General features: G+C 47.3%; 69 protein-coding genes, 1 pseudogene, 2 CRISPR repeat arrays and 1 riboswitch (1 of these 73 cut by a window edge). Of the genes and pseudogenes, 19 read left to right on the top strand and 51 right to left on the bottom strand.

The genetic code is table 11. The features are described 5' to 3' along the window. Both OYT88_RS05795 and OYT88_RS05790 read right to left on the bottom strand, forming a co-directional pair. Positions 1–1,976, bottom strand: a pseudogene (locus OYT88_RS05795) (ATP-binding cassette domain-containing protein); it reaches 273 nt to the left of the window's first position. A 169-nt stretch (positions 1,977–2,145) separates the two neighbouring features. Continuing rightward, entirely contained in the window at positions 2,146–2,622 is a 477-nt protein-coding gene (locus tag OYT88_RS05790; protein WP_274398529.1) for a GyrI-like domain-containing protein, read from the bottom strand. Between the two features lie 83 nt (positions 2,623–2,705). Between OYT88_RS05790 and OYT88_RS05785 the strand changes: the two genes are divergently transcribed. After that, positions 2,706–3,662, top strand: a complete 957-nt coding sequence (locus tag OYT88_RS05785; protein ID WP_274398528.1) for a helix-turn-helix transcriptional regulator — start codon at positions 2,706–2,708, stop codon at positions 3,660–3,662. Between the two features lie 263 nt (positions 3,663–3,925). On the opposite strand, the gene OYT88_RS05780 is transcribed toward OYT88_RS05785, so the two are convergent. From OYT88_RS05780 to OYT88_RS05740, 9 genes are all read right to left on the bottom strand, one after another. Then, positions 3,926–4,501 (bottom strand): PilZ domain-containing protein, encoded by a 576-nt coding sequence (locus OYT88_RS05780; RefSeq protein ID WP_274398525.1) that lies wholly within the window; start codon positions 4,499–4,501, stop codon positions 3,926–3,928. Between the two features lie 11 nt (positions 4,502–4,512). Then, complete coding sequence (locus OYT88_RS05775; protein ID WP_274398524.1) at positions 4,513–5,232, bottom strand: EAL domain-containing protein; 720 nt, start codon at positions 5,230–5,232, stop codon at positions 4,513–4,515. 152 nt (positions 5,233–5,384) lie between these two features. Then, positions 5,385–5,476: riboswitch (cyclic di-GMP riboswitch) on the bottom strand. A 695-nt stretch (positions 5,477–6,171) separates the two neighbouring features. After that, positions 6,172–6,417 carry a carbon storage regulator CsrA gene (csrA, locus tag OYT88_RS05770; protein WP_274398523.1) on the bottom strand — a complete coding sequence of 82 codons (246 nt, stop codon included), beginning with the start codon at positions 6,415–6,417 and terminating at the stop codon, positions 6,172–6,174. A 5-nt stretch (positions 6,418–6,422) separates the two neighbouring features. Further along, positions 6,423–6,866, bottom strand: a complete 444-nt coding sequence (fliW, locus tag OYT88_RS05765; RefSeq protein WP_274398521.1) for a flagellar assembly protein FliW — start codon at positions 6,864–6,866, stop codon at positions 6,423–6,425. 70 nt (positions 6,867–6,936) lie between these two features. Continuing rightward, positions 6,937–7,833, bottom strand: a complete 897-nt coding sequence (gene flgL, locus OYT88_RS05760; protein ID WP_274398519.1) for a flagellar hook-associated protein FlgL — start codon at positions 7,831–7,833, stop codon at positions 6,937–6,939. Positions 7,834–7,839: 6 nt separating this feature from the next. Next, positions 7,840–9,351, bottom strand: a complete 1,512-nt coding sequence (gene flgK / locus OYT88_RS05755) for a flagellar hook-associated protein FlgK (RefSeq protein WP_274398518.1) — start codon at positions 9,349–9,351, stop codon at positions 7,840–7,842. Positions 9,352–9,366: 15 nt separating this feature from the next. Further along, the gene (gene flgN, locus OYT88_RS05750) at positions 9,367–9,864 is read right to left on the bottom strand and encodes a flagellar protein FlgN (protein WP_274398517.1); all 498 of its coding nucleotides are present in this window, start codon (positions 9,862–9,864) and stop codon (positions 9,367–9,369) included. Positions 9,865–9,917: 53 nt separating this feature from the next. Further along, positions 9,918–10,181, bottom strand: a complete 264-nt coding sequence (gene flgM / locus OYT88_RS05745) for a flagellar biosynthesis anti-sigma factor FlgM (RefSeq protein WP_274398516.1) — start codon at positions 10,179–10,181, stop codon at positions 9,918–9,920. Between the two features lie 212 nt (positions 10,182–10,393). Beyond that, positions 10,394–10,789, bottom strand: a complete 396-nt coding sequence (locus OYT88_RS05740) for a TIGR03826 family flagellar region protein (protein WP_274398514.1) — start codon at positions 10,787–10,789, stop codon at positions 10,394–10,396. A gap of 334 nt (positions 10,790–11,123) precedes the next feature. Here OYT88_RS05740 and OYT88_RS05735 point away from each other — a divergent pair, with 334 nt between their 5' ends. Further along, complete coding sequence (locus tag OYT88_RS05735; protein WP_274398513.1) at positions 11,124–11,945, top strand: C39 family peptidase; 822 nt, start codon at positions 11,124–11,126, stop codon at positions 11,943–11,945. A gap of 72 nt (positions 11,946–12,017) precedes the next feature. Here OYT88_RS05735 and OYT88_RS05730 read toward each other — a convergent pair whose 3' ends face one another. The 5 genes from OYT88_RS05730 to OYT88_RS05710 all read right to left on the bottom strand — a co-directional run bounded on the left by OYT88_RS05730 (position 12,018) and on the right by OYT88_RS05710 (position 17,180). Further along, a complete protein-coding gene (locus tag OYT88_RS05730; protein WP_274398512.1) occupies positions 12,018–12,803 on the bottom strand; it encodes a ComFC family protein in 786 nt (261 codons plus the stop codon). After that, positions 12,800–14,239, bottom strand: coding sequence for an ATP-dependent helicase ComFA (locus tag OYT88_RS05725; protein ID WP_274398511.1), 1,440 nt, complete (start codon positions 14,237–14,239; stop codon positions 12,800–12,802). The genes OYT88_RS05730 and OYT88_RS05725 overlap by 4 nt, the downstream gene beginning before the upstream one ends. A 485-nt stretch (positions 14,240–14,724) precedes the next feature. Beyond that, complete coding sequence (locus tag OYT88_RS05720) at positions 14,725–15,039, bottom strand: hypothetical protein (protein WP_274398510.1); 315 nt, start codon at positions 15,037–15,039, stop codon at positions 14,725–14,727. Between the two features lie 20 nt (positions 15,040–15,059). Next, the gene (locus OYT88_RS05715; RefSeq protein WP_274398509.1) at positions 15,060–15,788 is read right to left on the bottom strand and encodes a response regulator; all 729 of its coding nucleotides are present in this window, start codon (positions 15,786–15,788) and stop codon (positions 15,060–15,062) included. A gap of 216 nt (positions 15,789–16,004) precedes the next feature. Further along, a complete protein-coding gene (locus OYT88_RS05710) occupies positions 16,005–17,180 on the bottom strand; it encodes a sensor histidine kinase (protein ID WP_274398506.1) in 1,176 nt (391 codons plus the stop codon). Positions 17,181–17,725: 545 nt separating this feature from the next. Between OYT88_RS05710 and OYT88_RS05705 the strand changes: the two genes are divergently transcribed. Further along, a complete protein-coding gene (locus OYT88_RS05705; RefSeq protein WP_274398505.1) occupies positions 17,726–18,379 on the top strand; it encodes a YigZ family protein in 654 nt (217 codons plus the stop codon). Between the two features lie 257 nt (positions 18,380–18,636). Here the strand turns inward: OYT88_RS05705 and OYT88_RS05700 are convergent, their stop codons facing one another. Then, positions 18,637–19,710, bottom strand: coding sequence for a glycosyltransferase family 4 protein (locus OYT88_RS05700; protein ID WP_274398504.1), 1,074 nt, complete (start codon positions 19,708–19,710; stop codon positions 18,637–18,639). 519 nt (positions 19,711–20,229) lie between these two features. Between OYT88_RS05700 and OYT88_RS05695 the strand changes: the two genes are divergently transcribed. From OYT88_RS05695 to OYT88_RS05685, 3 genes are all read left to right on the top strand, one after another. Next, positions 20,230–20,970 (top strand): WecB/TagA/CpsF family glycosyltransferase, encoded by a 741-nt coding sequence (locus tag OYT88_RS05695; RefSeq protein WP_274398502.1) that lies wholly within the window; start codon positions 20,230–20,232, stop codon positions 20,968–20,970. Positions 20,971–21,511: 541 nt separating this feature from the next. Continuing rightward, the gene (locus OYT88_RS05690) at positions 21,512–22,774 is read left to right on the top strand and encodes an aminopeptidase P family protein (RefSeq protein ID WP_274398501.1); all 1,263 of its coding nucleotides are present in this window, start codon (positions 21,512–21,514) and stop codon (positions 22,772–22,774) included. 109 nt (positions 22,775–22,883) lie between these two features. Beyond that, positions 22,884–23,828, top strand: a complete 945-nt coding sequence (locus OYT88_RS05685; protein ID WP_274398500.1) for an aldo/keto reductase family protein — start codon at positions 22,884–22,886, stop codon at positions 23,826–23,828. A gap of 226 nt (positions 23,829–24,054) precedes the next feature. On the opposite strand, the gene OYT88_RS05680 is transcribed toward OYT88_RS05685, so the two are convergent. Next, complete coding sequence (locus OYT88_RS05680) at positions 24,055–25,044, bottom strand: NERD domain-containing protein (protein ID WP_274398498.1); 990 nt, start codon at positions 25,042–25,044, stop codon at positions 24,055–24,057. Positions 25,045–25,603: 559 nt separating this feature from the next. On the opposite strand from OYT88_RS05680, the gene OYT88_RS05675 reads away from it, so the two are divergent. Beyond that, positions 25,604–26,755 carry a glycerate kinase family protein gene (locus OYT88_RS05675; RefSeq protein ID WP_274398754.1) on the top strand — a complete coding sequence of 384 codons (1,152 nt, stop codon included), beginning with the start codon at positions 25,604–25,606 and terminating at the stop codon, positions 26,753–26,755. Between the two features lie 615 nt (positions 26,756–27,370). Here the strand turns inward: OYT88_RS05675 and OYT88_RS05670 are convergent. From OYT88_RS05670 to OYT88_RS05660, 3 genes are all read right to left on the bottom strand, one after another. Continuing rightward, a complete protein-coding gene (locus OYT88_RS05670; RefSeq protein ID WP_443217494.1) occupies positions 27,371–28,171 on the bottom strand; it encodes a hypothetical protein in 801 nt (266 codons plus the stop codon). A gap of 170 nt (positions 28,172–28,341) precedes the next feature. Continuing rightward, positions 28,342–29,142: a flagellar motor protein MotB gene (locus OYT88_RS05665; protein ID WP_274398496.1), complete on the bottom strand. Its 801-nt coding sequence runs from the start codon at positions 29,140–29,142 to the stop codon at positions 28,342–28,344. Further along, complete coding sequence (locus OYT88_RS05660) at positions 29,135–29,974, bottom strand: flagellar motor protein (RefSeq protein WP_274398495.1); 840 nt, start codon at positions 29,972–29,974, stop codon at positions 29,135–29,137. Before OYT88_RS05660 ends, OYT88_RS05665 begins: the two co-directional genes overlap by 8 nt. Positions 29,975–30,416: 442 nt before the next feature. On the opposite strand from OYT88_RS05660, the gene OYT88_RS05655 reads away from it, so the two are divergent. Then, positions 30,417–32,141, top strand: coding sequence for an HD domain-containing phosphohydrolase (locus OYT88_RS05655; RefSeq protein WP_274398494.1), 1,725 nt, complete (start codon positions 30,417–30,419; stop codon positions 32,139–32,141). Between the two features lie 889 nt (positions 32,142–33,030). On the opposite strand, the gene lacD is transcribed toward OYT88_RS05655, so the two are convergent. Next, positions 33,031–34,038: a tagatose-bisphosphate aldolase gene (gene lacD, locus OYT88_RS05650; RefSeq protein WP_274398493.1), complete on the bottom strand. Its 1,008-nt coding sequence runs from the start codon at positions 34,036–34,038 to the stop codon at positions 33,031–33,033. A gap of 433 nt (positions 34,039–34,471) precedes the next feature. Here lacD and OYT88_RS05645 point away from each other — a divergent pair, with 433 nt between their 5' ends. Beyond that, positions 34,472–34,711, top strand: coding sequence for a hypothetical protein (locus tag OYT88_RS05645; RefSeq protein ID WP_274398491.1), 240 nt, complete (start codon positions 34,472–34,474; stop codon positions 34,709–34,711). A gap of 831 nt (positions 34,712–35,542) precedes the next feature. Here OYT88_RS05645 and OYT88_RS05640 read toward each other — a convergent pair. The 3 genes from OYT88_RS05640 to OYT88_RS05630 form a co-directional block, all read right to left on the bottom strand. Next, the gene (locus tag OYT88_RS05640) at positions 35,543–36,850 is read right to left on the bottom strand and encodes an Nramp family divalent metal transporter (RefSeq protein ID WP_274398752.1); all 1,308 of its coding nucleotides are present in this window, start codon (positions 36,848–36,850) and stop codon (positions 35,543–35,545) included. A gap of 418 nt (positions 36,851–37,268) precedes the next feature. Continuing rightward, positions 37,269–38,309 carry a YkvI family membrane protein gene (locus tag OYT88_RS05635; RefSeq protein WP_274398490.1) on the bottom strand — a complete coding sequence of 347 codons (1,041 nt, stop codon included), beginning with the start codon at positions 38,307–38,309 and terminating at the stop codon, positions 37,269–37,271. A 203-nt stretch (positions 38,310–38,512) separates the two neighbouring features. Then, positions 38,513–38,611 (bottom strand): YjcZ family sporulation protein, encoded by a 99-nt coding sequence (locus tag OYT88_RS05630; protein ID WP_274398488.1) that lies wholly within the window; start codon positions 38,609–38,611, stop codon positions 38,513–38,515. Positions 38,612–39,003: 392 nt separating this feature from the next. Here OYT88_RS05630 and OYT88_RS05625 point away from each other — a divergent pair, with 392 nt between their 5' ends. Next, positions 39,004–40,236 carry an aminopeptidase gene (locus OYT88_RS05625; RefSeq protein WP_274398486.1) on the top strand — a complete coding sequence of 411 codons (1,233 nt, stop codon included), beginning with the start codon at positions 39,004–39,006 and terminating at the stop codon, positions 40,234–40,236. A gap of 201 nt (positions 40,237–40,437) precedes the next feature. Here OYT88_RS05625 and OYT88_RS05620 read toward each other — a convergent pair whose 3' ends face one another. Together OYT88_RS05620 and OYT88_RS05615 are read right to left on the bottom strand one after the other, a co-directional pair. Further along, complete coding sequence (locus OYT88_RS05620; protein ID WP_274398485.1) at positions 40,438–42,585, bottom strand: methyl-accepting chemotaxis protein; 2,148 nt, start codon at positions 42,583–42,585, stop codon at positions 40,438–40,440. A gap of 100 nt (positions 42,586–42,685) precedes the next feature. Further along, on the bottom strand, positions 42,686–43,972 hold the full coding sequence (locus OYT88_RS05615; RefSeq protein ID WP_274398483.1) for a methyl-accepting chemotaxis protein: 1,287 nt from the start codon (positions 43,970–43,972) through the stop codon (positions 42,686–42,688). A 347-nt stretch (positions 43,973–44,319) separates the two neighbouring features. Here OYT88_RS05615 and OYT88_RS05610 point away from each other — a divergent pair, with 347 nt between their 5' ends. After that, positions 44,320–44,715: an OsmC family protein gene (locus tag OYT88_RS05610; RefSeq protein ID WP_274398481.1), complete on the top strand. Its 396-nt coding sequence runs from the start codon at positions 44,320–44,322 to the stop codon at positions 44,713–44,715. A gap of 822 nt (positions 44,716–45,537) precedes the next feature. Here OYT88_RS05610 and OYT88_RS05605 read toward each other — a convergent pair. After that, complete coding sequence (locus OYT88_RS05605; RefSeq protein ID WP_274398480.1) at positions 45,538–46,035, bottom strand: hypothetical protein; 498 nt, start codon at positions 46,033–46,035, stop codon at positions 45,538–45,540. A 199-nt stretch (positions 46,036–46,234) separates the two neighbouring features. On the opposite strand from OYT88_RS05605, the gene OYT88_RS05600 reads away from it, so the two are divergent. After that, positions 46,235–46,402 carry a hypothetical protein gene (locus tag OYT88_RS05600; RefSeq protein ID WP_274398478.1) on the top strand — a complete coding sequence of 56 codons (168 nt, stop codon included), beginning with the start codon at positions 46,235–46,237 and terminating at the stop codon, positions 46,400–46,402. A 20-nt stretch (positions 46,403–46,422) separates the two neighbouring features. Here the strand turns inward: OYT88_RS05600 and dsdA are convergent, their stop codons facing one another. Then, a complete protein-coding gene (gene dsdA, locus OYT88_RS05595) occupies positions 46,423–47,766 on the bottom strand; it encodes a D-serine ammonia-lyase (RefSeq protein ID WP_274398477.1) in 1,344 nt (447 codons plus the stop codon). 700 nt (positions 47,767–48,466) lie between these two features. Here dsdA and OYT88_RS05590 point away from each other — a divergent pair. From OYT88_RS05590 to OYT88_RS05565, 6 genes are all read left to right on the top strand, one after another. After that, on the top strand, positions 48,467–49,192 hold the full coding sequence (locus tag OYT88_RS05590) for a FadR/GntR family transcriptional regulator (RefSeq protein WP_274398476.1): 726 nt from the start codon (positions 48,467–48,469) through the stop codon (positions 49,190–49,192). Beyond that, positions 49,179–50,384, top strand: coding sequence for a CaiB/BaiF CoA transferase family protein (locus tag OYT88_RS05585; RefSeq protein ID WP_274398474.1), 1,206 nt, complete (start codon positions 49,179–49,181; stop codon positions 50,382–50,384). Before OYT88_RS05590 ends, OYT88_RS05585 begins: the two co-directional genes overlap by 14 nt. Then, positions 50,384–51,328 (top strand): hydroxymethylglutaryl-CoA lyase, encoded by a 945-nt coding sequence (locus OYT88_RS05580; protein WP_274398473.1) that lies wholly within the window; start codon positions 50,384–50,386, stop codon positions 51,326–51,328. Before OYT88_RS05585 ends, OYT88_RS05580 begins: the two co-directional genes overlap by 1 nt. 64 nt (positions 51,329–51,392) lie before the next feature. Further along, on the top strand, positions 51,393–52,754 hold the full coding sequence (locus tag OYT88_RS05575) for an MFS transporter (RefSeq protein WP_274398470.1): 1,362 nt from the start codon (positions 51,393–51,395) through the stop codon (positions 52,752–52,754). Between the two features lie 557 nt (positions 52,755–53,311). Then, entirely contained in the window at positions 53,312–54,055 is a 744-nt protein-coding gene (locus tag OYT88_RS05570; protein WP_274398469.1) for a zinc ribbon domain-containing protein, read from the top strand. A gap of 39 nt (positions 54,056–54,094) precedes the next feature. Beyond that, a complete protein-coding gene (locus OYT88_RS05565) occupies positions 54,095–55,567 on the top strand; it encodes a zinc ribbon domain-containing protein (RefSeq protein ID WP_274398467.1) in 1,473 nt (490 codons plus the stop codon). A gap of 533 nt (positions 55,568–56,100) precedes the next feature. Here OYT88_RS05565 and OYT88_RS05560 read toward each other — a convergent pair. Next, positions 56,101–56,493 (bottom strand): hypothetical protein, encoded by a 393-nt coding sequence (locus OYT88_RS05560; protein ID WP_274398465.1) that lies wholly within the window; start codon positions 56,491–56,493, stop codon positions 56,101–56,103. Positions 56,494–57,488: 995 nt separating this feature from the next. Between OYT88_RS05560 and OYT88_RS05555 the strand changes: the two genes are divergently transcribed. Further along, entirely contained in the window at positions 57,489–58,913 is a 1,425-nt protein-coding gene (locus OYT88_RS05555) for a C69 family dipeptidase (RefSeq protein WP_274398464.1), read from the top strand. Positions 58,914–59,224: 311 nt separating this feature from the next. Here the strand turns inward: OYT88_RS05555 and OYT88_RS05550 are convergent, their stop codons facing one another. From OYT88_RS05550 to OYT88_RS05450, 21 genes are all read right to left on the bottom strand, one after another. Next, positions 59,225–59,380 carry a hypothetical protein gene (locus tag OYT88_RS05550; RefSeq protein WP_274398463.1) on the bottom strand — a complete coding sequence of 52 codons (156 nt, stop codon included), beginning with the start codon at positions 59,378–59,380 and terminating at the stop codon, positions 59,225–59,227. A 146-nt stretch (positions 59,381–59,526) separates the two neighbouring features. Further along, positions 59,527–59,658, bottom strand: coding sequence for a hypothetical protein (locus tag OYT88_RS05545; RefSeq protein WP_274398462.1), 132 nt, complete (start codon positions 59,656–59,658; stop codon positions 59,527–59,529). A gap of 373 nt (positions 59,659–60,031) precedes the next feature. Then, positions 60,032–60,712 carry a transposase gene (locus tag OYT88_RS05540; protein WP_274398461.1) on the bottom strand — a complete coding sequence of 227 codons (681 nt, stop codon included), beginning with the start codon at positions 60,710–60,712 and terminating at the stop codon, positions 60,032–60,034. Between the two features lie 192 nt (positions 60,713–60,904). Next, positions 60,905–61,120 carry a hypothetical protein gene (locus OYT88_RS05535; protein WP_274398459.1) on the bottom strand — a complete coding sequence of 72 codons (216 nt, stop codon included), beginning with the start codon at positions 61,118–61,120 and terminating at the stop codon, positions 60,905–60,907. A 145-nt stretch (positions 61,121–61,265) separates the two neighbouring features. Next, positions 61,266–62,423: direct repeats of the CRISPR family, unit length 32 nt; unit sequence ATTTCAATCCACGCACTCATGAAGAGTGCGAC. Positions 62,424–62,517: 94 nt separating this feature from the next. Beyond that, complete coding sequence (locus OYT88_RS05530; RefSeq protein WP_274398458.1) at positions 62,518–62,772, bottom strand: hypothetical protein; 255 nt, start codon at positions 62,770–62,772, stop codon at positions 62,518–62,520. A gap of 97 nt (positions 62,773–62,869) precedes the next feature. Continuing rightward, positions 62,870–63,643 carry an IS21-like element helper ATPase IstB gene (gene istB, locus OYT88_RS05525; protein ID WP_274398457.1) on the bottom strand — a complete coding sequence of 258 codons (774 nt, stop codon included), beginning with the start codon at positions 63,641–63,643 and terminating at the stop codon, positions 62,870–62,872. Next, on the bottom strand, positions 63,640–65,232 hold the full coding sequence (istA, locus tag OYT88_RS05520) for an IS21 family transposase (protein WP_274398456.1): 1,593 nt from the start codon (positions 65,230–65,232) through the stop codon (positions 63,640–63,642). Before istA ends, istB begins: the two co-directional genes overlap by 4 nt. A 149-nt stretch (positions 65,233–65,381) precedes the next feature. Further along, positions 65,382–95,214: direct repeats of the CRISPR family, unit length 32 nt; unit sequence ATTTCAATCCACGCACTCATGAAGAGTGCGAC. Between the two features lie 175 nt (positions 95,215–95,389). Further along, entirely contained in the window at positions 95,390–95,680 is a 291-nt protein-coding gene (gene cas2 / locus OYT88_RS05515; RefSeq protein WP_274398454.1) for a CRISPR-associated endonuclease Cas2, read from the bottom strand. 10 nt (positions 95,681–95,690) lie between these two features. Continuing rightward, positions 95,691–96,722: a type I-C CRISPR-associated endonuclease Cas1c gene (cas1c, locus tag OYT88_RS05510; RefSeq protein ID WP_274398453.1), complete on the bottom strand. Its 1,032-nt coding sequence runs from the start codon at positions 96,720–96,722 to the stop codon at positions 95,691–95,693. Further along, on the bottom strand, positions 96,719–97,387 hold the full coding sequence (gene cas4, locus OYT88_RS05505) for a CRISPR-associated protein Cas4 (RefSeq protein WP_274398451.1): 669 nt from the start codon (positions 97,385–97,387) through the stop codon (positions 96,719–96,721). Before cas4 ends, cas1c begins: the two co-directional genes overlap by 4 nt. Then, complete coding sequence (cas7c, locus tag OYT88_RS05500; protein ID WP_274398450.1) at positions 97,377–98,237, bottom strand: type I-C CRISPR-associated protein Cas7/Csd2; 861 nt, start codon at positions 98,235–98,237, stop codon at positions 97,377–97,379. The genes cas4 and cas7c (OYT88_RS05500) overlap by 11 nt, the downstream gene beginning before the upstream one ends. 58 nt (positions 98,238–98,295) lie before the next feature. Further along, complete coding sequence (gene cas8c, locus OYT88_RS05495) at positions 98,296–100,212, bottom strand: type I-C CRISPR-associated protein Cas8c/Csd1 (protein ID WP_274398448.1); 1,917 nt, start codon at positions 100,210–100,212, stop codon at positions 98,296–98,298. Next, positions 100,209–100,931 (bottom strand): type I-C CRISPR-associated protein Cas5c, encoded by a 723-nt coding sequence (cas5c, locus tag OYT88_RS05490; RefSeq protein ID WP_274398447.1) that lies wholly within the window; start codon positions 100,929–100,931, stop codon positions 100,209–100,211. Before cas5c (OYT88_RS05490) ends, cas8c (OYT88_RS05495) begins: the two co-directional genes overlap by 4 nt. A 390-nt stretch (positions 100,932–101,321) precedes the next feature. Beyond that, entirely contained in the window at positions 101,322–103,784 is a 2,463-nt protein-coding gene (cas3, locus tag OYT88_RS05485) for a CRISPR-associated helicase Cas3' (RefSeq protein ID WP_274398446.1), read from the bottom strand. A 1,012-nt stretch (positions 103,785–104,796) separates the two neighbouring features. After that, positions 104,797–105,723 (bottom strand): type I-C CRISPR-associated protein Cas7/Csd2, encoded by a 927-nt coding sequence (cas7c, locus tag OYT88_RS05480; RefSeq protein WP_274398445.1) that lies wholly within the window; start codon positions 105,721–105,723, stop codon positions 104,797–104,799. 2 nt (positions 105,724–105,725) lie between these two features. Then, the gene (gene cas8c, locus OYT88_RS05475) at positions 105,726–107,480 is read right to left on the bottom strand and encodes a type I-C CRISPR-associated protein Cas8c/Csd1 (protein ID WP_274398444.1); all 1,755 of its coding nucleotides are present in this window, start codon (positions 107,478–107,480) and stop codon (positions 105,726–105,728) included. After that, positions 107,477–108,127 carry a type I-C CRISPR-associated protein Cas5c gene (cas5c, locus tag OYT88_RS05470; RefSeq protein WP_274398442.1) on the bottom strand — a complete coding sequence of 217 codons (651 nt, stop codon included), beginning with the start codon at positions 108,125–108,127 and terminating at the stop codon, positions 107,477–107,479. The genes cas8c (OYT88_RS05475) and cas5c (OYT88_RS05470) overlap by 4 nt, the downstream gene beginning before the upstream one ends. A gap of 333 nt (positions 108,128–108,460) precedes the next feature. After that, positions 108,461–110,617 (bottom strand): CRISPR-associated helicase Cas3', encoded by a 2,157-nt coding sequence (gene cas3, locus OYT88_RS05465; protein ID WP_274398441.1) that lies wholly within the window; start codon positions 110,615–110,617, stop codon positions 108,461–108,463. 256 nt (positions 110,618–110,873) lie between these two features. After that, positions 110,874–111,668: an aldo/keto reductase gene (locus OYT88_RS05460; RefSeq protein ID WP_274398440.1), complete on the bottom strand. Its 795-nt coding sequence runs from the start codon at positions 111,666–111,668 to the stop codon at positions 110,874–110,876. 512 nt (positions 111,669–112,180) lie between these two features. Then, a complete protein-coding gene (locus OYT88_RS05455) occupies positions 112,181–114,250 on the bottom strand; it encodes an SA1320 family protein (RefSeq protein WP_274398439.1) in 2,070 nt (689 codons plus the stop codon). After that, on the bottom strand, positions 114,251–115,180 hold the full coding sequence (locus OYT88_RS05450; protein ID WP_443217493.1) for a DUF1672 family protein: 930 nt from the start codon (positions 115,178–115,180) through the stop codon (positions 114,251–114,253). It abuts the gene before it with no gap. Positions 115,181–115,343: the final 163 nt, after the last annotated feature.

Below are 115,343 nucleotides of genomic sequence, written 5' to 3'. Positions count from 1 at the left end.
GTCCAGTTCTTTAGCGATTTTCAGGCGCTGGCTTTCACCGCCGGAAAGAGTGTCAAGCGGTTGCCCCAGCGATAGATAGCCCAGGCCTCATTTTGAACATTCGCTAATTTGGAACTGATTTTGGCATCATTGAAAAAACTAAAAGCTTCTTCGATCGCCATATCCATAATCTCGACAATATTTCTGCCTTTCAGTCTGTAGGAAAGCACGTCGGGATCATATCGAGCACCGCTGCAGAGCGGACACTCAACCTCGGCATTATCCATGAAAGACAAATTTAATTCAATCACACCTTTACCGCCGCATTTCGGACAGGCACCCGCGGAGTTATAACTGAACAATCCCTCACTCACCTGATTGTGCCGGGCAAACAACTTGCGAATCTCATCCATAATGCCGGTGTACGTGGCGGGATTCGACCGGCTGTTGGCGTGCAGGGCGCTTTAAGTGATCCTGACGGCTTCCGGAAATTGTTCGGCAAAGACCTGTCCGACCAGCGTGCTTTTGCCGGAGCCGGCAATGCCTGTAATCACTGTAAATAAACCGACCGGGACCGTCAAACGGACGTTTTTCAGGTTGTGCAGGGAGCTGGGCCGGCTGCTTATAAATTGCCCGGGCCGGCGCGGCGCATCATTAAACGGCAATCGGCGTGTTATGCATCGGCCCGTCAGCGTATCCGATTTTAATAATTGCGGAAAAGTGCCGGTGAATGTAATTTGACCGCCGTGAATTCCGGCTTTGGGACCTACATCGACCACATGATCGGCGATTTTAATCACATCGGGATCATGCTCGACGACAATGACGGTGTTCCCTTTATCGCGCAGTTTCAACAGCAGATCATTCAGCCGGTGAACGTCTCTTGGATGAAGTCCGGTACTTGGCTCATCCAGGATGTAAATTAAGCCGGTTAAACTGTTCGACAAATATTTGACCGTTTTGATTCGCTGCGATTCGCCGCCCGAAAGTGTGGTCGTCTCACGCGTTAAGCTTAAATAGTCCAGCCCGATTTCAATCAAGTCGCCGATCCGCTTTTTAATATCGGCCATGATCGGCACCATCCGTTCGTCATCGAATGAATCTAAGGTACGATCCAGCTGATCCAGCTGCATATCGGTAAGATCGAAAATGTTGAAGCCGTTGATCTTTGAATTCAAAGCATGCTGATTATAGCGCCGGCCGTGGCACAGATCGCAAACCGCCATTTCCGTAAACCGGTCCATTTTCTTCTTGTTTGCGGCAGTCATGTCTTTATTGGCCTTCACGTTAAGGCGAAAGAACTGCCGGGCAATTCCCTCATAATTGATCTTGCGTTTGACGCCGTTAAAATCGGCTGTGATTTTTTCTTCGCCGTTCAGAAGCAGATCCATCTCATCCTGATTAAAATTTTTAACGGGTTTATCGTTATCAAACAGTCCTGAATTTAAGATTACCTGAAGATAATACGATCCGACAGAGTAACCGGGCAATTGGATCGCTCCTTGTGCGATCGATTTTTCACGGTCAACGGCCCTGTCCAATTTTAAAACGCAGCTTCGCCCGATCCCCTGGCACTGGGGACACATTCCCGCCGGATCGTTAAACGAAAAGGCGTTGCTGCCCCCGCCGTTATGCGGTTGTCCGAAACGCGAGAATAGCAGGCGGAAGAGCGGGTTAATATCGCTCACTGTGCCTAAAGTCGAACGGGCATTGCCGCCGAGCGGTTTCTGATCAATACTAATAACCGTTGAAAGATTGCGAATGCCGTCAACATCAGGCCGCTTATAATGCGGCAGAAACAAACGGGCGAAGCTGCTGAAAGTACTGTTCAGCTGCCGTCCGGCTTCCTGAGCAATCGTGTCAAAGACAATCGACGATTTACCCGATCCTGACACGCCGGTGAACACGGTCAGCTTATTTTTCGGAATCCTTAAACTGATATTTTTGAGATTATTTTCGCGGTCATGAATGATTTCGATAAATTGATGATCGGTCATGGGAACCTCCGGGGTGTATGATTGATATCATCGGCTTTTAAAAGAAAAATCCCAAAAGCGAAAACCAAAGCCGCCCATGGACGGACGGCTTTAAAATCCAATACAAAGGAAGGGCTTCGCTAGTCCAACGGCTAAAATCGTGAATAAAGACGCAAAGAGTGTGTTTCAGTCACTTTCTCACGATTGGAATCCAGATTTCACCGTTGACTTTGCCATTCGTTTCGCTCGTTTTCACCGATGTATTCGGACCGCCGACATAAGCAAAATCAGTCGCGTCAGCCAGGACCCGGCCAAAGGCGGCGCCTTCTAATTGACCGAATAATTGCCCGGCGCTGCCGGCTGAACCGGCAATGACGAGATATTCGCCGGCGGGAAATTGAATGGCCCGCGAATCCTGGCTGTCGGGCAGCTCGGCGCTGCTTTGAACGCCGGAGTAATACCAGAATTCATGATTAACGGCTTCATTGACCGCAAACTCCAGATCGTTATCGGCCAGTCTCTTTAGCTGATCCCAGCGGCCGTCAGTCATCACCGTCTGCCACCAAGCTGCCTTAGCGGCGGGGATTTGTGCATAGTCTCTCGGCAGCCGGGTCCCGTAACCGATGACCGTGAATGCTTCTTTTGTTTGGATTTCGTAATCTGGCATGTTTCTGTCTCCTTTAATTTGATAGGCCTAGTGTATTATTTAATCATGTCAGAAAATAATACCTTTTAAAAGGAATTTCAAAAATGAAGAGAACCGAACGTTTAAATACAATGATGCGCTACATGAATAACCGGCAATTTTTTACCATCGGCGAGTTGATGCGCGAGTTTGCAATTTCGCGCTCGACGGCGATTCGCGATGTGCATGATATTGAAGCATTAGGCATGCCGCTGGTAGCTGAAGCCGGGCGCGGCGGCGGTTATTCGATCATGCCGAACCAGTTATTGCCGGCCGTGCAATTTACCCACGATGAGCTTAAAGCGTTGTTTATCGCTTTTTTAGGAACAGCCAATCAGCAGCTTCCCTATTTGCAAAATCGTAGAACGCTCAGTGAAAAATTATTGGCGATTGCCTCAGCCGATCAGCAGGACGAGTTAATCGAGTTAAAACGCTTACTGCAATTTGAAAACACCAATCCCGACAACCCCGACTTGCTGGAACTGACCGATTTTGCCGCACCGATGCTTAGAACGGTACTCGAACTCGCATTAAAAAGCCGTTATCTCATATTCGATTATCGGGCACCGCTTGATAAACAGACAACGCGGCGCGTCTACCTGTTAAATTTTTTCCGCCGCCATGCAAATTGGTACGCAGCCGCTTTTGATTTTCTGCGCCGCGAACAGCGGACGTTTCGAGTCGACCGCATTCAGGCCGTGCGTCCGGATAATCAGGCGCCGATGCCGCACAAGCAGCTCGCCGCGCTATTAAAAGTCAACCGGCCGGAACCGAATTTAATTGTCGAGTTAGGCAGCTCGGCAATCAATAAGTTCAAACAAATACACCCGCCATCGCTTAGCTTGCACTATTTAGACGCTTTTCAACAAACGGCAAGATTTTCAGATTTTGTTGAGACGCACGGTGCGGAACACTTGGCTTCTTACGCCGAGTGGCTGCTGTTTTTAGGAGATGATTTAAAAGCCGTGATGATACCGCATGAACTGCGGAACATAATTCGAAAAAAGGCAGCCAGATGGTAAAATCGGCCCAGGGATATATTGAGTCGGCGGCATCATGGAATAATTTTCCGATCATTTTTTCAGAGAAGTCATCCGAACCCCGGACGTCGTATCTGAAAGACGCGCATTCGAACCTTCAGGACTTGCTGCCGGTGAGGCGGCACGGAGCTCTTCTGAAACGGAATATCTCCTCTCAAAAAACCTGATCGTAAATGCGGGGGGCGCAATCATTCTGAGCGTCTTTTATGAGTTCCAAAGCCTGCCCTTTCGTTTCGCGATCAGAATCACCTTGGATTCATCAAGCCGAGCTTCTTTTTGGCCAGTTCCTTCTGATTGATGAAATTCTGGATCGCCGTTTCCTCCCTTGCCGTCAGGCTGCGGAACTGCACGCCGTAAAAGATCTCCCTCCGTTCATGTTTTATTTCTTTTCTGACCACGGTACCGACCAGATAAATCGGCGTTTTATCTTCCGCCTGAAATGAAATGTTGATCAGCACGTCCTCGACAATCGGGAAGTTAAGCCTGCAGGCAAACTTGAGGCCGCCAAGGCTGATATCGATAAGCTCGGCATGGATTGTCTTATTATTCAAAGCCTGCAGGGAACGATCTCCGAAATCAACAATCCGGACGGTACACCCTTCATGATCCAGCAGGATTCTGTGATGTTTCCTCCTTTCGCCCTTGTCGACCCTCAAGTGATCATACCGATGCACCGCAGCCGACTGCCTTTTTAATCCGACGATGATTTTTCTCTCATGTTCGACGACTCCCTGATAATGGGCACGGAATATCAGATAGACGATGGCTGTCATGATGATTTCTGCAGCGATAAAGCCTGCGACAGCCGCGTAAACAATCATCGGTCAGCACCTCACGATATACCGGTAAGTGGCTGCGGTTTCCCGAGGGCGTAGCCCTGGGCATAGCGAATGCCGAGCGATCGCGCAACGTCAATATCACAGGCTGTTTCTATTCCTTCAAGGATCGGTTTCAATTTGAATTGAGAACAATATTGGACAAGAAACTTAACATAGGCTTGTTTCCTTTTTGACGTAAACAAATGAGAGGTGAAATATCTGTCGAGTTTGATGTAGTCCGCATCAAGCTCGATCGTTCTGTTGATATCGTCAATGCCCTTGCCGAAATCGTCTATGGCCATTCCCAATCCGTACTTCTTCAACTCTTTGACGGCGTTTTCTATTTTATTAAAGTCTCTGATTCTCTCATTTTCCACAAATTCTAAAATAATGGATTGACTTAAACCGGGAAAACGATCAATAATATGATCGATTAAGGAAAAAAAACTTTTATTAAGTATGGTAGATGGGTATACATTGATAAATAATTTTTTTCCTTTCTCAAAGTAACCTGCTTTTAAGTACGTATCAACGGCTTTGCGAACAGACCGCGAATCTAATTCGTAAAGCTGCTCTTTTTTTACTGCCAACTGAAAAGCCTGTTCGGGGCTTGCGAAAAATTGGGATCGAAAAAGCGCCTCATGAGCTCTGACCGTGCAATCAGTCAGATCAACGATCGGCTGAAAATGATGCTCAAACAACTCATCTTTTATAAAACCGCTTTCCTGCTGCACCTTGGCTCATCTCCTCTCACCAGGCCATGAGCCGGCCGGCCCAAAGATAATTTAATTTGCCCGGCCGCTCTGGCCCAGTCTCTGAAAAATTTTATAGTTCTTAACAAAAAAAACTGCTCCGAACGTTGACGAGCCTCTCAAGCCTCAACTTTTTCGGCAGCCCGGCCGCCCTGGCGATCTCGAACCTCGCTTTAGGCCCGCGGCTTTGCGACCTTATCTTTCGACAAGGGTGCCTTTTTTCAAAAGTTAACATGAATACGACCTTGTTATATCATAAATGGTTATTCATTCCAATGCTTTTTTACCTATTCGGGTGTATTTTCTGTCAAACCTGCTTTTCATTTTTGTTCCGATATAAGAATCATTTTGTCAGATCCGGCGGTCTTTTAGCGTTAAAAAGATCAATGGTGCGTTTTTTCCCTGGTTGGCAGAATGAACCCCACAAACGGATACTATCATTTTGCTTATCCGAATGCGGGGTAAAGGAACGGCAAAGGATCGCATCGACTGCCGGAACGGGAAAAAGGGAGAATACGCTTCAATTTTTATTTTGCTGGTTTGTCCGCCTTTCGGGCCGCTGGCTGTCGATTCTTTATTTTCAAAGATTTACCGTTGAGTTTCAGGCATAATGATCCGTTTCCGTTCACTTTATATCAGATTTTTCAAATAATTTTCCAAAGACGAGTTCCATTAATAACAGATGCTTCCCGCACAGCATCTCCCGGTCAATCGTCAAAAATGGGCTTTGCCGCTTCGGCCCGCACAAAGAGGCAGAAAACAGCTCAAAACCGCGTTACCGGCCCGCTTATTGATCCGGGATAAAGGGCTCTGCAAAGCATCCGGCTCTACCTGCATCCATCGGGCATCCAAAAGGAGCCGTGCAATCTTTTCAAAGAGCGTTCAAACAACTGAGACGCCGTTCTCTGCCCACGGCATATTTTATGTATCCTTTTTCTCCTTTTTCATCCCCTTCATTGCCTGAAGCACATCCTCAGGCAATTGTCCGGCCGCAGCCTGGCTGTTTTCTTTCTGTATCGCCTCGTAGATCTCCTGGCGGTGGATTTCAATCTCCCGCGGAGCATTGATGCCGAGTTTGACCTGATCGCCGTCAACGGCAACGATTTTTATCTCAATCATGTCTCCGATCCGGATCGACTCTCCCTTTTTGCGTGTCAGTATCAACATGCCCCTCATACCCCTTTCTTTGGGGTGTCCGCTTTCGGCATCAGCCGCTCCCTCAGTGAATAAGAAGACCGTTCCGGAATATATTGTTTGCCGATCCTGTCCCGGGTATTAATGATGACCGGTGCTCTCAAATTCGCCGTCGACTCGGAGAAAGGCTTTTGAACACTGACAATAACACGGACAGCCACATCGCTCTCCGACTGCACGGCAAGTTGCCGGACAAAATGATCCGGAAGATCCACACTGTATCGGTCAAAGAAAAGGAACGGAGACGTCGTGACAAAAGCGATCTCTGTACGATCTATAGACTGCAGAATGGAAAAAACCTCACCGAAAGGCTGGAAGATAAAGCGTTTTTCATCGGAAAATCCGGGCAGTCCCGCCGGAAACGTCACAATTTCCGACGCATCGACTTCCTGTTCGCCGAAATACTTAGTAAAGATTTTCATGATCCGCCTTAATCCCTTCTCCTTATCATGTCCGACAGAGCCATTCCCTCTGCGCCGGATCCATTCAATATTATTTCAAAAAGTCGACAAGCGATTGCTGGATGATCCTGGCACCGACCGCCAGCGAAGCGTTATAAACATTCTGCTGCTGATTCAGATTGACGATGACCGACGCATAATCGGCATCCTCATTCGTCGCCATGATCTGAGTCGCCATTGTGTTCTGCGCATCGAGCTGGCTGCTGATCGTATCGACACGGTTTTGCTTTGCACCGACATCCGCCTGAGCGTTTGCCACATCATTCAGATGTGTATCAATCTTATCAAGGAAACCGTCGATTTGCTCTCCGGTAGACGACGGATCGTTCAACGCATTTTTTAAATCACTCAAATCACTGAATAAACTGCTTGTGAAAACCTGATTCGGATTCACGTTTATCGGCATAGAAACACCGTCGTTCACGTTGACCGACAGACTGGGATTGGCAAGAGCGGTTGAATTGATCGAAACCGCGCCAGTGCTGTCTTCGGTGAGCAGCGGGTTCTGGGAATCTTCCCCGCTGAAGATATACTGGCCGCCGATCTGCGTATTGCCGATCGTCACGAGCTGCTGAGTCAGCTGGCTGATCTGGTCGCCGATCGTCTGGCGCTGCGCCGGCGTATAGGTATCATTGCTTGCCTGATTCGTCAGCTCCCGTATCGTATCCAGTACATCGTTGACCTGGGACAGAGCGCTGTCCGAACTTTGCAGCCACTTGTCAGCCGTTGTTACGTTCTTCTGATACTGGGTGATATGATTGACATCCGTCCGGTAAGCAATCCCCATGGAAGCGACAACCGGATCCTGGGACGGGCGGGTAATTTTCTTACCGGTTGCAAGCTGATTTTGATAATCGGCCAGTTTTCCATAGCCCATCGACATATTCTGCAGAATATTGTTCGTCATCATGCCCTGTGTGATCCGCATTTTCTATCACCCCATTTGGTTAATCAATGTATCAAGCATCGTGTTCAAAGTATTCACGACTTTGGCCGCCGCGCTGTAAGATTGCTGGTACTGGATCAGATTGGTCATTTCTTCGTCCAAAGAGACGCCGCTGACCGACTGCTGCTGGTTCTGCGCCGCCTGCAGCATGGTCTGCGTGTTATCCATGAATTGGCCGGCCGCCTGGGCATTGACGCCGATCTGGCCGATCAGTCCCTCCAGATAGTTTTTCAGAGTCATAGATGAACCTGTGCCGTCCACGTCATAAGAGTTGGCAGCAATGACATTGGCCATCGCCGTTGCGCTGGTATTATCGCCGCTCGGCGCCCCGGAGGCAGCGGATGTAACATCGCTTCCCTGCAGATTGTCGTTGACATGGATGTTGGCCGCGGTTACCGTGCCGGCGTCGGTTCCCGACCCTGTCCCGAGAAAGAAAGTCCCTTTTGCCGAATCGTATCCGGCGCTTGCTTCATAAGCAGTATTAAATGCGTTCGCAAGCGCGCTCGCCATATTGTCGAGGCTCTTCAGGACACTCGGATAATCAATCGAATAGCTGTCAATGATTCCCTGCAGCTTGCCGGACATATTGGTCAGCGTTCCGGATACGGCCGGCGATCCGTCCAGATTGACCAATGACATCTGAACACTCGGAGCGGACGTGTCTGCCCCGGTTATCTGCGTCTGCAGGTGTGTATTGGTCAGTGCCGCCCCGTCGACAAGTACTGCCGGAGGGCTGAACGAATTTCCGTCCTTATCAACGATTTCAATCGTATATTTCCCATCGGCAAGCGGTGACGGATTGCCCCCGCTTTTGACAGTGGAAACCTTGACATTGACAAGCTGAGCCAGCTGATCAACAAGGTTGTCGCGCTGATCGTACAAATCATTTGTAACTAAACCGTTGGCTTCCTGAGCGCCGATTTCCTTGTTCAAAGCATTGATCTGATCGGCATAGCTGTTGATCTGATCCGTGTTGTCCGTAATCTGTTTATTAAGGTTGTTCTGAACCTGTCCGAGCGATTGGGCGATACTGTTAAATGTATCGGCTACTTCCTTTCCGTTTTGAAGAACAACGGTTCCGGTACCGCTCGTCCCCGAATTGCCCGCCAGATCCTGCAAGGACTGCCAGAATCCGTCAAGTACGGAGGAAATGCCTGTATCGGTCGGTTCATTAATAATATCCTGCATCTGTGTGTACGCATCGTTTACAGCCGACCAGTAGCTGTTCTGATTCGAATTGTCGCGCACCTGCTGATCGACAAACTGATCGCGGATACGGACAATAGAATCTGCATTAACGCCGGTCCCGATCTGGCCGGCGCCGCCGGCGGCATTGATTCCGACAGCGGGATAGGGCAGCCAGGACGTCAGATTGACCCGCTGGCGCGAATAGCCTTCGGTGTTGGCGTTGGAAATGTTGTGCCCTGTCGTCTGAATGGCTTCCTGCTGCACCAAAAGCGCCTGCTGCATCATGTTTAAGGTGGAAAAAATAGGGATCATCCTGCAAAACCTCCGTTAGGCCCGGGAATCGATCCGGCCGCTGACGGCAGACGGAGAAGTCTGACCCGCTTTCGGATTCCCGTAGTTCATTGACTTGATCTGCGGATACAACAGGTTTATATTCAGCCTGGTCCATTGCAGAGACTGTCTGAGCAGATGCTGGTTCAGCTGATTGGCCTGTTTTAGTTGAAAAACCGAACGGGCCAGTTCGCGAAATAAAGACTGCCATTCGGGCCGTGCTCCGGCAGGCACGGCAGCGGCTTCCCATTCGCTGAACGTCGGCGCGGCGGCATTTCCCCCCGCTTTTCCGATATCCTGCCCGGCAACCGCCGCTCTTTTTTTCTCGATTTTAATCAATTTTTCAACAAGCGGCTGCTCCAGCCCGGTGAGACGGCCGACTTCCTGAGTGTTGCCGTTTTTAATCGCTTCCGTCTTTTTGAGGGCGATTTCATACAACTTTGCCTGAATATCGATTAACTGTCTGATAAGATTTTTCATAGTATCCACCGGCATCTTACACACTCCCCGCTGGAAAACGAACCCGGCCTTCCGCCGGTACCGCATTTTTATTTTTGATTCCAATAAGCATATATTTTCTGCGCAACATCTTCAGAAGCGACATGATAGGTTCCTGCATCCACCTGGTTTTTAATCTGATCCACTTTTTGCCGGCGTGCTTCTTCCAGTCTCTGAGATCCCTGGAGCCGCTTGGCTTCAGAAGAAATTTCGACTTTGTCATTTTCGGCCGCCGGAGCGGCCGGCTGATCAGCCGGCTTGCCGGGATTATAATTGGTATACGGCTGAATAGGCTGGTAACGATTGACTTTCATAGTGTTCACCTCATTTTAGAGGAAATGAATCAAACAGGCTCACACAAGATCCGCCGTTTTGCAATGCGATCCCGTGATCACTCATTCGAGAAAACGTGCCGGCATTGGGCCGCCGCAAGCTTCCCAATTTCTTTATCGGCTTGAAGCGGGCCTATGTTTAATACGATTCGGGTTAACCGGCCGGCAGCCATTCCCCCGGCGCGTTTACGCGTTTATTTGATATGATAGGTTTTTCCCCTTTTTCTTCCATCTTTCTTTTCCTGCTCCGCGTTTTCCTGATTGATTTCCTTCTCAAGCCGTCTGCGGCAATTATCGCACAGAACGCCTTCTTTAATGATGGTGCCGCATGATCTGCATGGATAGCCCAGATTCGGGAACAGGGCCGGAACCAGCCTGCCTTCCCGGACCCACTGATAGATCAGGTCTGTCTTAACACCGGTTGCTTCGTGGACCTGGGGCACGGTTGCCGTCCGGTTCTCTTGGCGGGTAATATAATGATAAACAAGTTCAAACTGGCGATCCTGTTCTTTCAGGCATTCCGGACAGAACGGGGAGACCGTTTTCACAAAAAGTCTGCCGCAGTTCGCGCAATTGGCAAGTTCCGTCAACGCAAACCCTCCTTTTATAACTCTTCCTTAATTATAAACGAAATAATCCCCGTCTTGCACTCTGTAAGTCTATCGGCCCGATTCTGCAAAAATTTTAGATACTTTAGCCATAAATGTGTTTGTTTTTTTTTTCATCTCTGCGACCTTATTCATGCTAAAATGGTCATTGAGTTTGTTTGGGAGGGGAGCAAACGACGGCCTCCGCTGCTTTGAAAAAAATTTTTCATCATTCACCTCTGATCGGCGAGTCGGGAGAAAAAGACGTTCTTCCAGAATAAACGAACAGGCTCAATAATAGTGATTAAAGTTATCTTTGAAGATAGAAGGTGTGCTTGTGCGTTTTTCAAAAAAGAAGCGGTTTGTCTGGTTTGTGCTGTTCGTTCTGATGCTGGCCCTGATCATCGCAAATCTGAAAATGCCCGGCGGCTCCGATCGTTCGAAGCGGCAGCCGTTTTCATTGTCCAGTTCCATCGGCCGCTTTTTCGCCGGGGCGGGTGCGGCCATTGAAAGGGTGACTCAAGATACGGCTGAAGCCGTCTCCGGCGGGCATTCGCAGGCCTCCCATGTCCTCATTGACGTGCCGGAAATCCGCCAATATCCGGAACTGCCCCGCGGCTGCGAAGTGACATCGCTCGCCATGCTGCTGGAGCAGGCCGGCGTCAAGGTCGGTAAAATGGAACTCGCCCGCCAGATAAAAACAGAACCCTATTATCAGAACGGACAGTTCGGCAACCCGAATGAGGGTTTTGTCGGAAGCATGACCGACCGGAACCAGCGCGGCTACGGCGTATACCATGAACCGCTCGCACGCCTCGCACGCAACTATCTTCCTTACCAGATCGTCGACCTGAGCGGAAAACCGTTCGATGCCGTACTTGAAAGGCTTCGCGCCGGCTTTCCGGTCGTCGTGATTACTAACGTAACATTCAGACCGCTTCCCAAGAGTGATTTTCAGACGTGGACAACCGCCGACGGACCGGTTACCGTCACGAATATGGAACATGCCGTTCTCGTGACCGGATTTGATCAGAACCAGATCTTTTTTAACAATCCGCTCGGCGGAAAAAACGAAACGGCCGATAAGACGGCTTTTATCCAGGCCTGGCAGCAGATGGGAAGCCAGGCCGTCAGCTATCATAAATGGCCGTTCTTTTAATCGCCTAATAGAGGTCTTTAAAAAAGCGCTTGAAACAAATCGTTTGCGCAAAAAAAAATGGTGTGCGGAGCCTTATCCATGAACCAGAGTCAGCGAGTCGATCCGCAGCGGCCCCGCCGCTTCAAGTGCTCTCGCTGCCATGCGCAGTGTTGCGCCGGTTGTGTAAATGTCGTCAATAAGCAGGACCTTTCTGCCGGAGATGGATCCGGCGGCTTCCGGATCGGGCAGAAAAGGATTTTTATCGGCGCTCAGCCGTTCCCTGCGGCTTTTTTTGCTTTGTTTCCGCTCGCTTCCCTGACGGATCAGCGCGTGCGTAAGCGGTTCTTCAAGTAATTCCGCAAGAACAAGCGCCTGATTGAAACCACGCTCCCAAAGCCGTTCTTGACTGAGCGGAATCGGCACGATCTGATACTTCTCCTTTGCTGCCCCGCGTTCGCCGGCCCTTAGCCGCTCCCGCCGGATTCCCCGGCCGCTGCCTTTCAGTTTCCTGTATGCGGAGCGAAACTCCCTTTTGAAACCTGCAGCGAGCAGCGCGTCGCCGCGGAACTTGAACCTCGTCATCATTGCTTTCATCCCGTCATTGTATGTAAAAAGGGAACGGTTCCGGCCGAACAGACCGTTCCGGCCGCTCTTTTCCCAGTACCGGCAGTCGCTGCATATCGAACCGCTGACAAAACGTACGTCAACCAGCCGGAGATCGCGTCCGCAGGAGAGGCAGCAGCGGCGCAGATCGATCGGTTCCAGACTTTTCCTGCATTTTCTGCAGAAACCCGGATCTGTACTGGCCAGCAGAAGTGTGCGGACGGTCAGAGGATCCTGCCTGATCCCGCCGCAAAAAAGGCAGCGTGTCCTGTTCAAAATCCGCCCTCCTCATTCATCTGCTCAATATGGCGGCGCGCCCGCACCATTCCCAGCGTCCGCCCATTATGAAAAAAGACGGCATCACCGGCCGGATGGTCCGGAGAACGTCCGACCCTTCCCGCAATCTGGACAAGCGCCTGTTCGTCAAAAACGGGATCGTCCGCACCGAAAACCGCAGCTTCGGCAGCCGGAATCGTTACACCGCGTTCCAGAATGGTCGTTGTCACCAGAATCCGGATCCGCCCTTCCCGGAAAAGCATCACCTTAGCATGGCGGTCCGGATCATCGGCATGTACGCCGGCCGTGGGGCCCAATGCTTCCCGCTGCAGCAGTTCGGTCAGATCCCTCAATAGAGACACGGAAGGAACAAAGAGGAATATGCGGATGCCGGCCTCCGTTTTTTCTCTGATCCATTTCAGCATGGCAGGGGGCAGGAGCCCTTTCGCAACCGACTTCTTCCAGTTGCCGATCCAGCAGAAGCGGGGCACGGGCAGAGGATGTCCGTGAAAACGGCGCGCTATTTTGATGCCCCGTAAATCTCCGCGCAGAAAGGCGTTCTTCAGCCCGGGCGGAGGGGTCGCGGTCAGATAGGCAAACGGTGCAGTTTCTTTGGCCGCTTTCTGAACGGCATACTGCAGCATCGGGTCGAAATGGAAGGGAAAAGCGTCCACTTCGTCAATGAAGATGCGGTCGAAATAGCGGTGAAAGCGAATCAGCTGGTGGGCGGTTGAGATGACGAGCGGCGCGTCCGGAATCCTGTCCTCGCTTCCTGCATAGAGGGCACTGACCGGGACATTGGGAAACGCAGCTTTCATCCTTGGAAAAAGTTCCCTGACGACATCCGTTCGCGGCGTCGTCAGAACTACGCGTTCATTTCGAAGCAGTGCGCGTTCGATAGCGGGAAACAATAATTCTGTCTTACCGGAACCCGTCACCGCCCAGATCAGAAAAGATTCCCCCTCACTCTGGCAGCGGACCAGTTCGGCCGCCGCCGCGGCCTGCTCCTCTGAAAGGATTCCCGACCATTGGCAGAGTCTTCCGTTTTCGCCGGGCGCTGCGGAAAGCCGCCGGGGTTCAGGGCCGATCCACGTCGCCAGCTCCGTACACGATCGGATCACTCCCATGTTCAGGCAGCGGCGGCAATAGGCACATGAGCGGTTGCAGCGTCCGCACGTACAGGTCCCGAACAGTTCGGGATCCGTATTGCCGCAGCGCCGGCACACCCATCTTCGGCCGCCGGACAAAAAGGGGAGCAGTCCCCCATCGGCAGTTTCGATTCCGTGCTGAAGCGCAATGAACCCTTTGCGAACATGCTGTTTAATCGTTTCCTTAGAAAAAGGGAGTTCCTCAACTCTGTACTCCCTCCCATATAAAAAGCGCTGTAAATCGTGGTTAAAGTCAGACCGAATCGAATCATCGCGGAATAAAAGCATGATGGACAGACCTTCTTTCGGAGAATGGAAAACTGAGGAAATGAAGCCGGCTGGCAAAAAAGAGATAAATACGCGGCATGAACTATTCCATGAGGCATCTTTGGGAATAAGGGAGCAAAACGGACCTGCCTTTCTTAATTATAAATTCAACACCGGCAAGCGTACTCCTTCTTTTTCGACAATTTTTTATCACAGCGGTTTATAAGGAGCAGTATCTGAATGAAAAATCGGATGCCGGATGCGGCGGAAAAGCCAATTTCCCCCGGCGGGCAAACCCGGATGTTTTCCGTATATTCTCACTGGTTGATTCTATTGCGATTACTGTTGATTCTCCGCAGCTTATCATAGATTCTTTACGGTTTACTGCGGATTCTTCCGCCATTGCTGATAAGAACGAAACTGTCAATTTCTAAGGATTTACCGCTGATTTTGCAGCCGCCGGCTTATCCGGATTAAACTTTTTCACTGTTTTGTCAGGAAAAAGTTCATTCGATTTTCTCTTTTTCGTTTTTACACTGAATAGTGAGCCAGCCGTTCATCTCCGTGCCTGACCCCATTTGTAAAAACCAGCATGGCTTTTTTTCAGAATCTGCCCGGGTAAAGCCTCCTGCCCGTTTTTCTACAGACGCATCTGCGGAGGGTTTCTCACCAACCAATGGCCAAAATAAAAGAACCGCAGCCCATTTTTCCGCGATTCCCGCCATTGCGCCCGAGCACAGAAACTGCTGCCGGACCGTACGTCTGATGTTTTTTACCGGCTTGAGACAACGTCGCCGTCCACTCTTTTTCTTAATCCGCATGCCTTTCTCCGGATAAACGTTCAGTAAATCTTGACCCAGCCGTTTTTGATTGCCTCAACCACAGCCTGAGTACGGTCGTCGACGTTCATCTTCTGCAGAATGTTACTGACGTGGTTTTTGACCGTTTTTTCACTGATGTACAGATTTTCACCGATTGCACGGTTGCTTTTCCCTTCAGCCATCAGCTGAAGCACTTCACATTCACGGTGTGTGAGAATATGAAGCGGCGGCCGGAATTCGAGATCGCGAAATCCGGACGGTTCGGTTGAGTAGCCCTGTGACGCAAGCCTTCTGAATTCATTGACGAGATTGTGCGTCACCTTCGGATGAATGTAAGCTCCGCCCTGGGCAACAATCCGGACGGCCTCAATCATTGAATCCGCATCCATCTCTTTGAGCAGATAGCCCAGAGCTCCGGATTTCAGCACATGGGTGACGTAACTTTCATCATCATGAATCGAAAGAATGATCACCTTAAGGCCGGGATGATTGTTAATCAGCTGTCTTGTCGCCTCAACACCGTTCAGTTTGGGCATATTGATGTCCATCAGAACCACGTCGGGTTTGGATTCATCGATCAATTTTTCAGCAATGATGCCGTCGTCGCCTTCCGCGACAACTTCAAAATCCGGCTCCATATTCAATATTCTTTTAACGCCTTCCCGAAAAAGGCGATGATCGTCGATCAATACAATTTTTGTAACCTTTGGACGAACGTTTGTCACTATCCTACCCGCTGCAGAAAACATGAACCTCCCGCCTGTCCGGAAAATAACGGCCGATAGCGGCCGCACGCTCCGGGGCAGGTCTTGTTCTTACCGTACCCTTCACGCATTTAACCGGCCGGATCCGGGATCATCCGTGCCGCCCCTTCCGCAGCAGGCTCCTCACCTCTCTTTTTAACGGTCAGCCAATAGATATGAGACGGCGGGGCACCCTCCCATCTGACATTTTTATAAAATCAATTACCCTTTCAGTTCATCACCATGCTGGATCGGAATATTAATTAAGATCGAAGTCCCTTTGCCAATTGCTGAATGAATGACCAGCTTTCCGTTTAATAATTCGGTTCGTTCTTTCATCCCGATCAGACCATAGCTTCCTTCTTTCTTGACCGACTGATCAAAACCGATACCGTCGTCCTTTACCTGCATCTGCACTCTGTCGTTGCGAAATTCCAGGCGGACAGCAATGTGTTTCGGGTGGGCGTGGCTGCAGGCATTTTGAACAGCTTCCTGCATCAGCCGGAAAAGTGCAGCTTCCATCCGCGACTGCAGACGTTTCTCCTTGCCCAGGCAGCGAAAGTTGATTTCAATAGCAGGATAGTCTCCGTTGACTCGATGAAAATATTTTTGAAGTGTCGGCGCCAAACCCAGATCATCCAGACTCATCGGCCTTAAATCGTAAATAATCCGCCGGACTTCGGCCAGAGCATCCTGTACCATGACCCGGTACTTTTGCAGCTCATATCTGGCCGCTTCGGATCCTTCTTTTTTGCCGACGCGTTCCACAACATCGAGCCCGAGCAGGACCTGGGCCAGCGTCTGAGCCGGGCCGTCATGAATTTCGCGGGAGAGCCTTTTCCGTTCTTCTTCAAGGGCTTCGATGATCTTCAGACCAAGCGCGCGTTGTTCACGCGCGTTGGCGACCATTTCTCCCACCTGTTTCAAGTCACTCGTCAGATAATTAAGGACAACCGTTACCTGCCCCACCAGACTGTCCGCTTTCTTGATCGTCGCCGACAGCTGCACGAGACGGCGTTCCAATTCGTTGCGTCGGGCCTTCATCTGTTTTTCCATTTCGCGGACAATCGACAGTTCATTCTGAATGTTGTTTGCCCGCTCATAGGCGGTCCGAATATCTTTTTCTCCGTAATGGTCAAACGCTTGGCTGATTTCGGCCAGTCGTCCCCGCGATTTTCTCGCCTCAATTTCCAGCCGGTCGCTGCGCTCAATCACTCCGGTTAACTCATGCTTTAACAAGTGAAGTTCCTTAGCCAGCTCGTCGTGCTCTTTCCTGGATTGTTCGCCTATTTCAAAAATCTGGGTTTTGCTGTCGCTGACGTTCTCAATCATATCGTTGATGATTTTATCAAGGTGTTTGATGTCATGCGCATCATGTTCATTTTTGTCGGCTGACATTTTTTCCCTCCATAGTAACAAATGTAGCGGAACAGAGCCGTACCCGCTAGACACCTTGTACCTATCTCCCTATAGTACCAAAGAACTAATTCACTTTAAAACAATCTATTTCCATTCTTTAATAGCATCAGACGTATTACAAGTGTAAATGTTACCAATTATTTTTATAATAACATAAAATATACGTTTTTATTAGTTCGGAAAAGCCCGGCCGATGATTGATTTGTCAAAGCAAGAATGGTATGTTTTTGTAAAATCGATCTGTATGATCCGTCTCAGATCTTGTCATTTTTTCATAGACGGATCCTGTTTTCATAATGACTGTTTGCTGATCCCGCACGAAATGATTTTTTGCACGTGTTTGTTTCAAAATGCGCAGAGAATAACTGGTTTCCCCTAATGATTCACAGAGCCGCACCGAGCATTCAAAAATCGGCGCGCACTCCCGGAAATTCCGATACGAAGCAGCGAAATTTGGAAGAAGATGTCCCGATCAAAGGAAACGTCCTGAAACGGACAAAATAACGGCCAAGGAGCTGGTTTTGATGACATTATCTTCTTATATAACAGTTATGCACCCCGCAATCAAAGAAATCGAGATTCGCCGTTCCCGATTTATCGCCAGCGTTTTCCCGGTTGTCTCGGAAAACGATGCGGCCGCGGCGATCGAGGCTAAGCGCAAGGAACATTGGAAGGCGAACCATCATTGTTTTGCCTATGTCATCGGCAAGAAGCAGGAAATCCAGAAAGCAAGCGATGACGGGGAACCGAGCGGAACGGCGGGCGTACCGATTCTCGACGTTCTGAAGCGGCGCGGACTCTGCGATGTATTAATCATCGTCACCCGCTACTTCGGCGGAATCAAACTGGGAGCAGGCGGTCTGATCCGCGCTTACGCCCACGCTGCCGGTTCAGGACTCGCCGCTGCCGAGGTGATCGAGCAGATTCCCGCGGATTTATGGCGCACGAGCGTCGACTACCATTTGAGCGGTTCAATCGATAATAAGCTTCGTGAATCTTCCTATCTTGTTAAGAACGTGCAGTATACCGATAAAGTTTCATTTGATGTTTTTACCCGTCAGGAGGAGAGTTCCGTTTACACTAACTGGATCAGGGACCTGACAAACGGCACGGCAGACAATAAAAAGATAGAGGAACTCTATCTTCATAAAAAGCTGCCGGAACCCGCGGACAGATAAGCCCTTTCAACAACCGGCCCGGTTTCCCGGCTGCGCCTCCCCTTTTTCAGCAATTCCGGAGCAGACCGGCACCGCGCTCCTATTAGAAAACCGGGCCCCGCCGAACTTTTGCTGCAGACGAGGCCGGGACAGCCTGATGCCGGACAGCCCGCGGGACGCGGCGCTGATGTTCGGTACTTACATTGCAATTCTTAAAAACATATAATAAAAAAGCCGGAACCCCCTTGCCTGGTCCCGGAACAGAACTGCCCTCCCGTTTATTTCACCTTGGCCAGACTGATCGCCTTAGCCAGGCTGATAATCCGCTTATAGATCTTCAGCAGCGGCCTGTAGCCCGCGCTCACCAGTCCGACACCTTCCACCACCAGTTCAATCGTCAGCATCACGCCGATAATAATAATCAGCGAGCCGAGCAGCGTAGAGGTCGAGAGCAGAATCGCCGCAAGAGCGAACATCGCGCTCATTCCGTACATCAGCACCACCGTCTGGCTTTGTGAAAAGCCATAGCGAAGCAGACAGTGATGGAGATGCGACCGATCAGGAGCCGTCAGCGGCCTCTTATTGACCAGCCTTCGGATAATCGCGAATAGTGTATCGGAAATCGGAACGGCAAGAATAACGACCGGAACGACGAGCGAGAAAAGCGTTACATTCTTAAAACCGAGCAGAGCCAGAACCGAAATGACATAACCGAGAAAATAACTCCCGGTATCTCCCATAAATATTTTTGCCGGATGAAAATTATAAGGAAGAAAACCGAGCGTGCTTCCAAGCAGTACCGCACTGACCGTAAATACAAACAAATCATTTTCTGTCAGCGCAAGACCGGCAATCGTCATGAGAACAATGCTGGAAACACCGGCAGCCAGCCCGTCCAGTCCGTCAATCAGATTGATCGCATTGGTAATGCCCATAATCCAGAGAATGGTCAGCGGGATGCTCAGCCAGTGCAGGTAAAGCACGCCGTTAAATGGCAGATTAATATAAGTAACCGTGATTCCGCCCTCGACAATAACCAGGGCCGCAAGAAAATGAGCAACCAGTTTCACCCGCGGCGTCAAAGAGTACAAATCATCCAGAATACCTGTCAGAATAATGATCACGCTGCCCGCAAGCAGCGGCACTGTATAGCTGCTGGCCGGCCACAGAATCGCCATGCCAATCAGAAAAGCTAAATAGATTGCCAGCCCGCCCATGCGCGGCATAATTTTTTTGTGTACCTTGCGGGCATTGGGAACGTCGGTCGCACCCGCGCGAATTGCAAGCTTTTTTACAAGAGGCGTCAACCCGATTGCCGCCAGAAAACATATGACAAACGTCAAATAGACCATAGTGTCAGCCTGCCTTGTATCCAAAATTCCCGTCCGGTAAAACGCTAAAACGGTTTTCAAAGAAAAATAATCTTGTCTTGTTTTGTTCAACCGATATTATATCACATTGTAAAGAGGATACCAGTAATTTCTTAACAATCTCTTTACTTACTTTTTTGTTGATTCCCTTGACAAATCGTTCCGAATCATGCTTTGCGGCCCACAGGCCGCTTATTCCACAGAGCTCTTTGAAAACCTTTCAACAGGCCAATATCTTGGACATGCAGTCTGCATTTTTATAGGTAAAATTCAAAAAGCGATCTCTCGCCACGTGATATGACCTAACTGCTAGTTTACATTTTTTTCGGCTCATCGGCCGGACTTTGGTATTTTTTTGACTTTTCCGCCCGAGACGGGCGTCTCAGCATTTAAAGACAGACAAATACGGAGTATAAGAAAAGCTTGACAGGAACGGTTCCGTCGATGAAAATGATACAATATGAGACATGCTGAATACGGATTCATAAGAAGGGGTTCATTTTGACGAACAAGCAGCCCATCGGAAATATAAACATGAGCGTGTTCCTTTCAAAGGAAAAATTTGTTGAAACGCTTGCCTGCAAGGCTGAGGAAAAAGAAAAGCTGAATCTTTATTTTCTAAATGATCACGGGTTCAATATTGCCCAGAAGGACGCAGAATATCGGAAAATCCTGAATCGGGCCGATTATCTGCTTAACGACGGGATCGGCATAAAACTGGGTGCCAGAATATGGGGTATTCACGTTGGCGAAAATTTGAACGGCACGGATCTGATCCCTCTCTTTCTTCGTGAGTGCGAAAAGAAAGGCTGGTCCGTTTATCTGCTGGGATCGACCGAAACCATTGCCGGCGAAGCGGCACAGCACCTCCGGGAAAAATACCGCCGGCTGAAGGTCGCCGGATCTCACCACGGCTATTTTCGCGGCGAGCAGGAAATCGTCCGGGCCATCAATAAGTCCGGGGCCGACGTGCTGATCGTCGGCATGGGCATGCCTCTGCAGGAAAAATTTATCGACCGCCACGACCGTGAGCTGGCACCCCGTATCCGTATCGCTGCCGGAGGCTATATTGATTTCGTTTCGGGAGAAAAGCCGCGCGCACCGAAAGTGATGCGAAAACTGAACCTCGAATGGCTTTTCCGGATGATACTTGAGCCGAAAAGGATGTGGCGGCGGAATGTGGTCGGCCATCTGCAGTTTTTTTTCAAGGTCATCCAATTAAAAAGGAAAAAACGTTTGTAAATCGGCGGCCGGCAGGAGACATAGGAGCAAAGCCCGTCCGGTTCGGTTTCATATAATTTGTCTCCGGGCCGCAGCCGATAAATCGTGCAGCCGGCTGTGCGGCCCTGTTCTCTTCGTCTTCTATGACACGAGTACTGCCGGTCCTCTTTTGAAGCTGAAATACTTGCTGCCTGATGCCGTGCAGGGGCACCAAAGCAAAAAACAATGGACCCGGCACAGCCGCTTTCTTTGCCGAACTCCGTACATGGGCATGAAGGCCGTGTAAAGTCCGGCATGATTGCCGGAAAAAAGGCTTCTTCTGCGGATCAGTCCCTATCAAAAACGGACATCAAATCTCCCCGATATGATCTTTTCGCTGCTTACAGCTTCAGATTATAAGATTGCACACGCTTTTGAACTCAGCCGGCCCCGTCGGTTTGCAGCCCCGTCCGATCTTTCCGGCGGGTAAACATGTTTATATTCAATATGGCTTTCTACGACTTCTCTGCTGCAAAATGATAGAATGATAGAGGAACGATATCATGATGAAGGAAGGATCCGTATGGACAAAAAATTTTTTATACGCAATCGCAGCAAGCTCTATGAAACACTTGAAGATCAGTCGCTGACAATCCTTTTCGCCGGCGAGGCGGCGCATCAGTCAGCGGATGAGAGCTACCCCTTCTACCCCAACCGGAACTTTTATTATATGACCGGAATTACTGAACCGAAAGTTGTTTTCGTCGCTGCCAAGTTTAATGAAGAAGTCAGCGAAACACTTTTTATCCAGCGAGCCGACCCGTGGATGGCCAGATGGTACGGAGAAACCATCACACCGGACGAAGCCAGGGAAGCTTCCGGTGTTGAAAATATTGAACTGCTCGATAAACTGGACAGTTTCATCCGCTCGCAGTTCGACGGCCGTGTCTACAGGCATCTTTACGCGGATCTTGAGACCAAGTCATGGGAATATCCGGCCAGGCCAGCAAATAAATTCGCTGCCGATGCGGCGGTCACTTATCCTTATCTGTCGGTCCATAATCTCTATCCCGTCATCAGTGATCTTCGCGTGGTCAAGTCCCCGGAAGAGATCGATCTGCTTCGCCGGGCCGGACAAATCACGGCGGACGGTATCAGAAATGTCCTCGCCAACGCAAAACCGGGAATGAAGGAATATGAACTGGAAGCTTATTTCAATTTTGTCCTGAAGAGCCGCGGCATTACCGAATTTGCTTTTCCGACTATTCTTGCCAGCGGCTATAATGGCACGGTGCTTCATTATTCGGCCAATACCGGCACCGCCGCGGACGGAAATCTCGTCCTGCTGGATCTGGGTGCCCAGTATCAATATTATAACGGCGATATCAGCTATACTTTCCCGGTTAACGGAAAATTCACCGACCGCCAGAAAACCATTTACGACATCGTCCTGCGCTGCAACCGGGAGGTCACAAAGAGGGTCAAACCGGGAATCGCTTTTGAAGATCTGAACGATTTTACAATCAGATTTCTTACTGAAGAGCTGCTCAAAATCGGCCTGATCCAAAAAGCGGAAGAACTGCGCAAATATTACTTCCATCATGTCAGCCACTCGCTTGGACTCGACACACATGACGTCGGCAATTACCGCGATATAAATCTCGTGCCCGGTGAAGTCATCACCAACGAACCGGGGTTGTACATTCCGGAAGAAAGCATCGGTGTCCGGATAGAGGATGACGTTCTTGTCACCGAAGACGGCTATGAGGTACTGACTGGCGGTCTTCCCCGGACTGTCGATGAAATTGAAAGTTACATGGCCGAGCACAATAAAAACCTGCAGTAAATCCATACGGTCCCAAGCGTTTTCCTTTTCGTTCCATGCTTTCCGCCGCAATCAGATAGCGTTGCGGCTTTGTGACGGTCAACGCACCACCAAAAAGGAGGAGTTCTAAATGCAATATCGTCATCTTGGAAATTCCGGACTCAAGGTCAGTGCAGTCAGCCTCGGAAGCTGGCTGACCTATGGCGGCTATGTGGCAAATGAAAATGCGGTGAACACAATTCTGAAGGCCTATGACCTCGGCATTAATTTTTTTGACACGGCCAATGTCTACATGCGCGGCGAAGCGGAAAAAGTGGTCGGCAAAGCGATTAAAGCTTTCCCGCGGGAATCAATCGTCCTCTCGACGAAGGTCTTCTTTCCCATGGGTGACGGTCCCAACGACCGCGGCCTGTCCAGAAAACATATCATGGAGCAGGCTGAAGCCAGTCTGAAGCGGCTCGATGTTGATTACGTCGATCTCTATTACTGCCACCGCTTTGATCCGGAGACGCCGATTGAAGAAACGCTGCGCGCCTTCGACGATCTGATCCACCAGGGCAAAGTAAATTATATCGGCGTCAGTGAATGGACGGCCGCTCAGATCACGGAAGCCGCACACATCGCCGACGAAAAGCTGCTGAATCATTTTGTCGCCAACCAGTCGCAGTACAGCATGCTTTACCGCAGGATTGAAAATGAGGTTATCCCCGTCAGCGCCGCCCACGGTGTCAGCCAGGTCTGCTGGTCTCCGCTTGCCCAGGGCGTCCTCACAGGAAAATATAAGTCGGTCAATGATGTCCCGGCCGGAAGTCGTGCGGCAGAACAAAGCGGATCTGTTCACCGCTTTCTGACGGCTGAAAACCTGAATAAAGTCGCTCAGCTCCAGAAAGTAGCCGAAGAACTGGACATCAGTATGGCTCAGCTCGCCCTCGCCTGGATTCTTCGTCAGGATAACGTAGCGAGCACGGTCGTCGGCGCCAGCAAACCGGAACAGATTATCGACAACGCCCAATCCGCCGATATAACACTTGACAAAGAAATAATTGACAAAATTGATGCCATTTTAGCGGATTAAAAGATTTAAAAGGCCGGATTCCCTCAGCTGGTTGGGAGGATCCGGCTTTTTGTATGTGTTTTTTCAAGAGCAGGTCGACTGATTTTTCGGTAATTCGGTAAACGGAAAAATTACAGCCCCGAATTCCAGGGCTACCGGCCGAATACGGCTCCCTTCCAGCCGGATTCGGGGGGCTATCGGCCAAATACGGCTCCCTTCCGGCCGAATTCAACTTCTGAGCTGCTATTTAATTTTTTTTATGACTTTTTTCAAGCTGCTTAAGAATTTGATCTTCCAAAAAATAGGTTCGCTGTTTGAAATTCCCGCTATATGGAAATTTATAAGAATGAAGCATTTTTCTGACGACCGAATCGGATTGAATCTGTAAAAAGTCGCGGAGCTGGCTGTTAGTGACAATCGGTCCAAACAGATGTCGATAATCATTAATTGCGATTAATTGAGCAGTTCTGGACTCAAAGCCGCAAGCAGGGCAGGTCCAGACAGCCGAATGCCTGTTCATCGCTAATTTTTCACATCTTGGGCATCGTACGCCGATAAGGATTTCTTCAGGGACAGTACCTGTTTGTTTAAAAACGTCAATTTCGAGGTCCTTGTGCTCACTTAGCAATTTTTTGGATAGATCCAGGAGTGTACTGCGGTCGACTGCGGGTCGCGGATACTGTTTTTTTAATGAGGAAATGCGAATCGGGAGAAAATCCGAAGTGCAGATGTGATTCTGCTGGTCAGCGAGATCCAGATGCAGAATCGATTTTGAGGGAATGAATACCACCTGGGTTTGAATGGGAATTCCCGTGCATCCCCGTAAAAGCAGCCACGAACTCAATTGCTCTTTGAGACGGGCATTCTGTATCATCGGATTCGGAAAAGCTTCCTCGGTCCGGTCTGTACTCCGAATCATCTGATGTTTATTGATGGTTACTCTTACCATTATATTTTTGACTTCCAGAATGAGAAAAAAATACGGAGAGAGAACGAGAAAATCGATTTGAAAATAATGAATTCCGTCATACAGTCTCAGATTATGAAAAATCGAATATTCATCCGCGGAAAGAAAACTGAGAGGATAATCCAGTGATTTTTCTCCTTTGAACCCCGCCAGATATTTTGACATTTGCAAGTACACATCTTGTTTTTTGGAACTGTCAGGATTTAAACGCTGAAACAGAATTTCAAACTGTTTCACTTGAAACGGGATCTGAATAGGCTTAAGATACACACGGTGCCACCTCCTTTTCCTTCGTTTACCTGCACCTAGATCTTTATCGTGATTGGTGCAGGCCGCCCGGATAACTCCGCCTCCTTTCCCTTCGTATCAATTTGGCCAAACTCTTGTATCCGCTGTTCATTTCTTCTTGAAGCGGCATTCAATACTTCATGCTGAATTGCATTCGACATCATCTTCCACAATCCTGCAAAACCCGAAATAAAGCGAGCATTTTATTTTCCGGGAAATATTCTTAACCTTGAAAAATCGGCTGACTAAGTTGTTTAGCGATAAAATTAATATAACGAATATTGTGAGATATGCTAACATGTAAAGAGCAGCTGTCTCTATCAGATGAAAGGATTCGGACAATTTTAGTACCTTACGGCCTCTTCGTTTGACGGTTTTTGCGGGCCTAACGGATATCCGTTTTATAATTGAATGCTCAGATTTGAATCAGATGGTTCATTCAGAAAAAGTTTATCTTTTTACTGGCAAAAAGCAGCAGCATCTCAATTTAAGATCAAGATAAATGTTTCGAAAGAGATGAAGAAATGTGCAAACACAAAAAATGAAAGTCGTCATTGCGCCAGACTCTTTTAAAGAATGTCTGACCGCGCTGCAAGCGGCGGATGCGATTGAAACGGGATGGCTGCGGGTCTGGCCGGAAAGTGAATGTGTTAAAGTACCGATGGCGGACGGCGGTGAAGGAACGGTCCGTTCTCTGGTCGACGCCACGGGCGGAAAGATTATAAAAAAACAGGTAACCGGCCCGGAGGGAAAACCCGTTAGCGGATTCTTCGGCCTGCTCGGCGGCGGAGATACAGCGGTCATTGAAATGGCCGCTGCGGCAGGGTTGGATTGCGTTCCTCGCAATCGGCGCAATCCGCTGAAAGCAACCACTTTCGGCGTCGGCGAACTCATTCTTGCGGCACTGGACCGCGGGGTCAGCCACATTATTCTCGGGCTCGGCGGAAGTGCAACCAACGACGGCGGCTGCGGTATGGCTCAGGCGCTCGGAGCGAAGCTTCTTGATTCCAAGGGTTATGCAGTCGGCCCTGGGGGTGCGGCACTCGCCGAACTGGCTTCCATCGACTTATCGGAGCTGGACAGCAGAATAGCCAATGTGCGGTTTGACATCGCCACAGATGTCAGCAATCCGCTGACCGGCAGCAAAGGCGCTGCCGCTGTCTTTGCTCCTCAAAAGGGGGCTTCGCCGGAAGATGTGCGGATACTTGATGAAGCACTTGTGCATTTTGCTCATATCGTGAGGAAAGATCTCGATATCGAGATCGATCAGGTGCCCGGCGCGGGCGCGGCGGGCGGACTGGGGGCCGGCGCTCTCTGCTTTCTTGGAGGGACGATCTGTCCGGGAGTTGATACAGTTATTCGGGCTGCCGGGCTGGAAGAAAAAATGCAGGGAGCCTCACTGGTCATTACCGGAGAAGGAAAAATTGACGGTCAGACGCTTTTCGGCAAAACGCCGGTCGGCGTAGCACGATGTGCAAAAAAGTCGGAAATTCCTGTCATTGCGCTGGCCGGATCCTTGGCGGACGGCAGCCGAAACGTTTACCGCCACGGCGGCATTGACGCGCTGTTTTCCATTGTTCCGGGTGCTGTTTCTCTTGAGGACGCCCTTGCACATGCCGAGACCAATCTGAGTCGGACTGCGGAAAACATTGCTCTTGTTTGGCGTCTCGCTCAGCACTTCCCCAGCGCTTGAATTGTCTGCTGCTCATAAAAAGAGCGGCTCGGTGGTGAACACGGATTGGTTTTGCTTATAAAAAAGGCCTTATTTCCGTATTTTTTATGCTGAAAATACCCGTCAGGCAATTTTTTAAACGAGTTTTAAAAACCAATCAGCCAGGGGGTTGACGTTTGCCAGATACAGATTTTTACAGTTTGATTAGATCATCTGCACCCCCCAGTCAGCCATGGAAGGGCAGTCTTTCGAGCAAGATTCATGAACGTCGTGCCATGCGATTCCCCGGCCTGACATTATAAAAAAGGCTGTTCCCGATCTGTTCGCCGGAGCCGCAGGCGTGAATCCCGGCTTCACCCCCCAGACAGCTTAGGGAGACAGTCTTTCGGACATGATCTGCGAACATCAAGCCATGCCTGACTCTGATACTATAAGGGAAAACTGTTTCCAATCTGTTCGAAGGAACCGCGGCGTTTTTTTTGCTTCAGGTCCGCTTCACCCCGCGGACGGGCCGGTCCTCAGATCTGCACAGATCAAATGGGCCGCAAGACTGGTTGCCCGTCCGTCCGCTGCTTTGGCTTCCCGCCTCGAGCTTTTCAACGCTGAAAGAGCAGGCAATCCGGCCCGAGAAATCGATTATTTAGACAGGCCGAGATCACGGCCTATTGCCTTCAGCCAGATATCCTGTCCCGCCTTGTTCATTGTGTGCCCGTCCGCTGCAACGACACCGGCCCGTTTTGAACCTCCCGGCCAGTTCGGCAGATAATTGAGGGTTGCGAGGTTCTGACTTTTGACATATGTGCTGAGCTGATCGATCCGATCATTTATGTACGGCGCATTCGCCGAATAATTGGGCAGAGAAATAAAGAATGCAGCCTGAGGATACTTCAGCCTGATTTTCTCTTCAAGCAGAGCAGTAACGGAATTTGTGTCATCCGTGCTGACTTTGCCGTCATCGTTGTAGAGCAGGGGCGTATAGATAACCGCATCCGGATTGCCGTTGCTGCTTTGGAACAGGCTTTCTATCTTTGCCTGGTTCAGCTGCAGCGATGTACTCTTACCCAAATCGACCGCTGTGACTTTAAAAAACAGGCTGCCGAACGAACTGTCCAGCCGCTGCTGCAGAAGCAGGGACAAAGCCTGGACATTCTCGCTGCCGATCATTACAACCCGGACCTGTCCGTTGTTCGCCAATGCTTTCTGTGCCGCCTTCTGCATCGTTCGCGGCAGCTTCGCAATCTGAGCCTTCACTTTTTTGGCAGCGATACCGTTTGTGCCGCTCATGTCGCCTGCCGAAACAGATCCGCTCCCAATCAGCGCCGAATCGGCTTTGGCAATCCGGCCCAGTCTATGATTCCAGTAAATATTTCCGCCGACGATTGCAGCAATACAAACAATAGAGACAAGAACCAGCCAGAATTTTTTCAAATAATCCACCTTCACTATTTTCCGCCTATTTATTATCGGTCCACCTGAAAAAAGCATATAGATGACTCATGGGAAATGCAATAGTTTTTTTGAATAAATATTAAAATGATCAAAAAAATGACGGAGCGGATCCGCAGCGCCGGTACCTCGCAATGGAACCGCCTTGCCATGGATGTTTTCTATTCGGCGGTATTGGCATTCTGCTCCCTGATCACCACGATGTTGACGCGCCGGTTCATCGCCTTATGTGCCGCTGTATCATTCTTAGCGACCGGTTTGTATTCTCCATAGCCGACAAAATGGAACCGTTCCGCCGGAAGCTTGTCCTTCTGAATCAGATAATTCATGACCGTCTGTGCACGTACTCCCGAAAGTTCCCAGTTTGAGTGGAAAGGCGAGTGATTGTTTCGAAACGGTGTATTGTCCGTATAACCCTCGACCGAGACGTCGTTCGGCACCCCGCCCAGTATACCGCCGATTTTTTGCAGGACCGGCAGGGCATTCGGCTTAAGGTCCGCTTTGCCGAGATCAAAGAGGATGCTCTCGCGCAATGTAAGCTGAATCCCTCTTGGCGTATTGGTCAGTGAGACATCCGGGCTCAGATGGTTAGCTTTAATGTATTGATTCAGCTTCAGATAAAGGGCGTCCAGCTGCTGATTATCGTTTTTCTGCTGCTTATCGGTCAGGGCATTCGATTTTTGCTGAACGGCCGTCGTCGGGCTGGTCTGTCCCTTATCGGTGGCCGGATAGCCCATATTCTGAAGAATGGTTTGTCCCTGGAAAGAAGCTTTAAGCGACGAGACCAGCGCATTGAAACGCTGATTTTCAATGGAGCTCATCGAAAACATGACGATAAAAAATACAAGCAGCAAAGTGATCAGATCGGAATAAGTAATCATCCATCTTCCCAGATCTTCATGATCATCCACTTGTTTCAAATGTCTTCTTTTATGTGTATTATGTGTGTGCGGTTTATTCATGGTTCGCGGCCTCTTGATAATTGCCTTCCGACCACTCGGATTCACTCGCGTTGCCTCTGAGCCGCTCTTCCACTTTCTCCTTATCTTCCTCGCTTAGAAAGGCAAACAGCTTTTTGCGGAGGATCAGTGTATTTTCTCCGAACTGGATCGACAGGATCCCCTCCGCCTTAATCTGCCGGATCAGCACATCTGCGGCAAGATTTGCTTTAATCTTATTGAAAATCGGCAGGAAAACAACGTTGGCTCCCGAAACCCCGTAGAGCGTCGCAATAAAGGCAACTGCGATCGCCGGTCCGAGGCTGCCCGGGTTGCTCAGAGTGCCCAGCACATGGACCAGGCCCATGACGGTACCGATAATGCCCATCGTCGGCGAAAATCCCCCGGCGGCTTCGAACATCCGTCCCATTGATAGGATCTGCCGTTCATAGAGTTCGATATCGCGGTTCAGGATATCATCGATCACGTCGGAATCAACGCCGTCGACGACCATCTGGATGCCGTTGGACATAAACGAATCTTCGCTGAATTGATCCAGTTCTCCTTCCAGGGCAAGCAGCCCTTCGCGTCTGGAAATATTGGCCAGACTGATCAGCTGTTCAATCGTGGCTCCCGTATCCGCCTTCGGTTTGACGAACGCATATTTTATGATGAACGGTAATTTTTTTAACGTTTTCCCGGGAAAACTGACGATCACGGCACCGATTGTCCCGCCGAAGACGATCAGCAGAGCGGTCACCTTAAATAATGCCACGAACGTTCCGCCTTCAAGCAAAAATCCCGCTAATAATGACAGCACTCCAAAAAGCAAGCCGATGACTGTAGATATTTCCATGTAGGTCAATCCCTTCAGCTCTTGTACCTTATAACCCTTTTATCGGCTATTCTTTATTTTTATTGAACCCCTCGAATTAAGAAGGTAAAAAATCATCATGCACAAAATAGGCCGTTTTTCCTATTTTATTAGCAAATTACTTTTTTTACATTTTTGCTGTGAAGTTTTTTCTATGGCCTGTCGATATGATAATTAGTGGATTAATACACAGTGCACTTTTAAACAACATTTGTTAAGATGACTGATGTGTGTGGCGTTGTTTTTTTAGAAAATCAGATTAATTGAGGCCGTTTTTCCCTTATATCGGGAGCTTCCTTTCCATCTGCTCTTCCGGCCGAAAATGGCCGGACCCATGAGACTGTTTCCGCCTCTTATTCGTGACCCGCCGGAAGAGCCTCCCAATCTTTATTTGGGACAATTTTTGTTGGGAGTGAACGACACCATGACTAAAGTTGTTAATGTGACAGATTTAACGGATGGCTGCATTCTTTCAAAAGATATCTTTATTAATTCATCCGTGCTTTATCGTTCCGGAACTTATGTCACTCCCGCCCTTGCTGATGACCTTTCCGAAAAAGGCGTTCAGGAGGTTTCAATTAAAAATGGGAAGACGACGGTTTTTCACAGAAACTTTCTCGAAGAGCAGGAAATGACCGCTCATCAATTGAAGGCGCTGACTGAACGGTTTCAGAACGATATGTCCGAAATAGCCGATGAACTGCGCTACGGACGGATCCTGCATGCGGAAGCATCCTATAAGTGGCTCCGCTCATTTTATCTTCGCACTTTTTCGAATCCTACGGTGGGCTTGCTGATGGACAGCCTGAAGCAGTGGGATCCGATTTGCTACATCCATTCCGTTGATGTCTTCGTGCTTTGCAGCCTGTTCATCCGGCGCCTCCATATGAAAATGCCGAAGGGCTTCATCCTCGGCTGCCTCCTTCATGATGTCGGCAAACTTTATACCCCGCGTTCTATCCTCTTAAAAACAGGCAAGTTAACGGAACGGGAGTATGAACAAATAAAAGAACATACTCTGCAGGGGTACGAACTGCTGAACAAGCTTGGATTCTCGGCCGAAACATGCAAAATCGTCCGTTCCCATCACGAGCGGCTGAACGGAAGCGGCTATCCGGATCATTATGCGGTCGCTGAACAGGACCGCGACCTGAAATCGATCGCAATAGCCGATGTCTATTCCGCGCTGACTCTGAAAAGATCCTATCGGAGCCCGATGCAGGCGACCCGTGCAATCCAGATTATTCTGAATGACTGCATGCGCAATAATCTGGACCTGAAGAGCTGTTTCGCTTTCATTAATTTTGTGCACATTTTCCCGCCGGCAACCCAGGTCCTGCTTACGAACGGCAAGGTCGGAACAGTGGTGCTCAACCGCAACGGCTCGGAAATTCTGCCGAAAATCAAACTTCAGGAGCGCAATCGCGTGATCCAGCTTCCCAGCGACTTGTCGCTGACCGTAAAAAGCGTGATCGGCTGGGACAGCAAGGAAATCTTGATGCAGGAAAAGCAGAACTGGAGCGACTATATACAAAATATCATTGACGGCAATGCACTGAAGGCACTCGATCTGCTTGATGCACTGTCCGACAGTAAGCGGATTGAAAATGTCTTTATTGATCTGTTTGAACGTTCAATGAATGAGATTGAAAAACGTACCGATTTAAAACCTGTCGATCTGTCGATTGCCCGGACGACAACTATGTCGCTGCTCAACTGGAAAATGCTCAAATTACTGCAGGATCGTAAAGTGGAGATGGGCGAAGCCGTTACCGCCAATTTTGACTCGGTCAACGAACAGCTGCCGATGAAGATGATTAACGATCTTTTCGCCATTAACGGCTGGAAAACATATTTTATCGGAGAAAATGCGAACCTTGCGATGATCGGCGATCTGATCGAGCGCAAAAAAGCAGGCTATCTTGCAGTGTCTCTGACTGAAGAAGCACACATGTTCAAGGTGTTCAACATGCTGAATGTGCTCAGAAAAGCGCACCCGGAGCTCATTATTTTCGTCCATGGAGCGGGGGCTCATCTGATCGACGATATATCCATCCGCGGAATCATGACCAGCAGCGATCTTTCCGAATTCGTCGTTAATTTAAGGAGGCTGTTCCAGCTTAAAGCGGCAGGGTGCAAAAAAAGCTGAGCAATCAATAAGGATCAAGCCGTTAAAAAATGTATTATAAGTGAAGGCCGAAGAAAAAATGACTTTTTCTATCCGGAATGGCTGCGCGGATCCCTTTTCTATAAAGGAAATCCACGCTTTTAATTTACTATCATGAAACGGGTTCCGCATGCCGCCGCGCTCATGATCGGCCCGTCCCGGCTCTCCGAAAACAGCCGTCAGTTAATAAGGCGCCTGCTTCGTGACTGAATAAAAGAATACAGATATTCCTTTGACTCATTGGTCACTTGTGCCGTGCATTGATGATCGGCCCGTCCTGCAGCAATCTATTCTCTTGAAAGGCGCTATCATTTCCGCGATCGATAAACTTCCTGCAGCGGCGGATGAATCAGGCACAATCCCGTAATCAGCAGTTCGCGTGAGGCAAGCACGGCGCTGCGCACCGGCTGTTTCGAGCCAGGAGCTGGCCGGAAACCTTGCCCAATCCGCACTTATTGATTTCAGCCCGCGTACTGTCGATTCTTTGGCCATTACTTGTCGCTTTTCCGCCCTTTCCTAATGATAAGCGGCAATCTACTGCCGCTTCCCGCTATGATTCATATGAACAAGCGGCAGGCCGGAAAAAAAGAGCGGGCGCTTCCGAACGCCCGCCCACATATGAAATGATCTTTTCAGCCGGCTATATCGCCCTTCGGAAAAATGGGGCGTCTTTCACGCATTCACGTTACATCCCGACCAGACATATGGCTGCGGGGAAAAGAAACGCCTGAATCGCTGAATGCCGGACCCGGATCTATTTTGTACTTCGGAAACTCTTCCGGCCCGGATCGCCTGTATCTAAAAGGCCCGGCAGAAAATTGATCTGCCGGACCTGACTTCATATGTTGTATATCTTCAGAAATCCATCCGATCAGCCGATAACTTCAATCTTGTCTTTGCCGCCGAATTTTTCATACCAAGGTGTCGCGTTTTCAGCAAGAATCTCATTCAATTCTTCAACATTCTTTTTGCCCTGGGACTGGAGCCATTCGATGGCACCCTTTTCGCCGTTCTTACCGTAGGCTTCTACGCCGTCGCGCCAAGTTGCGCGGCCGCAAAGAACACCGTTATATTTTGAGCCTGCATCGTGAGCGAAAACAAGCGTCTTCTGGAACAGTTCCGTCGATACGCCCGCGCTCAGCCAAATGTAAGGAATTGTCGTTTCTTTGTCAACCTGACGGAAGTATGCTTGGGCTTCTTCCGCAGAATATACGGCTTCGTTTTCGCCGACACCTTCAACACGGCTCATGTCTACCGGCACTTCAAGCTTCAGTACGTCAATGCCGTACCGTTCCTGCGTGAAGACTTTGATCGATTCCAGGACTTTGTGCGGTTTAACTTTTGCAAATTCAGCCTTGTCCTTGATCGCTTCATCATAGGTGACAATTTCGAAGAAAAACGGAATATCTTCCGCTTTGCATTCGGAACCAACCCGTTCAACAAAGGCTTTTTTGATGTCATTGATTTCGTCCGGTTCATCCGGATCGAAGTAAAGGAGCACCTTGACCGCATCGCCGCCGTTTTCCTTGATCCGTTTTGCCGACCAGTTAGGAAGAAGATCGGGAATGCGGCCCGGAGTGGTTGCATCATAGCCTGTCTTTTCATAAGACGTCAGCAAGCCGCAGTTTGCGTCACGTTTTTTGCCTGCCGGAATGCCGTATTCCGGATCCAGCAGAATTGCACTTGTATAAGGAGTCAGTTCTTGAGATACAAGCGTTTTGAAATCCTGAAGTTCTTCAGTCGTTGCGTCGGTACCCTTCGCTGCACCGATCATCCTTTTCAAAGAACCACGTTGATCAATAGCAAGAGCGGCAATAACACCCTTGTCGTTGGACAGCTTTTCAAGAAACTGAAACTTGCCTTTTTGCAGTTTAACCATTACCTATTCCTCCAAGCTAGAATTTTGGACATGAAACGGCCCATTACAGTACAATCGGCAAGCGCACCTAAACCGTTGAGACCGCCGCCTGCCGTCTTTCCTTCACAATTTTCATTTTACGTCACATTCCGTCAGAAAGTCAATTTGCCCTTTGCGATATTACTGTGAACAACACACAGGATTCCGTCTCAGAATAACGCCCTTCAAGACGGGCCGGACGGCTGTTTCCCCATTTGCGCCCGGTTTTATACGGGCCGGAAGGACAAAAGACGGGTCGAATTTATTTCATATATTGTCCAAAAAAAGATGATATTTTTTTCATGCCAACCCGTCATGGAACCGGACTTTGCTCTTTGCAATTTAGAAATAATTTTTTATTTTAGAACCATTTTTCGAAAGGGAACCTTATATAATAAGCGCAGGAGGTGTTTCTTTGGATAAAATGAAGTATTTTAATCTGAATGAAGTTCTGGAAAATGACCTGTTTACGGAATGGGAACTTGCAGGCTGCCGACGCTTCGCAATGGATGCATTGGAACCGGCTGGCGCGCTTGACGATGACGGCATTTATCAGATGGTTTACAAAATTAAAGATGAAGCAACTAGGCGTCTTTTACTTTCTGCATGGCCAAGATGCGAATGGATGAGAAAATCCGAATTTGCCGGCGAGTAAAACAGTAGGCTTTAATATAGGTTTCAGTCACTTCGATGATTCGGACATACCGCTGGGTCAGTGCGCCGCTCCTCGCCTGGTAGATAATTTCAACAATATCGCCTGTCTTCACGTTAATCCCTCCCTCTTCTTATTATATACGAATATTTGTTCTTATTGAACTGGAAAATAAAACATACGTTCGCTGAAATAGTCAAATCAGCCCGCTAACACATAAAGGATCCGGCATGCACGGAACAAATGCCCCCGATTCATCGGCAAAGATGTTTCACAAGAATGCTTCGGAATATTTCATGATGATAATGACGGAATGATCACCCGCAGTTTTGGCCGGCACTGCGGTCTTTACCTACAAATGGCCGGGAAGCCCTGACTATCAGGGCCTCCCGGCCGCAGAAAATAACAAAAACTCATGCCCCCCTTGCGAACATGAGTTTCAGATATTTCAATCGGCGCCGCTCACGGCATCCGATTAATTATACCGCTTCTCTTGTTGTAGCTTTGTGTGATATCGATCCCACCAAACAGCACCCGCCGCAGTAATCAGGATACACGCTGTACCAAACACACCTACGATCATTTTGATCACACTCCTCGTGTATTGATAGCGTTTTCACACCTATATTATACTTCTCGGAGCCCGTATGACACAAGTCGGAAATTTATCATTCCGGCTTCTTTTTGAAAAGAGTATTTGCCCATGCCGGGCGAAAAAAAAACGCCGTACGGCGCTATCTGCATTTTGATTTCTATTAAGTAACGACAAAGAAGCGCGAATCCGCCCCGAAAGCCGGAACAGTCGAATCGAAGCCGATGCAACGAATTAGGCGATCATTGGCCGGTAAATGTCTGATAGAGCAAAAAGATATTCAGCGCAATGACGACGGCGGCCACCATCCAGGCGAGCACGGTCGTGATCTTTCGGTTAACCAGATTCCCCATGAGCTGCTTATTGTTTGTAAAAATGACAAGCGGAATAATTGCCAGCGCGATTCCGAACGACAGGACAACCTGGCTAATAACCAGCGCGCTCGTCGCATTTGCCCCGGAAATAATCACGGCCAGCGGCGGAATCATCGAACAAACCCGGCGCAGAAAAACCGGAATGCGTTTGTGAATAAAGCCCTGCATCATAATGTCGCCGGCCAGCGTGCCGACCGAAGAGCTCGACAGCCCGGCGGCAAGGAGGCCGACACCGAACAGGATCGCCGCGCCCGGTGCAATAAGAGCGCTGAATTGCTGATAGGCCACACTCAGGTCGGAAATGACGATGTGTCCGTAAAACGTTGATGCGGCAACGGCAAGCATAATCGCATTAATCACACCGGCTATCACCATGGCAATCAGGATATCAACCAGTTCAAAGTGAAAAATTCTTTTCCTTTCTTCCGGCGTCCGGCCAATGACTCTTTTCGATGTCAAGCCCGAGTGCATATAGATGGCGTGGGGCATCACGGTTGCCCCCAAGATGCCGGCAGCAAGCAAAATACTGTTCGTTCCCTGAAAACGCGGCACAAATCCGGCCATCAGCGGAGCCAGTGCAGGCGCTGAGAACACGATTTCACAGCTGAAAGCAATGACAATGATGAAAACCATGGATGCGATAGCCATTTCAAGAGAGCGGTAACCCCTGACCTGAAAAGCAAGGATTAAAATGGTACAGAAGCCGGTCAGGATCGCCGCCGGCAGGATCGGGATACCGAAAACAAGATTGAATCCGACGGCGGCGCCGATAAACTCGGCCAAATCAGTTGCCATAACCATAATTTCGCCCTGGATCCAGTAAAAGATCGATACGCCTCTCGGCCAGCGGTCACGCAGAATTTCAGGCAGATTATATCCGGTGGCAATTCCGATCTTGGCCGACAGCGTCTGAATCAGAATGGCCATCAAATTAGAAAGGATCACGACCCACAGAAGCAGGTATCCATACTGCGAACCGCTCTGAATATTGGTCGCATAGTTGCCCGGATCGATATAGGCAACGGCGGCGATGAACGCCGGGCCAATAAACGGCAGCAGTTTTTTCCATCCTTTCGCATCCCCGATGACTTTCTGCAGCGATTGCGACCGGTCGTTTCCGCCATTCGGCGGTGCGCCGTTCAGAATCTTACTTCCTTCTGCCAGCGGGACGGGCATTCGCCCATCACTTCGTTCCGGCATTCAATCATCTCCTATTCGCTTGGTGAATATTTGTTTCCCTAATGCAACACATCCGCTAAAAATAACATACGCTATTTATGTATAAATTGCAACTGAAAAACTGTAAAATTAATTTCACTTTTACATTAAAACGCTTTCATATTTTTTGCGATCCGCGGTAAAGTTTCCGAACAATAATAAAGAACCGATGCGAAAAGGAACGCCGATTTTTCTCGGGATACCGGCTAATTTTATAACCCGGAACGGCGGACGCGGACCGAAACGGAAGGCATTTATGACGCAAGCCGCCCGTTTGCAGCACGCCGGCATGAATCAGCCCTAAGACAAGATGCACCGGCCAAGATCGATATCTTTTCCCTGCCTGTCCAACAAAAGCGCCGACCGGAAACCGTGTTCAACGTCCCCCGCCCCCTTTCTTCGGGAGCCGGATCCAAAGCATATAAAGAATAATAGCAACACAGAGTATGCCGAAGAACGGGTAGAGCGTCCGAATCAGGGATCCGTACCCTGCCTGGCTGATCAGGAACGCACCGGCAAACAGAATCAGCATAGCCGTGCGGATATTGGAAATTAAAGGGAATGTGCTGCGCAGCTGACGCGCCAGACCAAAAATGTTTCCAATAAATGTGGTCAGAATTTCACCAAAGACGACTGCAGCAAATCCGGCATGAATGAGAGGACCGAAATGCCTGACGATTTCAGCCATCGGCATCTCGAATCCGTGGGACTCAGGGGAACCGAGCAGAAGAAAATGGATCAGGATCAGGATCAGACCGAGGCCCGCCCCGCCAAGTATGCCGCCGAACCAGAGTACCGACTCATCTTCAGTTTCCTTGGCGAGCGGAACAAGAACGACGAGTGCAGTCAATATATTGAAGGAAGCATAGCTGACGGCGGCGGGGACCCATCTGATATTTCCAGGCAGCCAGACCGCATTCGGGACCATACCGCGTCCGAGAAAAACAGCCAGCACAAAAGCCGCCAGCATCGGTACGACGAGTGTATTGATCAGCAGGAGGCCGCGGATTCCTTTTGATAAGAAAAGAAAACCGACTGCCAATGCCAGTACAATGCCAATCTGCCTGTGCCAGCCAAGCTGCTCCTGAAAGACGGCACCGGCACCGGCAAGCATGACACCGGTGATTCCGAGAATCACAAAGAAGATAAGCGCCTGTATAGCCGTTCCCAGCCGATCGCCGAAGATATGTATGACCAATTCGTTAAAAGAATAGGCACCGATCCGCCGGGCATAGATCATCATCTTAGTGCCTGCCAGCGTGATCACGATTCCGCTTAAAGCTGCACCCAGCGTCCCATTGTCCTGATATTGGGTAAAAAACTGCACGATTTCCTTGCCGGATGCAAAACCCGCACCGACAATCGTCCCAATAAACGCAGAAGCCACCTGGAGAACACGGATTATCTTTTTTATCATTCAGCACACTCCCTGACTCCGTATTTCGTCGGCTTTATCGTCCGCGTTTATGCACGCCGCCCGCTCCGAAGCCCCTTTTCCACTCTATGCGGCACTTGTTCGGGTCATGCCGGGCCTGTCCCCCAACCGGCCCGGCCGGGAAACAGCCAAAAAAAAAACAGACCGGCGCAATACTTATTGTATCGCGCCGGATCTTTTAACGATTAATATACCCAGACTGCGCCAATGATGATTAAGAGAATGAAAAGCACAACAATCAGCGCAAATCCTGAACCGTATCCATATCCAACTGAGGCACCCATGCGCTTCATCACCTCCATGTCAATTTCCCTATCATCCTATGCAAACGCCTGGATTCGGACCGCCCGAATTTTAAATTTGCTTCATTTTTTCCCGATCGTTTTTAGCAGGGAATGGGCGGCAAGTCCCCTATGTGCAGGCTGTTTTCCGAAGGATGGCCGCCTTCATTGAAGAGGGAACGGGTCGTTTCCCCGAGTTGGCTATGATAAAATGAAATTTGGCAGCTTGTGTTAAAAAGAGCGGAAATATTTTTTTAGAACAGAACAGGAGACCGGAATTCTTCAGAAGGCATGCTTCCTGACGGTTTCAGGCAGCGTACGGTCTCTGCATAAAAAGATTTTTTCGCGGCTTTTTGCACACATTTTGGAATACTGATTTTCCGGGAGGGTTTTACATGGATCATTTCGAGAAACTGCTTGACAATTACGCCGCTATCGCCGTCACGATCGGGCTGAATGTTCAGAGGGGACAGGACGTCATGATTTTTGCTCCCGTCGAAGCTCCCGATTTCACACGGAAAGCGGTGCGAAAGGCCTATGAGGCCGGTGCAGAAAATGTCTACGTCGAGTGGTCGGACGAGGCAGTGACGCGAACAATGTTTGACCTGGCACCGGATCAGGCGTTTGAAAAATATCCCGAATGGCGCGCCGATACGTACCGTGAACTGGCAGACAGCAATGCCGCTTTCCTTTATATCTATTCACCTAACCCGGAATTGTTGAAGGGCATTGATCCGGAGCGCGTGGCCCTGAGCCGGAAGACAGCCTCCGCCGCAAACAAAAAATTTACCGACGCCAAGATCAGTGCGACGGTCAGCTGGACAATCGTCTCCGTTCCGACCGAGGCCTGGTCCGCAAAAATCTTCCCCGATCTCGGCAGGAAGGAACGGATTGAAGCACTTTGGAAACAGATTTTTACAATCACCCGCACGGACAGGGACAACCCGGAACAGGCCTGGAAAGAGCACATCCAGGCACTGGCGGACAAACTGGACTATTTTAATGAAAAGCGGTTCCGAAAGCTGTATTATAAGGCGCCGGGGACGGATCTGACCATTGAACTTCCTTCCGGGCACCTGTGGGCGGGCGGCGGCATGACAAACGGCAGGGGGACGCCCTTCCAGCCGAACATTCCGACCGAAGAAATATTTACCATGCCGCTGAAAACGGGGGTCAACGGTACGGTGGCGAGCACGAAACCGCTGAACAATGACGGCAATCTGATCGATCATTTTTCTCTTAAATTCCGGAACGGACGAATCGTTGATTCCGCTGCCGAAAGGGGTGGCGAAGCACTCAGAAAAATTATCGAAACCGACGAGGGTTCTCATTATCTCGGCGAGGTTTCACTTGTCCCTCATCACTCGCCGATTTCGGAAACCAACCTGATTTTCTACAATACGCTTTTCGATGAAAATGCATCCTGCCACCTGGCGATCGGGGCATCATTCCCCTTCAACTATCGGGGCGGCCGGCAGATGAGCAAAGAAGCGCTTGCCGAAGCAGGTGCCAACGCCAGCCTGGCCCATGTCGATTTCATGATCGGCTCCGATCAGCTGGATATCGACGGCGAAACAGCGGACGGGCGGCGCATTCCTATTTTCAGGAAGGGAAACTGGACCATCTAGAACAGGATGAATCTCAAAACAACCAATAACGAAAGAGGACGTCCGGAAACCGAAACATCGATTTCAAGACGCCCTCTTTAATTTCATGATACGGATCATCCATCGATTTGAGCACTCAGTCTATTCCTGATTCGTTAAGAACGGTTCTTGTTTAATGAATGCCTGTTTTCCAGGCAAAACACGGCCGTCTTCCCTATCCCTTCAGATCCTAAACTGTCCGATCGCTTTCCGCATCAGTCCGGCCTGCTGATCCAGATCGCCCGCCAGTTTATTGAGCTCTTCCATGGCAGCATTCTCCTCTTCAACAGAAGCGCTGACTTCTTCCGTACCGGCCGCCGTTTCTTCACTGGTCGAGGCAATCATCTGCGATCCTTCGCTGATCTGTTCAATATTGGCCTCCGTCTTGCGGATGGCGCCCGCAATGGCCTGAATACCTTTAACGTTCGTTTCAATCGTCCGATCGATTTCCCTGAACGCCCGGTTCGTCTCCTCGACCGCCGCACTCTGCATCTGTACCATCCTGCCCGTCTCCTCGCACAGTTCAACGGCATGATTTGTCTGCTCATTCATTTCTTTGACCATTTCCGTCACGTGTTTCAGCGACTGATTGGTTTGCCGGGCGAGTTGGCGGATTTCGCCGGCGACAACGGCAAAGCCTTTTCCATGTTCGCCTGCGTGCGCGGCCTCGATACTGGCGTTCAGCGACAGCAGATTAGTCCTTCTGGCGATGCCGCCGAGCACATCGACAATTTCGTTAATGCCGGCGATCTGCTTCTCAAGCTGCGATACAGCCTGAATGATCTGCCCGGTTGTATCGGACGATGCCTTGGACTGAACCGACAGATGTTTCAGCTTCTCTTCGCCTTCCTTTGATGACGCGGCCATCTGATTCGCTCCGAGAAGAACTTCTTTGCTTCTTGTATCCATTTTTCTGACCGCATCAACGAGCGACTGCAGAGAGGACAGATTCCCTTCAATGGATTTCGACTGATCGGAGGCGCCCCTTGCTATTTCATTGACGGTTGCACTGATTTCATTCGTCGCTGCCGTATTCTCTTCCACACTCGCGACCAGCGTCTGCGAAGCACCCGTGATTCGGCGCGACACCTCATTCATCTTTTCGAAGGCTTCTCTGTTCACCCTGGCCATTTGATTTATGCTTCCTGTCAGTTCAGCCAGTTCATCACTTCCCCTTACAGGAATGGATACAGTAAGATCTCCGTTTTCAATCCGTTTGGCAGTTTCCTCGATTTTTCTGATGCGGGCGATCATTTTTTTCAACAGATAGTCCGTAAGCCAAATGGCAACGATCAAAATAATCAGCACAATCAGTGCCGACGGCAGAGCGATCAGATTGGCCTTATTTGAAATTTCGCTCTTATCGATAACACCAAGGAGCGTCCAACCGGTCGTTTGATTTTTTTCAAAACAGATCAGTTTTTGCCTGCCGTCGATTGTCGCGTAAAACATGCCGCTCCGGCCCATCGTATTCATTTTCTGATAAAACGACTGTTTCCGGACGTTCGCACCGATCTCATTATTCTTCGGGGCCGATATATATGTACCGGACTTGTCAAGTAAAGCCGCATAACCTGAATTCCCGAATTTCGTCCCGCGGATCTGATTGACGATCGTCTGCAGGAAAAAATCAAGTTTGACGACGCCCTTCACCTTTCCGTGATCCATGACTGCCTCGGCGACACTGACGATACTCTGCTGCGTGACATTGTCGGCATAGGGGTTGGTCCAGACGAACCGGCCCTTTCCCTGCGCCCCGAGCCTGTACCAGGAATCTTTGGTCGGGTCATAATTTTTATCGTAAAAATAAAGCGGAGCACGGATCACCGTTTTGTCGGCCGAAGCAAATGTAAGCGCTTGATAAAGTTTGTTGGAGGAAATGACATTCTGAAAATCCTGATTAATCGCATCGGCATTGGCTTTGGGATCGGCCAGTCTGTCGCTCAGCGCAGCCTGGCCGGTCACCGCCTGGGCATCATTGAATATTGTCGAAAAATTCGCATTGACTGTTTTCAGCTGGGTCATCGTCGATTGCGCCAGGTCATTCGTCGTCGTTGTCAGCCCATAAAAATAACTGAACACTGCTCCGGAAAGGCCGAAAATCACAATGACCGTGACAAAAGGAAAAAGCAGCTGTTTTCTCAGGCTGAAATTGAGAAACTGCCCGGAAGGCACATGCTTTCCGAAAAACGAATGCCCGGAATTCTTCCCGCCTTTTGATAAAAAGCCTGCGGCTCCCCCGCTTGGCCTTTTCCCATTTTCGGATCGGGTTTCCCCGCCTCCCGCACTTTCCGGCTGCTTCTTTTTAAAGGGTTCTCTGTCTTTCTTCATGCTTTTTCCCCCACTCTTCTCCGCTTCTTCTATGTATTTTCTTAAATATCGGAAAATAAAGTAACTGTCTCAGCCGCATAGACAGGCTGAGACTGATTGATCATGAAAGCTTATATTTCTTCAAATCCTTGCGAAGAGCCGCAGCATCGTTCTCAAGATTCGCCGCCAGCCGGGACAGCTGTTCCAGGCCCGCCGTCTGCTCCTCTATCGAAGCCGTCACTTCTTCGGTACCGGCAGCCGTTTGCTCGCTGATCTCGGTCATTCCGTCGATATTTTTCTTCACGACCTTATTTTCTTTCAGCATATCGCCGACCGATGCAACGATGCTGGCAATCCGCTCATTGTTGCTGTTCACTGCCTGCGTAATGTTTTTTGCCGCTTTTTCAAAATTGCTGACAACGACATACTGCTCCTCCAGTACCCTGCTCGTATTTCCGGCAAAAGTTACTGTATTCTCCGTATCTTTCTGAATGCCTGCAAGCAGATCGGAAATCTCCTGCAGCGCGCTATCGGTCTGATCGGACAGCTTCCGGACCTCGTCGGCGACAACGGCGAATCCTTTTCCCTGCTCACCTGCGCGGGCCGCTTCAATAGCCGCATTAAGCGCAAGCAGATTGGTCTGAGAGGCTATTTCGGAAATCGTTTCCAGTATTTTGCCGACATTTTTTGTACGGCCGTCAAGTGAAGAAATCGCATCAATAATATCGGCAGTCGCAGCCGTCGTCCGTTCCGAATGGCTCCGCAATTTGGCGACGGACTGTACGTTGCTTTCCGATATCCCAATCAACTCTTCCGCGCCCTTTTTCATCAGCTCGGTTTGTCCGGCGATATCTTCCATTTTCTGATCAATCACATCGGCAGCCTCTTTATTTTTATTCATCAATTCAGCCTGATTGGAGGCTCCGGCCGCAATTTCCGACATCGTCGAACCCACTTCATTGGAAGAAGCCGTATTCTCTTCAACGCTGGCAACTAAAGTCTGCGATGCATCGCCCACTTTTTCTGAAACATGCGTGATGTTCTCAATCATCTGGCGGTTCACATCGATCATATGATTGATGCCGGCCGCAAGAGCGCTGAACTCATCGCTTCCCTGATCATCAACCCGTACGCTCAGATCGCCGTTTTTCACTTCTTCCAGAGCCTGTCTCAGATGGTCAATTCTTTTTGAATAGAAAGCCGCAATGAAGTATGAAGAAAAAAATCCCAGCACCAGCACAATCAGCAGCAGTACGACCACCGGAAGCACGCCGAAGGAGCGTCCCAGGATATAAGTAAAGATAACCGTCAAAATAATCAGCATTGAAAACGGCAGCGCAAACCTCGCCTGCAGGCCCAGATCCATTCTTCCCTGGCGGGATCCCGCCTTTTTGTCTTTTACAGCCATGACTCATCCGTCCTTTCCGAACTCGGCCGGAACCGTGATTCATCTGTCTATACTTTCACGATTCCGGTTTTACCCATTTACTTTATCGGCGATCCAGCTGAAAAAGTTAACGGTATGCCTCGATTAAACATGGATGGGCCTGGCCTCGGGCGCTGTCCGGCGAAACCCCGGATCCCGGCATATCTCCGGCCACAATTGTCGGACGGTATATACGGTATATAGTTAATAGAACGAACAGCGGTCGTACTGTTCTATTTGGCAAACAGGCCGCCGCTTTTTTATTTGGAGCACGCCCTTTGACAAAATGGCGGCGGCTTGATATTTTCAAATTGAAGGGGGAATCACTCATGACACTGCTGGCCAATCGCCAAGGTTTCCGACTGACGGATCCTCACGGAACAATGGATATTAATAAAGAAGGCGATTTCACACCGGGCGATCTGCTGGAAACGGCGATCGGCGCGTGCAGCGGCCTTGTATTCAAGAGACTGCTGGCAAACCGCGGCATCGATTACGGCGAACTGAGGATCGAGACCGAACGCGAGACCGCTAAGGAAAAGCCGGAGCCGATCACAAAAGTCGGTGTTCATTTCACCATTAAGGGAAACGGCCTCGATGAAAAGCTGCTTCGCAGACTGTTCACCCATGTTTATCCGAACTGCACCATCGCCCAGTCAGTCAAAGGAGCGATCGAAGTCGCAGAAACACTCACTATTGAGCAGACAGCGGATGCCGCGGAATAAACGGCCTTGTCTCAGGCAGCCCATCTGACGGGTCCGGCTTCGTATCCAAGACAAGCGGTTCGATAAAATGTACGATTCAGAGAAACTGCAGAATAAAAGAGAAAACGGAATAAAAAGGGAGTGGAAACGTTCCCTTTTTTATTTTGGGCACTGAGGGCAGAGCGTCCTTCAGAGAAAAACGCCTGCCTGTTTTCTGCATATTCGCACTTATTGATTCTTTGCAGGTTACTGCCGATTCCGCCGCCGTTATTGTAGATTTCAATGAATTGACTGGTGATTTCGAAAAATTTATTCCTATTTTGAGATCAATTGCTGCCGTTAAAAGCAGGCATTTTATTAAATCCTGATCGGCCTCCCGAAAAAAGCAACCAGCATTCAGCTTTTTTCCTGTTCATCCATTCTTTTATCACTCTTCCGTGACACGTTTCTGCTCTAAAACTTACATCGGCTCTAACTTGCAAAAAGGCATCTGCCCCGGCCTGACGCTGAGACAGATACCTTTTTATTGTATCGTGATTTTCTCGTTGACACCTGACTATGGCTCGGGCAATGCGGGCATCCGTAAAAACACGGCGCCGTCAAAGAGGCCGGCCGGATTTTAAACAAGGCGCTGGCGAAAAATCAAAATGATTACCGTTTAACTGTTTGCTTCTATTGCAGCATATACAATCTGCCTTTGAATTATTTTTTAAAACAGCGGTCATTTAAGAGCCTTAAGCATTTGAGATTCAAAATAAAAAGCGGGAGAAAATTCAGACGAAAAAACAGAGGGTTCGGGGAAAACCCAAGGATGGAGAATACAGGATTGATGAAGACAGAGATTTATACTTTTGCCTTTCGCTTGATCTTCTGGACTTCCGAGCGTGTCGTCCACGTATCCTCGCGAAGCAGATCGATCTGGTCGGTCAGACGGTCGCGCAGATCATCGATTCTCTGGTTCGTTTTCTTTTGTTCAAGCTTTACCTGTCCAAGTTCCTTGTGTATGGAATCGATGTCGCCGTGCATCGAATCTATTTCCTCACGCATCGTATCCATATCGCTGCGCATTGAGTCAATGTCACCGCGCATCGAGTCAATGTCGCCGCGCATCGAGTCAATGTCACTGCGCATCGTATCCATATCGCTGCGCATCGAGTCAATGTCACCGCGCATCGTATCCATATCGCTGCGCATCGAGTCAATGTCGCCGCGCATCGAGTCAATGTCGCCGCGCATCGAGTCAATGTCGCCGCGTATGGAGTCAACATCCTCGCTCATTTCCTTGACATGTCCATCCAGTTCCTTAATCGCCTGCATCAGCATTTGCGATTCACTGCTCATTTTCCATCATCTCCTTTATACAGGCAATTATATCAGCCGCACGCAGATTCCGGCAAGCAAATTTTAAGGACAGGCTGCCGCCGGCGATGATGATATAATCAGGCAACGCCTGACGGCTTTCTGTCCATGGAATCATGCATAAAATCGCTTCTTCGATGAAAGAATAACGTATCCGACAGCTTTAAAAAGGAGAGGTCTCATGGTTAATAAAGAGCAGGAATTCAAGCGCCAGTTCAAATCCCGGGAAAACAGCGGCGAACACCGGAACGGCCGGCTTGCCCAGGAAAAAAATCATCATTCGGACGGCAGCGGCGTGCCCAATGAATACGTCAGCAAAAAAGAAGAGGACACTGACATTCCGGATTAAGCAGTGATTATTCGAAACGGTCAGATCCGGGAGGCCCTTTCATAATCGGCAGCCCGGATTTTTTGCGGGACCATGCCCCCTCCTGTTGCCCATAAGAGAAAAGTTGCGTCGGCGGTCTTTTCAGTCAGATGGTGGATGTGCAGATAATGTTTCCCGAATTCCGTACCGAGAAGCATCTGCGGCCCGGCGATTCCGGCAGCGGCCGACGGTTCGATCCAATGCCTTTCCGTATCGGCGAGCCCCTTCTGCAGCTGAAAAAGGCGGCGGTCGCAGACGGTCAGGCAGCCCGATATCAGGTGCCCCGCCGCTTTTCCGGCAAACGCGGACGTTTTCGGCACGGCGAGCCCGTCCGCAGCCGTACGGTTATCCAGTCCGAAATCTATCACCGAAACCCGGTCGTACAGTCCGGTCAGCAGCCCAAGCAGAAAGCTTGGCGAGTGCGTCGGCTCGACAAAAAAGGCGTGAACGTTTTCTCCGAATGCTTGCTTCAGGCCGAATGTCACTCCGCCCGGGGCACCGCCGACTCCGCACGGAAGGAAAACAAACAGCGGATGCCCGCCGTCAACAGCAATTCCGGCCTTCTGAAACTGTTTCTTCAGCCGATCGCCGGCCGTCGCGTAGCCGACAAACAGATCTTTTGAATGCTCATCATCGATAAAATGACAGCGGCGGTTGCTTGCCGCCTGTCTGCGCCCCGCTTCGACGGCTGTGCTGTAATCGGCTTCATACTCTCTGACCTCCGCTCCCTTTTCACGCAGCAGATCCTTTTTCCACTGCCGGGCATCGCGCGACATATGCACGGTCGTATGAAAGCCGAGTTTCGCCGCCATGATGCCGATGCTCAGGCCAAGATTGCCTGTCGAACCGACAGCAATCGCATAGTCTGAAAAAAATGCCTTGAAAGAATCATCTGCAAGAACCGCGTAATCATCCGACTCTTTCAACAAACCGCAGCCGATCGCCAACCGTTCGGCCGTTTTCAGCACCTCATAAATCCCGCCGCGCGCCTTGATCGATCCGGAAATCGGCAGCTCGCTGTCCGCCTTCATCATCAGCCGTCCGGGAATCGGTACAGACGACGAAGCCTGCAAAAATTCCTTCATCCGCGGAACTGAATAAAGCGGCGATTCAATCAGGCCGTTCGCACTCGCCGTCTCGGGAAAAGCCTTTCTAATATATGGGGCAAAACGGACCCATCGCCGCTCGGCGTCGGCCACGTCCGCCGCTGTAACGGCTATTGAAGCGGGCGTCCTCCCATATCCCGGATTCAGCCACAGCAGCTCATCCATCGCCGCAATCTTCCGGATGAGCGGAAAGCGGCTCGCCCATTTATCCATCGTCTTGCCGTTCATGATCCGGCCCATTGAATCACTCCTTAATCGGTATCCGGCTTTATAGCACCGTCAGATAGATCCATCGTCATCGCAGCCGCTCACTCAAAGCAGGCCCATCCCCGTTTTCCGTTCAGACCTTATTGTGTATGAAGTACAGCGGGGCGTCCCACCAGACTCGGCCCATCTCCCGGACCGGAGCACAGCGCCATCCCCATTTCGAAGATGGGCGCTCAACATCCGCGGCTGCCCGCCTCCAGGCAAAAAAACAGCCGAACGGCACTTGACGGCCGCAGCATGGCAAGAAGCGCTTGCGCGAATTCGGCCATGATCGCTCCGGATCGGAGGCTCTCTGCTCTGAAAATCCCTGAGAATCAGATGAAGCATCCGGCAAAATTTTTTCTGCGGCTGCCCGTCTTGCTATTCCGGGCGGGTTTATTTCGCATCTTTTACTATAGCATCGATCGTGCATTTTTTCCCGTGTCCGGCCGGATTCCTTTTCATTAAGAATAAAGCGGCCGTCCCATCCCTCGAGAAATATCGCATGCATAAATGAGCTCTATTTCAACAACTCCGATCGTTTTTTCGCCCGGCCGCATCAATTTTCCTCCATCATTTTCCCCTGCTCATTCTTCATCTTGTCACAAATCATTCATAAAGCGATGTTCTGCCTCATACATTGACGTTGAATTGGGCCACCCAGCAGCCCAATGGCACAGGAAGGAGCGTCGACATGCCGTTTTTCTCTGAAGTTGAATGTCAGCGGGTCTACGAAAACATCATCTTCCAGATTAAGGAGCTGATCGATGAGAAAAAACTGAAACCCGGCGACCGGCTGCCGAGTGAAAGAAAAATGGCCGCGTATCTGGGATGCAGCCGGACATCCGTACGCGAAGCCTTCCGCGTACTGGAAGCGGACGGTTTAGTGATTTCACGGCAGGGCGGCGGACGGTTCATTCAGAACAGCGATCAGGAGCTTGTCATGTCCTATCATTTGAATTCAGCCGGTATTGTTGAAAAAAATGCGGTTTTGCAATTCATTGAGGCAAGAGAAGCGCTGGAGCCGAAAGTTGCCGAACTCGCCTGCGCGCGGGCAACGGAACAGGAACTTGCCGTTATAAAACAGGATCTGGAAAATCCGGCCGCCGATTTTGAATCGGCCGATAAACAAAAAAAAGCGTTCCTGAACTTCCATCTGTCTCTCGCGCGGGCCTCGCACAATTTTATTCTCGTCTCGATGATGGAAGCAAACGCGAATCTGATCTGCCGGATCCGGAAATGGACGCTTTTTTCAGAAAAAAGACAGACCGAAGATTTACGAGAACATGAAGCGATTCTGAACGCTCTCATGAAACGGAATAAGGCCTTGTCCGTCGAAGCGGTTAAAAATCATTTGAGCGCCCTGCGCCGCTCTATTCTCGTGTATGAAGGAGGGATGAAGAAAAATGAAGCCAAATAACGGCCCTTTGACCGGCATCCGTGTGCTTGATGTCTCAACAATGATTGCCGCTCCGTTCGGCGCGTCGCTTCTCGGAGATCTCGGCGCCGAAATTATTAAAGTCGAACTGCCGGGCCGGGGCGATACACTGAGGAATGTCGGCCCGTGGAACGGTAAGGAAACACTGCGCTGGCCGGGTATGTCGCGCAACAAAAAATCGATCACGCTCGATATTCGCACTGAGGAAGGCAAGCAGCTGTTCAAACAACTGACAGAAACGGCGGATGTGCTGATCGAGAATTTCCGGCCCGGGACGCTCGAAAAATGGTCGCTCGGCTACGATGAACTGAAAAAAAGCAATGCAAAGCTGATCATGGTCCGCGTGTCGGGCTATGGGCAGACCGGGCCTTACAGGAATAAAGCCGGATTCGGAACGCCGGCGACGGCCTTCAGCGGCTATACCTATCTGCAGGGCTACAAAGACCGGCCGCCGGTCACGCCGTCCCTTTCACTGCTTGATTATCTGGCTGGTATCTTTGCGGCCTTTGCGGCAGTCAGCGCCCTTTTTTATCAGGAAAAAAATCACGATCCGGAAGGCCAGGTTGCCGAGTTCGGCCTTTATGAGCCGATGATCCGGATGATGGAATTTCTGATCGCCGAGTATGACCAGACCGGCTCGGTCCGGGAACGAAGCCCGGGGCTCGAAGGCCATTCGAGTCCGGCCGGGACCTTTGAAACGAAGGACGGCAGATACGTCGTGCTCGTCACCAGCACCGATTCGACATTTGCCCGTTTGGCCGCAGTCATGGGACGCGAAGACATGCTGGCCGATCCGCGTTACTGCACGAACTCGGTCCGGCTCGTCCATGATCCCGATGTAGAAAAAATCGTATCGGAATGGATCCGGCAGTACGATCAGAAAACACTCGTCGATCTGCTTGACAGCCACGGCGTACCGGTCAGCCCGATTTACAGCATTGCGGACATTTTCCGCGATCCCCAGTACCAGGCCCGGGAAAACATCGTTGAAGTGGAACATCCGCGGCTGGGCAAAATCAAAGTGCCCGGAGTGGTTCCCAAATTTTCCAAAACTCCGGGCGTCGTCCGGCACCGGGCACCGGAACTCGGCGAACACAACGAAGAGATTTTTGCAGGTGAACTGGGCCTGTCACGGGAAACATTGAAAGCGTTTCACCAAAAAGGAGTGATCTGATGAACCGGATGCGATTGCCGAAGAAGGTCCGACTTTGCGAGGTGTCGACACGCGACGGATTTCAGGCGGAGGATAAATGGATCGCAACGGATGATAAAGTCCGCCTGATTCATCTGCTGCAGGAAGCGGGCATTTCGGCGATGGAGGTGACTTCCTTCGTCCACCCGCTTGCCATTCCGCAGCTGAAAGACGCGGAAGAAGTTGTCGAGCGCGTCCGGGATCTGCCGGGGATCGCACTGCGTGCGCTTGTCCCGAATGTCAGAGGGGCAGCGCGCGCCGTAAGCGTCGGCATTAGAGAAGTAAAATGCATCCTGTCGGCATCGGACGCGCACAGTCTTGCCAACACCAACTGCACGGTCGACGAGGCGCTAGCAAAGATCCGCGCGATCGCCGAATTTGCCATTAAAAACGGGATCAAAGCGAGCGGATCGCTATCCGTAGCCTTCGGGTGCCCTTACGAAGGCCACGTCCCGCTGGCGCAGGTTGAGCGGCTGATCCGCGCTTATCTGGAATTGGGCATCCTGGAAATCACGCTGGCCGATACGACGGGCATGGCGAATCCGCAGCAGGTTTTTGCCTATTTCGGCGAATTGAAAAGCCTTTTCCCCGCCGCCGTCTTCTCGGCCCACTTTCACAATACACGCGGTCTGGCGCAGGCCAATGTCCTCGCCGCGCTTCAGCAGGGCATCACCGAGTTCGACAGCTCCGTGGCCGGGCTCGGCGGCTGTCCGTACGCGCCCGGAGCAAGCGGCAATATCGCCACGGAAGATCTCGTCTATATGCTGTCCGAAACAGGAATTGAAACGGGAATCGACCTAGAAAAACTATTGAAGACGTCCGCGGAGATGAAAGAAGTTGTCGGACACGACGGCGGCAGCTTTCTGCTGCAGGCCGGCATTCCGAGAAAACATGATCGGCCGACGGGACAGATCAAAAGAAAATAATCCAGGATTGAGCGGTGCAAGCAATAAAGCGCCTACAATAATGCTCTTAAGGAGGAATTTTACTGTGGCAGTCACTAACAATCAGCCCACTGTTGCCGACCGGATGAATCGCTTACCCGCCTCCAATGTTTTTCTGAAAATGATTTCACGCATCGCAACAGGAGGCCTTTTTGAATTTTACGAACTGTTTCTCGCCGGGGCCATCGGCGTGACTCTGGTCAATCAGGGACTGATCTCAACGGCCGGCCTCGCCTATTTTATCGGTTCCGGTTTCTTCGGGATGTTCCTCGGAACCACGATTTTCGGCCATATCAGCGACCGGATCGGCAGGAAAAACGGATATGTCTACTCTTTGCTCATCTATTCGCTGTTTACCATACTGATGGCTTTTGCCCCCGACCAGCTCTGGATCGATCTTCTGCGCTTCGGTGCCGGATTGGGTGTCGGCGCCCAGCTGGTCATCATCGATACCTATATCAGCGAACTGACCCCTTCAAAACATCGCGGCTTTTATGTTGCTTTCGCCCATTTTATCACCTTTCTGGCCGTTCCGATCGTCACTTTGCTTTCCTATTTCCTCGTGCCGACGCATTTCCTGATCGACGGCTGGCGCTGGGTGGCGATCATCGGCGGAGTCGGCTCCGTTTTCATCTGGTGGATCCGCCTCGGCATTCCGGAATCGCCGCGCTGGCTGGAAAAACGCGGCAGAACGGAAGAGGCTGAAAGAGAAATCGCAAAAATTGAGCAGCAGATTGCCAAGGAAAAAGGAAGCCTTCCTCCTGTCATCATCGACAACGTGAAGGAAACGGAAAAGGGCAAGTTCTCCGAAATCTTCAAACCGCCCTACCGTTCACGCACCATCACCTTGATTATTTTCAATGTTTTTCAGACCGTCGGTTTTTACGGATTTGCATCCTGGGTGCCGACACTGCTTGTCAGCGAAGGCGTCACCCTCGTTCATTCCCTGCTCTACACATTTATCATCGCGCTCGCCAATCCGTTCGGTCCGCTGCTCGGCATGGCGACTTCCGACCGCTTCGAGCGGAAATGGCTGATTGTGCTTCTCTCGCTCGGCATCGCAGTCGCGGGAACAATCTTTTCATTCATGCGCATCCCGTTCTGGATCATCGTTATCGGCCTGATTATCACTCTGCTCAATAACTGGTTCAGCGCAATCTACCATTCCTATCAGGCCGAACTGTTTCCAACACGGCTCAGGGCAACCGGCGTCGGTTTCAGTTACAGCTGGGGCAGATTGAGTTCAGCCTTCTCAGGCCTTATTATCGCCCAGCTGCTCATTCACTTCGGCGTCATCGGCGTTTTCGCTTTTATTTCAGTTTCGATGCTGATCGTCGCCTTCGTCATCGGCGTCTTCGGCCCGCGCACGAACAAGCGGGACCTGGAAGTCATTTCGCCGATACAATAAAACCGATCTTTTCGAAAAAGGAGCAGGCGACGAAAACCTTCATTAATAATAAAAGGTTTCTTAACGGTATTCACTGAATGGGTCCCCGATCGGGCAAGACTGAAAAGTCCTCAAATTTTTTAAAATGTGGTTAAAGGGCACAGACAGGCAGAATCAAATCGGAAAATCGGCTGAGAGTCTGAAGGCTGCTAATGGCGTACCGTTCCGAAATCAGGAGTGAGCTTTTTCCGGGAAAAGTTCACTCCGATTTTTTTATTGGGCCTGCTCCTGGGACAGGCCGCAGAGTATCCGCCGGACTAGACGATCGGTTATCCGGAAGAATCGGCCGTTCAGTCTGTCAAAACACCGTTAAGCTGTCTGATTCCCAGCCGGCCACACACAGCTCAGCAACGGCAAAGCGCCGAAGTTCAGAGACGGATTTTATACGATCTGCGCGCTTCATCATTTTTCCAGAAAAAGAATAAAATTTTAATCTTGTTAATTTATAAGAGAGACGGATCTGTGATGGTATAATAGTTTTGATTCATTTACAGTATATGATGGGAGGATTGATTCATTTGATTTGCAAGTTTTGTGGGACTGAAAATGACGAGTCGGCAAAGTTCTGCACGCATTGCGGCAGGCCGCTTGACAATCAGGAAAGCGCGGCTCATGAGCAAACCGCTGCAACGGCTTCGAAGGGCGATATCACGATCAACACCGAACTTTTTTCAAATTACTGGTCCTATGTCAAAAATGGGTTAAAATCGCCCGGCCGGCTCTCGGAAAACTTCAGGGACGGATTAATCACGCTCGTGCTGCTGTCCGTATTTGTCCCGCTGTCTCTGGTCATTATCGGCAACCGGCTTTTCCAGACATTGAATTTCAGCTTTCTTTCCTCCGCTCCGACGCTCGGATTCAATTTTTTCATCAGGGGACTGCTGATCATGGCAGCTTATCTTGCTCTTTATGCACTTTTAATTTTCATATTCTTAAAGATCGCCAAATTTCCGGTGACGTATCGGTCGATCATTGCCCGTTTAGGCCATTTGTGCGTCCCGCTGCTGCTGGTCTCGGCAGCCATGATCATTCTTCCCTTTATCTTTGAATCCAGTTACATCTATCTTTTCTCTCTGCTTCTCATCGGCCTGCAGATCGCATTTTTTATGACTCTGTATTCTTTTTGCAAGCCGTCGGGCTTTGATACTTTTTATCTGATCACGGCATGCCAGGTTGTCTATAATATCATTCTCTTTGTCATACTGAAACAATATCTCATCGTCACCATTCAGCAGATTATGAATTCGATTAATCCATTTTAAACAGGCATTCGCCAAGCCGCACGGAAAGGAAGCTTATCTATGGCAAAATATTGCGCGCACTGCGGTTCACCGCTTAAAGAGGACGCTAAATTTTGTCCGGGCTGCGGGTTCCCCGTTAACCCGGCCCAATCGGCCGAACACGTTCAGCCGGCCCCGCCGCAAATCATGGAACAGGCGGCTGCCGAGGCAGAACCGCAGACCCGTTATACAGCCAAATCACTGACACTCAAAAAAAGAATCTATATTCCGATCATCGCCGTCATCGTGATCGTCGGCGCTCTGTTTTTCATTGGAAAAACGATGGCCGATCCGCAGCGGACCATCGACGCTTTTAAAAATGCGGTACAGAACCAGGATGTACATACGCTGGCAGGACTCGTTCATACAAACGGAAATATGCCGGCCGATCGTTCTCAAATCAAGGCGATGCTCGCTTTATTTCAGAAACAGCCCGGCATATATACTAATGTACTGCATTCATTCCAGCAATCGATTAAATCGGCCGACACTCAGAGCGGCAGCTCCTCTCCTTATTATCTTGAGAAGAGCGGGAAGAAATTTTTCATCTTCAATAACTATCAGATTAGGGCGAATCTGATTCATCCATTGGTAATCACGAATTTAAAAGGGATGCAGGTCGGCATTGAAGGTGTCGGCAAAGCGCAGACCGCCGCTCAGGCGTCGGCCAATTCGCCGGAAACGCTGACACTGGCTGGAGTGATTCCGGGTTACTATACCATTTATGGAAAATCTTCAAGCATGAACACGTCCGTACAGGAAGCGATTCATTCAGCGGGAGTCAAGGTGGATTTCTCCGGAATCTATATTCCCGTCCGCAGCAATATCAGTGATGCGGAACTTTACGTCAACGGAAAGGATACAGGAAAGACACTGGCACAGGTTACAGAGTGGGGCCCTTTCAAAGAAAATGACAGTCCTTCATTCTATGCCAAGTATACAGTGAACGGCCAGTCGATACAGACAGATTCCGTAAACATTTCAGACAGCAGCTACGACGGCAGTAGTCTGACGCTTGACCAGGCGGAAAACGACGGCATCGATCTGACTTTCGACGAAAGCGGCTCCGACAATTTTTACGTTCTGGACAGAAACGACAGCGGCACAAACCGGAACACGCTGAATTCTTATTTCAGCAACTTCTTCGATGCCCTGGGAACCGCCGTATCGAGCGGCGACACGAGTGAGTTTGCTTCTTATTTCGAAACAGACACCGATTTTTCCAACATGCAGATTGCCAACGCGAAAAAATTCAACAGCCAGGGCATTTCAGAATCGAACCAGTCCTTTGATATTACGAACATTCAGTACATCGGAAAGGACACATTCAGCATGGACGTGTCGGAAGCCTGGAATGAATCCTATACGGATCAAAACGATAACTTCGTCAACAAAGATTTTACGCTCAAGAGCAACTATCAGGTTAAAGAAACGGCTCCCGGCCAGCTGAAAATCGTCGGGCAAAAAATAACCGACAGACAGGAACTGAACTAAAGCCGGCAGAAATGTAAACGAGCCGATTCCGAAACACCTTAATTCAGCACAGCCTGCCCCGTCACTCATTCGAATGTGACGGGATTTTTTTACTGCAAAGCATTTTCGGCGGCCGAGCCTGAACGCTGCACCATGTCCGGCAGGAGACCTTCCCGGGCGTCACAACTCGCCTGCAGCAAAGCCGGATCTTCTTTAAAGAACGAAAAATGGCTGAATCCGCAAAAACAGGCGGGAAATGCCCATTTTAAAAATGCATTTCAAATCGATCTGATCCAGTTGACAGATGGAAGAAGCAAAATCGGTGGATGTGCCGAAAATCTTTTCATGCTAAAAGGATACAGATCCAATGACGGCCGGGCTGCTGTTTATGGCGTCATCCGGAAGCAGATCCGAAAAAAGCCATTCACCAAGGCAGCACAGGAGGGGAACAACAAGATACGGGCGTTCAAGCCTGCCTAATGAGATAAGAGCGGAATGCAAAAGCCCCCGGAATGGCAGTCCAATGACTGCTCCAGAGGCTTCTGCCTGTGCGCTCACACGATCGAATTGGAAAGGTTCAATGCGCTTTCTGCGGCAGCAGGCACCGCATTGGATGAGCCGGTTGTCCCGCTCGCCGGCTGGGACAGTGTTGAAGCCAGTAAGTCCCAGAGCAGATTATCGGAAGAACCGGAAGAAAGTGAATCGGAAGTCAATCCGCCCGTCAGGCCGGTGTCCGTGCCTGAACTGTCGGTACTATCGGCTGTACTTGAAAGGCTGTTCAACATGGATGAAGACGAATCATTCACTAATGCCGAAGCAAGCAATTTCGCAAAATCAGAAGAAGTGCCGGCTGTACTATTGGACTGCGAACTCAACGAAGTCGCGGACGGTGCCTGTGTTTGCGCCAAAAGAGCGAGCAGCGCATTATCAAGTGAAACATTGGACATGACGACGAACCTCCTTTCTTTTATCGTACGATTAAATTTTGTCATAACCTGTTTAAAAAAACAATTAAATAATGGATAAATTTTCATGCCTTTCCCGAGTTATCGTGATTCCTGTCGGATATTCCGCTTCAAAGATCGATCGGGAATCTGAAAAACACGGAACATCGGCGCACGCATGGACCTTTGCTTCAGCACGTCAATAGCCCCTGAAAAGCCCGCTGCATCATGTGCGATGCTCAGCCTTTGCTTTCATCGCGTCTGAAGTCCGCTTGAATCATTTTGCAGCGTTGAAACGCGCTGCACTGCGATCTTCCGGCCGGCTCATCGCATAGATGTTAAAACCGCTGCCATCGCCAGCCGCCACACCCATTTTTTTAGAGTGCCGTTTGTTTCTTTCATTAAAATAGCATCATGCCCTTTCTGATCCGTTTCCACTATTCCAGAGTAAAAAAAACGGCGCCGGCCGGCCTGAATGGCACCGGACGGGACTGTTCATACTGAAGATGCCGCACGCAGAACGGATCTCAAGCAGCGGACAAAGAATGCGGTATCCTTGTTCAGCCGTTTATAGATAATCTTTTAAATTTTTTCTCCGCAGTGTTAAAAAAGCCGCGCCTTAAACAGGAAATATTGAGGACAGTCATACCATTCACATGATTCTCTTATCTGGAAGCAAAGGGCGTTTTAAAATGTCCAACGGCCGTTCCGTACGCCGGGCAATACCTTCGTTAAAAGCTCTGCGCCAAACAGGAAGCTCCGTTCAGATCGTATCCATGAGGCTGCCGTCTGTGACTTTTTTCCGGTAGGCCAGCCGTTTCGGTCAGGCAGGCCATTCTGTGCTAAAATGATAAGCGACCGAGTTTCATTTGTCTTTTTTTATTAAAATGATCCGCTTATAACTGATAAGCATTGCTCAGCAATCCTTCATTTGTGAAGCTGGTTCATGATTTTCATGATGATTTTGCGAGATTCTAATGGATAAGAAGGGATTCGTTATGCAGCAGAAAACACATGGAGCGTGTACGACCGTATTGGTTGGAAAGAAGGCAACACTTGACGGCTCAACAATGATCGCCCGCAACGGGGACAGCTATGACGTGATTGTACCGAAGCGTCTCACCGTCCACCCGCATGAGATTCTGGATCAGGAGGAACACTACGACTCGCCCGGCAATCATTTTCAAATCACCTTGCCGAAGGAGCGATTCCGCTACACGACGATTCCGGACGGCGAAGACCGTTTCGAGACGTACCCGGATGCAGGCATCAATGAAAAGAACGTGGCAATGAGTGCAACAGAAAGCATCTACGGCAATCCGCGCGTACTGGGTTACGACCCGCTCGTCGAAAACGGGATTGCCGAAGACTGCATGGTCAGTGTCGTCCTGCCTTACATCACATCAGCCAGAGACGGCGTCGCAAGGCTCGGAAAGATCGTCGAAACCTACGGTGCCGCCGAATCAAACGGTATCCTGTTCGCGGATAAGGACGAAGTCTGGTACATGGAAATTGCGACCGGTCACCAGTGGGCCGCTCAGCGCATACCGGACGATGCGTACGCCGTGGTCGCCAACCAGATGGCGATTCAGGAAATCGATCCTGATGACAAAGACAACTTCATGACGGCCGCGACCCTCATCGATTTCATTGAAAAACATCATCTGAATACCGGCTTTGATACAATCCATTTCAGAAACATTTTCGGCACGCAAACCGTCTTCGACCATCACTACAACACTCCGCGCGTTTGGTACGGCCAAAAATATTTAAATCCCGGGATTGAGCAGGATCCGATATCCGACAACCTGCCGTTTCTCCGCAAAGCCAACCGGAAAATCGGGGTGGAAGATATCGCCTATATTCTGAGCTCCCACTATCAGGAAACCCCTTACGATCCGCTCGGGACCGGCAGCGAAGCGGACAAAACGGCATTCCGCCCTATCTCGCTCAACCGGACACAGGATTCGCATATCCTGCAGATCCGGCCGGATGTCCCGGATGATCTTGCCGGTATTCAATGGGTTCAGCTGGCGGGCACATTCAGCCCCTATGTACCTTTCTACACAAACATTACATCCGTTCCCGAAGCCTATGCGGCAGCACCCCGGAAGCTCTGCCTGACATCGGCCTACTGGCTTTACAAAACGATCCCTGTCATCGTGGAACCGCATTACAACGCCTTTCTGAAACAGGTAGAAGATTATAAAGACGACCTGCACAGCCGGTTCCTGGGCAATCTCGCCCAAACTGACGCAGAAGCCGCACAAGCGGATCAGGAGCGCATCCCCGGCATTCTGACCGAAGCCGGCAGCCGCAACGCAGAACTCGCTCTCAATAAAACACGCGAATTGCTGCAGAAATTAACGACAGACGCCATGTCGCTGTCGAAACTGACGTTCAATATGGATAAAAATTTGTAATCCGGCCATAGAGACGTCGCCCCTGATACTTCTATCCTAAGCACATCGGAAATATATAAAAAATGAGGCTGTCTCATAGGCTGATTACTCAACTGTGATAGACTCCCCCTAGATTGACAGATGAAATCATAAAATCTGCTCATCTAAAGGGGAGTTTTTATGTCTGATCGATTCATGCGAAGAAAAAAGGGATAGATCATCCGTTGATTTCCCGACTATGAGGCAGTTTCTCATTTCTTAAAACATGGATCGGCCGACTTCTCGAATCTGAATCTGATCGGCGGCCATCCCTTTAGAATAGCCTCTTTTTGTTAAAACAGCCTCATTTGTTCATTATTGTCCGCAGCGTGATCCATTGGAATATATCCCATCGCTTGATACCCCTTGAGACGTTTTTGAAACATCTTTCGGAGCATCGGGACTTTTCCGTCGACATAATCATAGACGCGTACTTCCTTTTTATTCAAATGTTCCCGTCAATCTACACACTCATGAAGAGTGCGACTCAGAGAAAACGATCTAACAAGGCGATATGAACGTATTTCAATCCACGCACTTATAAAGAGTGCGACAAAGAATTTTGCAAAGGCGGTAAAGATGGCAAAATTTCAATTCACGCACTCATGAAGAGTACGACAAGGAAGATTGTAATTGCCGCTGCACGTTCGTCATATTTCAAATCCAACGCACTCATGAAGGGTGCGACGACGATTCTGATTAAAGTACCCAGGATCATAAGTGACATTTCAATCCACTCACTCATGAAGAGTGCGACTGATATGAACGAAACTGTCAATAGCCCCCACTGACCTTTTGGGAATCGTCCTTTTTGGGTAACTTTAACCAGAGGGGTGTTTTTCGTCCCTTTTGCTTCCCAAATTCCTTTTTTCTGTCAGACAATGAGCAATGGCTTTCCCTCCTTTCCTGAGGATGGGGCGCACGGCTCGAAGGCAAAAATGTTCACGCCGATAGGCAGACTGATATCCGTGGATTTTCACATTTTATCTTTCCGTCCCGGGAGCTGGCACGAACTGTTGGCGTGCATTCACCGATGATGGCTAGCACAAGTAACTGGGCCGTGCGTTCTCCTTGACGGTTTTAATCTTTGCCTCCCAGCCCTATTCACCAGGCTGTGTGCTGAATCCGTTTTGACCGAGTGTCCCGTTCGAACCTTTCTTCGGCCGTTTATCCGGCGGCCCGGTCAGCCGGCTATATTTCCGGTGCAGCCGGGTCTGGGCTTCCCAGGAGAGGCTTAACTGCTCGGCCGGCTGGCCCTCCTGACGCTTTTTCAGAGCCCCTTTGACGACCGGCCGGCACCGGTAATGCCACGCGGCTTCGACGAGGAGACGGCGAACATGCCGATTGCCCGTTTTAGTGATCCGTCCCTGCTGCCGGCTGGCACCGCTGGAACGCTCGCCGGGAACCAGCCCCGTATAAGCCATATAGGCCCGGGCCGTCCGAAACCTCTGGAAAGAGCCGATCTCGGCAACCAGGCTGGCCGCTGTGATCACGGAAATGCCGCGAAACACCTGCAGGGCCTGAATCAGCGGCGCCCAGGCTCCGGCCTGCACCTGGTGTGCGATCTCTTTTTCCATGCGCTGCAGCCGGGCTCCGATCGCTTCCAGCGTCTGCCGGTATTCCTCAAAGGCCACCCGGGACGACAGGCGCTCGAAGGTCAGCCGGTCCAGCCACTGCTGATACCGGCCGCTCCATTTTCTCACCCCCTGCGGTTCTCTGATGCCGTGGCGCAGCAGAAATTTGGCCAGCCAGTGTCTCGCCCGCAGCTGCTCCTCTCTCATGTCCTCCCGGGCCCGGACCAGATCGCGCAGGGCCTCATCCTCCTCTGTGGGTTACATAGATCGGCGTCAGGGCCCTGGCGCGATAGAGGGCGGCCAACTGGAGCGCATCCCGGCGGTCGGTTTTGATCCGGTCCCCAGGTTTTCTGGGAATGAGGGAGGGGGCCACGACGTCACAGGCGATGCCCTGGGCACTCAGCCAGCGGTAAAGGCCATAGCCGGTGACCCCCGCTTCATAGCAGACCCGCAGCTGTTCCGGATCTCCCACCGATCCACGAGTTTGCCCAGCGACTTCTCCCGATAGGGGATCACTCCGAGATAACGGGGCTGGCTTCTTCCTTCCTCAGCGACGGCAACGGCGATTTTTTCCTTAGAAACATCCAATCCGACATAGTTTATGTTAGGATTCATTATGCTAGCTCCTTTCGTATGATGGCTCTGTTTGGAGAGTCGATTCTAGCTTTACCTGACTCCGATTAACCCACGACTCTACGGTTAAGGGGCTAGTTTCGTTCATTATAACTTTTACCAATGCTTTTGCGATAACGATCGTAGAATTTCAATCCACGCACTCATGAAGAGTGCGACGCACTACATTCCGCCGCACTTTGAGACGACAAAATTTCAATCCACGCACTCATGAAGAGTGCGACGCAGTAAATAAGACCTTTTGTGACTATTTTATTGTATTTCAATCCACGCACTCATGAAGAGTGCGACGCCGGAAGCTGAGCAGCCATACAAAAATAATTTTGATTTCAATCCACGCACTCATGAAGAGTGCGACGTCGCCAGCCCCTACACGATCGCCAAATTGTGTAGATTTCAATCCACGCACTCATGAAGAGTGCGACTATTTCAAGAATACATGCCCCACTGAAAGGAGGTATTTCAATCCACGCACTCATGAAGAGTGCGACTCAAATCTTTTCAACGGCTACGCGAAAGGCGTTATTTCAATCCACGCACTCATGAAGAGTGCGACCGGCTAAACGCCGATTAAGAGTTATCAATCAACGATTTCAATCCACGCACTCATGAAGAGTGCGACTTAAATTGTCTCGTGAAATGGGATGGTATGGCCATATTTCAATCCACGCACTCATGAAGAGTGCGACCTGAGCGCCAGCGTTTCATTCATCGGTACCGACTTATTTCAATCCACGCACTCATGAAGAGTGCGACAACCGCAAAGACTTCAAGACCAACCGATAAAAAAATTTCAATCCACGCACTCATGAAGAGTGCGACTGGCGACCGGAACGAGCGTCCAGGCGACGATCTCATTTCAATCCACGCACTCATGAAGAGTGCGACCTGTCATGTGTCTCACCTCGTCAATATTATATACATTTCAATCCACGCACTCATGAAGAGTGCGACTGGCGGCCGGAACGAGCGTCCAGGCGACGATCTCATTTCAATCCACGCACTCATGAAGAGTGCGACTTTATGCCTGCGCCGAGCGATCCCTGGCCAATCTATTTCAATCCACGCACTCATGAAGAGTGCGACGATCCACCAAAGGCAACAATATTTATCAGATCCGATTTCAATCCACGCACTCATGAAGAGTGCGACTTGATCAGTATCATTTTCTTCTACTTTTTCTGTTTATTTCAATCCACGCACTCATGAAGAGTGCGACTTTTTTAGTCTTTTCGATAACTTTTATAACAGTAATTTCAATCCACGCACTCATGAAGAGTGCGATGTAATTGTCAATTGAAAAATCCCCCACATAGTCATTAAGAATTCCCCCACCTGGTTCTTGATTGAGCAGGGGAATCAAAGGACAGTTTCACTAATTAAAATGGGTCTAATCCCAGTTGTTTTTCCAGTTGAAGATTTTTTTCTTTCAGATCTTCGATCTCCTTTTTTAAATGATCAATTTTCTCCAGAAGACGGTCTATTTTTGTCTGTGGATCAATGCCCGGTTCGTTAGCTGTACCTTTAATACGACGCCAGTCGTTAAAACGATACATCCATCTTTCATCCATGATTCCTTCTGAATCAGCCTGAATCAGGGAATCTTCTTTCAGCCATTGGACAATTTCTTCCATCTCAGGTTCCCATCCGTAAGAACGGATGAACTGAAAAATCTCGGTAGCGGTCATTTGCCCCATTCATTTTCCTCTTTTCATGATCTGGTTTTAAAGCCTAGTTTAGCTGCTGCTCCTTAAGCCATTCCTTTGTTTCCTTCATTCTGTAAGAATTCCCGTTCATATTCACCAGATAGGCCTGGTGAGTTAATCGGTCTATCATCGCAGCGGTCATCACAGGATCCTGAAAAATTTCTCCCCATCTTTCAAACGATAGATTGGTTGTGATGATCGTTGATTTTCGCCCTGCCCGAAGGGACAGATGGGTGAAGAGAAGTTCGGCACCTTCCTTGTCGAAAGAAATATAGCCCAGTTCATCTACGATGACTAGATCATATTTTTCAAAACGCATCTGAAAACTGCGCAACGTTTTGTCCGATCTGCATTCTTTCATTTGATTGATAAGCAGAGGCACGGTCGTAAACCAAACCCGATACCCAGCTTCGCAGGCTGTAATTCCCAGCCCGATGGCTGTATGTGTTTTTCCGGTCCCAGGATTACCGGCTAGAATCAGGTTCCGCCCTTCTTCGATAAATTTAAGTGTCTTAAGAAGATGGTATTTTTTCTGTGCATCCTCTGGAAGATCAGGAATAGATAAGTCTTCTAGATATTTCTTGTATGGAAATTCTGCTCGTCTAATGCGGTTATACTGAGCAGTTGCCCGTCGGGCATCCCACTCTTTCTGCAGAAGTTGGGCGAGAAATTTTGCGTAACTTACATCCTGCTGCGCGGCATCCTCAATTTCTTTCTCAAAACATTGGCGAATTGTTGGTAATTTTATATCTCGGCAATATTGTAAAATATGCTCTGTCTGTTCCTCATGACGATTCATTGGATCTCCTCCAGTTGGCCCACAGTTTCTGTATGAAAGAGTTCATCATACAGTTTGAGATGAATTTTAGCCTGTTCACTAATTGCCCGAGTTTCTTCCGAACCTGAAGAGATAACCCATTTCTGGACCTGATTTCTGGCACAGAGGATCTTAATCTTATCTGTTGTGACATGGCTGGGATTAATCCTGCAGAGAGTCTGGATGCTTTGCTCCACCTCACCCAGCGCAGCACCATCCTTGATGTACTGGATCAGTTCTATAAATTCTCGTTCATGATTGATATAATAAGTGTGATAAATGGATTGTATTCTTTGATCTGCCTGCTGCAGGGCTGCGCTACCAGCCAGTGCACCGGGCTTTTTCATTAGCGTACGGGCATAATGATCTAGGTGCAGGCTCCACTCATGGTTACCAGCCAGGCGTTGATGTTCCGCTATTTTTTCTCCGTCGTAATAGCACCAGATTCGATTGGTGTAGATTTTCACGTGGACCATCTCTCCGACTAAGTGATCCGGAACGGAGTAATGGCTTTGGTCGATGACAAGAGTCGCATATTTATCCACCCGTGCCTCGACACATCGAGCGGCATCAAAAGACGGACGAAGGGGAGGAAAGTAAGCTTGTTCAGTCTCTAAGCAAGCTTTAGCCGTTTGATTTTCACGTTCAGATTGCGGTTTCTCAGCTAATCGTTCACAAACCGAATAAAGATAAGTATTTGCCTCTTCGAGCGTTTCGAAAGAATCACGAAAAGCGAAGGCTTTCCTCCGAATCACTTCAACACTCCGTTCCACGTGTCCTTTTTCATTTCCCCTACGGATATTGCAGAAACGAAAGCCAAAACCATAGTAGAGGGAGAGTTTGAGCAGACCTTCGGTTGGCTCCTTTTCGTTTTTCCCAACAAATCGTCTGACGGCAACCTTCATGTTGTCATAAATCATAGTCCGGTACACACCGCCTACTTTCTGGAAGAACAGGGCATGGGCTTCCTGAAAACATTCAGTTTTTTGCTTTGAGAAAAGATAGGCCATTCGATAATTGCCATAGGCGGATGTGAAAACTGCCATCTGAAGGATTCTTAAATGGCCTGCAATGTTGATCGTTACTTCACCCCAGTCAAATTCACAGATATCCCCAGGTTGATAGAATCCCCTAATATAAGCTTCCTTCACTTTTTTCTCCAGTTGTCGAACGGTTCGAAGAACCGTACTATAACTGACTTTTATTCCCTCTGCAACCAGTGCTTCATAAATATCCGTAATCTTTTTCTGTTGCTTGTGAAGTCCCCTTGCCCGTTTTTCCTTATTCTCCTGAAGATAACCGATAATCTTTCCTTCAATACCCCCAGTCAGGACACGTTTTTTTCGGACATTAGAAGGATACTTAGGTGCTTCAACTAACTCCTGAATTAGTTCTTCCCGGTCTACAGGAATATTCCTTTCTTCCAGCTCAGCTAACTTTTGTTCATAGGTGTTGATATATTTCCGGATGGTTTTACGATCAATACCTGTATCTCGCGCTATCTCTCTTTGAGACTTTCCCTCCCTCAAGTACATTAATAGAATTTCTTGTTTCTGTTTCAAAGTCATCATCATCCCAATCTCCCCACAAGAAGACATCATCCTTTGTGGGTTCATTTTATAATAGAGTGGGGGAATTTTTAATGACTTTGGTGGGGTACTTTTAAATTACTACAAACAGTGCGACCCATATAATAATATTTTGTTGCGATCTGCCGGAAATTTCAATCCACGCACTCATGAAGAGTGCGACATAAATCACCCACTTAAGCAACACGAGCCGCTGCATTTCAATCCACGCACTCATGAAGAGTGCGACCAGCGTCACGGCCGCCGAGGCGATCCCGATCACATTTCAATCCACGCACTCATGAAGAGTGCGACTCGGTACCAGGCAAGGTACCTTCATTATGAGTCGATTTCAATCCACGCACTCATGAAGAGTGCGACTATCGTCCCATTCCCCACTGATCTTGTTCAAAATTTCAATCCACGCACTCATGAAGAGTGCGACTCGCTGACGATTATGCATCTCGAATCCTGAATTTATTTCAATCCACGCACTCATGAAGAGTGCGACTGTTTGCAGAGGCATCAGCCATCCAGCAATTTCATATTTCAATCCACGCACTCATGAAGAGTGCGACGATTTTTTTAAGTGTCCAGTCTGCCGCATTGTACATTTCAATCCACGCACTCATGAAGAGTGCGACATGCCCGGCACTGGCCGGATGGACCAATAGCATCGATTTCAATCCACGCACTCATGAAGAGTGCGACAAGAAGTTGATTCATCTCAAATCAAGGGATTTTTTATTTCAATCCACGCACTCATGAAGAGTGCGACATGCCCGGCACTGGCCGGATGGACCAATAGCATCGATTTCAATCCACGCACTCATGAAGAGTGCGACTTCACCCCGTGTGAAGGAAAGGCCCAAAAAATGTATTTCAATCCACGCACTCATGAAGAGTGCGACAACAGGGTCGCGGCTTAAATATCGGCGTCGTGTCATTTCAATCCACGCACTCATGAAGAGTGCGACCCGTTGCGGCGCTTGCCAGCCTGAACGGGATACAATTTCAATCCACGCACTCATGAAGAGTGCGACGCCATGTCCCCACGTTTGAAGGCGAACAGAGGTGGATTTCAATCCACGCACTCATGAAGAGTGCGACGGCAAATAATATTAATGTTGAAAATACAAATTTCATTTCAATCCACGCACTCATGAAGAGTGCGACTCTAGTTTATCCAAATCTACAAGTGAGAGAGAGGCATTTCAATCCACGCACTCATGAAGAGTGCGACGCAACGGCGATGATAAAAATCAGCCAGCTGAGTATTTCAATCCACGCACTCATGAAGAGTGCGACTACTCTTCAAAGTCGATGTCTTTCCATTTCAGGATTTCAATCCACGCACTCATGAAGAGTGCGACATCTTTCATATTTATTTCAAAAATGGTTAAATCCATTTCAATCCACGCACTCATGAAGAGTGCGACTAAACGGCTACCGTATTATATTTTAAATGACTTAAATTTCAATCCACGCACTCATGAAGAGTGCGACGCCGACTGCTGACTATGATTTATACCCGACTTTCAAATTTCAATCCACGCACTCATGAAGAGTGCGACGGCAGGATGGATTTGGAGGGGCATTGCTATATGATTTCAATCCACGCACTCATGAAGAGTGCGACCAAATCTATTGCCGTCAATTCGATAAACAGCATCAATTTCAATCCACGCACTCATGAAGAGTGCGACCTCGGGCAGTCCCCGCATTCGTCGAGTAAATTCTATTTCAATCCACGCACTCATGAAGAGTGCGACTATAAGGCTTGGCCCTGTGGGCCTGTCGGGCCTTATTTCAATCCACGCACTCATGAAGAGTGCGACATTTTCTCCTTTACCAGTGCAGATATAATTTTCACGATTTCAATCCACGCACTCATGAAGAGTGCGACTTTTTTACCTGATTATTGAGTTCCAGATGTTCAATTTCAATCCACGCACTCATGAAGAGTGCGACTCCAATCAAATTTAAACCAAGTAATCAGTTCAGATTTCAATCCACGCACTCATGAAGAGTGCGACTTGCATAGATTTGTTGTATCTATTACATAATGTCCAATTTCAATCCACGCACTCATGAAGAGTGCGACCGCCGGAAGTTGCGCCAACATCTTGGGTATCCACCTATTTCAATCCACGCACTCATGAAGAGTGCGACGCGTGCCACGTTTAAATGAGGCGCCGGTTGATCGATTTCAATCCACGCACTCATGAAGAGTGCGACCGAGGCAAAGCATGTCCGGCTGGCCGCCAAGCAGGATTTCAATCCACGCACTCATGAAGAGTGCGACGTCAAACTTAGTCAATGTCCTCTGCTGTGCAGCCATTTCAATCCACGCACTCATGAAGAGTGCGACTTGATGTATCAGGATAAAGAGCTGATTCTGCATCATTTCAATCCACGCACTCATGAAGAGTGCGACATTTCAAACCGATTATTAAAAAAAATATACCGAAAATTTCAATCCACGCACTCATGAAGAGTGCGACACTCGGCGGCATGGCAATGCCTGTTCATGATAGAATTTCAATCCACGCACTCATGAAGAGTGCGACGGCAAAGCTTGAAAAAGAGGCCCGTGAAATTCAGATTTCAATCCACGCACTCATGAAGAGTGCGACGTCATTAGCTGGAATACAAACATTGGGAAATGTAAATTTCAATCCACGCACTCATGAAGAGTGCGACAGATAATTTCAGCGCTCTTGTCGATCGTAATAGGCATTTCAATCCACGCACTCATGAAGAGTGCGACCTAAGAGACAATCCCGATTATTTACCGGCAAGAATTTCAATCCACGCACTCATGAAGAGTGCGACGAGATCTCAATCATGGACCATAGATCGCCTTTAATATTTCAATCCACGCACTCATGAAGAGTGCGACGGAGTAAAATAATGAAAAAATATAAGTATGATAGTATTTCAATCCACGCACTCATGAAGAGTGCGACGTAGTAAAAATTGTGGGCTGTTTTTCATTTACAATTTCAATCCACGCACTCATGAAGAGTGCGACTCAAACAGTGACAAGCATAAGATTTCTGATATTATTTCAATCCACGCACTCATGAAGAGTGCGACACTAGCAGACAGACTGCCATTATCCAGCTCTTTTCATTTCAATCCACGCACTCATGAAGAGTGCGACGCTTATAGCACAGTTGCGCTTCAAGAGCTAAATTTATTTCAATCCACGCACTCATGAAGAGTGCGACGTCGGTCAATTGTACGACAATCGCGGACATGTAATTTCAATCCACGCACTCATGAAGAGTGCGACTCCTTTTCTTTTATTTATTTATTAATTTAGTTTATATTTCAATCCACGCACTCATGAAGAGTGCGACAAGAGCAATTGAAAGAATTCGATAAGATTTTTCATATTTCAATCCACGCACTCATGAAGAGTGCGACTTAATCATATGTTTTGTTACAACCTCACAGATTAATTTCAATCCACGCACTCATGAAGAGTGCGACAAATAAAGCCGTTTGTAGGGTTTGGAGATAAGCATTTCAATCCACGCACTCATGAAGAGTGCGACAAAAAAAAGGAGTGAGTGAAAATGGCAATGCGTATTTCAATCCACGCACTCATGAAGAGTGCGACGCCCTTCTTGTAAGGGCATGGGAGGCAAATATTATATTTCAATCCACGCACTCATGAAGAGTGCGACTAAGTTTATAAAGCCCGCTACGTTCAGATAAAAATTTCAATCCACGCACTCATGAAGAGTGCGACTACATTAATAAATATTTTTCTCTACAAACAACAGATTTCAATCCACGCACTCATGAAGAGTGCGACAAAGGCAGAACGGATTGCCCGTGGAATTTCTCAGATTTCAATCCACGCACTCATGAAGAGTGCGACTTGCCCTGATCGGTAATAACACTTGTCGCGCCTGATTTCAATCCACGCACTCATGAAGAGTGCGACTTTTGGGGTTTTTAAGTTCAAGTTTTATCAAAATATTTCAATCCACGCACTCATGAAGAGTGCGACCGGACATGATCCATCGAGTCTACGGCCATCTGCTATTTCAATCCACGCACTCATGAAGAGTGCGACCCCGTTGGCATCCAGGGTCACATCCTCAATCATGAGATTTCAATCCACGCACTCATGAAGAGTGCGACATGGCCGGACTTCAGTGTGCTGTGAATGACGGCCATTTCAATCCACGCACTCATGAAGAGTGCGACGGCAGTTCGGACATTCATATTCCCGAACAAACTCAATTTCAATCCACGCACTCATGAAGAGTGCGACCGGACGTCTCTGAACAGGAAATCGTGATGTTCCTATTTCAATCCACGCACTCATGAAGAGTGCGACGCGCCGGCAACGCTCATGGAAATACTGTTCGATCGTATTTCAATCCACGCACTCATGAAGAGTGCGACGGTTGACCAAACAGCCTGACGATCATTTTGATTCTATTTCAATCCACGCACTCATGAAGAGTGCGACCATTCCGAAGCCGTCATAGACCTGTATCAGCTTGGAATTTCAATCCACGCACTCATGAAGAGTGCGACGTGCAATGATGAAGCAAATCACGCTGAATAAGCTTATTTCAATCCACGCACTCATGAAGAGTGCGACTTGAAACGACGGCATGATGTTATCCCCTTTTCAATTTCAATCCACGCACTCATGAAGAGTGCGACGTGTTGCTCTAATGCAAGCACAGATTAAGAAGTTGATTTCAATCCACGCACTCATGAAGAGTGCGACAAGATGCGTGGTCATTTCGTGGTCGCGCGGTCATATTTCAATCCACGCACTCATGAAGAGTGCGACAGGACCGTCCGGCATCGACATGTGGGGGCAAATCATTTCAATCCACGCACTCATGAAGAGTGCGACGATAAAGTCTACCCTCGGCTGCGCGGCCAGCGACATTTCAATCCACGCACTCATGAAGAGTGCGACGATGCGCATTTTTCTGGATCTTCTGTTCATACTATTTCAATCCACGCACTCATGAAGAGTGCGACCCCGCAGGATCCGGTGCTTACGCTCAGCAGGCCTGATTTCAATCCACGCACTCATGAAGAGTGCGACTGGATTTTTATAACTTTTCTCACTTACTTTGTAATTTCAATCCACGCACTCATGAAGAGTGCGACGTGGTCAGCGGTGATACATTGTGGGATATCGCGCAATTTCAATCCACGCACTCATGAAGAGTGCGACGCCACATCAGCCGCTTTGATCTTATCCATTGCGATTTCAATCCACGCACTCATGAAGAGTGCGACATGCCGGACTTGACGGTCATAGTCAAGCGTTCCAATTTCAATCCACGCACTCATGAAGAGTGCGACGATTTATAATATATTTATCTTACCTATGAGGATTTATTTCAATCCACGCACTCATGAAGAGTGCGACCGTATTACATTGTGGATCACACGGGTACTTTCTCCATTTCAATCCACGCACTCATGAAGAGTGCGACAATACAACAGTAGCAATTCCATTATTCGATATTTAATTTCAATCCACGCACTCATGAAGAGTGCGACGCGTATTTCCTTGGGCTGCTAAATTTCTAATTTCCATTTCAATCCACGCACTCATGAAGAGTGCGACGACAGCATAGCTTCATCATCCCACAGCTGTACATCATTTCAATCCACGCACTCATGAAGAGTGCGACCTTCCGCATTTCCCATCGCAAATGTCCACGGATTGTATTTCAATCCACGCACTCATGAAGAGTGCGACGCTGGCACATGTTTATATTTAGCAAACAGCTTTTCAATTTCAATCCACGCACTCATGAAGAGTGCGACTATTCGGCCCATGATGCGCTTTTAACTACATTCATATTTCAATCCACGCACTCATGAAGAGTGCGACTTCACGGTTACCCGCTTCGCAGCAGCGATGTCAATTTCAATCCACGCACTCATGAAGAGTGCGACCCGATAGCAGTGTCTGGGCGGCCAACACGGACGAATTTCAATCCACGCACTCATGAAGAGTGCGACCACTCGCCGTCACTCAGTGACCATCAATAAAAATATTTCAATCCACGCACTCATGAAGAGTGCGACTGAAGCCCTCGGCCGTGTCACAAATCTGTCTGATCTGATTTCAATCCACGCACTCATGAAGAGTGCGACTGCAACTCTGATATTGACCCTCATCATTATCAAAATTTCAATCCACGCACTCATGAAGAGTGCGACTTAATGGTCACGGCCCTATGGTCACGCTCGAACATTTCAATCCACGCACTCATGAAGAGTGCGACCGAGACAGCGATCAAAGAAAAACTTTCAAAAGCCATTTCAATCCACGCACTCATGAAGAGTGCGACTAATACCAATTGATTTGAGCTTCTTGTCCCTTCTATTTCAATCCACGCACTCATGAAGAGTGCGACGATATCATCAAGCATCCTTCGTTATCTAGCTCTATTTCAATCCACGCACTCATGAAGAGTGCGACCGGGCCTTTGCGGCCTTTAGCGGTCATGCGCATTTATTTCAATCCACGCACTCATGAAGAGTGCGACGTTGCGCACTTTTCGAAGCCGACGGCGGCGCGTGGATTTCAATCCACGCACTCATGAAGAGTGCGACGTTGCGCACTTTTCGAAGCCGACGGCGGCGCGTGGATTTCAATCCACGCACTCATGAAGAGTGCGACGGATGCCATGTGGCCAAGCTGATCGTTCGAAGTTATTTCAATCCACGCACTCATGAAGAGTGCGACTTTGACTGTATCAATCCAGGCATAGGCATTTCCGTATTTCAATCCACGCACTCATGAAGAGTGCGACTCAAGTAAGCTTCCGCAGCGTCGATATAATTCTATTTCAATCCACGCACTCATGAAGAGTGCGACGACGCACGTTAGAGTTTGACGCAGTTCATCATCCTATTTCAATCCACGCACTCATGAAGAGTGCGACGCTGACCGTCTTTTGTTACGGAGCCAAGCGTTTATTTCAATCCACGCACTCATGAAGAGTGCGACTTCCGTAAGCGATACAAAGTCAACTCCATTTTTAAATTTCAATCCACGCACTCATGAAGAGTGCGACTAATTTGTACAGGGCCAGGATCCAATACCGGCCAATTTCAATCCACGCACTCATGAAGAGTGCGACGACCGGACTGGATCAGGGCCTTTTGGGCAGTAACAATTTCAATCCACGCACTCATGAAGAGTGCGACCTCCTTATGCCACAGTAACGGCGCAGGTATCAATTTCAATCCACGCACTCATGAAGAGTGCGACTTTCTCACCTTCTTTCTTAGCCTCAGCTTTTTCATTTCAATCCACGCACTCATGAAGAGTGCGACGGCAACATTGCCGCCAAAAGGAGGAATCTAAAATATTTCAATCCACGCACTCATGAAGAGTGCGACCCCAGCAATCTTTGCAAATCGGGGCGGTTCATATTTATTTCAATCCACGCACTCATGAAGAGTGCGACAGCCAATTTAGCGAGCATTTCGGAGTCAGGTCGACATTTCAATCCACGCACTCATGAAGAGTGCGACATTTATCTCGCCGGCAGAAGCCAGGTACAGGTAGATTTCAATCCACGCACTCATGAAGAGTGCGACCAATCTTTTTGTCGTCCATCAGGTCATACCATCATTTCAATCCACGCACTCATGAAGAGTGCGACATGGAATATTTTCAGGACGAGGCGGCAGATCGGAATTTCAATCCACGCACTCATGAAGAGTGCGACGAAAGTGGCAATGGATTATCTGGCACAAACCGGGTATTTCAATCCACGCACTCATGAAGAGTGCGACGAAAGCGTTCAGATCATTAAACAAGCACTTTCGATATTTCAATCCACGCACTCATGAAGAGTGCGACGTGGGTCAACCTTTGTATCCCCCATGTTATAGAGGATTTCAATCCACGCACTCATGAAGAGTGCGACGTGAGCGCCCCTGACGATGATAGCCGTCGGAATGAATTTCAATCCACGCACTCATGAAGAGTGCGACTCTTAGGTGTATTCATTAATAATCCTCCTTCCTAATTTCAATCCACGCACTCATGAAGAGTGCGACTCAGCGGACCAGCTTATTACACCCGCGGCAAGATCATTTCAATCCACGCACTCATGAAGAGTGCGACGGAAGCTATGCGCAATGTTCAGCACTATATTGCAATTTCAATCCACGCACTCATGAAGAGTGCGACGCGGAGAAACGGGGAGATATTGCGAACGATCCACGATTTCAATCCACGCACTCATGAAGAGTGCGACGACAAGATCACATTCTTTTCATCGTCTTTTCGAGAATTTCAATCCACGCACTCATGAAGAGTGCGACCCTCTCTCGGCTTATGGTTCATTGTATTTTTGCTATTTCAATCCACGCACTCATGAAGAGTGCGACTGCCGAAATCGGCGATACGTGCGGTCGTTGATCCTATTTCAATCCACGCACTCATGAAGAGTGCGACTGTATTTTCGAGACGATAGACGGTGTCACGTCTTATTTCAATCCACGCACTCATGAAGAGTGCGACTGCCCGGGGCTATGTCATGGCACTATGGTTTGAGATTTCAATCCACGCACTCATGAAGAGTGCGACTCATTGCTTAGCATTAATATAATTAGTTTTTTAATTTCAATCCACGCACTCATGAAGAGTGCGACGGAGAGAAAATAGTGAAGTTTGGTAAGACAAAATCATTTCAATCCACGCACTCATGAAGAGTGCGACGGATGCATTCTATTTGACGGTGATCTAATTAAAATTTCAATCCACGCACTCATGAAGAGTGCGACAAATCCGCAACTTTCGCTTGCAATGCAGTGATGAATTTCAATCCACGCACTCATGAAGAGTGCGACTGGATTAATTCAACAGACTACAACTTATCACCAGACATTTCAATCCACGCACTCATGAAGAGTGCGACTGCCGTTAGCAATGCATATTCACATAGAGCTAAAATTTCAATCCACGCACTCATGAAGAGTGCGACGCCACTTCTGTAAATGTGCGATAAGGACGAAGTAATTTCAATCCACGCACTCATGAAGAGTGCGACGACGGACGAAAGAAAGGAATCTGCTTCCGCTTCAATTTCAATCCACGCACTCATGAAGAGTGCGACTGCTTTATTTCTTTCTAGCTTTCCAAACTGGCGAATTTCAATCCACGCACTCATGAAGAGTGCGACTCAACTCGCTGCAAGATGTCCTGGCCAAGTATAAAATTTCAATCCACGCACTCATGAAGAGTGCGACTCTCTTAATTCCCTGATTCTTTCGCCTAAAGTCATATTTCAATCCACGCACTCATGAAGAGTGCGACTGGTTCTACCCTTTCCAAGGCTGTTGAAATGACGGATTTCAATCCACGCACTCATGAAGAGTGCGACATGGATGCCTTCCGCTATGCAATGGAAGATATTAAATTTCAATCCACGCACTCATGAAGAGTGCGACTACATTTAAAAGTGATGACACCTTACCTGCAACAATTTCAATCCACGCACTCATGAAGAGTGCGACAATGGGCATGAAAAGTATTTTGATGATGATTCATTTCAATCCACGCACTCATGAAGAGTGCGACGACGACGTCGAGTATGTACCATAGTCACAACATCATTTCAATCCACGCACTCATGAAGAGTGCGACGGCAGTTTATCGCTCTCAATATGTTCCGGATATCGATTTCAATCCACGCACTCATGAAGAGTGCGACAAAATAGTTCCGTAAGTTCTCATTGTCATGCTTCCATTTCAATCCACGCACTCATGAAGAGTGCGACTTTGACAAGATATAATTCCTTTCCGTCTGAGAATTTCAATCCACGCACTCATGAAGAGTGCGACTTTATACTTTTACAACGGGGGCAGGGGCTAGTTTTATTTCAATCCACGCACTCATGAAGAGTGCGACCCGATCGTCTTACCCAGCCGCTTTCCACCATCCAATTTCAATCCACGCACTCATGAAGAGTGCGACCGCCGTAATTGCGTCCACCTTGCCAGCTGTTGAAATTTCAATCCACGCACTCATGAAGAGTGCGACATGAGTTCATCTTTTCTGTTTATGAGATAAATGAATTTCAATCCACGCACTCATGAAGAGTGCGACGCAGCTGCCGGATCCTATGCCGGGCAGGAATTTGGATTTCAATCCACGCACTCATGAAGAGTGCGACAGTTTCTGGCAGTGGAAAACGACTGAACTTCTTGATTTCAATCCACGCACTCATGAAGAGTGCGACATGTTGGTGATGTAAAAATCGGGCCGCAAGGTATGATTTCAATCCACGCACTCATGAAGAGTGCGACGGGAGCTTCAAGTTCATATGTCCTACGCAACGGGATTTCAATCCACGCACTCATGAAGAGTGCGACAATTTATAATCAAGGATTTGTTTTCTATCTTTTCTATTTCAATCCACGCACTCATGAAGAGTGCGACCAAGTTTTTGCTTATTTTTCAGAAAGTCCGTGTATATTTCAATCCACGCACTCATGAAGAGTGCGACGCTGGGCCAAAACTTGTTAAGCGCGTAATACTCATTTCAATCCACGCACTCATGAAGAGTGCGACGGCCGTCTCAGACACTTTACTGGTCAGAGCTAGTCATTTCAATCCACGCACTCATGAAGAGTGCGACGGCGAAGCTGCGCTTCAACGAGGCTATCTTTCATATTTCAATCCACGCACTCATGAAGAGTGCGACGGCGTACTGGAAGAGGATGGGACAGGCTATCGCTGATTTCAATCCACGCACTCATGAAGAGTGCGACCTATGGCTCTGCTGACTCAGGCTTTGAATCTACTATTTCAATCCACGCACTCATGAAGAGTGCGACTACGAGATTGCAAGCAATTGTTCAGGCGTCGGGGGATTTCAATCCACGCACTCATGAAGAGTGCGACCGAGCAGGCCGTAGGCGCTCAGAAATAACATAATATTTCAATCCACGCACTCATGAAGAGTGCGACGACCACATCATGATCCGGAGCGGCGGCCAACGACGATTTCAATCCACGCACTCATGAAGAGTGCGACACTGTTCGGGGGCTGTTTGGATAGCGGTAGTCAAATTTCAATCCACGCACTCATGAAGAGTGCGACTGAGACAAAGAGAGACGCTCTGCGGGTCCTATCTATTTCAATCCACGCACTCATGAAGAGTGCGACGCGAGAGCGCCAGCAGAAACGGACTCATAAAATGATTTCAATCCACGCACTCATGAAGAGTGCGACAGCACCGTGACCACAAATTGACCACGCCATGAAAAATTTCAATCCACGCACTCATGAAGAGTGCGACTTTTTGGAATCTTGTTAATCGTCAAAGCAACTAATTTCAATCCACGCACTCATGAAGAGTGCGACTTATCATCGAAATACGAAGGATAAAAATATCATGATTTCAATCCACGCACTCATGAAGAGTGCGACTGCCGGTTGCTGCGACGGTTACTGTATCCTTATGTATTTCAATCCACGCACTCATGAAGAGTGCGACTTGATGTCAATTCCCCGTTTTTCATGGAGATTGTTCATTTCAATCCACGCACTCATGAAGAGTGCGACTTGATGTCAATTCCCCGTTTTTCATGGAGATTGTTCATTTCAATCCACGCACTCATGAAGAGTGCGACCGACACGTCGAATGAGCCGAACTGACTCAGCCCAGATTTCAATCCACGCACTCATGAAGAGTGCGACGCCACAACCTGCGCCTTCTTGTCGACGGCCGGGGATTTCAATCCACGCACTCATGAAGAGTGCGACTTTACGACGGATGGAAAGAGATCACAGATGAATCGATTTCAATCCACGCACTCATGAAGAGTGCGACGAGATTTTTTGTTATCGTAGTCGAAAAGTTTAAATATTTCAATCCACGCACTCATGAAGAGTGCGACATAAATGAATAACTAATTAAATATAAGCAGCTATTATTTCAATCCACGCACTCATGAAGAGTGCGACTCCATGCCCGACAATGTATTTTTGACCTGCTGCTATTTCAATCCACGCACTCATGAAGAGTGCGACGCGATGAGCTTTCCGATACGACGTTAATCACCCCGATTTCAATCCACGCACTCATGAAGAGTGCGACTGGAGGATGGAAGTAGAGGAGCAGGTAAGGGACCATATTTCAATCCACGCACTCATGAAGAGTGCGACGATACCGATATAGGTCATCCCTGTTGGAGATTGAATTTCAATCCACGCACTCATGAAGAGTGCGACCTATTGCCGATCTGCAAGGCGGCTTTGACGCGGAGATTTCAATCCACGCACTCATGAAGAGTGCGACAAAGCGCAGGCTGTGGCTCTACTGACCCAAGCACTATTTCAATCCACGCACTCATGAAGAGTGCGACGTTTCAGAGTGGCCCGGCGTCGCGCAGAATGGGGTATTTCAATCCACGCACTCATGAAGAGTGCGACGTGACACGGGAGACAAAGGGCGTTTTCTTTATCCAATTTCAATCCACGCACTCATGAAGAGTGCGACCGTTGCTTATTGGCTTTGTTATCTGCATATTTTTTATTTCAATCCACGCACTCATGAAGAGTGCGACTACTTGTATTATTTAATTAATAATATAGTAGCGAAATTTCAATCCACGCACTCATGAAGAGTGCGACTCACTCGACAGGGACAGCCTATTACGGGGCTTATAATTTCAATCCACGCACTCATGAAGAGTGCGACAATCGCTTGATGTCGCATTTGATAGTTTTCAGCGAATTTCAATCCACGCACTCATGAAGAGTGCGACTACAGATGGGGCGGAAAATTAGGTATGCAGATGTAATTTCAATCCACGCACTCATGAAGAGTGCGACGAGATTTTTTGTTATTGTAGTCGAAAAGTTCAAATATTTCAATCCACGCACTCATGAAGAGTGCGACGTCACTTAACACGAAGCGTACTTATAAACATAATATATTTCAATCCACGCACTCATGAAGAGTGCGACGGCTTATGAGTACACGCTTCCTAAAGCCATCAAGATTTCAATCCACGCACTCATGAAGAGTGCGACGAGACGATTAATGACAAACTGTACAAAATTGAAGAATTTCAATCCACGCACTCATGAAGAGTGCGACTGTTTTTTATCACCATCACGACCGGTAAATTCATATTTCAATCCACGCACTCATGAAGAGTGCGACGGAAATATTTTTAGCAATAGTTAAAGTAGGATCAGATTTCAATCCACGCACTCATGAAGAGTGCGACTGGATACTGGACAGACGACGCGTTGGTGGCAAGCATTTCAATCCACGCACTCATGAAGAGTGCGACCAAGGTTCCGAGATCCGCCCAGTCTGTCCATTCCGATTTCAATCCACGCACTCATGAAGAGTGCGACAGTGCGCTGTATCCGCGCTTGGCTCATCCAAGTCATTTCAATCCACGCACTCATGAAGAGTGCGACCACACCGGGAAAATTTTAAATTGTAGGAGACGGGCATTTCAATCCACGCACTCATGAAGAGTGCGACTGCTGCTTGACTTTTTGTGGTTGACTGAACGACATTTCAATCCACGCACTCATGAAGAGTGCGACGACTATCCTTCGTCGTGACGGTTATCGGTGTCAGATTTCAATCCACGCACTCATGAAGAGTGCGACAACCGTGAGGTGATGCGTAATGGACAGAGACAGATTTCAATCCACGCACTCATGAAGAGTGCGACCAAAACGTTTACCGTGATTCGCCCCCCGCTTTTGCAATTTCAATCCACGCACTCATGAAGAGTGCGACGCGAAACATGCAGTGGCTGTTGGATCGATACGGGGATTTCAATCCACGCACTCATGAAGAGTGCGACGCAAACCGATCGCCTACACGATTGATCAAGGCATGATTTCAATCCACGCACTCATGAAGAGTGCGACGGCGGACCGGCAGTGATGGGCGACGGTGGCAAGCCGATTTCAATCCACGCACTCATGAAGAGTGCGACTGGCGTCAGGCATAAACGCCGACGGGCCACGCTAGATTTCAATCCACGCACTCATGAAGAGTGCGACCGCACCCGCTTTCTGGATCAGCCGGTTATGGATCCATTTCAATCCACGCACTCATGAAGAGTGCGACTTATAGCCCAAGCAATTGCTTTTTCTTAAACAATATTTCAATCCACGCACTCATGAAGAGTGCGACCTAATGCCAATGATTGTCCAAGAACAAAATGCTCAATTTCAATCCACGCACTCATGAAGAGTGCGACCGGAGCGACGGCTGACCCTTCTCGTAATGGCTGAATTTCAATCCACGCACTCATGAAGAGTGCGACGGCTTATGAGTACACGCTTCCTAAAGCCATCAAGATTTCAATCCACGCACTCATGAAGAGTGCGACTCCACCGATGTAGAAGCTCCCGTAATTTTTTGTATTTCAATCCACGCACTCATGAAGAGTGCGACGATCCATTCACGGATTGTTCCTCAGTCACTTTTCATTTCAATCCACGCACTCATGAAGAGTGCGACGGATACTATCTTTACAGGAGAGATAATGTATTAGATTTCAATCCACGCACTCATGAAGAGTGCGACGCGCTTTAGCAGCGTTAGATTATTGGGAGGAAGTAATTTCAATCCACGCACTCATGAAGAGTGCGACCGTTGCTTATTGGCTTTGTTATCTGCATATTTTTTATTTCAATCCACGCACTCATGAAGAGTGCGACCGCAAATAACACAGCTTCAATTGTTGTTGAATATATTTCAATCCACGCACTCATGAAGAGTGCGACTAATGTATCATCTATTCGGCATCAAGGCATACAAATTTCAATCCACGCACTCATGAAGAGTGCGACGAACACCAAGGAGCTAAAGTCTATTCTTTAAACGATTTCAATCCACGCACTCATGAAGAGTGCGACGGAGAAGCCCAATTGCATAAACGGCTGATTTTGAATTTCAATCCACGCACTCATGAAGAGTGCGACCAGGCTTGATAAATCACAAAGAGTAAGGCGTCCTATTTCAATCCACGCACTCATGAAGAGTGCGACCCCTGCGGACCTTGTGCTCCATCGTCAACGTTTATTTCAATCCACGCACTCATGAAGAGTGCGACAGCAGCGGCTTCCAGGCTTCCCCGCATCCATCCCATTTCAATCCACGCACTCATGAAGAGTGCGACGAAGGAGAGGACCAGCGCAACCAAAAATCGTATATTTCAATCCACGCACTCATGAAGAGTGCGACACGGCGTGTCGCTCAACACCGTTAAGTCGTGGAAATTTCAATCCACGCACTCATGAAGAGTGCGACAATTCCACATATTTCTTAGCGAGATTAAAAATTCATTTCAATCCACGCACTCATGAAGAGTGCGACTAACCTTGTGCCGAAAAAATGGCATGATAAAGCGATTTCAATCCACGCACTCATGAAGAGTGCGACCTATATGACATTCGGATTTATAAGAACCAGTCAAGATTTCAATCCACGCACTCATGAAGAGTGCGACTATTGATTCTGTTGATGATTTGCTTTCTATGTCTATTTCAATCCACGCACTCATGAAGAGTGCGACTTGAGCGTGACTGCGAGATAGATGACCTTGAATATATTTCAATCCACGCACTCATGAAGAGTGCGACAACAGTGACAAGCATAAGATCGAAGACATTAAAACTATTTCAATCCACGCACTCATGAAGAGTGCGACAAAAGCTGATAATATTAAAGGACATGATTATAACAATTTCAATCCACGCACTCATGAAGAGTGCGACGGAGTGCTTATACCATGCTCTGAGTAAAACTAATTATTTCAATCCACGCACTCATGAAGAGTGCGACTCTAATGTATCATCTATTCGGCATCAAGGCATACAAATTTCAATCCACGCACTCATGAAGAGTGCGACGATTTTAGAATAAACTCTGGTTGGTTGTTCCGACGATTTCAATCCACGCACTCATGAAGAGTGCGACTAATTTAACCACCTCAATAATATTGGATGATTCAATTTCAATCCACGCACTCATGAAGAGTGCGACCGGTTTTTTATTTTGCTATGAAAGGTGGTGACAAATTTCAATCCACGCACTCATGAAGAGTGCGACCTTGCTTGACGAATGCCAGGATTGCCCCCGATGGCAATTTCAATCCACGCACTCATGAAGAGTGCGACTTTAATAACGCTGTTTCTAATTCTGATTCGTTGATATTTCAATCCACGCACTCATGAAGAGTGCGACTAAAGGTGGCGATCTTAATGCAATTTTTAAGAGATTTCAATCCACGCACTCATGAAGAGTGCGACCTGGCCTTCTTGTCCGGCTGCTCCGCCTTCATCTGCATTTCAATCCACGCACTCATGAAGAGTGCGACAAGTTCGTCGCTCCAATTTCTCCAACATTCTTCAAATTTCAATCCACGCACTCATGAAGAGTGCGACCCGACTGGGAGCGGCTAAGAACCATCACCGTATTTATTTCAATCCACGCACTCATGAAGAGTGCGACATTGTCTGCGTGCGCTTCTCTTTCCATGTTTCATAAATTTCAATCCACGCACTCATGAAGAGTGCGACATTGTCTGCGTGCGCTTCTCTTTCCATGTTTCATAAATTTCAATCCACGCACTCATGAAGAGTGCGACCGCTAACCGTCGAGGAATATATGCATCTACGCAATATTTCAATCCACGCACTCATGAAGAGTGCGACGTCATGTTCCGGCGTAAGTCTCGGTCGTCCTCGCCGATTTCAATCCACGCACTCATGAAGAGTGCGACCTTGCGTTTTTATCAGCATCAGATTCTGTGTAACTATTTCAATCCACGCACTCATGAAGAGTGCGACCGATCACACGTGCGACTCGTTCCAATATTACGTATTTCAATCCACGCACTCATGAAGAGTGCGACCATCCGTCATACTTATCTGACCAGTATCGCTTGTATTTCAATCCACGCACTCATGAAGAGTGCGACCAAGCCGGTGTTTTTCTCAATGAAACACGAAAAGATTTCAATCCACGCACTCATGAAGAGTGCGACTTATGCAGGCAGAAGACGACGCCGAAGTGCCAATCATTTCAATCCACGCACTCATGAAGAGTGCGACCCAGAATTCCCGCGGGTTCGCCATAACTCGTTTCAATTTCAATCCACGCACTCATGAAGAGTGCGACAGGCTCTAATTGACATATTAAACATGATTGCACCTATTTCAATCCACGCACTCATGAAGAGTGCGACCATATCAGGTAAATATGCTACCTATCGTGATACCATTTCAATCCACGCACTCATGAAGAGTGCGACGCGGAGTATGGCGCGCAATGGCCCGGCGTGGCACAATTTCAATCCACGCACTCATGAAGAGTGCGACCTTAGGGGTGCTCAGCGATATGATTGATAAAATTTATTTCAATCCACGCACTCATGAAGAGTGCGACGTTCGTGAACCAGTGTTTCTTCCATGTCATGAAATTTCAATCCACGCACTCATGAAGAGTGCGACCGATCTCGGCCTTCTTCCGACTGAACCGGCTAAATTTCAATCCACGCACTCATGAAGAGTGCGACCCGATCGGGCAGTCGGATTGGATCATGTGATTATATTTCAATCCACGCACTCATGAAGAGTGCGACATTCATGGACGCCAACTGAGTTTAAATCGTTTATATTTCAATCCACGCACTCATGAAGAGTGCGACGGTTGATTTCGACGAATCCATCCTGCGGATAAGAATTTCAATCCACGCACTCATGAAGAGTGCGACGCAGAAGCAGCGATATCTAGAACGTCAGATTCGATTTCAATCCACGCACTCATGAAGAGTGCGACTTACATATACTGATTGGGAATCTGAAGCAAATAAAATTTCAATCCACGCACTCATGAAGAGTGCGACTAAATGAAAGACATGAGTGCGAAGCGTAGATAGTATTTCAATCCACGCACTCATGAAGAGTGCGACTGATGATTATTTTTACAAACAAGTAAATTATTATTTATTTCAATCCACGCACTCATGAAGAGTGCGACTATACATTCAATAAATCAGCAATTTTAATGGAGATTTCAATCCACGCACTCATGAAGAGTGCGACCCGAATGTCTTCATCTGAAATGGACAGATTTTGAAATTTCAATCCACGCACTCATGAAGAGTGCGACGATGCCGAATCAGCAACGGCGACCGGCCGAAATAATTTCAATCCACGCACTCATGAAGAGTGCGACGACTTTGATGATTCAATCGCAGAGGACCGAGTCCATTTCAATCCACGCACTCATGAAGAGTGCGACATATGTGCATTGAGTATAATGGAATACAACATTATATTTCAATCCACGCACTCATGAAGAGTGCGACCAGAGCCAGGATATGAGGGATTAATTCTATTTGACATTTCAATCCACGCACTCATGAAGAGTGCGACAAATCCGCTGCTCTGCCTGAAAAACATTGCGAAATTTCAATCCACGCACTCATGAAGAGTGCGACGCTATTTCAGCGGCTTCGCATGCCATAAAGGACTTATTTCAATCCACGCACCCATGAAGAGTGCGACATCGCTGAGCAGTGATTCCGCATAAGCCTGCAGCATTTCAATCCACGCACTCATGAAGAGTGCGACATCCACTGCCACCGCCTCCTAGCAATCCGGTAAAATTTCAATCCACGCACTCATGAAGAGTGCGACGCAAAGCGGGTGAGCGGATGAAGAAAGGATGATTGATTTCAATCCACGCACTCATGAAGAGTGCGACGATACCCGCTTTTATTCTTTATAAAGGATCGAGAGATTTCAATCCACGCACTCATGAAGAGTGCGACTGGCAAAAGAATTAGCTCTTTCCGGTATTGTGTATTTCAATCCACGCACTCATGAAGAGTGCGACATCCCTCCTTAATCATGTCTAATTCCGTGCTTCCAATTTCAATCCACGCACTCATGAAGAGTGCGACTGCCTTTGTAGATTGCGCTGAGCCATTGACTAAAATTTCAATCCACGCACTCATGAAGAGTGCGACACAGAAGTGCCAAGCACTTTGTTCAGATTGGTCTATTTCAATCCACGCACTCATGAAGAGTGCGACTAAGGTGAGCGTCTTCTCCTTCATGGACAAAAAATATTTCAATCCACGCACTCATGAAGAGTGCGACTTTAGCACCTTCCTTTGCAGGAGGCGTTCCAGCAAATTTCAATCCACGCACTCATGAAGAGTGCGACGTCCATTCTTCACGTTTCTTTTTATCTAAATCATTATTTCAATCCACGCACTCATGAAGAGTGCGACCGTCGTGATTCCGGATAATTCACCGTGATCTTTATTTCAATCCACGCACTCATGAAGAGTGCGACCAAGATTAACAAGCAGTTTGTCATCAGCCGTTACGATTTCAATCCACGCACTCATGAAGAGTGCGACTTGTTGATTCGTCTGTTAGGAACTCATAAACTTTATTTCAATCCACGCACTCATGAAGAGTGCGACAGCGTTCGATCTTTCGAATCAGCTGCGCTGATAATTTCAATCCACGCACTCATGAAGAGTGCGACCAACCGAGATACCGGTGATCGCTACGGCTGGCGAATTTCAATCCACGCACTCATGAAGAGTGCGACTGCATGTCAAAGGAACAATATTTACAATCATGCGATTTCAATCCACGCACTCATGAAGAGTGCGACTGAAGTAAAGTCGTTATATCAGGTCACATTCAGTATTTCAATCCACGCACTCATGAAGAGTGCGACACGCAATTGCTAAATCGGTCAAGGATGATTTTATTATTTCAATCCACGCACTCATGAAGAGTGCGACCAAAAGATAGTAAAAGGCCAAATTCACCTTTCCTATTTCAATCCACGCACTCATGAAGAGTGCGACGACTGGAGGTTATCGCATGATTGTTCACGGCTATATTTCAATCCACGCACTCATGAAGAGTGCGACGAATGATGCATTAATCGACGAGGGTTTCATACAAATTTCAATCCACGCACTCATGAAGAGTGCGACCACTCGGCGGCATGGCAATGCCTGTTCATGATAGAATTTCAATCCACGCACTCATGAAGAGTGCGACGAAGAAAAGGACTGGTATTACATAGAATATCAGATTTCAATCCACGCACTCATGAAGAGTGCGACTGCTTCTAATTGACACGATTGCAGCTCCGCAACATATTTCAATCCACGCACTCATGAAGAGTGCGACGGTTAAAAGTGGCCGTCCGCGGCACGGAAACACTAATTTCAATCCACGCACTCATGAAGAGTGCGACTAAAAAGTTTAGCAGCACGAGGATTCACCCGGTCTATTTCAATCCACGCACTCATGAAGAGTGCGACGCAGTTTTCATCCTTAAATGTCATGCCATATACGATTTCAATCCACGCACTCATGAAGAGTGCGACTCACTCAGCTTGTTCAGCCGGTCATAATCTCTTAATTTCAATCCACGCACTCATGAAGAGTGCGACCGCTCGATTCGCAGAAGTAATCGGATTTAAGTATATTTCAATCCACGCACTCATGAAGAGTGCGACGGCAAGATGGAAAAGTCGAAACGGGATAAAAACGATTTCAATCCACGCACTCATGAAGAGTGCGACGCCATTGAGGGGCTAATGGGGTGATGGCATGTATATTTCAATCCACGCACTCATGAAGAGTGCGACGTATTATTGCTAGATTTTTTCAATTGTTAAAACAAATTTCAATCCACGCACTCATGAAGAGTGCGACTAAGACCTACCCGCTGACAATCGCCGAGTACTGGATTTCAATCCACGCACTCATGAAGAGTGCGACTGTTTCCGAAGATTGGTTTCAGGCCTACTTTGAGATTTCAATCCACGCACTCATGAAGAGTGCGACCCCAATCCTCAGCGAGCAAGTCCGTTTGCGATGATTTCAATCCACGCACTCATGAAGAGTGCGACTTTATGGAGCATATTCTTTCGGCAGGATCGTTTTATTTCAATCCACGCACTCATGAAGAGTGCGACCCGATCTAGGAAGTCAATCCACAAATAGCGGGACATTTCAATCCACGCACTCATGAAGAGTGCGACCCGATTCTGGAGCATGACAAAGAAAAGCCATAACATTTCAATCCACGCACTCATGAAGAGTGCGACCGTTTAGCATATTATTAACCTTAAACTCATCATATATTTCAATCCACGCACTCATGAAGAGTGCGACCCGATATGTGTTTGATTAAACCTACTCTCATAACATTTCAATCCACGCACTCATGAAGAGTGCGACCACCTCCGATCCGTAGAGTCATTCCGCGATAAATGATTTCAATCCACGCACTCATGAAGAGTGCGACTGTTTTCATCTTTACCAACCCTTTCAAATTTTTATTTCAATCCACGCACTCATGAAGAGTGCGACGCGAGTATATCCTGTTGCTGTTTAATCAGATCAATTTCAATCCACGCACTCATGAAGAGTGCGACCGACACGCTGCAAACAGACGATCCAAAGGTTATCAAGATTTCAATCCACGCACTCATGAAGAGTGCGACGCGGAGTTGATGGACGCATACAAACTCGAAATTATATTTCAATCCACGCACTCATGAAGAGTGCGACTGAGAACCATCTGCGCTTGTCGCATAAGCAACGTATTTCAATCCACGCACTCATGAAGAGTGCGACTCGAGTGAGAAAAACTGGTCGCCGGAGAAAAAAATTTCAATCCACGCACTCATGAAGAGTGCGACGTGCGAGTATATCCTGTTGCTGTTTAATCAGATCAATTTCAATCCACGCACTCATGAAGAGTGCGACTAAATCAACTCGCCATCTGTGACGGACAGGCCAGATTTCAATCCACGCACTCATGAAGAGTGCGACATGTGCGCAGGGTAAAGTCCTTTACGTCAATCTTATTTCAATCCACGCACTCATGAAGAGTGCGACTATGATTATCTCTTTTTATTTCTGTATTAACTGTATTTCAATCCACGCACTCATGAAGAGTGCGACTTGCGTCGGCGTGGTTTCATTCCGACACATTTTTTATTTCAATCCACGCACTCATGAAGAGTGCGACTTCCGCACCGGCCTATTACACCCGCGGCAAGATCATTTCAATCCACGCACTCATGAAGAGTGCGACGTGGATGTCGATGGGTGAGGTGGCAGAAATGATTCTATTTCAATCCACGCACTCATGAAGAGTGCGACGCTATCAAGAGCTGGCAAGTCGAACATCAAACTCAATTTCAATCCACGCACTCATGAAGAGTGCGACGGCTTGCTGTCAAACTTTTTCGCCGGCATCGGTCAATTTCAATCCACGCACTCATGAAGAGTGCGACCGATTGATCTTTGTAATAAGCTGAGGCTGATATATTTCAATCCACGCACTCATGAAGAGTGCGACGATCGTCGAGCCGACAGATAAACGGAAATAATGTCATTTCAATCCACGCACTCATGAAGAGTGCGACTGCAGACCGGCAGCTCTCCGGAATCGATCAAGCGATTTCAATCCACGCACTCATGAAGAGTGCGACGTCAAGGAGGCAGATAAATAATGGGTGAAGTAGCGATTTCAATCCACGCACTCATGAAGAGTGCGACTCTCCGCCCGCTTCGAGACGTTCCGGGCGTACCGGATTTCAATCCACGCACTCATGAAGAGTGCGACGGTGCTTAATGACACACAGAAAATGAGCATTGAGATTTCAATCCACGCACTCATGAAGAGTGCGACAGCAGACCGAAACAATGACGGCTAAGGACGCAATTTCAATCCACGCACTCATGAAGAGTGCGACTGAAAGTATGCGGATGATCCTGCCGGAGTTCAAAATTTCAATCCACGCACTCATGAAGAGTGCGACTGGCGATCTGATGCAGCTAAGCAAATTAATTAATATTTCAATCCACGCACTCATGAAGAGTGCGACAACGCATTCCGGCCAGCAGGTCATCTAGTCCATTATTTCAATCCACGCACTCATGAAGAGTGCGACCATCACCTGGAGCATATGACATCTCACTATCTTGCATTTCAATCCACGCACTCATGAAGAGTGCGACGCGGATCGATTTGCCCATCGCCGAGATTCCAGATTATTTCAATCCACGCACTCATGAAGAGTGCGACGAGATTGAAGCGGCGATTTTTAAATTAGGCAAGATTTCAATCCACGCACTCATGAAGAGTGCGACACCGATTCTCATACCTGTCCAGATCAGGGCAAAATTTCAATCCACGCACTCATGAAGAGTGCGACATCTTCGGCGACGCTGAAAGTTTTATAGTTTAAATTTCAATCCACGCACTCATGAAGAGTGCGACCATTGAACGTGATCGGTTAAGAAAACAAGTTGAAATTTCAATCCACGCACTCATGAAGAGTGCGACATCGGACAGATAACACAATTGTCCGACAACTTAGATTTCAATCCACGCACTCATGAAGAGTGCGACCCGGACTTACCACACCGAAGCAAATACGCTTTCTAATTTCAATCCACGCACTCATGAAGAGTGCGACCAGCAGCATGACCGGGCTGTCTGCCAAGTCTATATTTCAATCCACGCACTCATGAAGAGTGCGACAAAGACGTGTACGGCTGTCTCGGGATACGACCGATTTCAATCCACGCACTCATGAAGAGTGCGACTATCCAGTTCACCGCATGGATGATTCCGGCATGCATTTCAATCCACGCACTCATGAAGAGTGCGACGGAGACGGGCGAAGTCTCCTTATCTTTTATAGAATTTCAATCCACGCACTCATGAAGAGTGCGACAATTTATCCCGAACATTATCAAAATGGCCGCTGAGATTTCAATCCACGCACTCATGAAGAGTGCGACTGTTGAAGCATAGCCATCATAAGAGGAATCTGAGATTTCAATCCACGCACTCATGAAGAGTGCGACGGTGAATGTTTTAAAAAGTGGGCCTCATTCGAGGGATTTCAATCCACGCACTCATGAAGAGTGCGACTCCATCTCGACTGTCCAGGATGCCAGGCATCGAACGATTTCAATCCACGCACTCATGAAGAGTGCGACATATAGGATTTAAACTTTGTAAACTCGGTCGCGCTATTTCAATCCACGCACTCATGAAGAGTGCGACGTACGAGTATATCCTGTTGCTGTTTAATCAGATCAATTTCAATCCACGCACTCATGAAGAGTGCGACTTAAATTTATCGACCGCAATAAAACGGAGGACCAATTTCAATCCACGCACTCATGAAGAGTGCGACTGTTCGTAATCAATTGTCAGATCTTGGATTTGAAATTTCAATCCACGCACTCATGAAGAGTGCGACTACTGCTTCATCGGCCCGAAAGGGCTGTACATACCCATTTCAATCCACGCACTCATGAAGAGTGCGACTTCAGTTTCACTTTTCAACCGCAAACGGGTTTTGATTTCAATCCACGCACTCATGAAGAGTGCGACTGCATAGCTGGACCATCTATCCGGGGCAGCGTTATTTCAATCCACGCACTCATGAAGAGTGCGACTGCAATGAGTTTTCGACCGTGAAGCGATCATCCTATTTCAATCCACGCACTCATGAAGAGTGCGACGTCTTATTTTCGGACTTGTACAAATACTTAGCGATTTCAATCCACGCACTCATGAAGAGTGCGACGGCGGTGATAAACTTCATCAATTTCAGCCAAGTAATTTCAATCCACGCACTCATGAAGAGTGCGACAAGGCGAGTAAAGGAGGCGGCAGGATGAGCATAATTTCAATCCACGCACTCATGAAGAGTGCGACTTTAACCCACTCGACGGAAAAGGCGTCAAAAACGAATTTCAATCCACGCACTCATGAAGAGTGCGACTTAACAGAAGAAGCACTAAATCGTGCATCAAAAAATTTCAATCCACGCACTCATGAAGAGTGCGACGCCAACGGAGATATTTTTGTACACGGAAAACTTGTAATTTCAATCCACGCACTCATGAAGAGTGCGACCTTTGCAGATAGCGAGTGGGGCCGTTTCAGCAGATATTTCAATCCACGCACTCATGAAGAGTGCGACTCGCAAGAGATCGAGACAATGAAAATCACGTCTCATTTCAATCCACGCACTCATGAAGAGTGCGACGGTTTTTCGCAAAATCAACCGCTTCTTCAATCGTCATTTCAATCCACGCACTCATGAAGAGTGCGACCAGTTTTCCGTAGCCCTTCCCGGTATACTGCCGATTTCAATCCACGCACTCATGAAGAGTGCGACAAGGCCGCCTGTCCATTCATCTGCATAAGCAGGATTTCAATCCACGCACTCATGAAGAGTGCGACATCGGAGGTGCGGAATAATGGCAACCCTTCCGCTATTTCAATCCACGCACTCATGAAGAGTGCGACAAGTCTTATTTTCGGACTTGTACAAATACTTAGCGATTTCAATCCACGCACTCATGAAGAGTGCGACTTTTGATAATGTTCGGGATAAATTGATAATAGGTTTATTTCAATCCACGCACTCATGAAGAGTGCGACAATGCGTCGCTGGCTGTAACGGGTAGTGTGACGGCATTTCAATCCACGCACTCATGAAGAGTGCGACTGAGGGCGGGCCGTGAAGCCCAGCCCTTTAGAATATTTCAATCCACGCACTCATGAAGAGTGCGACGTGGCAAACGCAGCCTTCATGCGATCGTCAAAATTATTTCAATCCACGCACTCATGAAGAGTGCGACTCAAGCCGTTTATCTTCCAGATCCAGCCGCTTATATTTCAATCCACGCACTCATGAAGAGTGCGACAAAAAGTTTAGCAGCACGAGGATTCACCCGGTCTATTTCAATCCACGCACTCATGAAGAGTGCGACGTCAATTACGGACTTGGCTTAACCGGCGAAGCCGGAATTTCAATCCACGCACTCATGAAGAGTGCGACTTATGACGATCGGGCAAGATTATATCCAATTGAGCATTTCAATCCACGCACTCATGAAGAGTGCGACTATTCCGCCCCCCCTAAAATCCCTGTGCTAATAAATTTCAATCCACGCACTCATGAAGAGTGCGACTGGAAGGAGAGGCGCCATGGATCAGGCAGAGATAAATTTCAATCCACGCACTCATGAAGAGTGCGACTGCGTCGGCGTGGTTTCATTCCGACACATTTTTTATTTCAATCCACGCACTCATGAAGAGTGCGACCTATTCCGCCCCCCTTAAAATCCCTGTGCTAATAAATTTCAATCCACGCACTCATGAAGAGTGCGACGAAAAAAGTGCTAACGATTAAGTTCACCGATTGATTTCAATCCACGCACTCATGAAGAGTGCGACTCGTGACAAGTTGGAAAGCAAACATGCCGCCGAATTTCAATCCACGCACTCATGAAGAGTGCGACAACGGAGGCGACGACAATGCAAGAGAACATAGAGAATTTCAATCCACGCACTCATGAAGAGTGCGACGATATATCCGCTTCCGTAGCCGAAATCTTCAATTATTTCAATCCACGCACTCATGAAGAGTGCGACGCCGCTAAGCATATGCGGACGCAAGAGACCTATATTTCAATCCACGCACTCATGAAGAGTGCGACGATAAGATCCGGCCAGCAACGTTTAAGCATATTATTTCAATCCACGCACTCATGAAGAGTGCGACGGCCGGCTTTTTTGGCTCTGAAATTGACAACCTTCAATTTCAATCCACGCACTCATGAAGAGTGCGACTCCATCTTGCTAGATTGCGTCGATCGCGATGAAATTTCAATCCACGCACTCATGAAGAGTGCGACTTTGAACGTCAATCCGGCATAGATCATGCCTATGATATTTCAATCCACGCACTCATGAAGAGTGCGACAGCTTGTCTATATCAACGCCGCTATTATCGAGAGATTTCAATCCACGCACTCATGAAGAGTGCGACGCCGATATGACTAAGTACATGCCCATTCACCCCCATATTTCAATCCACGCACTCATGAAGAGTGCGACGCAGACATCTAAAATTGGATTGCCCCTGAACTTACATTTCAATCCACGCACTCATGAAGAGTGCGACCCAGTTTAGCAATAATAACCTTCAGGGTGAGTGCATTTCAATCCACGCACTCATGAAGAGTGCGACTAGAACTTCCGGATATAATTATTTCAATTGCTCCATTTCAATCCACGCACTCATGAAGAGTGCGACTTTTTGGGGACTCCGGACAGAGGAGAGTATTAAAAATTTCAATCCACGCACTCATGAAGAGTGCGACGCGAATGGGAAAATAAATACGGAATTATGCGTTATATTTCAATCCACGCACTCATGAAGAGTGCGACGGTTTTTCGCAAAATCAACCGCTTCTTCAACCGTCATTTCAATCCACGCACTCATGAAGAGTGCGACTTTGTTATAAGCATATGCCTTCAAATTGTCAAGAAATTTCAATCCACGCACTCATGAAGAGTGCGACCAAAATACACAAACGTTTTGCTCCCGAGCTACGATTTCAATCCACGCACTCATGAAGAGTGCGACTCGATCACGTCTAAAATGTCTATACAGTCTTCCGATTTCAATCCACGCACTCATGAAGAGTGCGACAATTTATCCCGGATGTTCTCAAAATGGCCGCTGAGATTTCAATCCACGCACTCATGAAGAGTGCGACCCTGTTCCTTCAACAAAAAGGTTATACAATGTATCATTTCAATCCACGCACTCATGAAGAGTGCGACCAATTCGTGAACCAGTGTTTCTTCCATATCGTGAGATTTCAATCCACGCACTCATGAAGAGTGCGACTCGTACATCGTCCAGCCCCTTGCTACCACATTTGTATTTCAATCCACGCACTCATGAAGAGTGCGACATCTTGTCATATCTAAACTCAGCTCCCTGAAATTCATTTCAATCCACGCACTCATGAAGAGTGCGACCAGCGGTACTTTATCGGCGTTGACTATGGGACCTCATTTCAATCCACGCACTCATGAAGAGTGCGACGCAAACAGGCAAACGTCTAGGATCGGGTTCCCCCATTTCAATCCACGCACTCATGAAGAGTGCGACTGATGAAGACCGGGACAAAGTGCTGGCACTCTTATTTCAATCCACGCACTCATGAAGAGTGCGACTGACTGTTTCAAAAGTCGTACCGCTTGATGTGAATTTCAATCCACGCACTCATGAAGAGTGCGACGTTATGTCAATTAATATTTCAACTTCTCACCGGGATTTCAATCCACGCACTCATGAAGAGTGCGACAGTCGCTTACCGACGAATATAAAACTGTTGCCGATATTTCAATCCACGCACTCATGAAGAGTGCGACTCGATTGTACGTATAGACTCGGCACCGCTCAAGTGATTTCAATCCACGCACTCATGAAGAGTGCGACAACTGTTTCCGAAGCAAGATATACCGGCTTAAAATTTCAATCCACGCACTCATGAAGAGTGCGACCGGAGAAACGTCGTCACGCCGCTCAAGCGGATGCTATTTCAATCCACGCACTCATGAAGAGTGCGACTGTGATGCTTCCTGTACGGCTTTCATTAGCAAATATTTCAATCCACGCACTCATGAAGAGTGCGACTTAGCACAGGGATTTTAGGGGGGGCGGAATAGAATTTCAATCCACGCACTCATGAAGAGTGCGACGTTTCTTCCGGCCGTTTTGCCCGGTTCCAATCGGTATTTCAATCCACGCACTCATGAAGAGTGCGACTCATGACGACCCTCAGTATAATCCGTTTCGCTTAATTTCAATCCACGCACTCATGAAGAGTGCGACGATATGTGCGCGGGCACCGGGGGCATCACGATTCATTTCAATCCACGCACTCATGAAGAGTGCGACGGCAAGGACAGTTTGGTCATGCTTGACCTCATTCAATTTCAATCCACGCACTCATGAAGAGTGCGACCGTTCAGGATTTCAATGTACTCATGCGTTTCGGCATTTCAATCCACGCACTCATGAAGAGTGCGACTGATCCCGATAGGCCATGAGCCCGACTTTTCCCGTATTTCAATCCACGCACTCATGAAGAGTGCGACCTCTCATGCCTATCAGCCTTTCATCACAAAATGAATTTCAATCCACGCACTCATGAAGAGTGCGACAGGATACGGCGACGGCACTCGCTGTTTTTGCTCAATTTCAATCCACGCACTCATGAAGAGTGCGACCCGTTGACACTCGATATGGTGATCGGGTTGTTGTTCATTTCAATCCACGCACTCATGAAGAGTGCGACCAAGGCCGCTTGATGTCAGCTCACCGTTATGCAGGATTTCAATCCACGCACTCATGAAGAGTGCGACTTGACAGCGGCATTAGTGATTATTTTGGAGATATATTTCAATCCACGCACTCATGAAGAGTGCGACGCTTGATATGCGGCCGAACCCATTTGATCGATTTATTTCAATCCACGCACTCATGAAGAGTGCGACGGCAAAAAACGTATTCGGCCAACCAAACCGTTCAATTTCAATCCACGCACTCATGAAGAGTGCGACATATGGGGTCTGACCGTTTGTACCGGCCGGACCTTATTTCAATCCACGCACTCATGAAGAGTGCGACGTGTTGATCTGGTGGATGTTTGCAAATTAGTTAAATTTCAATCCACGCACTCATGAAGAGTGCGACCCCGTGTCGCTCGGCAGTATCACAAAATGCTGGATATTTCAATCCACGCACTCATGAAGAGTGCGACCGGGAACAGCGGCAACCGGAACAGCGGCGGCGGATTTCAATCCACGCACTCATGAAGAGTGCGACGGCTTGGAAAGATGACAATTCTGGCGCAGGAGGCATTTCAATCCACGCACTCATGAAGAGTGCGACTATATCCCATCGCCTGCACAGTCATGCGTGATCTGATTTCAATCCACGCACTCATGAAGAGTGCGACTCATCCGCCTGGTTCTTGATGTGCTTATAGATCCATTTCAATCCACGCACTCATGAAGAGTGCGACGGCGATTTTCAGTGAATATAAAGAAAACAAAGTCGACATTTCACGAAATCGCGCTTATTAATGCAGTTATTTAAAATAAAAATGGATTATTTTGTAATATATACAAATTTTTATACAATATAATTGGTGCGAAGGATTCCTAAAAAAACTGTAAGCTAAACATTCGCACCAGACACTAGAAAAGTAATGGTCCTTCTATATCAATGGATTCTTTGGTACCAACGTGTTCAACCTTATTTTTATAGTTTTTTCCCAGTTGATAAAATCTGAGACTATCTTGAGCTTTATCAATAACACGGGAAAGTTCTATTTTAAGAGCAGCGAATCGGGCAGCATCAACAATGCATTCAAAAACAGAGTTCTGAACACGTTGTCCATAATTTTGGCAGATCTTAGCTACTTTTCTCAATCTTTTTTGGCCAGCACTCGTTACTGTGCTGACATCATAAGTAATAAGTATCAGCAATGTCCATCACCTACTTCCATAAAAACGGTGGATACTCATCAAAATCGTTTCTTAAAAATCGGGCCAGTAATAAGGATTGAACATGGGGGACTAAACCCCATGAAATTTTTTCACCAAGAAAAGGGTGGGTAATTTTTTCTTGCTTTTTGTTCTGCCATGCCGTCAAAAATCCCTTTCTGGCTTCGTCTGTCATAATGACAGCCCCATTCTCTTTTTTCAAAAAATCATGGCCGTGAACTCCTTTTTTATTAATCAGAGACAGAACAAATCGATCCGCATATACACCACGGAGTTCTTCCATCATATCAAGTGCAAGAGACGCTCTTCCCGGACGATCCCGATGCAAGAATCCGACATATGCATCCATTCCTACTCCTTCAAGTGCTGAAGTCATATCATTAGCCAATAATGTATAGGCAAATGACAACATGGCATTCACATTGTCCAGCGGAGGTCTTCTTGATCGCCCCTTAAAAATAAAATCATCTTTCTGCTGCAATATCATGCTGTCGAATAGATTGTAATAACTAGTCGCTGCCTGTCCTTCCAGTCCTCTCAATCGATCTAAATCATTACACTCATGTATCGCTTTAATGAGCTGGGATAAATCTCTCGAAACTTGTTTAAAATTGGAAACATCAATTCTCAGAGGGTAATCGCGAGTCATCCGTTCCAAAATCCATTTATGGTTATATACTTTTCCAACAATAAAATTTTTAGCAATCGCCGCTGACTCCTGCTCATCATCCGAGACCCGATACTGTCTTTTTCTAAGGATGACGTTACCTCTGCTTTTCCCAATGACACGGGCAAGGAAACGACCATTCATAGTCAAAAAGGAAATTGAAATGTTTCGTTCAGCGCAGTACCCCATCAAAGCGGGACTTGCCCCCGCATATCCAAAAGTAACAATAGATTCCAAATTATGAAGAGGCAGTCTGCCGATACTCTCTCGTTCTCTTGATAAGACGATATTGTCACCGTCCAAGGAGAGATATGTATCTGGCTGAGTAATATATAGGGTGTTCAAAAGTTTTTTCATTCGTAGATTTTCCCTTCTATATAACTCTTTACAGAGCGTTTCTTCATCAACTTGGGCAGACAAATATTTTGAAGTGAACAGCTTTTACAGAATGGTCCTGTTCGAACTTTTGGTGTATATTGTTTTTGATAATAATCTTGCATTTCGTTAATCATAGAGGTTACCTTTGATTTGAGAAGATCGGTCAAGTCTACCTCAATTCTGTGTTTTATTTCATTGTAGAAAATGTAACCCTTATCGACTTTACAGAGCAGCATTTCTTCAAGGCACATCGCCTGTGCAGTAAGTTGTAAAACATCCGATTCATCCACTTTAGGTTTACCGCGCTTATATTCAACAGGGTAGGCTGTATACTTTCCACTCATCCCATTGATCATAACGCCGTGCTTTTCATCTTTAATAAATTCAACAACATCGCAAATCCCTGTAATTCTTAATTGACGGGATTTTACAGGCATCGCACGGACAATAAGTTTATCGCCTCGTTTTTCTCGAAAAAAGGGATCATCCACATGGCGATGGAGAAACTGGCCTTCAACAGTTTTAACGTTTTCGCTCCATTGCTGTTCAATATGAATCAGTGCCCATTGACGTCTGCAAAATTGAAAATGTTGGATGCCCGATAACATTAAATAGTTATCTTCTTCATTTTCATTAGCGGCCATCGAATACCTTGACTTCCAGTCCATCCAATTCAGCAAGTGTAATTTCATATTCGCCAATATTTTTAGGCACATCTTCAGTGGGCTTTATTTCCAGAGAATGATGCACTTTTGCGGAGGAATACTGACCAAGTTTACTTTTATGTTCCCACCAGTAAACTTTATGAACTTCCATACTACCCTCAGGACGGGCAGAAGAGGCATCATTTTCAAAAAGGGAAATAAGTGCCTGCTTTATTTTTTCCGCATCCTCATTGGTAAAGCCCGTTTTTTCAGCTAACTGGGTATTGATACTTCCGTTAAATCGATAGACACCGAAATCTACACGGTGCTTCATTCCCATAGTGTCTGATCCTCTTCCTTCGCTTGGCTCGGAATTAACACTTTTTGTAATTTGCATGCTGGAAATATCAATCGGAACGACACTCACTGCTGTTTGCACAGTTACCGGTCCGCGGACTCCAACTGACACACCTTTCCCCGCTCCGCCTTTGAAGGCAAAAACTTGCCCAAAACTTCTTACATCAATCCATTCCTTGCAGGCTGCCGCTGCATAATCTTCATCTGTTTTATCTTTCTCTTTTGCTATTTCCTTTAATTCAACATTACCATCCGCACGTTCACGAAGGCTTCCATACTCATCGGACGTCCGGTCGTTGGACTGTACAAAAATAGATTCTCCCATATCTTGTAGGCGGTTTCTTATTTTGCGTTTAATTGCTACATCGGAAATTTCTCCATAGCCTTCATAGTTCTGTCTTGGCCTATTTCCGTTCAATGGATCTCCATTGGGATTAGCCTTATTAACAGTCAGTATCACCGAAAAATCAATTTTGTGATCAAGAGTACTCATCAGAATCTCTCCTATCTATCATTTTTTTACGATTAGTCAATAAATTTTCACATTAATATTAATTGGCTGCAGCAACAGAATCCGTATCTCTCTTTTTTTGATACAATTGGTAGCGCTGGCTATAAAATCCGAGTAAGAATTTTCCTGTCAATGATTGATTATCAAAATCATTAAAACTTATTTTGGCTGCAACATCATCTATTAATTGTGTCAAATACCATCCAGCCCGTCCGAGCCGTCCCTGATAAGGGACTAGGCTGGATTGAATGACCTTCCATGTTCGCTCCGGATGCTCGGAAAATTCATTCATATAACGCATTGCATTACTTAATCTCCACTCTTCAGATTTAAGTGCACGATGTTCAAGCACATCTGCTATTGCTAAAAGCCGGCCAAATAAATAACTCCTGTCTGTATTCTGTTCATCCAACGCCACAGTTAATCCCCTCCCGTTTTTTTCATATACTTGCTTGTTAATTAGTGCACAAGTGATACTTAATGTTTTTTCCCATTCCCAATTGTTGTCAAAAGATAGTGGATTTCTGGCCCGATAAAAAGCAGAACGAACAAGGTCATTTGGAATATTTTTTTTATCTACAATACATGGAATCAAACGTTCCATTACTTCTTTAATCACTTTATCGCTTGCTTTGGATCCATAAACCGCATGCGCTATATCCTTGTTCGCCGGGGCTCCAAAATACGGAGGGAGCTGCTTATCCTTCCCCTTTCGATAATCATGCCGCCAGACGCATTGTGAATGCCAATTTATTAAGTTATTTAAATAAATTTCCTGTTGCATGTTACGATAATAAAGAATGGCAAGACGCCCTGTTGTTGCCGAATCAAGAATAAGAATATTGACCTTTGCATTAGGATCCAGCTTGTTCTGATAGCCGCCCATGGCCTTCTTAAATTCATTGGCAAATTCGTTGTTCGTAAATGCACTTGGATCCTCAGTCTCTTCACCCAGATGAGAGATATCATAGATATCGTCCTCAAGATTGGGCACCTTATCATCATGATTCGACCAAACTAGGAAAACGCGATTATCAACAATCCTTGCCTGACGGCGAATCAGCCATTTCAGAGCATTATGCGCCTTTTGTGATACTTCATAACTGATACTTGCCGCCTCATGGCTCTTATTAAATCGTCCCCTATAGGTGAATCCGCTCGTGTCATTGGCAGAAATTAATTTGGCTTTATCTCCGGCATTCCTTATTTTATTGGCATGTTTCTCCGTCGACGGGAGCCACTGTCCGGAGACAAAGCAGAGATCTTGTTCATTGAGCTGATCATTATAAAAATAGATGAACGAATCATACATTTTTTTATCCAGCCAAACCTTAGGCAGCGACTTCTCTTCCGAATAAACGGTGAAACGGACAAAAGCACTATTCTGACCGGAGACTGCCGCTGAAAAAATATCCGGTTTTTTATCTCCGCACAAATGTTTATATTTATCATTCCACTTATTAATTAATTGACCTTTTTCGTCAATCCAGAGAACCTTTTCCGCAATCAAATCTCTAATCAATCGTCCTTTGCTTAAATAAGTATAGATACTCTTTACCTGAGGCGTAGCGTAAGGAGAATCCGTCCATTTTTTTAAATTATTAATATAACTTGAGAAAGGAGTATCTTCCTTATTTTTAACTTTTCCGCCAAAAGCAACGAAATCTCCAGCAACATAGCTAAGTTTATCATGAAGCGGATAAGGGGCAATTACGGCACCGGCTCGGCTGGCAGAGTCTTCCGTACAAGGAATTATTGTGTCACGATCACTTTTTTCAATAACATGTGCCGTATGAAACGACCCGTCCTCCGCAATGGCAACTTCTATGTGAGCTGTCTGTGTCGTATGGGAAATAGGAAGAAGAGTAAAAGCCTGTCCATTATGCATATAATCTATCTTCCCGACAAAGTCTTGGTTAGCCTCGTAGGTTTCATACAAATTCAATAAACAGCTCAACGCATAGCCTCCCTTTCCAAAGTATCAAGCAGGGAATCAGCCGTTTCTATGTCTTCAGGGCCAAACTTCTTCGGCGTCATTTCTTTCACTTTTCTGACTTCTGTACACTCTTCGGGACGAATGAATTTGATGACACCCCTTTTCATCACAGGCTTCCATAGCCGTACTTCCAACTGATTTCTGCCTGTCTCATCCGGATACGAGATACCATGAACCATGGTGCCGAAATAAATTTCTTCATCCCTATAATCGTAATATCCGGTACCTTCATTGAATGAGCATGGTTCGACATAACCCTGACATTCCCTGGTCCCCAAAAAGATATCCCGGCGCCCTCCCGCTTTAAGAGCACGCTGAAAAATACTGTAGTGTTTGCCCTCGTTACGATCAGACTCCAGATCCGGCCGATTCATGTTAAATTCAAAATGACCTTTAACAATATATTTGGGTTCTTTTAAGTATGTGTAATTAGCTAACGTGTTCCCTCCGCCATATTCTATTGGACGGATTCCCTTAGACTCCATTCGAATAACATTCATAATTCGCACGGCATCAATATAATGAATAATGGTCGGTTTCCAGTAAACGCTTTCAGCTATGCCCTTTAGCGCTTGATAAGTGGGTATCTGATAAGTTGATTTTTCTCCGCCTATTTTTGTTAAAGGATCGGTAAACAGTGCATAAGAACCATATACTACAAATTCATATGAATTTTTCATTTTTTCACCTCCAAGAATTGATTAGCCCTAAAAGGGGAAAACATCAAGGGTATTTTTTACCGTCCATTATAGTTCACCTATTTTTAATTAAGTCTTGACTGCAAAGATAAGAGTTTGCTATTATTTGCCTTTATTCCGGATTACTATGACTGTTCTGTGATTCTAAAATCACTTTGCCTGGACAAATCATTTCTTTAATTTTCCAAAAATAGAATATCACTTTTTTATGAAAATGTAAAGTTCATATACTATATCGTTTAATTCATTTGACCACACAATGCACGATTAAAAGCAAAAATGCTATAATAACCATATCGCTGTTTATCAGCGCGGATTGAAAAATATAGTATATTGTTTGTTATTAAAAACCTATTAATATTTAATAGGTTTTTAATGTATTAGAATATCAAACCCGCTTTCCCCTTTGATATCAAGTCCGTATTCATTACTGTAGGCTGATTCCTTCAATGCAAGAACTTGTCCATCCAAATAAAATGCTAGCTGACCTTCCTGTTCCAATTGTCGCAGTTCCTGATCATATACATTAATTGAATAATGTTGTGCTTTTCTTAGCAGTCCGCCCAAATCGTCTATGGACCTGGCACTGCCTAATTGCACAATAAGGTTTTCCCCTTCGCTATAAGGAACAATTACAGATTTTGTCATATTTTTAATGACATAAAAATTTTCCGCAGCTGTGCGCAGGCTGCTAAGTAAAACAAGAGGCAGAGTTTTACTATTATGTGTCTCTTTATAGGCTTTTAAATAACTGCTGTCCCGACTGGCATATAATAATTGGGTCATGGTTAGTCCCAGATCAGGAAGATTAAAATCCAATTTTGTATTCATTTCTGTGAAAAACTCCTGGAAATACCGATCCATCGCCGACTTCGATAGCACACTGCCGCCATAGTTGGAGGGATTGCTATGCAAGTCAGCCAGAATGTTTTTGGCAACGGCCTTACCTTTTCTTATTTCTTCCAATGCAGGTGAATCCAGTTTCTCTTCACTATGATCAATGATATAAACCTTGCGCAATCCGCCGTACTCGCCGTTTCGATTACATCGACCTGCTGCTTGGGCAATTGAATCCAGTCCGGCCAGTGATCGTATCACACATTCAAAGCTAATGTCGACACCCGCTTCAATTAATTGAGTGCTGATACAAATAATCTTTTCTTTGCTATGAGGATCAAGGCACTTCTTAATGTCCCCCAATATTCTTTCTCTGTGCGCCGCACACATGGACGTACTTAAATGAAAAACTCGTATTCCTAGCTTCAAATATTTTCTTTTCAATATTTGATATAACGATCGTACAGTCGAGCGTGTATTTAAAATGATAAGAACATTGCGAACATTCCCCAATAATTCTCCAGTAAAGTTAGCCAGTTTCTCATTGTCAAATGTTTCACGGTATGATCGATCAACGATCTTTACCCGTTTAAAAGCATCAACTACTTGATCCAGCCGACTGACAATTTCCCCGTTATTGTTGATTTCCAGACGATGATGAACAAAATCCAGCGCCGGTTGCGTCGCGGTGCAAAGCAGGATGCTGGATTGGCCAAACTTGTTTAAAAAATTCAATGCATGATTAAAGAGTGCAACACAGTGAATCGGTACTTTTTGAACTTCATCAAAAACAATAACCGCCTGTGTCAAATGGTGCAATCGGCGAATATTTCGTGAACCCAGTTGATAAAAAGTATCTAAAAACTGAACCATTGTCGTTAGAATAATCGGACAATCCCAGTTATCCTTTGCCAATTCCAGCTTTTCCTGTACAGTTAAAGTGCCATCTTCCGTTTCAATGTCATTTTCATTATTACTTTCCACTACATTCGAATGATGCTCGAGAATGTGCTCATTGTCATCCAATATTTTACGGATTACTTCTGCATTCTGTTCAATAATGGTTGTATAGGGCACAACATAAAGAATTTGCTTCTTCCCAAACAGCCGGGCGTGTTTTAGCGCATAGCGGAGGCTGGCAAGTGTTTTTCCTCCTCCTGTCGGTATGGACAGTGTATAGATTCCTGAGGGCCTGCATGCATAATGATCACATTGTTCTGACATTTCCGCACGCAATCGATTAATTGGCGTATTAGATTCTGGTTTTTGATTTAGAGTATTTAAGTGATCGACCAACTTATTATAGTAACTGATAAATAATTTATTAGCATCCGTTTGAATCAACGTATCGTTTCCTTCAAATAAGCGTGTGTTCGTTCGATCTGCATCAATCAGGCAGCTGAATACGAAACGACTTAATAAAGTTAATTTTTCCATCACATTGCCTTTGCTGTTTTCCATTATGTAAGCTTTTAGTTCATTGATGGCCAGATCAACATAATTACTCAGTTTTTCTTTTGTCATAATCTCATGAAAAAAGTGATCTTTTGCTTTTGAATATTCGGGTAATGCATCCTCGTCCTTTGTAACTCTTTGATAATATGGAGATTCAGATGATGCATTTAAAAAATCGTGTAAATAGGAATGATGAGAAATAATTGCATTGCCGACAATTTCAGCCAGTATCATTTTAAATTTATCTCTTGGAATTTTTTCATGGAAAACTTCATAAAGAAGTTTTCCTCCTGCACTAGCATGGTCAACTGACCCACGCCGCGGCGCTGCTTCCGGATGGAAGACAGCCAGCCATAAATAATTTTGAAATGCTTCCGTATATTTTCCAAGATCGTGAAGCATCCCAGCCAATCCGGTAATGTGGGCTATTTTTAACTCCGTTCCATAGGATTCGGCAAGTTGTTTCACTTCGAGCAAATGATCTCTGACCATTTGCGGGCACTTATCACTTTCACGATAATGTGCAACAAATTGTCTTGACATGACGCCTCTCACTCTTTTCAAAAATACATAAACGTTTTATATTATACGCTTACATTAGATAAATTCTGTATATTGATTACAAAATCCTCCAAAATAGAACTAATTTCTCAAACTTTTTTTACTAAGTGTCATACTTTGTCAATTTTCTAAGGAGACAGTCGACATGAGAGGTAATTCAATGGTTAGGGTGTGCGTTTATTTTTGAATTAGTCAATTCTATTCGCTGTTAAATTGCAATAATAAATCAGTCACCTGAGTATAATTCTCCGGGATTCCAGGTTGTAAGGGGAAAGATATAATCTAAAGTGATGTATTTTCATCGCCAGATTTTCTAAGTCACAGACAATGGAACGTGAAATACTCAGCATTCAGCTGAATTTTTAGATTGCAAAAGTTGAAATTCTATAGAAAAGTCTGGAAGGATCTTACCAGTAGAGTCTCCAGACTTTTTTCTGCTTATTCTATTTACTCATCTTGATGAATCTTGTTTTGAGTCCTTTGGAAATAGGACCAACAGGATTTCAGTACAGGCTCGACCCTGTCATGACGGTTAGTCTCGGTACGACGATGGCAGCGAAACCCAGTCCCATTAGTCAAAATATCGTGTCTCGTTTCTCCTTCTCTCTTCCGTTGTGCTGGTGCCTAGAGATATCGGCGCTTTTTGCATAGAGTCATCAATGCATACTCCCCATTATTCCTAATAATACATTATATATTTGAGGCCTTTACCTGAGCACTTCGAAAAAGTCAGCTCGCTGTCCTAACTGATAATTAATATACTGTGATCGTAAAATGTTGAGAATTCAGTTAGGTAATGTTCATCTTTAAATACTTCTGTAAATACTCCTTTCATAATATGAACATCTCTCGATTAATTGAGATTTGGGATTTAATGGTACCAAGTTATCAGTGTTCATGCATTTATTTTTGCATTGCTCTCTTATTATGAGGCAAAACTGTTTTTGATGTCTTGAGTTTTAGTAAAATAACACTTGCTTTATTGCATTAGTTCTTAGTCTCTCTGCTCGTATGACACACCTGTCGGCAGATCCGACTCGTTAACTGTAACCGTATAATCGCTGTAACTGCGCGGCACAGTCACGTTGTCATTTTTATTGACTTCAATAAGGTCGAAAAGCTTATGCGCAGGTGCGTCACCTAGTTCGCTGCTATGCTTGAAAATAATTAGTTTTCGTACTGCCATCTGACCGCGCGCGGCGGAGCGGTCATGCTCAAACATGTTTATTACCGCATCCCAGAAAAGTTGCAAGTCAGCTTCGGAAAATCCTGTAGTTTTGCGCGCAAGATTGGCGGAAACATAGCCTTCGCAGCGATAAAGGCCGTAAGGGACAATGTATTTTTTCCCCATTTCGTTGCTCTTGTTCGCAGCATCAGCTTCCGTTGTAATGGCAACACGAGTAATAGAGACTTCCCTCGGAATTACAGGATCAACGGAATGTGCAAAACCAAGTTGAACCGGTCCACGCACCTGGCCACAGTTAAGTGCACCCTTAACCATAGTTGTCATGACTGCTCCAAAAGTGCGTATATCGTAAAATTTACTGCACATATAGTCGCGTATAACTCTGTCAATGTCATTGTTTTTGTTAGCTTCTTTTAATAATTGGTTGAATTTTTTCTTGTCTTTAACAGCCAATTCTGCTGCATTTTCAATACCAACTTTTTCAAAAGCTTCATTGTCGCTTCTGTTAAGCGGTACACGCTTTTTAATGTAGATCCTGAAGCCAGGTTCATCCTCTTTGACCGTTTCTACATAATTGCGTATCTTGCGTTTTAAGCATACATCAGTCACAAGGCCGAGACCTGTCTCGGGGTCGATGCGTGGCATATTGTCCGCGTCTGGATCACCGTTAGGATTACCGTTCTCCACATCAAAAAGTATTACGAATTCATAGCGATTCTGTATAGGTTCACTCATTATCATTTGTTCTCCTCATTTTTAGATGTGTAGAGTGCTTGCTTTTCATGGTAGTATCCAAGATAAAACGCGCCCTGTTCTTGCAATGAAAGGCGAATCGGCAGTGTTTCCTGTATACAGTTCTCAAGTTCACTGATCATTTTGTCGTAATAAATCTTTGAACCGTCAGGAAGCTTTCGCTGGTGATGCTGTGACAGACCCAAAAGCAGCGGAAAGATTGTTCCTGGTGTTGCACTAGCGCTGCTAAAATATTTATTCCTTATAGTCGCTTTGATACCGGGATTCGCGTCCCCTTGCACTTTTTCAAGTACTGCAAAAAGGCGGCCAAGTATGTATGGCAGATAATCACTCTTTTCGTTCAGTTCCACTTGCAATACCTCCTCAGGCACTCTAATTCCTCGATTTTTCAAAAAATAGGCTTTTAGGATGGCTGCTTTCTGCCACTTGATATTATGTTCTGTCCGTATGCGCAACATAATATTTTCAAAAAGTGACACTGGGTAATCAGTTCCCCGTAATATCGACCTTAGCACAGCGCCAGCCATAGGTGCAGGCGGCATTCTATTTTTCGCTTTCTGGTTTGCCGTTTCATTCAGCAGCTGCCAAAGCGGCAGTGTTGTCCTAGTCTCAAAAACAGGTCGTACTATTTCAAGGCGTTTATTGTGCTTATTGAGGTTTCTCAACATCGTACCGAATTCACCCTGTAAAAAAAAGCGCACAGAAAGTCTCGAAGCGTTCGGTGCCAAGCCAAGTACATAAAAGCAATTGTCTGCCCTCAGCTCAGTACCTTTAAAACAAATATTGCCTCCTCTAGACAACGCATTGACTATGCCTCTTAAATCTTCTTCGCCTATAATTTTGTCAGTACCGAATGCTTCTGCAGACCAAACGTCCTGACAAAGCGGCTCAGCATCCTCCGCCCAGTACAAAATCGTCGTGTCTGCAATGTGTTGAACATGCTCCCTGTCGGCAGTCATGTAATTCAGCACCGCGCCATACTTAAAGGCTGCTGACTCGCTTACTGGGGCATTCAATCCCTGGCCTGTTCCTTGAGAACTTTCATGACCGTAAGATTCAAACGCAGGCGCATTGTATGAAATAAGTGAAGCACCAGAAGGCTGCGCACCGTTGATCCCCTTGATATTTGGGTGCAGACGGGCGACAGGCGCTTTTTTACCTGTGACCAAGCAGCACATTATGACAGCATTATCCGCAGGTACCAAGTGGTGTTTTTCCCACGCTGACTTCACCGAATCGTCTTCTTGTGCAGAACTACCGCCGACCTGAAATATCAGATTTGCTCCTGCCTTTATATCATCAAGATAGGGCAAAAGCACTTTATCTTCCATTGCCATGTCAATATTCCAAGTATCAAAAAAGGCCAGCACTGCCTTTGCAGCTGCGCTTTCAACTTCGTCTAAAATTTCGTGATGCAACGCTTTAGCGGCTTCAAAGCATTTTTTCGTACGCTCCGGGTTACTTTTGTCATCTGCTCCGAGCATATAAGTGCCATTGTCACACAAAAAGTTTGCTGCAATGCCGGAGGTTTTTTTTACCTGCTCCGGTACCTGCAACGACTGAGGTATTTCCTTTTTCCCGTCTTTAGATGAAATTTTCAATGATATAATCGCAAACACGGAACCATTTGCTGCAAGCTGCAGCGCATATGAAACTTTCGCTGTGCTCCAGCCTATAGGACAGATTCTGCCTCTGGCAGCAAGAATGTCGTACTGCTTTACCAATGATTGTAAGATCATTTCAACACTCTCTCCCCGTTGACTTGAACAACACCGTCTTTCATCCTAGCATGAAAAAACATTGGCTGTATACTCTTCGGATTACTGTAGTCCATATCATACAGCATCAGGCCCAGATCTTTTGATTCACCGCATGTTGGCACGCTACCACTATTCCACGCTCTGAAGTGAGCAGGAAATTCCCGACAACCGAAGTACGGTTGTGAGTACACTTTTCCACTTTTCAATCTGCGGCGGAAAATGTCTTTGAACTTGCCTTCGTTATCACTTGAAGTTGCTTTGTACGTCATTTCAAAATGTGCTTCCAATACATAGTGAACGTTGCGTAACAATGTGGAAGCACGCTGCTGGATATCATCACCTGTACAGAGCACTGGCACAGATCCCCCCATCATCATACGCTTTACATCCGACGCCTTCACCTTACTTTTTACCTCATTGCGGCGAATACTCGTGAATTCAATTTTGTTAAGTACATAAATTCTGTCAATGACAACATGCAACCCGGGATGCCAATAGATTGATTCAATCAAACCACGTGCAGCCGAAGGCGTGATTACGTCATAACTTAACCGCTCTGTTTTTAATTCGGGTCTTGTAAAAAGAGCATAGTCGCCCCAGACCTCGATCTGCAATCCGTAACTCAAAAGGCACACGCTTCCTTTTTAAATATTCGGAAAAAATTAGTCAAATTTGTCTGCTAATCACCACTTTTTTCCACGGAAAACTTATATACCCATATTACCATCGTTTATTATTTTATATCAATAATTATTTTATAGTTTTTTAAAGAGGATTAATAGAATTGATCTGATTCAGATCTTTCACTTTACTTTACCAATCCCATTTGTTATGCTGAGAAGCAGTCTTTATCATAGCAATAAACATGGTATTGTGGATTGAAACATAGTATTTTACAGTGTAGAAAGAAGCCGAGCGGACTCACCTCCGTGTCGGCTTTTTGTGCTTACAAAAAGGGGCTAATAGCCGTCATTCTCAAAACTCAGACCGGTATGACTATCATACAAATTCAGTTCCTTTAAAACTGCCATGCTTTCATCAATGATATGCAGCGATGCATGCAATTCATTAAAATGATTTTCGTAAACGTTAACACAATACTGACTGGCCTCACGGAAAAGTTCGCGGTTACACTCTCCATGTTCAAAGCGTTCAGCAATTGCACGGCTATTTTCATCGCATGGCACCAACACTGCCTTTGTATGGTTTTCAATTATGTGGAATTCTTTGGCAACTGATCGAAAAGGAAAATCCAAATGTCTATTTTTACCGTCTTCAAAACGCTGCACAATATTATTTTTATCAATTCCACTGCCTGTGTCATGGTAAAGATTCTCAAAGTATTTTTTTATTACGTGCGGTGCGACTATATCATTTTCACTACGTGTCACACAATAGGCCTCCTGTACAGGGCGTTTCATAGAATCTGGCAAGTGCTTCATGTAACAGTTTTCTGGTTTAAAAAGGTAAACTACGCTGTCGTCAGTTGCATTTTTACCCTCACGATTGCAACGGCCGCCTGCCTGTATCTCGCTATCAAGTCCAGCATAAGCGCGATACACAGTCGGAAAATCCACATCCACTCCTGCCTCAATGAGACTCGTGGAAACGACGCGGCATGGCAACTTGTCTTTCAGACGTTGACATACAGTATTTAGAACATTGCGCCTATGATCAGGCGTCATGAGTGTGGAAAGGTGATAATTTTCTTTTCCATTCAAAAGGCCGTAAACATTTTTTGCCTGTTTTCTGGTGGAGACAATGCACAACACCTGACTACAATTGCTAAGCCGCTGTGCCAGTTCATCATCGGTAAGCTCGCCAAGTTGTTTGTAGTGGACACGGCGGAAAAATGAATAAAATTGCTTTGTGTCAGGGCATATTTCCCTAGTAGAAAGAGAGGGCGCATACTTCTTAAAAAGCGGCTTCAGTGCGGGCTGAGTAGCCGTACAAAGCACACAACTAGTACCGTAATTTACAGAAAGCTCCGCAATGGCATCTACGCACGGCTTTAAATAGGGCAACGGCAAGGTCTGCGCTTCGTCAAAAATGACCACGCTATTGGTCACACTGTGCAATTTACGGCAAGCAGACGTCCTGTTCGAAAATAGAGACTCAAAAAATTGCACCGCGGTTGTCACTACAACAGGCATATCCCAATTTTCCGTTGCCAAACTCTGGCGCGAAATCATTTCGTCTTCATCATCATACTGTGCACCAGAGTAGTGTGCCAAAACATTTTTCGCTCCAAGGATTGTACGAAACGTGTCCGCTGTCTGCTCAATGATAGAGCAATATGGTATAACATAGATTATGCGCTTCATGCCATGTCTTACAGCATGATGAAGTGCGAAGGCAAGTGATGAAATCGTTTTACCTCCACCCGTTGGGACCGTCAGAGTAAACAATCCTCTTTCCACCATTGTACCCATTTCAATGCACGTTTTTAGAATTTGGGAGCGTTTGCCGTTAAGTCCCTCTTTTGCACTGATCCAGTGCTTTCTGCTGATATAGCTGTTGAGCTTTCCCATAAGCTGCTTTACATTACAAACGTTGCCGCGATTTACTTCGCCGTGTTGCATGAAAGATTCCGTATCCAAAAAATCAGCATCCACCAGACAGGAAAATAGCATTCGCGTAAAAAAGGACAGTGTAAACCCATGCTGACCAAGCATTTTTAATTGAGGCGGTTGCGGCTTCTGAAGCTGCACCTCGTTCTTATAAATCTTGTACCCATTGCTTATTTTTTTATTGAGTCGCCCATATAGCGTCGTTGCAGTTTCATTGTCGTCAAATCTTCCTCCGCCGTCCATAAGTCCGGCGTGATGCCCTGCTACGCAGTATGCAGGCAGGGCCCCACACAATTTAAAGATTTCCTGTGCCCCTGCTGTTGAATGATCCGTTTTTTCGCCATTGTCCCAGATACGATGCTGAAATTCATCTGAGAATTTTCCAACATCATGTACCAATCCGCATTGATAGGCTATAGCTCCTGCACCAAAGGGCTCTGCAAATTTTTGAGCGAGTATGGCCACATTTTTAAGGTGCTTCGTCACCGTTTGAACCTCTTTGTCATCCTCCCGGATGTGCGCCGCATACGGACGTTTTTTTTTCATACGTTTCTCTCTCCATTTTAAATTTTCGCCGAAAAAAATATTTTTGATAAAATTATAATTCTCAGTCCTTACAAGTCAAAAGTTTGATCAAATGGATCACATACAAATATGTAATCATGGAAGTTTTTTTGTTGTTTTGTAGGTTTACTATCCCCCCTTACAGCACCTCTCTTCCCCTCGACCCACCTCAAGAATCTTAAACCAGTCTTTATTCGTCAGCTCATTGCTTTGCATGTCGATTGCGGACTGTACCCTTTCAAATTCGGTGGAACCGATAATCGAGCAGATGGGACCGGCAGTTTATATTATTGATGAAGGCATAGGCGATTTTATCCATCGAATCGGTGCCATATTTCCGGGCCATCTGTTCAAGTATCTCGCGGACACAGAATTCGCAGCCTGTTAGACGGCTGCCGGCGAGCGGCGACCAAGCCATGACCGGAATGTTGTGAATCAGGGCACTGTCCATTACTCCATTGAAGAAGGTGTCGGTATAAAGTGGGTTGATTTCAACCTGATTGGTGACGAGCGGCGTTGTAGTGTATTTGCTGATCATCTCGAAGTAAGTGTAGCTGGCGTTCGAGATGCCGATATGTCTGACTTTGCCTTGCTTAATCAGGCTATCCAGGGCCTCAGCCACTTCTGTCGGATTGAGCAGCGGATCGAGGCGGTGGATTAGCAGGACATCGACATAATCGGTATGCAGTACTTCCAGTGATCTGTTCAGCGAATCATTTAAGTGCTTAACTGAAGAATCATAGTAGTGAGCATAGCCGTTGTCTTCTCTGGGCAGTACAATATTGAATTTGGTGACAATCTGGATTCTGTCCCTCAATGAGCTGTTGTCCCTGAGTGCCGCCTCGCCGAACAGCCGGCTGCTTTCAAAATAGCCATAGATATCGGCGTGATCGAATGTTGTCACACCGGCGTTCAGGCACCGCTCGACAAAATCGGCCATCTTCTTGCCGCTCAGGCCTTCCTGACTGGCTCGCATTGTTCCTGCAATTACTTTTGAAAATTTCAAGTCTTTCGCAACGTCAACATAATCCATTTTTCTGCCTCCTCAGCAATCCCTGCCACGGGACTAATCCAAACTAATTTTTATTATAATAGATTGTTTGTAGAATAGTAGTGATGCGCTTACACATTAATCCTGCATTCCTGTATTCATATATCAAGGTTTTAAAAATTACTGATGTTAAAGGATTTTTTGACAATGACAATTTGTATTATGATCCCATTGGCAGAAATCTGATATGTAAAAAAGCTTTCACTGAAATAATTTTTCTGTTGCTTTGATATATTTTTCCGGTAATCCAGGATTGATGAAAAAATGATTAATCGATCGAAGAAATTTTTATTGATAGAATTTTAGTTCGAAACTTTTTTGGACTTTTTCAATCGAAGCAACGAATAACTTGAACGCCGGTAATTTTTCAAAGAGGAAACACGATGATCCGTTTGTCCGGCGGAGTTAAAAATTCACAAGTGATCATCATGTAAAACTGGAGTTTTCAGGATTTCTGCATGGCTTTTCTTCCTTTAGAACTATATCGATCTGCTTCAGACAACCGTCCCCCGCTTAACCTGCTCAATCAGAATGGAGAGATTGTTACAGATCGCTTTCGAATGATTCTCCAGTTGCAGGATGGCCGCCGATTCGTTTTCCGACAGCTGATAAATGATATCTCTGAACTGAAGCCGAATATCCTGAAGAATACCCAATGTCGCGTGATGATAAGCGATCACCGCCTGGTATTGCGTTCCGTTGAACAAGGCGGTTTCGATGTAAGGCTTGAACGCGAGCATCAGATCGGAGAAATGGCGCTGCACATGATTCAGTGTTTCACTAAAATTCTCGACGGTGTCCACCGATCTGCTGAGGATTTGTTTCGTCTGGGAAAGAAATTCTCTCAGCTGATTATTCCAGGACAGAAAAGGAATTCGGATAAGATCCGCTTCCCAGGAAAAAGCAGTCAAGCAGGTGCGCGCCGTCTGCAGTAAGTCAATCACCTCACCGGCCAGCCCGAAGCAAATGTTCAGAATCGGCCGGATCTCTTCATCCGCCCTTCTCGAGAAAGCTTGAAAATTTTGCTCGAGCTGCTGTTTACGAAGGGTCATTCCGTTTCTCAAATAGTTTGACGGTTCCATTTTCCCCTGAAAAGATGAGTCAACGTTCGCGGTTATCTGCTGAACGCCACTTCCGTTTTCGAATGCCCGGGCAACCGCACGGTCTGCCTGGTTCATGATTTTTCTGACTTGATCCGTCTGATCGCGGAAACGAGACAATTGATTGGTAAGCAGATCCATATTTTTACCGACAATGCGGTCATGGGCCTTTAATTCGTCGACAATCCCATCAAAAAAATGCTGACTCAATCCATGGAAAAGCAAGGGAATGGCCTTCACCCTGAGGTTGATCAAACGCACCGTCAGATCCTCCATTTTTAAGTCAAGATCGGCAATCGAGGCTGGAATTCCGATCAACGGCATGGTGATTTTCTCCAGCCCGGCAGAGACCGTTTCCAGAATTTTCTCTGCCAAAGGAAGGCTGCTGATCCAGTAAATATCCTCAAGAATAGCGGACAGCCGCGGATTGATTTTTTTTAGTTCATCGAAGGCCAAAAGAAACGGACCAATGCCCTGGGTCGAATAAAGCAGCTGATTAAACTGATTTTGCAGAGAAACCTGCCGGTCATCCAGGCGGGCTCCTTCGCTCTCAACAGTCTGGACAGAATGGTTGAGATAACCGTCGGCCTGGCGGATACCCGAAAGTATTGGATTGCTCAGACCCGAAGACAATTTTTCCATACTTCCCGTATCGATTTTGATCCGCTGACCTTTGCCCACCGTCTCCGCAGTCAGCGGTTCCCCCGTCCATATGTCGGTGACAATCTGATGATCGGCCATGAACTCAATCCGGCCGGCAGACGGGGTGCCCTGAACACCGACAGGAACGTTTTCCTGCGGTGTGGATGGATCCGTACCGCCCACGTAGCCTGTATGATTGTTTGTTAAAAAAGTCAGCCAGCTGATGCCGAAATCCACGTTGATTTTCGCCCCGGGAATCCGGCCGCCGTAACCGCCGGCCACCTCGCCGAGAGTCAGCGGATCGTAGCCTCCGAAATAATTCGTCATACGCTTCGCTGCGGCCGAATTCACAGACGGTTCGACAACATTCGCCGGAAGAATCGACGGATCAAGCGTGACCGAATGGACATTGTTTCGGACAGCGACATAATTGGCCAGTCCGCCGCCCAAAGAATTGCCGGCAACGAAATCAACATGCCCGTATGTGGCTTTCATGTTATTATAATAGGCTTCTGCGTCTTTGAATTGTTGGGGTGTCCCGCTGCTGAGCACGAGGCCGGCGTCGGAGCCGATGTCGGCCGGTTGGTTCGGATCGGTGCCTGCGTAGATGATGGAAATGTTTTTTGTTGCTTCATCCTGAATAACCATCGCATCAAGACCTGAAGGTAGGTTCTTATAATTAGTTCCAATGACAAGAAAATAATTTCCATTAAATCTAAGTTCCGCTTGCTTTGGAGGATACTTATAAATAGAGTAGCCGCTAAGATGAATCAAATCTTGGTCAGATGTTTTTGCTTTTACAACTCGACTAATTGTCCCCATCTATCTTTTCATCTCCTTTACAACAATCTCATTCTTAGCAGGTATGGTTCCTTCATATTGTTTTTCAATACCAGTAATTTTATTGATTTCATTACTATTGACAAACACGGAATAGGTTCCTTTAGCAATTCCTGTCAAATTTTGCACTTGGTAAATAAGAGCATCAGCTATCTTTTTATCTGGTTGAGCATACTTTTCCCCCATAAAAAAGGTTAAAGATATTCGTAAATAACTAGGGTCAAAATTTTGTTGTTTAAATAATTTTCTCAGCTCTTCCGTTGTTATATTATGATTTCTCATATATGCATTGTATATTTGTGAAAAATGACCACTCCCACTTGTTACATAATAAAAAGAGGTAGCAAATCCAGAGTCCCACGTATTATCAATTGCCTTTTTATTTTTTCCAATAACTGGGTAATTTTTCACAACAGACTCCGCGAAGCGATCCAAATTCTTAAATTCCTTCTCATACGCCATGACGTATAATCCGCTCATAATGCTCCCTTCAATTGAGCCTTCATAAGCCCCAACGCTTCCCGTCACCTTTTGGCTGGCCAGATCCACACCGATAATAACCGATGTATGAAAATGCGGCTCTCCTTTTGATTCAACATAAGCAACAACTGCGTTGGTCGCACCGACTAAATTGTGCGTCGTGACTTCCAGATGATATTTTTCTTTGAAAAATTTATTGACCTGATCGACGATCTCTTTCTTATGGGTCTTCGCAAACGCTCCTGTCTTCTCACCGTTCGGCAAAGAATAGTCCTGACCGGCGTAATCCTGAACGGGTATGTATGGAGAAGTGTTTTCGTTTTGTGCCTGTTTCGGATCATTCNCCGTTCGGCAAAGAATAGCCCTGACCGGCGTAATCCTGAACGGGTATGTATGGAGAAGTGTTTTCGTTTTGTGCCTGTTTCGGATCATTCGCTGTCAATCCGCAGCCCTCCAGCGTTAAACTGATGCCTAAAGCACAGGCCATGCATAACAGCCTGAATCGTTTCCGGTGCATGGGTCCACGCTCCTTGTTTATTTTCCAATATGAAAATTCGATTTTTCTTCACAAATTCCTTCCCATTTATGTTAAGTC

This window comes from Sporolactobacillus sp. CQH2019 (assembly GCF_028765345.1).
Taxonomy (GTDB): domain Bacteria; phylum Bacillota; class Bacilli; order Bacillales; family Sporolactobacillaceae; genus Sporolactobacillus.
This window is presented reverse-complemented; position numbering and strand designations above follow the sequence as displayed.

What these genes read in the sequence shown, in the direction of transcription:
- OYT88_RS05790 (WP_274398529.1), bottom strand. Translation starts at nt 2,622, where the DNA reads ATGCCAGATTACGAAATCCAAACAAAAGAAGCATTCACGGTCATCGGT.
- OYT88_RS05785 (WP_274398528.1), top strand. Translation starts at nt 2,706, where the DNA reads ATGAAGAGAACCGAACGTTTAAATACAATGATGCGCTACATGAATAAC.
- OYT88_RS05780 (WP_274398525.1), bottom strand. Translation starts at nt 4,501, where the DNA reads ATGATTGTTTACGCGGCTGTCGCAGGCTTTATCGCTGCAGAAATCATC.
- csrA (WP_274398523.1), bottom strand. Translation starts at nt 6,417, where the DNA reads ATGTTGATACTGACACGCAAAAAGGGAGAGTCGATCCGGATCGGAGAC.
- fliW (WP_274398521.1), bottom strand. Translation starts at nt 6,866, where the DNA reads ATGAAAATCTTTACTAAGTATTTCGGCGAACAGGAAGTCGATGCGTCG.
- flgL (WP_274398519.1), bottom strand. Translation starts at nt 7,833, where the DNA reads ATGCGGATCACACAGGGCATGATGACGAACAATATTCTGCAGAATATG.
- flgK (WP_274398518.1), bottom strand. Translation starts at nt 9,351, where the DNA reads ATGATCCCTATTTTTTCCACCTTAAACATGATGCAGCAGGCGCTTTTG.
- flgN (WP_274398517.1), bottom strand. Translation starts at nt 9,864, where the DNA reads ATGCCGGTGGATACTATGAAAAATCTTATCAGACAGTTAATCGATATT.
- flgM (WP_274398516.1), bottom strand. Translation starts at nt 10,181, where the DNA reads ATGAAAGTCAATCGTTACCAGCCTATTCAGCCGTATACCAATTATAAT.
- OYT88_RS05725 (WP_274398511.1), bottom strand. Translation starts at nt 14,239, where the DNA reads ATGCTTTTATTCCGCGATGATTCGATTCGGTCTGACTTTAACCACGAT.
- OYT88_RS05720 (WP_274398510.1), bottom strand. Translation starts at nt 15,039, where the DNA reads ATGCGGATTAAGAAAAAGAGTGGACGGCGACGTTGTCTCAAGCCGGTA.
- OYT88_RS05715 (WP_274398509.1), bottom strand. Translation starts at nt 15,788, where the DNA reads ATGTTTTCTGCAGCGGGTAGGATAGTGACAAACGTTCGTCCAAAGGTT.
- OYT88_RS05710 (WP_274398506.1), bottom strand. Translation starts at nt 17,180, where the DNA reads ATGTCAGCCGACAAAAATGAACATGATGCGCATGACATCAAACACCTT.
- OYT88_RS05705 (WP_274398505.1), top strand. Translation starts at nt 17,726, where the DNA reads ATGACATTATCTTCTTATATAACAGTTATGCACCCCGCAATCAAAGAA.
- OYT88_RS05700 (WP_274398504.1), bottom strand. Translation starts at nt 19,710, where the DNA reads ATGGTCTATTTGACGTTTGTCATATGTTTTCTGGCGGCAATCGGGTTG.
- OYT88_RS05690 (WP_274398501.1), top strand. Translation starts at nt 21,512, where the DNA reads ATGGACAAAAAATTTTTTATACGCAATCGCAGCAAGCTCTATGAAACA.
- OYT88_RS05685 (WP_274398500.1), top strand. Translation starts at nt 22,884, where the DNA reads ATGCAATATCGTCATCTTGGAAATTCCGGACTCAAGGTCAGTGCAGTC.
- OYT88_RS05675 (WP_274398754.1), top strand. Translation starts at nt 25,604, where the DNA reads ATGAAAGTCGTCATTGCGCCAGACTCTTTTAAAGAATGTCTGACCGCG.
- OYT88_RS05665 (WP_274398496.1), bottom strand. Translation starts at nt 29,142, where the DNA reads ATGAATAAACCGCACACACATAATACACATAAAAGAAGACATTTGAAA.
- OYT88_RS05660 (WP_274398495.1), bottom strand. Translation starts at nt 29,974, where the DNA reads ATGGAAATATCTACAGTCATCGGCTTGCTTTTTGGAGTGCTGTCATTA.
- OYT88_RS05655 (WP_274398494.1), top strand. Translation starts at nt 30,417, where the DNA reads ATGACTAAAGTTGTTAATGTGACAGATTTAACGGATGGCTGCATTCTT.
- lacD (WP_274398493.1), bottom strand. Translation starts at nt 34,038, where the DNA reads ATGGTTAAACTGCAAAAAGGCAAGTTTCAGTTTCTTGAAAAGCTGTCC.
- OYT88_RS05640 (WP_274398752.1), bottom strand. Translation starts at nt 36,850, where the DNA reads ATGCCCGTCCCGCTGGCAGAAGGAAGTAAGATTCTGAACGGCGCACCG.
- OYT88_RS05635 (WP_274398490.1), bottom strand. Translation starts at nt 38,309, where the DNA reads ATGATAAAAAAGATAATCCGTGTTCTCCAGGTGGCTTCTGCGTTTATT.
- OYT88_RS05630 (WP_274398488.1), bottom strand. Translation starts at nt 38,611, where the DNA reads ATGGGTGCCTCAGTTGGATATGGATACGGTTCAGGATTTGCGCTGATT.
- OYT88_RS05625 (WP_274398486.1), top strand. Translation starts at nt 39,004, where the DNA reads ATGGATCATTTCGAGAAACTGCTTGACAATTACGCCGCTATCGCCGTC.
- OYT88_RS05620 (WP_274398485.1), bottom strand. Translation starts at nt 42,585, where the DNA reads ATGAAGAAAGACAGAGAACCCTTTAAAAAGAAGCAGCCGGAAAGTGCG.
- OYT88_RS05615 (WP_274398483.1), bottom strand. Translation starts at nt 43,972, where the DNA reads ATGGCTGTAAAAGACAAAAAGGCGGGATCCCGCCAGGGAAGAATGGAT.
- OYT88_RS05610 (WP_274398481.1), top strand. Translation starts at nt 44,320, where the DNA reads ATGACACTGCTGGCCAATCGCCAAGGTTTCCGACTGACGGATCCTCAC.
- OYT88_RS05605 (WP_274398480.1), bottom strand. Translation starts at nt 46,035, where the DNA reads ATGAGCAGTGAATCGCAAATGCTGATGCAGGCGATTAAGGAACTGGAT.
- OYT88_RS05600 (WP_274398478.1), top strand. Translation starts at nt 46,235, where the DNA reads ATGGTTAATAAAGAGCAGGAATTCAAGCGCCAGTTCAAATCCCGGGAA.
- dsdA (WP_274398477.1), bottom strand. Translation starts at nt 47,766, where the DNA reads ATGGGCCGGATCATGAACGGCAAGACGATGGATAAATGGGCGAGCCGC.
- OYT88_RS05590 (WP_274398476.1), top strand. Translation starts at nt 48,467, where the DNA reads ATGCCGTTTTTCTCTGAAGTTGAATGTCAGCGGGTCTACGAAAACATC.
- OYT88_RS05585 (WP_274398474.1), top strand. Translation starts at nt 49,179, where the DNA reads ATGAAGCCAAATAACGGCCCTTTGACCGGCATCCGTGTGCTTGATGTC.
- OYT88_RS05580 (WP_274398473.1), top strand. Translation starts at nt 50,384, where the DNA reads ATGAACCGGATGCGATTGCCGAAGAAGGTCCGACTTTGCGAGGTGTCG.
- OYT88_RS05565 (WP_274398467.1), top strand. Translation starts at nt 54,095, where the DNA reads ATGGCAAAATATTGCGCGCACTGCGGTTCACCGCTTAAAGAGGACGCT.
- OYT88_RS05560 (WP_274398465.1), bottom strand. Translation starts at nt 56,493, where the DNA reads ATGTCCAATGTTTCACTTGATAATGCGCTGCTCGCTCTTTTGGCGCAA.
- OYT88_RS05555 (WP_274398464.1), top strand. Translation starts at nt 57,489, where the DNA reads ATGCAGCAGAAAACACATGGAGCGTGTACGACCGTATTGGTTGGAAAG.
- OYT88_RS05545 (WP_274398462.1), bottom strand. Translation starts at nt 59,658, where the DNA reads ATGTCACTTATGATCCTGGGTACTTTAATCAGAATCGTCGTCGCACCC.
- OYT88_RS05540 (WP_274398461.1), bottom strand. Translation starts at nt 60,712, where the DNA reads ATGAGAGAGGAGCAGCTGCGGGCGAGACACTGGCTGGCCAAATTTCTG.
- OYT88_RS05535 (WP_274398459.1), bottom strand. Translation starts at nt 61,120, where the DNA reads ATGAATCCTAACATAAACTATGTCGGATTGGATGTTTCTAAGGAAAAA.
- OYT88_RS05530 (WP_274398458.1), bottom strand. Translation starts at nt 62,772, where the DNA reads ATGGAAGAAATTGTCCAATGGCTGAAAGAAGATTCCCTGATTCAGGCT.
- istB (WP_274398457.1), bottom strand. Translation starts at nt 63,643, where the DNA reads ATGAATCGTCATGAGGAACAGACAGAGCATATTTTACAATATTGCCGA.
- istA (WP_274398456.1), bottom strand. Translation starts at nt 65,232, where the DNA reads ATGATGACTTTGAAACAGAAACAAGAAATTCTATTAATGTACTTGAGG.
- cas1c (WP_274398453.1), bottom strand. Translation starts at nt 96,722, where the DNA reads ATGAAAAAACTTTTGAACACCCTATATATTACTCAGCCAGATACATAT.
- cas4 (WP_274398451.1), bottom strand. Translation starts at nt 97,387, where the DNA reads ATGGCCGCTAATGAAAATGAAGAAGATAACTATTTAATGTTATCGGGC.
- cas7c (WP_274398450.1), bottom strand. Translation starts at nt 98,237, where the DNA reads ATGAGTACTCTTGATCACAAAATTGATTTTTCGGTGATACTGACTGTT.
- cas5c (WP_274398447.1), bottom strand. Translation starts at nt 100,931, where the DNA reads ATGAAAAATTCATATGAATTTGTAGTATATGGTTCTTATGCACTGTTT.
- cas3 (WP_274398446.1), bottom strand. Translation starts at nt 103,784, where the DNA reads ATGTCAAGACAATTTGTTGCACATTATCGTGAAAGTGATAAGTGCCCG.
- cas7c (WP_274398445.1), bottom strand. Translation starts at nt 105,723, where the DNA reads ATGAGTGAACCTATACAGAATCGCTATGAATTCGTAATACTTTTTGAT.
- cas8c (WP_274398444.1), bottom strand. Translation starts at nt 107,480, where the DNA reads ATGATCTTACAATCATTGGTAAAGCAGTACGACATTCTTGCTGCCAGA.
- cas3 (WP_274398441.1), bottom strand. Translation starts at nt 110,617, where the DNA reads ATGAAAAAAAAACGTCCGTATGCGGCGCACATCCGGGAGGATGACAAA.
- OYT88_RS05460 (WP_274398440.1), bottom strand. Translation starts at nt 111,668, where the DNA reads ATGGATTATGTTGACGTTGCGAAAGACTTGAAATTTTCAAAAGTAATT.
- OYT88_RS05455 (WP_274398439.1), bottom strand. Translation starts at nt 114,250, where the DNA reads ATGGGGACAATTAGTCGAGTTGTAAAAGCAAAAACATCTGACCAAGAT.